Origin of the sequence: Xanthomonas campestris pv. campestris str. ATCC 33913 (genome assembly GCF_000007145.1) — a bacterium.
In the GTDB taxonomy this organism is placed as follows: domain Bacteria; phylum Pseudomonadota; class Gammaproteobacteria; order Xanthomonadales; family Xanthomonadaceae; genus Xanthomonas; species Xanthomonas campestris.
This window is the reverse complement of sequence record NC_003902.1, coordinates 1,557,133-1,672,475: the sequence shown is the minus strand read 5'-3', so window position 1 is coordinate 1,672,475 and position 115,343 is coordinate 1,557,133. Positions and strand designations below refer to the sequence as shown.

95 protein-coding genes, 1 tRNA gene, 2 other RNA genes and 1 pseudogene (1 of these 99 running past the window's edge) are annotated in these 115,343 nt (G+C 65.7%); 56 read left to right on the top strand and 43 right to left on the bottom strand.

Annotated features, from left to right (window positions below; genetic code table 11):
• Positions 1-274 precede the first annotated feature (274 nt).
• The 9 genes from XCC_RS07475 to XCC_RS07435 all read right to left on the bottom strand — a co-directional run bounded on the left by XCC_RS07475 (position 275) and on the right by XCC_RS07435 (position 12,665).
• Positions 275-1,000, bottom strand: a complete 726-nt coding sequence (locus XCC_RS07475; protein WP_011036626.1) for an OmpA family protein — start codon at positions 998-1,000, stop codon at positions 275-277.
• Between the two features lie 133 nt (positions 1,001-1,133).
• Positions 1,134-2,552 (bottom strand): cryptochrome/photolyase family protein, encoded by a 1,419-nt coding sequence (locus XCC_RS07470; RefSeq protein ID WP_019237804.1) that lies wholly within the window; start codon positions 2,550-2,552, stop codon positions 1,134-1,136.
• Positions 2,553-2,842: 290 nt separating this feature from the next.
• Complete coding sequence (locus tag XCC_RS07465) at positions 2,843-4,273, bottom strand: replicative DNA helicase (protein WP_011036624.1); 1,431 nt, start codon at positions 4,271-4,273, stop codon at positions 2,843-2,845.
• A 188-nt stretch (positions 4,274-4,461) separates the two neighbouring features.
• Positions 4,462-5,016, bottom strand: coding sequence for an NADPH-dependent FMN reductase (locus XCC_RS07460; RefSeq protein WP_011036623.1), 555 nt, complete (start codon positions 5,014-5,016; stop codon positions 4,462-4,464).
• Positions 5,017-5,090: 74 nt separating this feature from the next.
• Positions 5,091-7,034 (bottom strand): asparagine synthase (glutamine-hydrolyzing), encoded by a 1,944-nt coding sequence (asnB, locus tag XCC_RS07455; RefSeq protein WP_011036622.1) that lies wholly within the window; start codon positions 7,032-7,034, stop codon positions 5,091-5,093.
• A 22-nt stretch (positions 7,035-7,056) separates the two neighbouring features.
• Positions 7,057-7,653: a glutathione S-transferase family protein gene (locus XCC_RS07450; RefSeq protein WP_043877926.1), complete on the bottom strand. Its 597-nt coding sequence runs from the start codon at positions 7,651-7,653 to the stop codon at positions 7,057-7,059.
• Positions 7,654-7,909: 256 nt separating this feature from the next.
• A complete protein-coding gene (locus tag XCC_RS07445; RefSeq protein WP_029216863.1) occupies positions 7,910-10,456 on the bottom strand; it encodes a DUF3857 domain-containing protein in 2,547 nt (848 codons plus the stop codon).
• A 92-nt stretch (positions 10,457-10,548) separates the two neighbouring features.
• Positions 10,549-11,712, bottom strand: a complete 1,164-nt coding sequence (locus XCC_RS07440) for an acyl-CoA dehydrogenase family protein (RefSeq protein ID WP_011036619.1) — start codon at positions 11,710-11,712, stop codon at positions 10,549-10,551.
• A gap of 176 nt (positions 11,713-11,888) precedes the next feature.
• Complete coding sequence (locus tag XCC_RS07435; RefSeq protein ID WP_011036618.1) at positions 11,889-12,665, bottom strand: glycine zipper 2TM domain-containing protein; 777 nt, start codon at positions 12,663-12,665, stop codon at positions 11,889-11,891.
• Between the two features lie 144 nt (positions 12,666-12,809).
• Here XCC_RS07435 and XCC_RS07430 point away from each other — a divergent pair, with 144 nt between their 5' ends.
• The gene (locus XCC_RS07430) at positions 12,810-13,025 is read left to right on the top strand and encodes a DUF6116 family protein (RefSeq protein ID WP_011036617.1); all 216 of its coding nucleotides are present in this window, start codon (positions 12,810-12,812) and stop codon (positions 13,023-13,025) included.
• Positions 13,025-13,792, top strand: a complete 768-nt coding sequence (locus XCC_RS07425; protein WP_011036616.1) for a TatD family hydrolase — start codon at positions 13,025-13,027, stop codon at positions 13,790-13,792. Before XCC_RS07430 ends, XCC_RS07425 begins: the two co-directional genes overlap by 1 nt.
• 45 nt (positions 13,793-13,837) lie before the next feature.
• Here the strand turns inward: XCC_RS07425 and XCC_RS07420 are convergent, their stop codons facing one another.
• Entirely contained in the window at positions 13,838-14,668 is an 831-nt protein-coding gene (locus tag XCC_RS07420; protein WP_011036615.1) for a tRNA threonylcarbamoyladenosine dehydratase, read from the bottom strand.
• Positions 14,669-14,715: 47 nt separating this feature from the next.
• On the opposite strand from XCC_RS07420, the gene XCC_RS07415 reads away from it, so the two are divergent.
• Both XCC_RS07415 and XCC_RS07410 read left to right on the top strand, forming a co-directional pair.
• Positions 14,716-15,144 carry a hypothetical protein gene (locus XCC_RS07415; protein WP_011036614.1) on the top strand — a complete coding sequence of 143 codons (429 nt, stop codon included), beginning with the start codon at positions 14,716-14,718 and terminating at the stop codon, positions 15,142-15,144.
• Positions 15,145-15,263: 119 nt separating this feature from the next.
• Positions 15,264-15,746, top strand: coding sequence for a glycine zipper 2TM domain-containing protein (locus tag XCC_RS07410; RefSeq protein ID WP_011036613.1), 483 nt, complete (start codon positions 15,264-15,266; stop codon positions 15,744-15,746).
• A 76-nt stretch (positions 15,747-15,822) separates the two neighbouring features.
• Here XCC_RS07410 and XCC_RS07405 read toward each other — a convergent pair whose 3' ends face one another.
• Complete coding sequence (locus XCC_RS07405) at positions 15,823-16,038, bottom strand: cold-shock protein (RefSeq protein WP_003483561.1); 216 nt, start codon at positions 16,036-16,038, stop codon at positions 15,823-15,825.
• A 228-nt stretch (positions 16,039-16,266) separates the two neighbouring features.
• Between XCC_RS07405 and XCC_RS07400 the strand changes: the two genes are divergently transcribed.
• Together XCC_RS07400 and XCC_RS07395 are read left to right on the top strand one after the other, a co-directional pair.
• A complete protein-coding gene (locus tag XCC_RS07400; RefSeq protein WP_011036612.1) occupies positions 16,267-16,752 on the top strand; it encodes a DUF456 domain-containing protein in 486 nt (161 codons plus the stop codon).
• A gap of 166 nt (positions 16,753-16,918) precedes the next feature.
• Positions 16,919-18,049, top strand: coding sequence for a phospholipase A (locus XCC_RS07395; RefSeq protein ID WP_011036611.1), 1,131 nt, complete (start codon positions 16,919-16,921; stop codon positions 18,047-18,049).
• A 193-nt stretch (positions 18,050-18,242) separates the two neighbouring features.
• Here the strand turns inward: XCC_RS07395 and XCC_RS07390 are convergent, their stop codons facing one another.
• The 4 genes from XCC_RS07390 to XCC_RS07375 form a co-directional block, all read right to left on the bottom strand.
• A complete protein-coding gene (locus tag XCC_RS07390) occupies positions 18,243-18,881 on the bottom strand; it encodes a carbonic anhydrase (protein ID WP_029628998.1) in 639 nt (212 codons plus the stop codon).
• A gap of 184 nt (positions 18,882-19,065) precedes the next feature.
• Positions 19,066-19,701, bottom strand: a complete 636-nt coding sequence (locus XCC_RS07385) for a glutathione S-transferase family protein (protein ID WP_011036609.1) — start codon at positions 19,699-19,701, stop codon at positions 19,066-19,068.
• Between the two features lie 28 nt (positions 19,702-19,729).
• Positions 19,730-20,155 carry a hypothetical protein gene (locus XCC_RS07380; RefSeq protein WP_019237813.1) on the bottom strand — a complete coding sequence of 142 codons (426 nt, stop codon included), beginning with the start codon at positions 20,153-20,155 and terminating at the stop codon, positions 19,730-19,732.
• A 193-nt stretch (positions 20,156-20,348) separates the two neighbouring features.
• A complete protein-coding gene (locus XCC_RS07375) occupies positions 20,349-21,866 on the bottom strand; it encodes a fumarate hydratase (RefSeq protein ID WP_019237814.1) in 1,518 nt (505 codons plus the stop codon).
• 232 nt (positions 21,867-22,098) lie between these two features.
• Between XCC_RS07375 and XCC_RS07370 the strand changes: the two genes are divergently transcribed.
• Complete coding sequence (locus XCC_RS07370) at positions 22,099-23,976, top strand: ABC transporter ATP-binding protein (protein WP_019237815.1); 1,878 nt, start codon at positions 22,099-22,101, stop codon at positions 23,974-23,976.
• A gap of 223 nt (positions 23,977-24,199) precedes the next feature.
• Positions 24,200-24,979 carry a ferredoxin--NADP reductase gene (locus XCC_RS07365; RefSeq protein ID WP_011036605.1) on the top strand — a complete coding sequence of 260 codons (780 nt, stop codon included), beginning with the start codon at positions 24,200-24,202 and terminating at the stop codon, positions 24,977-24,979.
• A 158-nt stretch (positions 24,980-25,137) separates the two neighbouring features.
• Here the strand turns inward: XCC_RS07365 and XCC_RS07360 are convergent, their stop codons facing one another.
• Positions 25,138-25,623, bottom strand: coding sequence for a glutathione peroxidase (locus XCC_RS07360; RefSeq protein ID WP_011036604.1), 486 nt, complete (start codon positions 25,621-25,623; stop codon positions 25,138-25,140).
• A gap of 173 nt (positions 25,624-25,796) precedes the next feature.
• On the opposite strand from XCC_RS07360, the gene XCC_RS07355 reads away from it, so the two are divergent.
• Both XCC_RS07355 and XCC_RS07350 read left to right on the top strand, forming a co-directional pair.
• Complete coding sequence (locus tag XCC_RS07355) at positions 25,797-27,995, top strand: M3 family metallopeptidase (RefSeq protein ID WP_019237816.1); 2,199 nt, start codon at positions 25,797-25,799, stop codon at positions 27,993-27,995.
• Positions 27,996-28,081: 86 nt separating this feature from the next.
• A non-coding RNA gene (locus XCC_RS07350) (sX9 sRNA) lies at positions 28,082-28,157 on the top strand.
• A 65-nt stretch (positions 28,158-28,222) separates the two neighbouring features.
• On the opposite strand, the gene XCC_RS07345 is transcribed toward XCC_RS07350, so the two are convergent.
• The 3 genes from XCC_RS07345 to XCC_RS07335 all read right to left on the bottom strand — a co-directional run bounded on the left by XCC_RS07345 (position 28,223) and on the right by XCC_RS07335 (position 29,947).
• Positions 28,223-28,723: a MarR family winged helix-turn-helix transcriptional regulator gene (locus tag XCC_RS07345; protein ID WP_011036602.1), complete on the bottom strand. Its 501-nt coding sequence runs from the start codon at positions 28,721-28,723 to the stop codon at positions 28,223-28,225.
• A 64-nt stretch (positions 28,724-28,787) separates the two neighbouring features.
• Positions 28,788-29,624 carry a DUF3298 and DUF4163 domain-containing protein gene (locus XCC_RS07340; RefSeq protein ID WP_019237817.1) on the bottom strand — a complete coding sequence of 279 codons (837 nt, stop codon included), beginning with the start codon at positions 29,622-29,624 and terminating at the stop codon, positions 28,788-28,790.
• Between the two features lie 38 nt (positions 29,625-29,662).
• On the bottom strand, positions 29,663-29,947 hold the full coding sequence (locus XCC_RS07335; RefSeq protein WP_011036600.1) for a GNAT family N-acetyltransferase: 285 nt from the start codon (positions 29,945-29,947) through the stop codon (positions 29,663-29,665).
• A 215-nt stretch (positions 29,948-30,162) separates the two neighbouring features.
• On the opposite strand from XCC_RS07335, the gene XCC_RS07330 reads away from it, so the two are divergent.
• Entirely contained in the window at positions 30,163-30,363 is a 201-nt protein-coding gene (locus XCC_RS07330; protein ID WP_012438794.1) for a hypothetical protein, read from the top strand.
• Between the two features lie 207 nt (positions 30,364-30,570).
• Here XCC_RS07330 and XCC_RS07325 read toward each other — a convergent pair whose 3' ends face one another.
• Complete coding sequence (locus tag XCC_RS07325) at positions 30,571-31,179, bottom strand: rhomboid family intramembrane serine protease (RefSeq protein WP_011036598.1); 609 nt, start codon at positions 31,177-31,179, stop codon at positions 30,571-30,573.
• A 7-nt stretch (positions 31,180-31,186) separates the two neighbouring features.
• Positions 31,187-32,752 carry an oligopeptide:H+ symporter gene (locus XCC_RS07320; protein ID WP_011036597.1) on the bottom strand — a complete coding sequence of 522 codons (1,566 nt, stop codon included), beginning with the start codon at positions 32,750-32,752 and terminating at the stop codon, positions 31,187-31,189.
• A gap of 462 nt (positions 32,753-33,214) precedes the next feature.
• Between XCC_RS07320 and XCC_RS07315 the strand changes: the two genes are divergently transcribed.
• The 3 genes from XCC_RS07315 (at position 33,215) to XCC_RS07305 (ending at position 37,575) form a co-directional block, all read left to right on the top strand.
• Positions 33,215-34,984, top strand: coding sequence for a M14 family metallopeptidase (locus XCC_RS07315; protein ID WP_011036596.1), 1,770 nt, complete (start codon positions 33,215-33,217; stop codon positions 34,982-34,984).
• A 175-nt stretch (positions 34,985-35,159) separates the two neighbouring features.
• On the top strand, positions 35,160-37,346 hold the full coding sequence (locus XCC_RS07310) for a beta-glucosidase family protein (RefSeq protein WP_029216861.1): 2,187 nt from the start codon (positions 35,160-35,162) through the stop codon (positions 37,344-37,346).
• A 142-nt stretch (positions 37,347-37,488) separates the two neighbouring features.
• Positions 37,489-37,575: transfer RNA gene (locus XCC_RS07305), tRNA-Leu, on the top strand.
• A 453-nt stretch (positions 37,576-38,028) separates the two neighbouring features.
• Here the strand turns inward: XCC_RS07305 and XCC_RS07300 are convergent.
• Positions 38,029-38,445 carry a hypothetical protein gene (locus tag XCC_RS07300; protein ID WP_012438797.1) on the bottom strand — a complete coding sequence of 139 codons (417 nt, stop codon included), beginning with the start codon at positions 38,443-38,445 and terminating at the stop codon, positions 38,029-38,031.
• Positions 38,446-38,874: 429 nt separating this feature from the next.
• Between XCC_RS07300 and XCC_RS07295 the strand changes: the two genes are divergently transcribed.
• Positions 38,875-39,651, top strand: a complete 777-nt coding sequence (locus tag XCC_RS07295) for a DUF2884 family protein (protein WP_016944187.1) — start codon at positions 38,875-38,877, stop codon at positions 39,649-39,651.
• Between the two features lie 19 nt (positions 39,652-39,670).
• Here XCC_RS07295 and XCC_RS07290 read toward each other — a convergent pair whose 3' ends face one another.
• The 4 genes from XCC_RS07290 to XCC_RS07275 are packed head-to-tail and all read right to left on the bottom strand — an operon-like array spanning position 39,671 to position 44,416.
• On the bottom strand, positions 39,671-41,251 hold the full coding sequence (locus XCC_RS07290; protein ID WP_011036592.1) for a DHA2 family efflux MFS transporter permease subunit: 1,581 nt from the start codon (positions 41,249-41,251) through the stop codon (positions 39,671-39,673).
• Between the two features lie 6 nt (positions 41,252-41,257).
• Positions 41,258-42,451 carry an HlyD family efflux transporter periplasmic adaptor subunit gene (locus XCC_RS07285; protein ID WP_011036591.1) on the bottom strand — a complete coding sequence of 398 codons (1,194 nt, stop codon included), beginning with the start codon at positions 42,449-42,451 and terminating at the stop codon, positions 41,258-41,260.
• A gap of 10 nt (positions 42,452-42,461) precedes the next feature.
• Positions 42,462-43,976 (bottom strand): AdeC/AdeK/OprM family multidrug efflux complex outer membrane factor, encoded by a 1,515-nt coding sequence (locus tag XCC_RS07280; protein WP_011036590.1) that lies wholly within the window; start codon positions 43,974-43,976, stop codon positions 42,462-42,464.
• Positions 43,973-44,416 (bottom strand): MarR family winged helix-turn-helix transcriptional regulator, encoded by a 444-nt coding sequence (locus XCC_RS07275; protein ID WP_011036589.1) that lies wholly within the window; start codon positions 44,414-44,416, stop codon positions 43,973-43,975. The genes XCC_RS07280 and XCC_RS07275 overlap by 4 nt, the downstream gene beginning before the upstream one ends.
• A 121-nt stretch (positions 44,417-44,537) precedes the next feature.
• Between XCC_RS07275 and XCC_RS07270 the strand changes: the two genes are divergently transcribed.
• From XCC_RS07270 to XCC_RS07255, 3 genes are all read left to right on the top strand, one after another.
• The gene (locus tag XCC_RS07270) at positions 44,538-45,401 is read left to right on the top strand and encodes an AraC family transcriptional regulator (protein WP_011036588.1); all 864 of its coding nucleotides are present in this window, start codon (positions 44,538-44,540) and stop codon (positions 45,399-45,401) included.
• Positions 45,402-45,461: 60 nt separating this feature from the next.
• On the top strand, positions 45,462-47,705 hold the full coding sequence (gene parC, locus XCC_RS07265) for a DNA topoisomerase IV subunit A (protein ID WP_011036587.1): 2,244 nt from the start codon (positions 45,462-45,464) through the stop codon (positions 47,703-47,705).
• Positions 47,706-48,238: 533 nt separating this feature from the next.
• Complete coding sequence (locus XCC_RS07255) at positions 48,239-48,895, top strand: thiopurine S-methyltransferase (RefSeq protein ID WP_011036586.1); 657 nt, start codon at positions 48,239-48,241, stop codon at positions 48,893-48,895.
• A 280-nt stretch (positions 48,896-49,175) separates the two neighbouring features.
• Here XCC_RS07255 and bfr read toward each other — a convergent pair whose 3' ends face one another.
• On the bottom strand, positions 49,176-49,661 hold the full coding sequence (gene bfr / locus XCC_RS07250; protein ID WP_011036585.1) for a bacterioferritin: 486 nt from the start codon (positions 49,659-49,661) through the stop codon (positions 49,176-49,178).
• Positions 49,662-49,814: 153 nt separating this feature from the next.
• Between bfr and XCC_RS07245 the strand changes: the two genes are divergently transcribed.
• The 3 genes from XCC_RS07245 to hpaM all read left to right on the top strand — a co-directional run bounded on the left by XCC_RS07245 (position 49,815) and on the right by hpaM (position 56,178).
• Positions 49,815-52,223 carry a penicillin acylase family protein gene (locus tag XCC_RS07245; protein WP_029628999.1) on the top strand — a complete coding sequence of 803 codons (2,409 nt, stop codon included), beginning with the start codon at positions 49,815-49,817 and terminating at the stop codon, positions 52,221-52,223.
• A 426-nt stretch (positions 52,224-52,649) separates the two neighbouring features.
• The gene (locus tag XCC_RS07240) at positions 52,650-54,791 is read left to right on the top strand and encodes a TonB-dependent siderophore receptor (RefSeq protein WP_011036583.1); all 2,142 of its coding nucleotides are present in this window, start codon (positions 52,650-52,652) and stop codon (positions 54,789-54,791) included.
• Between the two features lie 337 nt (positions 54,792-55,128).
• Entirely contained in the window at positions 55,129-56,178 is a 1,050-nt protein-coding gene (gene hpaM, locus XCC_RS07235) for a type III secretion-associated outer membrane-bound protein HpaM (protein WP_012438805.1), read from the top strand.
• Positions 56,179-56,381: 203 nt separating this feature from the next.
• Here the strand turns inward: hpaM and asnB (XCC_RS07230) are convergent, their stop codons facing one another.
• Positions 56,382-58,076, bottom strand: a complete 1,695-nt coding sequence (gene asnB, locus XCC_RS07230; protein ID WP_011036581.1) for an asparagine synthase B — start codon at positions 58,074-58,076, stop codon at positions 56,382-56,384.
• Positions 58,077-58,445: 369 nt separating this feature from the next.
• On the opposite strand from asnB (XCC_RS07230), the gene XCC_RS07225 reads away from it, so the two are divergent.
• A complete protein-coding gene (locus XCC_RS07225) occupies positions 58,446-59,318 on the top strand; it encodes a tetratricopeptide repeat protein (RefSeq protein WP_016944180.1) in 873 nt (290 codons plus the stop codon).
• Positions 59,319-59,511: 193 nt separating this feature from the next.
• On the opposite strand, the gene dapE is transcribed toward XCC_RS07225, so the two are convergent.
• The 6 genes from dapE to map all read right to left on the bottom strand — a co-directional run bounded on the left by dapE (position 59,512) and on the right by map (position 66,149).
• On the bottom strand, positions 59,512-60,642 hold the full coding sequence (gene dapE, locus XCC_RS07220; protein WP_040941552.1) for a succinyl-diaminopimelate desuccinylase: 1,131 nt from the start codon (positions 60,640-60,642) through the stop codon (positions 59,512-59,514).
• 108 nt (positions 60,643-60,750) lie between these two features.
• On the bottom strand, positions 60,751-61,107 hold the full coding sequence (locus XCC_RS07215; RefSeq protein ID WP_011036578.1) for an arsenate reductase: 357 nt from the start codon (positions 61,105-61,107) through the stop codon (positions 60,751-60,753).
• On the bottom strand, positions 61,104-61,577 hold the full coding sequence (locus XCC_RS07210; protein ID WP_012438808.1) for a hypothetical protein: 474 nt from the start codon (positions 61,575-61,577) through the stop codon (positions 61,104-61,106). The genes XCC_RS07215 and XCC_RS07210 overlap by 4 nt, the downstream gene beginning before the upstream one ends.
• Positions 61,574-62,746, bottom strand: a complete 1,173-nt coding sequence (gene dapD / locus XCC_RS07205; RefSeq protein WP_012438809.1) for a 2,3,4,5-tetrahydropyridine-2,6-dicarboxylate N-succinyltransferase — start codon at positions 62,744-62,746, stop codon at positions 61,574-61,576. Before dapD ends, XCC_RS07210 begins: the two co-directional genes overlap by 4 nt.
• Positions 62,747-62,766: 20 nt before the next feature.
• Positions 62,767-65,376 (bottom strand): [protein-PII] uridylyltransferase, encoded by a 2,610-nt coding sequence (locus XCC_RS07200; protein WP_011036575.1) that lies wholly within the window; start codon positions 65,374-65,376, stop codon positions 62,767-62,769.
• Complete coding sequence (map, locus tag XCC_RS07195) at positions 65,373-66,149, bottom strand: type I methionyl aminopeptidase (protein ID WP_011036574.1); 777 nt, start codon at positions 66,147-66,149, stop codon at positions 65,373-65,375. The genes XCC_RS07200 and map overlap by 4 nt, the downstream gene beginning before the upstream one ends.
• 297 nt (positions 66,150-66,446) lie before the next feature.
• Here map and XCC_RS07190 point away from each other — a divergent pair, with 297 nt between their 5' ends.
• The 16 genes and pseudogenes from XCC_RS07190 to bamA all read left to right on the top strand — a co-directional run bounded on the left by XCC_RS07190 (position 66,447) and on the right by bamA (position 84,451).
• A complete protein-coding gene (locus tag XCC_RS07190; protein WP_040942357.1) occupies positions 66,447-66,971 on the top strand; it encodes a Csu type fimbrial protein in 525 nt (174 codons plus the stop codon).
• 8 nt (positions 66,972-66,979) lie between these two features.
• Positions 66,980-67,723 (top strand): fimbrial biogenesis chaperone, encoded by a 744-nt coding sequence (locus XCC_RS07185; RefSeq protein ID WP_014507246.1) that lies wholly within the window; start codon positions 66,980-66,982, stop codon positions 67,721-67,723.
• A gap of 16 nt (positions 67,724-67,739) precedes the next feature.
• A complete protein-coding gene (locus XCC_RS07180) occupies positions 67,740-70,088 on the top strand; it encodes a fimbria/pilus outer membrane usher protein (protein WP_011036571.1) in 2,349 nt (782 codons plus the stop codon).
• On the top strand, positions 70,085-71,119 hold the full coding sequence (locus XCC_RS07175) for a Csu type fimbrial protein (RefSeq protein ID WP_016944178.1): 1,035 nt from the start codon (positions 70,085-70,087) through the stop codon (positions 71,117-71,119). Before XCC_RS07180 ends, XCC_RS07175 begins: the two co-directional genes overlap by 4 nt.
• A 48-nt stretch (positions 71,120-71,167) precedes the next feature.
• Complete coding sequence (locus XCC_RS07170) at positions 71,168-71,506, top strand: hypothetical protein (RefSeq protein ID WP_016944177.1); 339 nt, start codon at positions 71,168-71,170, stop codon at positions 71,504-71,506.
• 1 nt (position 71,507) lies between these two features.
• A complete protein-coding gene (locus XCC_RS07165) occupies positions 71,508-72,224 on the top strand; it encodes a fimbrial biogenesis chaperone (protein ID WP_011036568.1) in 717 nt (238 codons plus the stop codon).
• Positions 72,225-72,521: 297 nt separating this feature from the next.
• Positions 72,522-73,349 carry a 30S ribosomal protein S2 gene (gene rpsB / locus XCC_RS07160; protein WP_011036567.1) on the top strand — a complete coding sequence of 276 codons (828 nt, stop codon included), beginning with the start codon at positions 72,522-72,524 and terminating at the stop codon, positions 73,347-73,349.
• A gap of 170 nt (positions 73,350-73,519) precedes the next feature.
• Positions 73,520-74,398, top strand: a complete 879-nt coding sequence (tsf, locus tag XCC_RS07155) for a translation elongation factor Ts (RefSeq protein WP_011036566.1) — start codon at positions 73,520-73,522, stop codon at positions 74,396-74,398.
• Between the two features lie 284 nt (positions 74,399-74,682).
• Positions 74,683-76,205 (top strand): annotated as a pseudogene (locus XCC_RS07150) (sensor domain-containing diguanylate cyclase).
• A gap of 107 nt (positions 76,206-76,312) precedes the next feature.
• On the top strand, positions 76,313-77,035 hold the full coding sequence (pyrH, locus tag XCC_RS07145) for a UMP kinase (protein ID WP_011036563.1): 723 nt from the start codon (positions 76,313-76,315) through the stop codon (positions 77,033-77,035).
• 236 nt (positions 77,036-77,271) lie between these two features.
• Complete coding sequence (frr, locus tag XCC_RS07140; protein WP_011036562.1) at positions 77,272-77,829, top strand: ribosome recycling factor; 558 nt, start codon at positions 77,272-77,274, stop codon at positions 77,827-77,829.
• 17 nt (positions 77,830-77,846) lie between these two features.
• A complete protein-coding gene (uppS, locus tag XCC_RS07135) occupies positions 77,847-78,608 on the top strand; it encodes a polyprenyl diphosphate synthase (protein WP_043877807.1) in 762 nt (253 codons plus the stop codon).
• Complete coding sequence (locus tag XCC_RS07130; RefSeq protein ID WP_011036560.1) at positions 78,605-79,432, top strand: phosphatidate cytidylyltransferase; 828 nt, start codon at positions 78,605-78,607, stop codon at positions 79,430-79,432. The genes uppS and XCC_RS07130 overlap by 4 nt, the downstream gene beginning before the upstream one ends.
• Before the next feature lie 2 nt (positions 79,433-79,434).
• A complete protein-coding gene (locus XCC_RS07125; RefSeq protein ID WP_011036559.1) occupies positions 79,435-80,625 on the top strand; it encodes a 1-deoxy-D-xylulose-5-phosphate reductoisomerase in 1,191 nt (396 codons plus the stop codon).
• A gap of 26 nt (positions 80,626-80,651) precedes the next feature.
• Complete coding sequence (gene rseP / locus XCC_RS07120) at positions 80,652-81,998, top strand: RIP metalloprotease RseP (RefSeq protein ID WP_011036558.1); 1,347 nt, start codon at positions 80,652-80,654, stop codon at positions 81,996-81,998.
• 83 nt (positions 81,999-82,081) lie between these two features.
• Positions 82,082-84,451, top strand: a complete 2,370-nt coding sequence (bamA, locus tag XCC_RS07115; RefSeq protein WP_019237827.1) for an outer membrane protein assembly factor BamA — start codon at positions 82,082-82,084, stop codon at positions 84,449-84,451.
• An 82-nt stretch (positions 84,452-84,533) separates the two neighbouring features.
• On the opposite strand, the gene XCC_RS07110 is transcribed toward bamA, so the two are convergent.
• A complete protein-coding gene (locus XCC_RS07110) occupies positions 84,534-84,734 on the bottom strand; it encodes a hypothetical protein (protein ID WP_011269917.1) in 201 nt (66 codons plus the stop codon).
• A gap of 127 nt (positions 84,735-84,861) precedes the next feature.
• Between XCC_RS07110 and lpxD the strand changes: the two genes are divergently transcribed.
• The 8 genes from lpxD (at position 84,862) to XCC_RS07070 (ending at position 94,932) form a co-directional block, all read left to right on the top strand.
• On the top strand, positions 84,862-85,875 hold the full coding sequence (gene lpxD, locus XCC_RS07105) for a UDP-3-O-(3-hydroxymyristoyl)glucosamine N-acyltransferase (protein ID WP_011036555.1): 1,014 nt from the start codon (positions 84,862-84,864) through the stop codon (positions 85,873-85,875).
• Positions 85,872-86,333: a 3-hydroxyacyl-ACP dehydratase FabZ gene (fabZ, locus tag XCC_RS07100; RefSeq protein ID WP_011036554.1), complete on the top strand. Its 462-nt coding sequence runs from the start codon at positions 85,872-85,874 to the stop codon at positions 86,331-86,333. Before lpxD ends, fabZ begins: the two co-directional genes overlap by 4 nt.
• 21 nt (positions 86,334-86,354) lie before the next feature.
• Positions 86,355-87,146, top strand: coding sequence for an acyl-ACP--UDP-N-acetylglucosamine O-acyltransferase (gene lpxA / locus XCC_RS07095; RefSeq protein WP_011036553.1), 792 nt, complete (start codon positions 86,355-86,357; stop codon positions 87,144-87,146).
• Positions 87,143-88,459: a lipid-A-disaccharide synthase gene (gene lpxB, locus XCC_RS07090; protein ID WP_029629001.1), complete on the top strand. Its 1,317-nt coding sequence runs from the start codon at positions 87,143-87,145 to the stop codon at positions 88,457-88,459. The genes lpxA and lpxB overlap by 4 nt, the downstream gene beginning before the upstream one ends.
• Positions 88,456-89,178, top strand: coding sequence for a ribonuclease HII (locus XCC_RS07085; protein WP_011036551.1), 723 nt, complete (start codon positions 88,456-88,458; stop codon positions 89,176-89,178). Before lpxB ends, XCC_RS07085 begins: the two co-directional genes overlap by 4 nt.
• 236 nt (positions 89,179-89,414) lie before the next feature.
• The gene (gene dnaE, locus XCC_RS07080) at positions 89,415-93,005 is read left to right on the top strand and encodes a DNA polymerase III subunit alpha (protein WP_011036550.1); all 3,591 of its coding nucleotides are present in this window, start codon (positions 89,415-89,417) and stop codon (positions 93,003-93,005) included.
• A gap of 154 nt (positions 93,006-93,159) precedes the next feature.
• Positions 93,160-94,119 carry an acetyl-CoA carboxylase carboxyltransferase subunit alpha gene (locus XCC_RS07075; RefSeq protein ID WP_011036549.1) on the top strand — a complete coding sequence of 320 codons (960 nt, stop codon included), beginning with the start codon at positions 93,160-93,162 and terminating at the stop codon, positions 94,117-94,119.
• A gap of 57 nt (positions 94,120-94,176) precedes the next feature.
• Positions 94,177-94,932, top strand: a complete 756-nt coding sequence (locus tag XCC_RS07070) for a tetratricopeptide repeat protein (protein ID WP_011036548.1) — start codon at positions 94,177-94,179, stop codon at positions 94,930-94,932.
• A 126-nt stretch (positions 94,933-95,058) separates the two neighbouring features.
• Here the strand turns inward: XCC_RS07070 and XCC_RS07065 are convergent, their stop codons facing one another.
• Positions 95,059-95,505, bottom strand: coding sequence for a CopD family protein (locus XCC_RS07065; protein ID WP_011036547.1), 447 nt, complete (start codon positions 95,503-95,505; stop codon positions 95,059-95,061).
• Positions 95,506-95,576: 71 nt separating this feature from the next.
• Here XCC_RS07065 and XCC_RS07060 point away from each other — a divergent pair, with 71 nt between their 5' ends.
• Both XCC_RS07060 and XCC_RS07055 read left to right on the top strand, forming a co-directional pair.
• Positions 95,577-96,179, top strand: coding sequence for a class I SAM-dependent methyltransferase (locus XCC_RS07060; protein ID WP_164923357.1), 603 nt, complete (start codon positions 95,577-95,579; stop codon positions 96,177-96,179).
• A 154-nt stretch (positions 96,180-96,333) separates the two neighbouring features.
• Positions 96,334-97,641, top strand: a complete 1,308-nt coding sequence (locus XCC_RS07055; protein WP_012438824.1) for a polyhydroxyalkanoate depolymerase — start codon at positions 96,334-96,336, stop codon at positions 97,639-97,641.
• Between the two features lie 210 nt (positions 97,642-97,851).
• On the opposite strand, the gene XCC_RS07050 is transcribed toward XCC_RS07055, so the two are convergent.
• The 3 genes from XCC_RS07050 to XCC_RS07040 all read right to left on the bottom strand — a co-directional run bounded on the left by XCC_RS07050 (position 97,852) and on the right by XCC_RS07040 (position 99,444).
• Positions 97,852-97,926, bottom strand: a non-coding RNA gene (locus XCC_RS07050) — sX9 sRNA.
• Positions 97,927-98,173: 247 nt separating this feature from the next.
• Entirely contained in the window at positions 98,174-99,085 is a 912-nt protein-coding gene (locus tag XCC_RS07045) for a sensor domain-containing protein (RefSeq protein WP_011036544.1), read from the bottom strand.
• Positions 99,082-99,444 (bottom strand): PadR family transcriptional regulator, encoded by a 363-nt coding sequence (locus tag XCC_RS07040; RefSeq protein ID WP_016944172.1) that lies wholly within the window; start codon positions 99,442-99,444, stop codon positions 99,082-99,084. The genes XCC_RS07045 and XCC_RS07040 overlap by 4 nt, the downstream gene beginning before the upstream one ends.
• Positions 99,445-99,871: 427 nt before the next feature.
• On the opposite strand from XCC_RS07040, the gene XCC_RS07035 reads away from it, so the two are divergent.
• On the top strand, positions 99,872-101,419 hold the full coding sequence (locus XCC_RS07035; protein WP_019237830.1) for an alginate export family protein: 1,548 nt from the start codon (positions 99,872-99,874) through the stop codon (positions 101,417-101,419).
• A 200-nt stretch (positions 101,420-101,619) separates the two neighbouring features.
• Here XCC_RS07035 and XCC_RS07030 read toward each other — a convergent pair whose 3' ends face one another.
• Together XCC_RS07030 and XCC_RS07025 are read right to left on the bottom strand one after the other, a co-directional pair.
• The gene (locus XCC_RS07030; protein ID WP_012438827.1) at positions 101,620-101,853 is read right to left on the bottom strand and encodes a hypothetical protein; all 234 of its coding nucleotides are present in this window, start codon (positions 101,851-101,853) and stop codon (positions 101,620-101,622) included.
• On the bottom strand, positions 101,844-103,088 hold the full coding sequence (locus tag XCC_RS07025) for a hypothetical protein (protein ID WP_238377997.1): 1,245 nt from the start codon (positions 103,086-103,088) through the stop codon (positions 101,844-101,846). The genes XCC_RS07030 and XCC_RS07025 overlap by 10 nt, the downstream gene beginning before the upstream one ends.
• 59 nt (positions 103,089-103,147) lie before the next feature.
• Here XCC_RS07025 and XCC_RS07020 point away from each other — a divergent pair, with 59 nt between their 5' ends.
• The 3 genes from XCC_RS07020 (at position 103,148) to XCC_RS07010 (ending at position 106,727) form a co-directional block, all read left to right on the top strand.
• Entirely contained in the window at positions 103,148-103,819 is a 672-nt protein-coding gene (locus XCC_RS07020) for a DUF502 domain-containing protein (protein WP_011036539.1), read from the top strand.
• A gap of 4 nt (positions 103,820-103,823) precedes the next feature.
• On the top strand, positions 103,824-104,600 hold the full coding sequence (locus tag XCC_RS07015) for a queuosine precursor transporter (RefSeq protein ID WP_016944168.1): 777 nt from the start codon (positions 103,824-103,826) through the stop codon (positions 104,598-104,600).
• 210 nt (positions 104,601-104,810) lie between these two features.
• The gene (locus tag XCC_RS07010) at positions 104,811-106,727 is read left to right on the top strand and encodes a DUF885 domain-containing protein (RefSeq protein WP_011036537.1); all 1,917 of its coding nucleotides are present in this window, start codon (positions 104,811-104,813) and stop codon (positions 106,725-106,727) included.
• A 6-nt stretch (positions 106,728-106,733) separates the two neighbouring features.
• Here the strand turns inward: XCC_RS07010 and mmuM are convergent, their stop codons facing one another.
• Together mmuM and mmuP are read right to left on the bottom strand one after the other, a co-directional pair.
• Positions 106,734-107,696 carry a homocysteine S-methyltransferase gene (gene mmuM / locus XCC_RS07005; protein WP_011036536.1) on the bottom strand — a complete coding sequence of 321 codons (963 nt, stop codon included), beginning with the start codon at positions 107,694-107,696 and terminating at the stop codon, positions 106,734-106,736.
• A complete protein-coding gene (mmuP, locus tag XCC_RS07000) occupies positions 107,693-109,090 on the bottom strand; it encodes an S-methylmethionine permease (RefSeq protein WP_011036535.1) in 1,398 nt (465 codons plus the stop codon). Before mmuP ends, mmuM begins: the two co-directional genes overlap by 4 nt.
• A 351-nt stretch (positions 109,091-109,441) precedes the next feature.
• Between mmuP and gloA2 the strand changes: the two genes are divergently transcribed.
• From gloA2 to metG, 4 genes are all read left to right on the top strand, one after another.
• Positions 109,442-109,831, top strand: a complete 390-nt coding sequence (gene gloA2 / locus XCC_RS06990) for an SMU1112c/YaeR family gloxylase I-like metalloprotein (protein WP_011036534.1) — start codon at positions 109,442-109,444, stop codon at positions 109,829-109,831.
• 193 nt (positions 109,832-110,024) lie between these two features.
• Positions 110,025-110,474 (top strand): DUF2147 domain-containing protein, encoded by a 450-nt coding sequence (locus XCC_RS06985; protein ID WP_019237831.1) that lies wholly within the window; start codon positions 110,025-110,027, stop codon positions 110,472-110,474.
• Positions 110,475-110,948: 474 nt separating this feature from the next.
• Positions 110,949-114,065, top strand: coding sequence for a TonB-dependent receptor domain-containing protein (locus XCC_RS06980; RefSeq protein ID WP_011036532.1), 3,117 nt, complete (start codon positions 110,949-110,951; stop codon positions 114,063-114,065).
• Between the two features lie 139 nt (positions 114,066-114,204).
• Positions 114,205-115,343: the 5' portion of a methionine--tRNA ligase gene (gene metG / locus XCC_RS06975; RefSeq protein ID WP_011036531.1), read on the top strand. The gene runs 952 nt beyond the window's last position; only the first 1,139 of its 2,091 coding nucleotides appear in the window; the start codon lies at positions 114,205-114,207; its stop codon lies beyond the right edge, outside the window.

Sequence of the window (115,343 nt, the reverse complement as noted above, 5' to 3'; positions counted from 1 at the left end):
CGCTGTGTTGATCGCAAACAGAGCAATACAGCGACAGCGACAGCGACAGCGACAGCGACAGCGACAGCGACAGCGAGTTCAATGATGAGGAATGCAGACGTTTTGTTGGACGTTTTTTTGCTCTTGTTTTTTGTTTGTGTTGGCGTTTTGCGTAACCAGTGATCTGGACCTTGCTCTTACTTCAGGCCGTCTGTAACTCAAAAAAAAGGCCGCTTTCGCGGCCTTTTTCATGCATCCGGTGACGCCAGTTACACGTCACATGACGCCATCAAACTCAGCGCATGCCGGTAGTGCTGGCGGCGCCTTCCTGGCGTAGCGGAATCAGGCGGATTTCGACGCGGCGGTTCTGTGCACGGCCGGCGTCGGTGCTGTTGTCGGCGATCGGGTAGCGCTTGCCGGCGCCCATGGTTTCCATGCGTTCGCGCTGCACGCCCTGTGCGGTCAGGTACTGGGCCACCGCGTTGGCACGCTCTTCGGACAGGCGCTGGTTCACCGCATCGCTACCGACGCTATCGGTATGCCCCACCACTTCCACCATGGTCTGGTTGTACTCACGCAGTGTCGAGGCCACGCCGTTGAGCGCGGTGTAGAACTGCGGCTTCAACGCAGACTTGCCGAAGTCGAAGGTGATGCCGTCGGGCAGGTTCAAGGTGATGTTGTCGCCCTGGCGCTGCACGTCGATGCCGGTGTTGGCGGTGCGCTCGCGCAACGCGCGTTCCTGACGATCCTGGTACTGGCCCACGGCCGCACCACTCAATGCGCCGATACCGGCACCGATCATCGCGTGCTGACGGCGTTCGGTGGCGCTGTCGCCGGTGAGCAGGCCGGCGGCCACACCGATCGCGGTACCGATCAGCGCATTGCGGCCGGTGCGGTTCTGTTGTTGGGTCTGGTCGCCGTACTGGTCGCGCTGCACGTACGAGCCGCCGGTGGCGCAGGCGGACAGCGCGATGGCGCTGGCCAAGGCCACGGCAAGGCTCTTGCTGGCTGCTGGGGACATGGTGTTCTCCTTTGGCCGGACCATCCGGCGCTGAATCGTGCCGCGAGGATAAACAGCGCAACGCGACTGGCACATGATGAAATCGCCCGCCGCCAGCGTTCGGCTAGCGGTTCATTCAGGAAAACGTTTTCGCTTAGCCGCGCGTGCCTGCGTAGGCCGCCAACGCGGCATCGCGCCCTTCGGCCAGGCCGATGATCGGCGCGCGCGGATAGGTCGGTGCCAGCCGCGCCAGCGATAACGGATGCAGCCACGGTGCAAAGCGCTCTTTCACCGGCAATGCCGCCAGCTCGGGAATCCAGCGCGTGATGTAGGTGGCTTGCGGGTCGAATTTCTCGGCCTGCGTCACCGGATTGAACACGCGGAAATACGGCGCCGCATCGGCGCCAGTGCCGGCCACCCACTGCCAGCCCATCGTGTTGTTGGCCAGGTCCGCATCCACCAAGGTGTCCCAGAACCAGCGCGCGCCCTCCAGCCAATGCACGCGCAGATGCTTGCACAACAGGCTCGCCACGATCATGCGCACGCGGTTGTGCATCCAGCCGGTATGCCACAGCTGCCGCAGCCCCGCATCGACGATCGGGATGCCGGTGCGCCCGCGCTGCCATGCGTCCAGCGTGACCGGATCCACCGTGGCCCAGTCGAAGCCGGCAAAGCGCGGGTTGAGGTTTTGCGTGGTGGTGTCCGGGAAGTGATGCAGCAGGTGGTACGCAAAATCGCGCCATCCCAACTGGCGAATATAGCCGTCGATGTCCGCGCCATTGCGCGCGCTGCGCTGCGCCTCCAAGGTGCTGGCAATGCGCCAGGGCGCGATCTCGCCAAAATGCAGATGCGGCGACAACTGCGAGGTGCCAACGCGGTCGGGACGGTCGCGGTTTTCGCGGTAACCCGACAGCGCGCCGTCGACAAAGATCTCCAGCATCTCGTGCGCACCGGCTTCGCCCGGCTGCCAGTGTTCCCAGAAGCCCTGATCCCATGCCGGCGTGGGCAGCAGGTTCAGCGCATCGACGTGCACACCGTCCAGCGACGCGGGCAACGGCGGCAGGCTGCGCGGCGCGGGCATGGCATCGGGCAAGCGCAGCTGAGTGAGTGCATTTCGCCAGAACGGCGTAAACACCTTGTACGGCCTGCCCTGCTGGGTGGCCAGGGTCCACGGTTCGAATAACAGCGCGGCGTTGCAGCTTTGCACCTCCAGCCCACGCTCACGCAGGCTGCGCTTGATCTGCGCATCGCGTGGCTGGGTGGCCGGCTCGTATTTGCGGTTCCAGTACACCGCCACCGCTTCGGTCTGCGCGATCACCGCGTCCAGCACCTGCGCGCTGTCGCCCTGACGAATCAGCAACGCGCTGCCGCGCGCGCGCAAGGAGGCATCCAGTGCGGCGAGACTGCGATGCCGCCACGCACGCGATGCCGCGCCCGGCGCCCATTGGCCTTCTTCGTGCGGTGCATCGATGTAAAGCGGAATCGGGTCGTGCCCGGCATCGAGCGCGGCGCGCAAGGCGGGGTTGTCCTCCAGACGCAGATCGCGACGGAACCAGACGATGGCGTAAGACATGCAGACTCGGCAGCGGCAGGTGAGGCCGCGCAGCATAAGCCAGCGGCCGCAACGATGGCGCGATGCCAGCCGCGGAGTCTGTGCGAAGCGTTCGCTGGCGCACCGTCGGTGCCGCGATGTGCGGCAGCAATCGCTACGCGTCACGTCCTACCCGCCTTACGCGCGCTGGTGCAGCTCCGCGCGCATGGCGCCCAGGCATCGCTGCTGACACATGCAGTGCCGGGCACCTGCGCCCGCATTCCTCGTCGACCGTCATCCCTGAGGTCAAGATGCCACACGTTGCCAGCGGCTTACTCGAAGCTACCCACCGAGTCGTGCGCCAGATTGTCAAAGCGCGTGTATTCGCCGAAGAACTTGAGTTTGCACGAGCCGGTCGGGCCGCCACGGTGCTTGCCGATGATGATCTCGGCCAGGCCCTTGTCGGGCGAGTTTTCCTTGTTGTAGTAGTCGTCGCGGTAGATGAACACAATCATGTCCGCGTCCTGCTCGATTGCGCCGGATTCGCGCAAATCGGCCATTACCGGGCGCTTGTCGGTCCGCGTTTCCAGCGAGCGATTGAGCTGCGACAACGCAATCACCGGCACGTTGAGTTCCTTGGCCAGGCCCTTGAGCCCACGCGAAATTTCCGAAATTTCGGTCGCGCGGTTTTCGCTGTTGCCCGGCACCGACATCAGCTGCAGGTAGTCGATGACGATCAGGCCCAGGTCGTGTTCGCGCTTGAGCCGGCGGCACTTGGAACGCAGCACTTCCGGCGACACGCCGGGCGTGTCGTCGATGAAGATCTTGGTTTCCTTCAACATCTTGATCGCGCCGGTGACGCGCGCCCAATCCTCGTCTTCCAGCGCACCGGTGCGCAGGCGTTGCGCATTGATGCGGCCGTTGGAAGAAATCAGGCGCATCGCCAGCTGCGACGCCGACATTTCCATCGAAAACACCGCCACGCCTTTCTTGGACTTGATCGCGGCGTATTCGGCAATGTTCAACGCCAGCGTGGTCTTGCCCATCGCCGGACGTGCGGCCAGGATGATCAGATCGGTCGGCTGCAGGCCGGCGGTCATCGCATCGAAATCGGTGTACCCGGTCGGCAGGCCAGTGATGTTGCCGCCGTTTTCGAAGCGGTTGCGCAGCTCTTCGAACGCGTCCTTCAAGGCGCCCGGCATCGCCACGAAGTCGGTCCGCCCACGCGCGCCTGCTTCGGCGATCTTAAACACCGCTTTTTCCGCCGATGCCAGCAGCTCGACGCTCTCGCGGCCTTCTGGCTGGAAGCCATCGTTGACGATGTTGGTGCCCACTTCGATCAGCTGCCGCAACACCGCCTTGTCGCGCACGATTTCCGCGTAGGCGGCGATGTTGGCCGCCGACGGCGTGGTGCTCGCCAGCTCGATCAGATAGGCGCCATCGCCCACCTGCTCCAGCTTGCCCTGCGACTCGAACCACTCGCCCAGCGTGACCGCATCGAACGGGCGATCCTTCTCGGAGAGCTCGCGGATGGCGCGGTAGATCAGACGATGGTCGCGCCGGTAGAAGTCGTTCTCGGTGAGCTGATCGTTGACCTTGTCGAACGCATCCGGCGCCAGCATCAGGCCGCCCAGCACCGCCTGCTCGGCTTCCACCGAATGGGGTGGAACCCGCAGCTGGTCCAGACGCGGCTCGGGACGATCGTAGTCATCACGATCGCGGTCGCGATTGCGGTTGGAACGGAAGCCGGGACGAGCGGACATGGACGGACAGCCTGACGCGAGGGAGACGGGGGCAGGAAGCATAGTCATCACCGGCGGCGAGGACCATGCACAACTCTGTGGATAACTGGTGCATAGCCAGTGCACCACAGCCTACGCCGGTGCGGTCTCACTGCCCGCGATGCCCTGCCCCCGTCTAGCCTGCGGGCATGCCGGCCCGGCCCGCGCGCTCAGCGTGTGTGGTGTGCGATCCAGGCCAGGAAGCTGTCGACAAATCCCTGCAGGAACTTGCGGCTGTCGGCATCGGCAATCTGGCCGTCGGCGCCGAACAAGCCATCCTTGTATTGCAGATAGATCTCCGGCTGGCCGAGCACGTGCATGTCCAGGTAGGCCAGCACGCCACGTAGATGCTGCTGCGCCAGCGCGGTGCCGATCGCGCCGACCGAGATCCCCGCGATGGCGGCCGGCTTGCCGGCGAAGGCGCTGTCGCCATATGGCCGCGAGGCGGTGTCGATGGCGTTCTTGAGCACGCCGGGGATCGAGCGGTTGTATTCCGGGGTCACGAACAGCACCGCATCGGCCGCGCGTAATTGCTGCTTGAGGCGGGTGCCTTCGGCCGGGTAATCGCTGTCGCGGTCCTGGTTGTACAGCGGCAGGTCGCCGATCTCCAGGAACTCGAACGTGGCCTTGTCGCCGGCCAGCTGCGCCAGCGCCTGGGCCAGCTGGCGGTTGTAGGACTGCGCGCGCAGGCTGCCGACCAATACCGCAATGGTGTACTTGCTCATGGGGAACGCTCCGTGGGAACCAGCGCCCCACTGTAGGCAGCGTGGCGCGCACACCCGGTGAAGCGCCGCCCGCGCTACGACCGGACGATGGCAGCCCGCTGCGCGCGCCAGTGGTCCTGCCAGGCCTGGAACATCAGCACCGTCCACAGGTGGGTGTGCCACTTGCGCTCGCCGCCATTGAAGTCGCGCCACAGCCCGGCCACGGTATCGGCGGCGAACACGCCTTCGCGCTGCAGCGTGCCGTGTGCCAGCAGATCGTCGGCCCAGCCATGCAGGTCGCCGCGCAGCCACGCACTCACCGGCGCACCGAAGCCACGCTTGCCGCGGTAGACCATCGGCTCGGGCAGATAGCGGCACAGCACGCGCTTGAGCAGGTACTTGCTGACCCCATCGCGGTACTTGAGTGAGAGCGGCAACGACCAGGCGAACTCGGCCACGCGCCAATCCAGCAGCGGCGCGCGCGCCTCCAGCCCCACCGCCATGGTGGTGCGGTCGACCTTGCACAGCAGATCGTCCGGCAGATACGCAGCGAAGTCGGCCAGCATCATCGCGTCGGCCGGCGTGCCCGAGCCATGCAGCGGATCGGCCAGGCTGTAAAAACTGTCTGGCTCGGTCGCGCCCAGCACCACCGCGGCCGGGTCGCGCCAGCGTGAGATGCGGTTGCGGTAGATGTCGCCGATGCCGCGTGCGCCCGCCTCGGCCACCAGTGCCGCCAGCCCGCCGGTGCGCGAGGCTTCGCCGCTCTTGCGCGCTGCCACCGCCATCAGGCGCCGCAGCGGCGCCGGCACCAGCCCGTGCATGCGCCAGTTACGCAGCGCGCGCTGGTAGCGCCCATACCCGAAGAACAGCTCGTCGCCGCCATCGCCGGATAGCGCCACGGTGACGCCACCGCGCGCCAGCCGCGCCACCAGCGCGGTGGGCACCTGCGAGGCGTCGGCGAACGGTTCGTCGAACATGTCCGGCAAGGTCGGCACCACCGCCAGCGCATCGGCGCCGCTGACATACAGCTCGGTGTGATCGGTGTGCAGGTGCGTGGCCACTTCGCGCGCCAGCGGCGCTTCGTCGTGGTGCGAGCCCTCAAAGCCGATGCTGAAGGTGTGCACCGGCTGGTCGCTCTGCGCCTGCATCATCGCGGTGACGATCGACGAATCGGTGCCGCCAGACAGGAACACGCCCACCGGCACGTCGGCCACCATGCGCAACGCCACTGCATCGCGCAGCAGACTATCCAGCTGCTCTTCGGCCTGGGCATCGGTGCCGGTGAATGGCGCGGCCAGCGCACGCTGCATGGCCTCGCGGGCATTCCAGAACGGTTGCTGGGCCTGGTCGGGCCGGTGTGCGGCGGCGCCGGCGGCCACCGCTTGGGCGTCCAGCCGCAGCACCCGCCCGGGCATCAGCTTGAAGGTACGCTCGTGGATGCAGGCCGGCGCCGGGATATAGCCCAGCCGCAACAGCAGGGTGAGCGCATCGCGGTCCACGCCGTTGTCGAAATCCGGGTGCTGCCACAGCGCCTTGAGCTCGGAGCCGAACACCAGCGTGTCACCGGCCCAGCCGTAGTACAGCGGCTTCTTGCCCACGCGGTCACGGGCCAACGACAGGCAATGGTCGCGTTCGTCCCACAGCGCCAGCGCGAACATGCCGTTGCAGCGCGCCAGGGTGTCGTCCAGGCCCCACTCCACCACTGCGGCCAGCAGCACTTCGGTATCCGAATGCCCGCGGAAGCGGTGCCCGAGCGCCGCCAGCGCCGCGCGCAACTGCGCGAAGTTGTAGATCTCGCCGTTGTAGGCCAGCACGTAGCGGCTGTCGGCCGAGCGCATCGGCTGATGGCCGAGCGGAGAGAGATCCAGGATGCTCAGGCGCTGGTGGGCCAGCGCAACGCCGGCCTGCGCATCGCACCAGGTACCGGCATCGTCTGGGCCACGGTGGCGCAAGGCGCCGCCCATCGGCCGCACCAATGCCTCCAGCTGCTCGCCGTGCATGCGCGGTGTTGCCAGCAACAGTCCTGCCAATCCACACATCGTCAGTGCTCCTGCCGGCCGCTCATGCGCTCACCGGCGCAGGCATCGCCACGAAGCCCGGCAGCGCCCGCACCCGCTGCAACCAGCCGTCAATCGCCGACCAACGCTCCAGATCGAAGCCGCCGTCTTCGGCGCAATGGGTATAGGCGAACAACGCGATGTCGGCGATGCCGTAGTCGGCGCCGGTGAACCAGGCATGCTGGCGCAGGTGCTGTTCCATCACCCCCAGCGCCTGCTCGCCACGCGCGCGCAGCTGCGGCAGCTCGGCTCGGCGTGCGGCATCGCGCGGCGTCCACAGGCTGATGAAGCGCGCTACAGCCACGTAGGGCTCGTGGCTGTACTGCTCGAAGAACATCCAGCTCAGCGCCTGCGCGCGTTGCCAGGTGTCGGTGGGCAGATACGGCGTGCCTTCGGCCAGCCAGAACAGGATGGCGTTGGATTCGGTCAGCACGCGGCCGTCGTCGCGTTCCACCATCGGCACCTTGCCGTTGGGATTCTTGGCCAGGTACTCGGGCGTGCGGGTCTCGCCGGAAACGCTATCGACCTCGACCCAGTGGTAGCGGCTGCCGAGCTGCTCCAGCAGCAGACGCACCTTGTAGCAGTTGCCCGAGCTGGACATGCCATGCACGGTCAGGGGGGGACGCACGGTCGAGGTCACGCTGACTCCGCGGCAGCAACGAGGGGCTGGCAGTGTCACAGCCCTTCGCGGCTTTGCAAAGCCCTGCCGCAGGCGTGCACGCGGCAGGGCACATCTGCCGGTCATCCACCTGCCTACTGCCGCCCGCAGCGAAGTAGATGGCCTGCAGCCGCCGCCCTGCCGTCATTGCGGCGCTGAATTAGCTGGATCCATCAACGCCTTGCGAACCGCACGCCGATCAGCGCATCACCCATAACGCGAGCGGCACACCGATCACCGCGATCAGCATGCCCAGCAGCGACGCGGTCAACGCCAGCGCCCCGAACGCACGGGCGCGCCCGCACTGCGCCGCGCCGGCCACGGCCTGCAGCGCGGCAATCGCCCACCACAGCGCACCCAGCAGCAGCACGAACACGTACATCGCCAGTTGCGCCAGTTCCGCCCCGTTGCGCGCGCCGGTCCGCAGCAACGTGACATCGCCAGCGAGCGCCACCAGCCCGGCCAGCAGGCACACCAGCCACGGCAAGGCGCTGCCCAAGGCGGCAGGCAGCACGCGGCCCAGCGAAGCGGTGCTGCCCATCCAGCGCAACACCGGCTTCAGCAACACGCCGCCGAGCACGGCCAGCGCATAGACGCCGACGCCGCCTGCCAGCCGCGCCCACAGTGGCCAGCTCTGCAACAGCATCCAGGCCATCAATGCCGCAGAGACCGCTGCGGTGATCCACGCGCTCCAGCGCAGGCCTGGCTGCTGCGGCATGCGTTGCGCAACGGCATACGGGTCGAACAGCATTCCGCCCAGTCCACCGAGGCGCCACCACACCACGCACCCCAACAGCAGCACGATCAACGCCCCCAGCGCTGCCATCGGCTGCAGCAGTGCGCGCCAGTTGGTCGGCGCGCGCGGCGCCGGCATTGCCAGATCGTGGTTGAAATACAGCAGGTCGCGCGCACGCTCCATGTCGGCCGCCGCACGCTTGATGCCGTTCGGCGGAATGCGGTCGGACAACCGCTGCCACTCGCCGACGATCTCCAAGGTGCCATCGCGCATGGCCACGGTGCGCGAGAAGCGGAACCACGGGTTGGCCACCTCGTCGCGCTGCGCCTTTACCGAGATTGCAGGCGTCACGTGCACGCGCACGGTCTGGCGCGCCAGCCGCGGGCCTTCCAGGGCCAGCGGGCTTTTTCGCGCGGCGCTTGGCAGCGTGTCCATCCAGTCGCTGAGCTGGAACAGCGGGAAGCCGACCTCGTCGCCTTCGTCCTTGGCCCATTCAAGCCGGTAGGACTCGTGGGTGCGCGCCTGCGAGCGATCGTCCGGCTGGGTGAGCGTGGGCTCTTCCTGCTGGGTCAGTGCGGTGTAGTACTGCTGCATGTACTCCAGATAGCGTTCGCCCACCGCCTCGGCACCGTCGGCGTCGAACCGCGCCGCGACCGGATCGCCGTAGCCCTGGCGATACACCGTGGCCACGCTGAAGGTCGCCACGCGCGGCGAATCCTCCATAGCGATATGGATGTCCTCTTCCACCTCGACCTGCGGCACCGTCGGCCGCGGCGCGGGCACCGCCACGAGCTCGGTCTGCCCGGCAAGCACCGGCAAGCCGCGCACGAACGGCAGTGGGCGGCGCTGCGCCAGTGGCCCTTGCTCGCGATCGCGGGTGGCATCCACCCACACCTCGCCCTGCGGCAGATGCGCGCGCACCACCACATGATCGAAGGCATACGGGCTTGGCAGGCGGTTTGCCAGACCATGGCCGCGCTCGCTGTGCACCAGCACCGGCTCGGCGCGGATGCCGGCCAGCTGCAGCAGCGCGATCAGCAGCGTGGCCTTGTCCTTGCAGTCGCCGTAGCGGTTACGCAGCGTCACCTCCGGCGCATGCGGGGCGTGCGAGTTCTCGCCCATGTCCAGGCCCACATAGCGGACCTCGCCCTGCACGAAGGCCACTGCGCGCAGCAGCGCGCCCTGAGGATCGGTGTTGCGCAGCTGCAGGCTCTGCACCATGCCGGCGGCCACCTGCGCATCCTTGAACGCGTGCGGGTACAGCTGCAGCGCCCATGCTGCCACCGCGCCCCAGCTGCCGGCGGTCGACACTTCGATCACGCCATAGGGGTCGACATCGTCGGGGGCATCTTTCTCCGGCTGCACCGCGGCAATGTTGCTCGCGGCGATCTCCAGCGTGGTCACCCCGTCGGCACTGCTGACATGCCGGCTAAAGCCCGGCGCGGCGATCTTCCATTGCAACGACAACGTGGAGGGATAGCGCACCCGCACCCGGCGCTCGCCCAAGGGCACGCCGTAGCGCGCATCGAAGACGTCGTAATAGCCCTGGCCAAACACCGGGTTACTGCCGGTGAGGGTCACGCCGTAGTCGACACGGTCACCCACGCGCAGGTCCGGCACGGTGATCGACAGCGTCACTGCGCCATCGATCAGCCCTTCCTCCAAGCCGCTCTCGCGGCGCAGCCGCGCGTAATGCGCCTGCGTGCGCATGTCGATCCGGCGACCGTCGCGCCAGACCTCCAGGCTGTTGAGCACCAGTTGCTGGTACTGCGGCTGGTAGTCGATGGATATCTGCCCGGCCTCCTCCAGGTCTTTTTCGCGCCGCACGCTGTAGCTCAGCCGCCGGTACGCCTGCGGCGCGCGGCCGGTCAGATCGATCTGGTCGGACACCAGTTCATAGCGCAAGCCGCTGGTGCCGGCCACCTTGTCCGGCACGGCGTCGGCCACCACCCACGCCGGCGCGGGCGCCATACGCGGCGCATCACTGGCCTGCGCGGCCGGCACCGCCAGCACCGCAACGACGGCCAGGCTTACCCACACTCCCCACCACACGCCACGCAGGCGCTGCATCACATCCTTGCCGATCAAGCACCCACTCCTCGTCAGAACGCATTGAGCCCGGTCAGGGCCCGTCCTACCACCAGTTGATGCACGGTTTCGGTGCCCTCGTAGGTAATCACCGATTCCAGATTCAGCGCATGCCGGATCGCCACGTGCTCGGTGGTGATCCCCGCCGCCCCAAGCAGGTCGCGGCACTCGCGCGCCACATCCAGTGCCATGCGGCAATTATTCCACTTCGCCAGCGAGATCTGTTCCGGGCGCAGCGTGCCGGCCTCCTTCAGCCGCCCTAGTTGCAGCGCCAGCAGCTGCGCGGTGGCGATCCGGCGCGCCATGTCGGCCAGCTTGATCTGCGCGCTTTGCGTGGCCGCCAGGGGCCGCCCGAACAGAATGCGTTCGCCGCTGTAAGCCAGCGCCTCGCGCAGGCAGGCGACCGCCGCCCCGATGGCGCCCCAGGCGATGCCGAAGCGCGCCTGGCTCAGGCAGCCCAGCGGCGCCTTCAATCCCAGTGCATCCGGCAAGCGTTGCTGCTCGGGCACGAAGACATCGTCCAGGAACACCGCCGAGGTGACCGAGGCGCGCAGGCTCATCTTGTGGCCGATGTCCTGCGCACGGAAGCCCTCGCTGCGCGTGTCCACCAGAAAGCCACGCACGCCGTCATCGGTATGTGCCCAGATGATTGCCAGGTCCGCGATGCTGCCGTTGGTGATCCACATCTTGGCGCCACGCAGCCGCCAACCGTCACCGTCGCGCACCGCGCGCGTGGTCATCGCCGCCGGGTCCGAGCCGCCCTGCGCCTCGCTCAAGCCGAAACAGCCGATCACCCGGCCGGCGGCCATCTCCGGCAGCCACTGGCGCCGTTGTGCGTCGCTGCCATAGGCATGGATGGGATACATGCACAGCGACGATTGCACGCTGACAAAGCTGCGCAAGCCGCTATCGCCGCGCTCCAGCTCCTGGCAGATCAGCCCGTACGCCACCGCGCCCAGGCCGGCGCCGCCCTCGCTCACCGGCAGGCTGGCACCCAGCAAGCCCAGCGACGCCAGCTCGGGCACCAGCTCACGCGGGAAGCGCGCGGCATCGAAGGCCTCGCCGATGCCGGGCAGCACCCGCGTATCGGTGAAACGTGCCACCGCATCCTGCACCGCGCGTTCGTCATCGCTGAGCTGCGCACGCACGTCGAACAAGTCATCAGGCCGTACCGGCATTGCGCGCCTCCAGGTGGGATGCGGCGATTATCTGCCAGTTGCGCCGTCCACAGGCGGCCATCCACAGGCGAGCGCTCTGCGCGCGGGCAGCGCCGCGGCGTCCCCATAAACGAGAAGAGCCGGCAATGCCGGCTCTTCTCTCTACTGCGCACCCAACTGCTGGTGCGCGTTGACGCTTACTGACGGGTGCTGCTGCTCGGGCGGTCCACGGCCGACGCGGTCTGCGTCACCAGCTGACCATCCACCACCGGCAGGCGCTCGCTGGCCGGCTTGTCGTTCATGCGCACGGTCTTCTCGAAACCGTCATAGCGGTAGGTCACGTCGTAGCCCACCACGTTGTCGGCATCGCCCAGCGAAATGCGCTCGCCCGGCTTGCTGTCCATGCGCATGGTGGCGGTGGTGCCATCCTGATTGCGGTAGGTCACGTCATAGCCGACCACGCGCGAGGACTGCGAGTTGGCATTTTCGGTATGGCACTGACGCTCGGTGCGGTCGACCACGCGGCCACCCACGTGATTGCGATCGACGCGGTTGCCGACCATGCCGCCGCCCACTGCACCGGCCACGGTGGCGAGCTTGCGGCCGTTGCCGCCGCCCACCTGGTTACCCAGCAGACCGCCGATCACGGCACCGGCCACCGTGCCGCCGACGTTGCCGTCGCGCTCGGGCAGGCGCTCCTGCACCACCACGTCGCGGCAGACTTCGCGCGGCGAGGAGCTGGTGGTGGTTTCGCGAATGGCGTTGCTGTTGATGACCTGCGCGTACTGCGGCTCGCGCTCGGTGATTGGTGCAACCTTCACCACATCGGCATATTCCAGGCCGCGCGGTGCGGGCTCGCCGTTGGCGACGAAATCACCCGAGGACGGGCGGTTATTCATGAAGGCAGCCGTGGCCACGCCTCCGACCAGCAACGCTCCAGCAGCGACCAGTATAGTTGTCGTATTGCTCTTCATGACCAGCTCCGTGCGGACACGCCGCGTTGTTGACGGCGTGATTCCAGCACGGGAACCCTGAACAAAAACGCCCTCGCTCATGAATGCCGCAGTTAAGTTCAGCTAGCGGTTACTTCATGCATCGCTAACAGCAGGAGCCTGCGCATGCGTAATCCACTGACTTCACGCGCCCTGGACTGGGCCAGCAAGCTGCGATATCCCACCTTGTTCAAGCTGGCGGCCGCCCTGTTCCTGGTCGACATGGTGGTGCCTGATCCCATTCCGTTCCTGGACGAACTGCTGTTCGGCCTGAGCACCTTGCTGCTGGCCAACTGGAAGACGCGCAAGGTGCCACTGCCTGCACCGGTGCGGCGCGACTGATGCGGTTGATCGACAGCCACTGCCATCTGGACGCAAGCGAGTTCGACGCCGACCGCGCCGCGGTGATTGCGCGGGCAAAGGCCGCCGGCGTCATGCAGCAGGTGGTGCCGGCGATCACCGCCGCCAGCTGGCCAGGCCTGCGTGAAGCCTGCGCGCTGGCACCGGGCCTGCACCCCGCGTACGGGCTGCACCCGATCTTTCTGGACCTGCATCGTCCTGAACATCTGGAATTGCTGGCCGAGTGGATTGCGCGCGAGCGCCCGTGCGCCATCGGCGAATGCGGCCTGGATTTCTTTCTCGACGGCCTGGATGCGCAGACCCAGCGGCACTACTTCGATGGCCAGCTACAGCTCGCCAAGCGCTTCGATCTGCCGCTGATCGTGCATGCGCGCCGCGCCGTCGAGGAGGTCATTGCGCGCATCAAGGCGGTAGGCGGCATCCGCGGCGTGGTGCACAGCTTTGCCGGCAGCCCGGAACAGGCACAGCAATTGTGGAAGCTGGATTTCATGATCGGCCTTGGCGGGCCAGTCACCTATCCGCGCGCCAATCGCCTGCGCGGCTTGGCCGCGCAGATGCCGCTAGAGCATCTGCTGCTGGAAACCGATGCGCCCGATCAGCCGGACGCGGAGATTCGCGGGCAACGCAACGAACCGGCGCGCCTGCGCACCGTGCTGGACTGCATTGCGCAGCTGCGCGGCGAGCCGGCCGAAGCGATCGCGGCGCAGACCAGCGCCAATGCGCGGCGGCTGTTTGGCTTGCCCGCTTGACGACGCGCAGTAGCACGCCATCACTGGCAGACCAGCGGCCAAACGCTACGCCGCCGCCGCATCCGCTGCGGCAGGTAACGCTGCCGCGCTCTTGGGCTTGAGCAACATCTCCAGCGCCTTGCCGACCGCGACGAAGGCGAACGTGCCGGTGATGTGGGTGGCCGCGCCCAGCCCGGCACCACAGTCCAGCTTGAGCGCGGCATCGGCGCCCAGTTGCGGACGAATGCCGCAAACGCTGCCATCGGCTTGCGGGTACTTCACGTTCTCCAGCGAATACACCGCCGGCACGCCGAAGTAGCGCTTGGCGCTTTTCGGAAAGTTGAAGTCGCTGCGCAACTTCTTGCGGATCAGTGCCAGCATCGCGTCGTGCTCGGTGCGCGAGACATCGCGTACACGCACCAGGGTCGGGTCGGTGCGCCCGCCTGCAGCACCCACCGTCAGCAGCGGCAGCTTGCGACGCCGGCACCAGGCGATGGTTTCGACTTTCACGCGAAAACTGTCGCAGGCATCGATCACCAGATCGAAGCCCTCGCCCAGCAGGCTCTCGATATTGCCGGCGGTGAGAAATGACTCCACCGCATCGGCCTCGATCTCCGGATTGATTGCCACGCAGCGCTCGGCCATTGCGCGCGCCTTGTTGCGCCCGTACTGGCCGGCCAGCGCCGGCAGCTGCCGATTGGTGTTGGACACGCATAGATCGTCGGCATCGATCAGCCGCAGATGGCCCACGCCGGTGCGGGCCAGCGCCTCCACCACCCACGAGCCCACCCCGCCCATGCCCACTACCGCGACCCGGCACTCGGCCAGCCGCTCCACCGTGCCAACTCCGTACAGCCGGTCGATACCGGCAAAGCGTTCACGCCATTGTGCTTTCATCGGCCTATTTTACGCGCCCCATCCACGGCGCGCTCACCGGAGCAGCCATGTCCGCACCGCCTCCTGCGCAATCCCATGCGGCACGCTATGGGTTCGTTCTCGTGCTGGGCGTGCTGCTCGGCCTGGTCTGCACGGTGATGGTGGCGCGCACGCTGCAGGCACGGCGCGACCCGGTGCCGGACAGCCTGATGCAGGTCATGGACCATCAACTGCGCGCCCTGCCCGGCCCATACCGCAGCAGCTGTGAACCAGCCAGACAACGCGCGCGGCTACAGACACTGCAGCTGCTGGCCACTGACCTGGAGCCGGTGTTCGGCGACCTGGGCGAAGACCGGCGCTTTGGCGAACACGCGCAGGCACTGCGTGCTGCGATCGCTGCGCCGCTGCACGCGCCAAACCTTGATTGCGCTGTGCTGGCACAGGCGCGGACGCAGATTTCCGAGGCCTGTGAGGCCTGCCACCGTGACTTTCGATGAAGGCCTCGCTCGGGTTTCGTTAAGCCTGGAGTGATCCAGTTGGCAGGCCGTTCACCTGGACCATCACAGGATGACGTCGCCGCGGCCCCGACCGCCTACTGAATCCCTGGAGAGACCTCATGAAGACCCGACTGCTCGTCATTGGCCTGGCCGCCACCGCAACCCTGGTCGGCTGCGCCACCTCCCAGCCGCAGTACGGCAGCTATCGCGGCGACCGCGGCTACGACCAGGGCGGCTACTCGCAGCAGAACCGCTGCGTGGATTGCGGCATCGTCACCCGCATCGATGAGGTTGGCCCCACCCGCAGCGCTCCGACCGGCACCGGCGCGGTGCTCGGCGGCATTGTCGGCGCGGTCGCTGGACGCCAGATCTCCAAGGAGACCGGCGGCAGCAAGGGCAACAAGAACGTGTCTGCCGTTGCCGGCGCCGCTGCAGGCGCCCTGGCCGGCAACGCGATCCAGAACAACGTCACCAGCGAGAGCTACGACGTGCAGGTGCGCATGGACGATGGCCGCGTGATCATGGTCAACCAGCGCGACCTGGCCGGCGTGCGCGAAAACGCCTATGTGCGCGTTGTCAACGGCAAGGTCGTGCTGCGCTAAGCGCACGCAGCTTGAGGCCGTAGTGATCAGAAAGGCCCGGCAACGGGCCTTTCTGCCGTCTGCGCGATGCGTGTGCTCAGACCACCTGCACCGCGTCGGCCTGCAGGCCCTTCTGGCCTTGCACGACGGTAAAGCTGACCTTCTGACCTTCCTTGAGGCTCTTGAAGCCCTGGATCTGGATCGCGCGGAAATGCACGAACACATCCTCGCCATTTTCGCGGCTGATGAAGCCGAAGCCCTTGGCATCGTTGAACCACTTCACGACACCATTTTCGCGTTCGATGTTGGACATCTCGACTGACTCCCTACGACACTGTGTATGGAATTGGCGGCGGTGGCTGGTTGCAAGGAGGAAGCGAGGTACAAGGATGTAGCGGATCGGTCGATCTACCGCATCAGGCCACGATTCACTGTGACCCCGGCAAACAGCTGCGGCTGCAACTTAACCCGCACAAAACGAAATTTCAAGCACCCCTTGCGCATTTTTGTCAACCCTGAAATAGGACATTTCTAGACCATCATGGACACCACCGTCGTCTACTACATTCTGGCCGGCGTGCTGGTCCTGGTCGGGCTTGCCGGCGTGATCCTGCCGGCCTTGCCCGGGTTGCCGCTGGTGTTTGCCGGCCTGTTGCTGGCGGCCTGGGCGGACGGCTTCGCGCATGTGGGATGGGTCGCGCTGGTGGTGCTGGGCGTCATGACGGCGCTGTCCTTCCTGATCGACTTTCTGGCCACGGTGTACGGCGCGCAGCGGGTCGGCGCCAGCAAGCTGGCGCTGTGGGGCTCGGTGATCGGCGCCATTGCCGGAATTTTCTTCATGCCGATCGGGCTGTTCGTGGGTCCCTTCGCTGGCGCCTGGATCGGCGAGTACTGGCAGACCCGCAAGACCGGCCAGGCCACCAAGGTGGGCATCGGCACCTGGCTGGGCATCGTATTCGGCACTGCCACCAAGCTGGCGCTGGGCATGTGCATGCTGGGCGTGTTCGCGATCGCCTGGTTTTTCTGAGGCGACAACAACCGCAGGCCGGCAACCGCGCGCGCACCATTGGCCCCGCGGCGGCGGCAGTCGCGTCCGACTTGTTATGCCGCCGTGTACACATGGCTTATGCAGACGCGACCGTTATCCTGCGTCCTTCTGCGCCTGTGTGGCGCCTCCACCTCGGCCAGCACCCATGTCCAAGCAACGTGCCCGTCCCCTAATGCTGATCGCCCTGGCCGCTGCGCCGCTGGCGCACGCGCAGGAAATCGCTCCACAGCCAGCATCGCCGCAGGCCTGTACCTCCGTGACTTCGGATGCCGCGCGTCTGGCGTGCTACGACCAGGCGCTGGGATATACCCCGCAGGCCGTGCAGGAGGCAGATGCCGCCGCGCAGTTGGCCAAGCAGGCCGCCAAATCGGAAGACACCCGCAAGATCAGCCGCGTGGGCGATTTCTTCCGCGCCGACGGCCAGGACCAGCCGAAGGAAGAAGCGGTCGCCAATGCCGGCCGCGGCTCGCTGCTGGATCGCCGCTGGGAGCTGGCCAAGGATTCCAAGCTGGGGACCTTCCAGCTGCGCGGCTACAAGCCGGTCTATCTGTTGCCGGCATTCTGGACCAGCGACACCAACCGCACGCCGCAGTCGCCGAACCCGGCCAACTCGGTCAGCACGCCGCAGCAACTGGACAGCGCCGAGCTGAAGTTCCAGCTGAGCTTCAAGACCAAGGTGGTTGAGGATCTGTTCGGCGACAACGGCGATATCTGGATGGGCTATACCCAGAGCTCGCGCTGGCAGGCCTATAACTCCGATGCCTCGCGCCCGTTCCGCGAGACCAATTACGAGCCGGAAGCGATGCTGGTGTTTCGCAACAACTACAGCATCTTCGGCTGGAAAGGCCGCATGAGCGGCATCAGCATCAATCACATGTCCAACGGCCGCGAAGACCCGCTGTCGCGTTCCTGGAACCGGGTGATCCTCAATATCGGCCTGGATCGCGAAAACTGGGCGCTGACGTTGCGCCCGTGGTTCCGTATCAAGGAAGACCGTGCCGACGACAATAATCCGGACATCGAGGATTACATGGGCCGCGGCGACGCCACCCTCGTCTATAACAAGGATGGCCACGAATTCGCCTTGATTGCCCGGCATTCGCTGCGTGGCGGCGACCGCTCGCACGGCTCGGTGCAACTGGATTACGGCTTCCCGATCACCAACCTGTTGCGCGGCCACGTGCAGGTGTTCGACGGCTATGGCGAGAGCCTGATCGACTACAACCACAAGGCCACCTATGTGGGCGTGGGCGTGTCGTTGCTGGAATGGTTCTGATGCGTCGGCCGCAGGGATGCACGCAGGCCCGTCAACGCCAGCGGTAAATCCTGGAGGCCGATGTTGCCTCTGCAGCGACGGCACAATCAGTTGCCATGAAAAAAGCCGGCATCGCTGCCGGCTTTTTCAATTCAGATGTTTCAGCGCAGCAGCAGGAACAGAAAACGCCGCACACCTACGTGTTGCCACCGCCTCAGACGTCGAAGAAATCGACCTTGCCGTCCTTGAGCGTGTAGTAGGCGCCAACCACACGGCAGCTACCGCCACGCAGCGGTTCAAGAAGTGCCGGCTCGGACGCACCACGCAGGCGGTCCACGGTGCGCTTGACGTTTGCCTTCACCGATGCCGCCAGCAGGTCTTCACCGCCCTTGCTCTTTGCCGTCAGCACGGCCGGGACGATGGGTTCGATCATCGCGCCGATCGCGCCGGGGAAGAACGCGTTCTGCTCGACCACCGACACCGCCGCCGCCACTGCGCCGCAGCTTTCATGCCCCATTACCACCACCAACGGCACGCCGAGCTGGCTCACTGCGTATTCGATCGAGCCCAGCGCGGTGGTGTCTACCGTATTGCCGGCATTGCGCACGATGAACATCTCGCCCAGGCCGCGGCCGAACAGCAGCTCCGGCGGCACGCGCGAATCCGAGCACGACACCAGGATCACGAACGGGGTCTGCCCAAGCGCAAGCTCCAGTCGGCGCTTGCCGTCGGAGATCACCTTCTTGGGGCGGTTCTCGACGAACGCCTTGTTGCCGTCACGCAGCACCTGCAGCGCCTGTTCGGCGGTGAGGTCGGTTTTCTTGCTGGGCGCGGCGCGCAGCGAGGACGGCAACGAGGCAGCGGCAGCCGCCACCGGTGCGCAACATGCGCATTGCAACAGTTTGCGACGCGATACGGACTGCAACATGGTAGAGCCCCTGTTCTCTGTGTGTCTCGCGATCGTACACCCTGGTAGGCATAACCAGACGGACTCAACTGCAACTATCGACACATGGCCTCGCTTGCGCGTCGAACGTTCAGGTCCAGTCGGTCAGGCCCTCGCGCCGGTAGGTCTCCCGGAAGGCGGGCCGCGCCTTCATCCGCTGGGCATGCGCGTGCAAGGCGGGCCAGGTATCCGTGGGTTTGGGCATATTGCGCGACCAGCGCATCAGCATGGTCAGCAGGAAATCGGCCGCCGATAGCGTGTCGCCCAGCAGATACGGGCCGTGCGCCTGCAGGTGCGCGTCCACTTGCGCCCAGGCCGCCTCCAGTTTCTGCCGGGCCTGCGCTTGCGCGGCGTCGACCTGCTCAGCGCCGGCCGGCTCGTCCGGGTAGAACCAGGCGCGAAACGCCGGCTGCAAGGTGTTGGCGCAGAAGAACATCCACTGGTAGTACGCCGCGCGTGCCGGCGTCCCCGGCGGCGGTGCCAAGCCCGCCTGCGGGTGCAGGTCGGCCAGGTGCAGCACGATGGCCGCCGCTTCGGTCATCACCTGTCCCTCCAGCACCAGGGTCGGCACCACGCCTGCCGGGTTGAGCGCGAGATAGGCGGGGGATTTCTGCTCGCGCCGGTCGAAGTCCAGTGGATGCAGCACGTGCGGCACCTGCAGTTCGATCAACATCCAGTGCACGACCAGGGCGGCGGTGCTGGGGGCGTGGTACAGCGTCGTGGTCATGCAGGCTCGCTCGTTAGGTGGGACAGGACTAGTTGGTACAGGAACGCAAACAGGCAAGCTTGTGCGGTTCACAGCGATTGGCATCGCTTTGCTGGGTGCAATCGAACACCTGCGCCATGCAATTGGCGCGCTGCGCCGGATTCTGGGTTGCGTCGCAGCTCTTTCCGCGTGGTGCAACCGCCATGCGGCAACTGCTCTCGCTTGGCCGGTCGGCGTTGCACTGCGCGGCGCTGCGGTTGCACTGCGCGATGCAGCGCTCCATCACCGAGGGGCCGTCGAAGCGCGTCGCGGTGTCGCTGGGCTTGAGCGGCTTTTTCTCGGCAAACGGCACCGGTGCGGTGGGCTGCGGCGCGTAGTTGCCGGAAGGAAACAGCACGGTGGGCTGGGTCTTTTGCTGCGCTGCCAGCGGCAGGCTGGCGCACACCAAGACGGCAACGCAGATGAGGCGGAGCATTCCTGTTCTCCTGAGGGTGCTGGCATGTGCACCCCGAGCATAGCCCGTTCCTGTTGGGCCGTCCTGCCACGTAAGACACGCATGCAGGCATCTTTTTTCCAGCGCACAAACACCGCGTGCGAATAACAGATATACGCGGTGCCCAAACTGAAAACGGCGACGCAGTGTGTGTGCGTCGCCGTTCCAGGTTTGCTTATTCCACCACTACCGGAATCTTGCCGATGCGCGACTGCCACAGCCGCGGGCCGGTCTTGTGCACCGACTCGCCGGTGGAATCCACCGCCACCGTCACCGGCATGTCCTTGACCTCGAACTCGTAGATCGCCTCCATGCCGAGGTCTTCGAAGGCCAGCACGCGTGCGGCCTTGATCGCCTTGGACACCAGGTACGCCGAGCCGCCGACCGCCATCAGGTACACGGCCTTGTTGTCGCGGATGGCGTCGATCGCCGCATCGCCACGCTCGGACTTGCCGACCATGCCCAGCAGCCCGGTTTGTTCGAGCATCTGGCGGGTGAACTTGTCCATGCGCGTGGCGGTGGTCGGGCCGGCCGGGCCCACGACTTCGTCGCGCACCGGGTCGACCGGGCCAACGTAATAGATGAAGCGGTTGGTGAAGTCGACCGGCAAGGTCTCGCCGCGGTTGAGCATGTCGATCATGCGCTTGTGTGCGGCATCGCGGCCGGTGAGCAGCTTGCCGTTGAGCAGCACCACTTCGCCCGGCTTGAAGCTGGCCACTTCTTCGCGGGTGATGGTGTCCAGGTTGACCCGGCGCGCGTTGGTCGGGTTGTAGGTGAGCTTGGGCCAGTCTTCCAGCGACGGCGGGTCCAGCATCACCGGGCCGCTGCCGTCCAGGGTGAAGTGCGCATGGCGGGTGGCCGCGCAGTTGGGAATCAGCGCCACCGGCAGGTTGGCGGCGTGGGTCGGGTAGTCCTTGACCTTGATGTCCAGCACCGTGGTCAGGCCGCCCAGACCCTGGGCACCGATGCCCAGCGCGTTGACCTTTTCGTACAGCTCCAGGCGCAATTCTTCGGCGCGATTGGAGGCGCCACGGGCCTGCAGGTCGACGATGTCGATCGGCTCCATCAGCGCTTCCTTGGCCAGCAACATGGCCTTCTCGGCGGTGCCGCCAATGCCGATGCCGAGCATGCCCGGCGGGCACCAGCCGGCGCCCATGGTCGGCACGGTCTTGAGCACCCAATCGACGATGGAATCGGAGGGATTGAGCATGGCGAACTTGCTCTTGGCCTCCGAGCCGCCGCCCTTGGCCGCCACGATCACCTCAAGATGGTCGCCCGGCACGATCTTGGTGCTGACCACCGCCGGGGTGTTGTCCTTCGTGTTGGCGCGCTTGCCGGCCGGGTCGGCCAGCACGCTGGCGCGCAGCTTGTTGTCCGGGTGGTTGTAGGCGCGGCGCACGCCCTCGTTGACCATGTCTTCCACGCCCATCGTGGCGTCGTCCCAGCGCACGTTCATGCCGATTTCCAGGAACACGGTCACGATGCCGGTGTCCTGGCAGATCGGGCGGTGGCCTTCGGCGCACATGCGCGAGTTGATCAGGATCTGCGCAATCGCGTCCTTGGCGGCCGGCGACTCTTCGCGCTCGTAGGCGGCGGACAGATTCTTGATGTAGTCGACCGGGTGGTAGTAGCTGATGTACTGCAGCGCATCGGCGACGGACTGGATGAGGTCTTCCTGCTTGATCGAGGTCACGGCTGGCTCTACGGCTGGCGGGGGCAATCCGGGCATTTTAGTCCAAACCGCCGGCCAGGCCGGCGCAGCCAGGAGAAGGCAGCGTTGCACGCGGCGATCGCGTGGCGCATGGACGTGTGGGCGCTCGCGGCGCCGCACCTGATCGCGGGCGCGGGCAGGCAATGCACCGCCGCCCTGCTCCGCTGTGGCGCCCAACACCCCCAGCGCACGCGGCCCCCGGCACACTATGCCCATGTCAGCATCCCGACCCGGCGCCAGCGCGCCCGCCCCCCGTACCGGCCCCACCCTGCGCGAGCGCTTCGATGCGCTGCGCAACCTGCCGCCCTTCCTGCGCCATATCTGGCAGACCAGCCGCTGGTTGAGCGCCAGCAGCATCGGCCTGCGCGTGCTGCGCGCGCTGATGCCGATCGCCACGTTGTACATCGGCAAGCTGATCATCGACGAGGCGATCCACCTGGTGGGCCAACCGCCGGCATTCGATTCGTTGACCCAGGCATTGGCCAGCGGCCGGCTCAACCGGCTGCTGGAGTTGCTGGCGCTGGAACTGGCGCTGGCGATCGGCTCGGACCTGCTCGGCCGCCTGGTCGGCTACGCCGATGCCTTGCTGTCGGAGTTGTTCAACAACGCGGCCAGCGTGCGGCTGATGGAACACGCCGCGCAGCTGGATCTGGAGGATTTCGAAGACCCCGACCGGCAGGACAAGCTGGATCGCGCACGCCGCCAGACCATGAACCGCATGAACCTGATGAGCCAGTTGTTCGGCCAGGTGCAGGATGCGATCACCGTGGCCAGCCTTGCGGTTGGCCTGCTGGTGTATGCGCCCTGGTTGATCGTGCTGCTGGCCATTGCGTTGATTCCGGCCTTCATCGGCGAGGCGCATTTCAATGCGCTGGGCTATTCGCTCAACTTCCAGTGGACCCCGGAGCGCCGCCAGCTCGACTACCTGCGCCAGGTTGGTGCCAGCGTCGAAACCGCCAAGGAAGTGAAGATCCTCAACCTGCACCGGTTTCTGATTACGCGCTACCGCCGGCTGGCCGACAAGTTCTTCCAGGCCAATCGCGCGCTGGCGCGCAAGCGCGCGCTGTGGGGCGCGCTGCTGGCGGCACTGGGCACGCTGGGCTATTACGCGGCCTATGGCTACATCGCCTGGCGCACGGTGCGCGGCGATTTCAGCATCGGCGATCTGACCTTCCTGGCCGGCAGCTTCCTGCGCCTGCGCCAGTTACTGGAGGGCCTGTTGATCGGGTTTTCGCAGGTCGCCGGGCAAGCCTTGTATCTGGACGATCTGTATTCGTTCTTCAACATCGTGCCGGAGATCCGCTCGCGCCCGAACGCGCTGCCGGTGCCGCGGCCGATCCGCCAGGGCTTCGTGTTCGAGGACGTGGGCTTCCGGTACCCGGAGGCCGAACACTGGACGATGCAGCATCTGAATTTCGAGCTGCGCGCCGGCGAAGTGCTGGCCCTGGTCGGCGAAAACGGCGCCGGCAAAACCACCTTGGTGAAACTGCTGGCGCGGCTGTACGACCCGGACGAAGGCCGCATCCTGCTCGACGGCCACGACCTGCGCGATTACGACCTGGACGATGTGCGCGCCAACCTGGGCGTGATCTTCCAGGACTTCGTGCGCTACCACCTGAGCATCGGCGAGAACATCGGCGTGGGCCAGGTGGATGCGATGGACGACACCGATCGCATCCGCACCGCCGCGCAACGCGCGATGGCCACCGAGCTGATCGACAGCCTGCCCGATGGCTACAACCAGCTCGTGGGACGGCGCTTCAAGAACAGCGTGGACCTGTCGGGCGGGCAGTGGCAGAAGATCGCCATCGCGCGCGCCTACATGCGCGATGCGCAGCTGATGATCCTGGACGAGCCCACCGCCGCACTGGATGCGCGCAGCGAGTTCGAGGTGTTCCAGCGCTTCAAGGAATTGTCCGACAACCGCACCGCGGTGCTGATCTCGCACCGTTTTTCCAGCGTGCGCATGGCCGACCGCATCCTGGTACTGGCCGATGGCCGCATCGAAGCAAGCGGGACCCACGCCGAACTGATGGCACAAGGCGGCCGCTATGCGGAGCTGTTTGAGCTGCAGGCGGCGGGGTATCGGTGATTGGGCGGGAATCGGGAATTGGGATTCGGGAATGGGTAGACGCAGCTTCCCGCGGCTGAGAGGGACTGAGCGTGCTGATCCAACGTGCCCGGCCCACTCGCTCACTGCACCGATTCCCGATTCCCGATTCCCGATTCCCAACTCCCGGCCAAATGAGAGTTCATCTCATTTGACCGGCTTGAGGTAGAATTGGCGGGCACTCTTCACTACGACACTAAACGGCATGTCTTCCGCTTTCGGCGCCGAAACGGTGCTTGAGGTCCGCCACTGGACCGACGCCTACTTCAGCTTCACCACCACCCGCGATGCCGGCTTCCGGTTCGAGAATGGTCAGTTCGTGATGATCGGCCTGGAGACCGAGACGCGGCCGCTGCTGCGCGCCTACTCCATTGCCAGCGCCAACTGGGAAGAACACCTGGAGTTCTTCAGCATCAAGGTGCAGGACGGCCCGCTCACCTCGCGCCTGCAGCACATCCAGCCGGGCGACAAGGTCCTGGTGGGCAAGAAGCCCACCGGCACGCTGCTGATCAGCGACCTGCATCCGGGCCGCAACCTGTACCTGTTGGGCACCGGCACCGGCCTGGCGCCGTGGCTGTCGATCATCAAGGACCCGGAAACCTACGAACGCTTCGACAAGGTGATCCTCACCCACGGCGTGCGCTTCGAAAAAGACCTGGCCTACCGCGATTTTTTCGAGCGCGAACTGCCGCAGCACGAATTCCTGGGCGAGCTCCTGCACGACAAGCTGGCGTATTACCCGGCAGTCACGCGTGAGGCGTTCGCCAACCAGGGCCGCCTGACCGAGCTGATGGCCGACGGCCGCATGCAGCAGACGCTGGGGCTGCCGCCGCTGGATCCGGCCAACGACCGCTTCATGATCTGCGGCAGCCCGCAGATGCTGGCCGACCTGCGCACCCTGCTCGATGCACGCGGCTTTGAAACCTCGCCGCGCATCGGCACCCCCGGCCATTACGTGTTCGAGCGCGCGTTCGTCGAGAAGTAAGGCAACCACGCGAAGACCTCGCGTGGTGCGGCGTTTTATCTGGCTGTTGCGCGAGCACGTCGCGTCGTCACAGGAGCGCACCCGGGCGCGATGGGGCGTTCCCGGTAACGCTTCATCGCGCCCGAGGGCGCTCCTACGGTAGGCCGCAACTTACCGACTCACGCACCGAGCGCGCGCTCGATATCCGCCGCCAGCGCCTCCGGCTTGGTGGTTGGCGCATAGCGCTCCAGCACACTGCCATCGCGGCCGATCAGGAATTTGGTGAAATTCCACTTGATCGCTTCCGAGCCCAGCACGCCGCGTTTTTCGTGCTTGAGCCATTGCCATAGCGGGTGGGCGCCGCTGCCATTGACCTCGACCTTGGCCGCGAGCGGAAAATCCACCGCGTAGTCCAGCGAGCAGAACTGGCGGATGTCCGCCGCATCTCCAGGCTCCTGATGACCGAACTGATCGCAGGGAAACCCGATCACCACCAGCCCGCGATCGCGGTAGCGCTGCCACAGCGCCTGCAGGCCGGCGTACTGCGGCGTAAAACCGCATTTGGAGGCCACGTTGACCACGAGCACCACCTTGCCGGCGTACTCGGCCAGCGACTGGGGTTGACCGTCCAGGTCGGTGAACTGGTAGGTGGAGAGCGTGGTCATCGGCAGGTCCGCAACGGAAACCGCAAGCCTAACGCAGCGTCGCCTACAGCCAGGAAATGTCCCACCTCGATGTCGCGCCACGCTCGCGTCTGCCTGGCGGCCATGCCTTTTGTCACACGCCTGTCCCGGCCGGCTGCGCTAGCCTCGGCGGTTCGCACTTTGGAGTAACGCTCTTGACCACCCGTCTTGCCTTTGCCCTGGCCGCTTCCCTGGGACTTGCCATGCCGTCCTACAGCATCGCCGCACCCGCCGCCGCCCAGGCGACCGCGACCGCCAACCCGTTCTTTGCCGACAGCACGCTGCCGCTGCACTACCCGCAGTTCGACAAGATCAAGGACAGCGACTTTGCGCCTGCCTTCGACGCCGGCATGGCCGCGCAGTTGAAGGAAGTGGACGCGATCGCCAACCAGAAGGCCAAGCCGACCTTCGACAACACCATCATTGCGCTGGAAAAGAGCGGCGCCACGCTGGATCGCGCCACCACGGTGTTCTTCAACCTGGTAGGCGCCGACACCAACGATGCGCGCAAGAAACTGCAGGCCGACTACTCGGCCAAGTTTGCCGCGCACCGCGATGCGATTTCGCTCAACGGCAAGCTATTCGCGCGCATCCAGACCCTGCACGACCAGCGCAGCAAGCTCGGCCTGGATGCGCAGGGCGTGCGCCTGGTCGAGAAGTACTACAGCGATTTCGTGCGCGATGGCGCCAAGCTGTCCGATGCCGACAAGACCACGCTCAAGGCCATGAACGCCGAGCTGGCCAACCTGGGCACCACCTTCAGCCAGAACGTGCTGGCCGAGGTCAACGCCGCGGCCGTGGTGGTGGATGACGTCAAGCAGCTCGATGGCCTGTCTGACGAGCAGATCGCCGCCGCCGCCGAAGCGGCGAAGGCGCGCAAGCTCGACGGCAAGTACGTGATCGCCCTGCTCAACACCACCGGCCAGCCGCCGCTGACCCAGCTCAAGAACCGCGAGCTGCGCAGGAAGATCTACGACGCCTCGGTGTCGCGCGGCAGCCATGGCGGCCAGTACGACAACACCGCCCTGGTCTCGCGCATCATGACCCTGCGTGCCAACAAGGCCAAGCTGCTGGGCTTCCCCACATACGCTGCGTATTCGCTGGAAAACCAGACCGCCAAGACGCCTGAAGCGGTCAACGCGATGCTCGGCAAGCTGGCACCGGCCGCGGTGGCCAACGCCAAGCGCGAGGCCGCCGACCTGCAGTCGATGATCGACAAGGAACAAAAGGCCGCACGCAAGCCGACCTTCAAGCTGGAAGCCTGGGATTGGGCCTACTACAGCGAGAAAGTGCGTCAGGCCAAGTACAACTTCGACGAGTCGCAGCTCAAGCCGTATTTCGAGCTGAAGAACGTGCTGGAAAACGGCGTGTTCTACGCAGCCAACCAGGAATATGGCCTGACCTTCAAGCAACGCACCGACCTGCCGACCTACCGCGACGACATCACCGTCTATGACGTGTTCGACGCCGACGGCAAGCAGCTGGCGATCTTCATTGCCGACATGTATGCGCGCGAATCCAAGCGCGGTGGCGCCTGGATGAATTCCTACGTCTCGCAGTCGGAGCTGACCGGTTTCAAGCCGGTGGTGGCCAACCACCTCAACATCCCCAAGCCGCCGGCCGGCCAGCCGACGCTGCTGACCTGGGATGAGGTGACCACCATGTTCCATGAGTTCGGCCATGCCTTGCACGGCATGTTCTCGGACGTGAAATACCCGTATTTCTCCGGCACCAGCGTGCCGCGTGACTTCGTCGAGTTTCCCTCGCAGGTCAACGAGATGTGGGCCGACGAGCCGTCGATCCTGAAGAACTACGCCAAGCATTATCAGAACGGCACGCCGATGCCGCAGGCATTGCTGGACAAGGTGATTGCCGCGTCCAAGTTCAACCAGGGCTTTGCCACTACCGAGTATCTGGGTGCGGCCATGCTCGACCAGAACTGGCACCAGATCAGCGCCAACCAGGTGCCGGACGCCGCAGGCGTAATGGCGTTCGAAGCCAAGGCGCTGGCCGATGACGGCATCGCCTACCCGCCGGTGCCGCCGCGCTACAAGACCCCGTATTTCAGCCACATCATGGGCGGCTATGCGGCCGGCTACTACGCCTATATCTGGTCGGAAGTGCTGGATGCCAACACGCAGCAGTGGTTCAAGCAGCACGGCGGATTGAGCCGCGCCAACGGCGACCGCTTCCGTCAGACCCTGCTTTCGCGCGGCGGTAGCGTGGATGCGATGGAGTTGTTCCAGAACTTCGCCGGGCATGCGCCGCAGATCGAGCCCTTGCTGGAGAAGCGCGGCCTCAGCGCACAGGGTGGCGACGGCGCCACGCCGGAAGCGCCGCAGTCCAAGCCGTAACGGCTTGAGATTCGGTTAAGAGCAACTATCAAAACGACTGCGCAGCCGCCAGGCGGGCGCGGGCGCGGCCGGTGCTCGGAATCGGCATGTACCCCCGTACACTCCGGTTCCTCCGCGCCGTCCGCACCCACCTGACGGCTGCTCGCTACGTTTTTGTTAGCCGCTCTAAAAACAATGCCGCCTGGTACTGCCAGGCGGCATTGTCGTTTGAAGCCCGCAAGCAGCGATTACTGTTCGACTGCGTCCACGCCGGCGAGCAATTTCTTCAGCAGTTTCTCAAGGCGCACCTGCTCGGCCTCGCTGATCTGCGCGGTCTCCGCATCCAGCAAGGTGCAGGCCTCCGGCAACAGCCGATCGATCAATGCCAGCCCAGCCGGCGAGAGCGTCAAGGTGATCTTGCGGCGGTCGTCCGGGCTGCTGGCGCGCGCAATCAGCCCTTTCTCGTGCAATTGATCGGTCAGCCGGGTGATGTTGGCCGGCTTCTCACTGGCCGCCTCTGCCACTTCGGTTGGCGTGATTGCCTGCCCCGGCGTCCCATACAACATCATCAGGATTTCGTACTCCGGCGGGCTGATGCCATGCGGCTTGAGCCGCACGCAGGCCTGGGTGTGCAGCCGCTTGTAGAGGTGCTTGATCAGCCGCACCAGGACGGCCGGCTCCCGGGGAAAAGGCGGGTAACGCTCGCAAGTGTGGTCGACGCGTTTAGCGGTTGGATCAAAGCTACTCATGGCACCGTTGATTACATTACTGAATGGCTAAACCATTCAAACACATCGTCGGCGCGTGCACGTATCAGCGTGCGAAGAGATGTGCATATTCCGGCGCTACCCATGTCAGCAATGTTGCGGCGGGAATCTCGGCCGTTTGCGTGCCGTCCGAATACGGGCCCACCTGATAAGGCGGAAACACGAAGCGCAGTGCGCTGATTTTGCCGGCCGGATTCAACACCGGCACGAACTGCGCAAAGTTATCCGCCTGCGCAGCAGTGCCCTCGGCAATCATGCGATCGGCCGAGGCCACCTGTTCGGCTTGCTCTTCCACTGGCACGCGGTCCGCTTCCACGCGTTGCTCGGCGGCCGCATGCAGGCGCTGCGCCACCGCCTGCCCGATCTGCTCCCAGCCGGCCGGATCCGGAATCAGCGCCTGCGCGGTGAGCTGCTTGCGCTCTTTGATCAGCCAGACGAAGCGCGCCACCAGCGGTTCGCCATGCGCGCCGCCGGTGTAGCGGCTGCCGTCGGCCGACACCACGATGAGATCGGCGCTCTGCAGCACCTTCTCAAATGCCAGCGACAGTTCGTACGGTGCGGCGGGCTTGTCGTTGCCCAGCCCCGACACTGCCTGCATGAGTTCGCTGCGTGCGTCCTGCGCATAGCCCCGAATCAGCGCCTGCAATTCTGGATGCGCCTCCAGCCCGGGCGGGTAGCTGATACCAACCATGTAGGCGGGCGCGTGTTCGATCACATCCTGCAGCGGCCCTTCTGCCACCGGTTGCACTGCCGGCTCGGCGGCCGCGGCCGGTGCCTGCTCAGCCGCAGGTTGCGCGGCCTCCGGCGTTTGTTGATTGCAACCTGCCAACAGCGCCAGCACCAGCAAGCCCTGCACCCCACCACCTACGTTCGACCACCGCATTCCCACCTACTCCCCTGACGACACCCAGCTGCTGACGATCAGGCCAACAGCGCTTGAAATTGCGGATGCCGGCGCATGTAGGCGTCGGCATAACTGCAGGCGGGGATGACCTTCAACCCCGCCTCACCTGCAAAACCCAATGCCGCCTCCACCAAGGCCGCAGCCACGCCGCGGCCACCGATGGCGTCCGGCACCCGCGTGTGCGTGATGGTCAGCACCGCGTCCTGCTGCTCGTAGGCCAACTCGGCGGTGTTGCCATCGAGCTCGACCGTGAACCGCTGATGGGCGGCGTCGTGCGTCACGTGCAGGTGTGCGGCATCCATCTGATCTTGATCCGGCGTTATTTCCTGTACCAATTCTGACCAGCAGCGCGCCGTGTCTGCGTGAAAGACAAGCCACACCGTGACCTGCTGCCCAGCCAGCTGCGGCGGGGCTAAAGTTCGCCGCGCCGACGCCGATAGCCAACGCGAAGGCGCTCGCAACAGCTGCTCGACAGCGACGCACCGGCGCCTTCGCCCTACCCGCCAGGAGCGACAGCATGAACAACGATTCGTCAGGACACGGCGCAGAGAGTGATAGCTCGTTGCTGGAAGGCCTGTTCCAGTTCGCCATCAACGGCAACACCCAGGGCCAGGAATTCGCCCAGCTCAACGACACCGTCTACGAGCGCCTGCAGCAGGCCTACGGCACCGTGTCCGGCAGCGGCAGCCTGATCGACCACGAGCGCAACGCGGCCTGAGGCCTTTGCGCTGATCGCAACACTGCAGGGCCGCGCCCTGCCCAACGCGACTACGCTGCGGCGACCCGTGCCGCAGCGAACGCCGCGCAGGCACATCATTCAATACGTGCACTTTTGGCGTGACGCAGGCCAGGCACATCGGCCAGCACGCTCATCACGCCAGCCCACGCCACGCTTCCGCAGCGTCTTGCGGCGAGACCCGCCTGCTCAACCGAAGCGCGGGTTCGACAATTGCTCCAGGAACACCTGCAGCACGCGCGGTTCCATGATCAGCATGAACATCACGCCGAACGCCGCGCCCGCCAGGTGCGCGCTGTGGTTGATGCGGTCGCCGCCGCGGCGGTCCATCCACAGGCTGTAACCCACGTAGAACACCGCATAGATGATCGCCGGCGCCGGAATGAACAGCACCAGGATGATCGTCCATGGCTTGAGCAGGATGAAGGCGAACAACACCGCCGACACCGCGCCCGATGCGCCCAGGCTGAGATAGTTCGGGTTCTTCTGGTTCTTCAGATAGCTGGGCAGGATCGAGACGATCAACGCGCCCAGATAGAACAGCGGATAAGTCAGCACGCTGCCGGTCAGCCGTGTCATCACGTCTTCGATGTACCGGCCGAAAAAGAACAGCGTGATCATGTTGAAGACCAGGTGCCCGAGATCGGCGTGGATGAAGCCGTAGGTGATCAGGCGGTCGTACTGCTTGTGCTTGTCCAGGGCGGGCGGCCACAACACCAGCCGGTCGGCCAGCTTGCGGTTGTTGAACGCCATCCACGAGACGATGCCGGTGATGGCGATCAGGATCAGGGTAATCATGCAGACCTCAGGCAGGACGGTAGTTGTCGACCATGCGATACCGGCGCGCGTACAGGCCGAAGGCCAGTGCTGCCAGGAACGCGAAGGCCGCGAAGAAGAACATCAAAAACGCCGCTTCGCTGAGCCCAGTATCGGCGATATGCGAGGTCACCGTGGCGTTGCGAACAGCCACATTCGAGAGCAGCACCCACAGGTTGCCGACCGTGGTGGTCAGGTACCAGAAACTCATCACCACGCCCTTCATCGACGGCGGCGCCTGGCTGTAGGCAAACTCGATCCCGGTGGCCGACACCAGCACTTCGCCGAAGGTGAGCAAGGCGTAGGGCAGGATCTGCCAGGCGATGTGCATCGGCTCACCGCCATCCATCGCCACCTGGATCGCACCGACCGCAATCCACGCCACGCCGCTGAAGGCGATGCCGCTGGTCATGCGCCGCAGCGAGGTGGGCTCCCAGCCCAGGCGACGCAGCAACGGATACAGCACCAGGTTGTTGAAGGGAATCAGCAGCATCACCAGCAGCGGATTCAGCGCCTGCATCTGCGAGGCGGTGAACCACGCCGGCATCCTCATCTCGCGGCCCTGCAGCACCCAGGTGGAGGCCTTCTGATCGAACAAGGAAAAGAACGGCGTCACCAGCGCGAAGATCACCAGCACCCGCAGCAACGCGCGCACGCCATCGACCGCCGCATCCGGATGCGTGCCGCGGGCACGTTCCAGCTGCCACCACGTGCCGCCGCCAATGCCGGCCAGCAGCAGCACCAGCGCCATGCACAGGCAGATCACCAGGCCTAGCTGCTCGGTCAATCCCAAACAGGCCAGCGCCAGCAAGACGCTGATCGCCGCCAGTGCCAGGCCCGGGCGCCCCTGGCCCGGCGCATGCGCCAGCAACGCACTGCGCACCACGGCGCCAAACCCATGCGGGTCCTTGGGCGGCAACGGCACCCGAACGTAGCGCTTGCGGCCCAGCCAGAACACCGCCGTGGCGATGAACATCAAGATGCCGGGAATGCCGAATGCCCACGACGGGCCCAGGTGCTTGAGCGCCAACGGGATCAACAACGAGGCAAACAGCGAACCGAAGTTGATGATCCAGTAGAACGCGTCGAACACCACCTTGGCCCGATGCTTGTTGGACTGGTCGAACTGGTCGCCCATGAACGAGGCCACCAAGGGTTTGATGCCGCCGGCACCGAACGCGATCAGGCCCAGGCCGACAAAAAACCCGCTGCGGCTGTCTTCGAACAACGCCAGGCAGGCGTGGCCGGCGCAGTAGATCAGGCTGAACCAGATGATGGTGGTGTACTTGCCGAAGAAGCGATCGGCCAGCCAGCCGCCCAGCAGCGGGAAGAAGAACACCCCGATCATGAAACTGTGCAGGATGTGCTTGGCTTCGGCATCGCGCTCCGGCGCGCCAACCTCCTGCAGCAGCAGCGAGGTGATCAGGAACTGCACCAGGATGTTGCGCATCCCGTAGAAACTGAAACGCTCGCACGCCTCGTTGCCGATGATGAAGGGGATCTGGCGCGGCAGCCGCGCATCGGCGGCGGGCGCCGGCAAGGTGGAGGTCGTCAAAGGCAGTCCGGTCGAGCAGAAAACGAGCCCTATCGTACCGGCGGCGGCCTGTTGCCCGCCATCGCGCGGCACTGGGTTGCTGGTCCGGAACGGGCCGCAGGCTGCAGCACTTGCGTGGGTGTGGCGGCGGGGCAACCGATGCAGCGGCAGGAGTGGCGTGCCGGGTGATGCAACCGCCGCAGTTGGCCGCGCAGCGTTGCGCGCTGATCGCACCGCACCAGTATGTGGTCGACGGCCTGCAAGCGTGGCGGCCTGCCACTGCGCGTTTGGCGATTGCACCCCGTGGCGATAGACCACATGCCAGATACCCGTTGCTGATTGAGCCGAATAACAGGCCGAAAAGCCCGAGCGAACGCGACCACGCCACTATGTCGCAGTTGCAGACTTTGACGCAGTGCAGATTGGCCTGCCACCCTGGCTCGGCTACATTGCAAACGTTTTCCTGGAACACCGGACCGCTGGATGCCCCGCTTCACCCGCCTCGCTCTGAGCCTGCTGCTGCTCACCTCTGCCCCCGCCGCCCTGACTGCCGAGCCGCTGACCACCCTGGCCGAGCGCAGCGGTTTTGTGCAGACCGGCCGCTTTGATGAGGTCATCGCCTTGTGCGATGCATTCGCGCAGCGCTACCCGCAGGCGGTGCGCTGCATCAGCTTCGGCACCACGCCTGAAGGGCGGCCGATGAAGGCGCTGGTGGTGTCCACCAGCGGCGCGCTGGATGCGGCAAGCGCGGCGCAGCGCGCATTGCCGGTGGTGCTGGTGCAAGGCGGCATCCATGCCGGCGAGATCGATGGCAAGGACGCGGGCTTCCTGGCCCTGCGCGAGTTGCTCGATGGCACCGCCGGGAAAGAGGTGCTCGACAAGGTGGTGTGGATCTTCGTGCCGGTGTTCAATGTCGACGGCCATGAGCGCTTCGGCGCCTGGAACCGCCCCAACCAGCGCGGCCCCGAACAGATGGGCTGGCGCACCACCGCGCAGAACCTCAATCTCAACCGCGATTACGTCAAGGCCGACGCGCCGGAGATGCAGGCGATGCTGCGGCTGGTGCAGCAGTGGGACCCATTGATGTACGTGGACCTGCACGCCACCGATGGCGCGCAGTTCGAACACGATGTGTCGGTGCAGGTGGAACCGGTGCACGCGGGCGACGCGGCGTTGCGCAAGGACGGCACCCGCTGGCGCGATGCGGTGATTGCCGACCTGGCCAGGCAGGGTTCGTTGCCACTGCCGTACTACCCGTCGCTGGTGCGCGAGGACGACCCCAGCTCGGGCTTCGCCGACGACGTTTCGCCACCGCGGTTCTCGCACGGCTATTTCCTGCTGCGTAACCGCTTCTGCATGCTGGTGGAAACCCACTCGTTGAAGCAGTACCCGGTGCGCGTGCGGGTGACCCGCAACGCCATCGTCTCGGTATTGCAGCAGGCCGCACGGCACGGCACGCACTGGCTGGCCGACGCGCATGCCGCCGACCGGCGCGCCAGCGCGTTGGCCGGTCATCTCGAGCCGTTGAGCTACGCGGCCGGCCCGGGCACGCGCACCGTCGCGTTCCGCGGCTATGCCTACACACGCACGCCCTCGCCGGTGTCCGGTGCGTTGATGACCCGCTACGACGAGCGCACACCGCAGATCCGGAAGGTGCCGCTGCGCGACCAGATCGCCCCGGATGTCACCGTGGAGGCGCCGCGCGGCGGTTACCTGGTGCCGGCGGCGCAGGCCGCCCTGGTCGCCGACACACTGCGCCTGCACGGCATCACCTTCCAGACCCTCACGCAGGCAGGCGACCGCGCGGTGCAGAGCTTCCGCGCCGACACCGCCACCTTTGCGGCGCGTTCCAACGAGGGCCACCAGGGGCTCGCCGTCAGCGGCCAATGGCGTGCTGAGACGCGCGCGGTGCCAGTAGGCGCGTTGTTCGTACCGATTGCCCAGCCCAAGGCGCGGTTGGTGATGGCGATCCTGGAGCCACAGGCACCGGATTCGCTGCTGCAGTGGGGTCTGTTCAATCTGGCCTTCGAGCGCAAGGAGTACATGGAAGACTACGTGGCCGAAGACGTGGCGCGCGAGATGCTCGCGCGCGACCCGGCCCTGAAGGCGCAGTTCGAACAACGCCTGGCCAGCGACCCGGCATTTGCCGCCGACCCGCAGGCGCGCCTGGAGTTTTTCTACCGGCTGCATCCGTCCTGGGACGAGCGCTACCGGCTCTACCCGGTGCTGCGTACCGACCAGAGCGCATTTTGAGCGCGCCGACGCAGACGCGCTGATTCAAGGCGCAGTCGGCGCCACCCATTCGGGCACCGCGGTGCCCTCTCCCGATCCGTTACCGCACCACAAGGACCACGACGTGCCACACCTCGATATGAAAACGTTTACACCCGCCGCTCCGCGACCGCGCCGACTGGCGCTGGCCCTCGCGCTGGGCCTGGGCATTGCCCTCAGCGCGCCGCTGGCCGCGCAGCAGGCCAGCGCCGCACAGCCGTGGATGGACACCGCACTCAGCCCGGACCAGCGCGCCGCGCTGCTGCTGACGCAGATGACCGACGACGAAAAATTCCAGATGCTGCGCAGCTACTTTGGCCTGGGCACCGAGAAGATTCCCAAGCCCGAAGGCGCACTCGGCTCGGCCGGGTATGTGCCGGGCATTGCGCGCCTGGGTATCCCGGCGCAGCAGCTGGCCGATGCCGGCGTGGGCGTGACCAATCCCGGCGGCATCCGCAAGGGCGACTTCGCTACTGCGATGCCGTCCGGCCCGTCCACGGCGTCGAGCTGGAATCCGCAACTGGCCTATGCCGGCGGCAAGACCATGGGCCGCGAATCCTGGCAGCAGGGCTTCAACGTGCTGCTGGCCGGCAGCGTCAACCTGCAGCGCGACCCACGCAACGGCCGTAACTTCGAATACGCCGGCGAAGACCCGCTGCTGGCCGGCGTGATGGTGGGCGAATCGATCCGCGGCGTGCAGAGCGAGCACGTGCTGTCGACGATGAAGCACTTCGCGCTCAACGACATGGAAACCCGGCGCAACTTCCATAGCGCGCAGATCGGCGAACAGGCGATGCACGAGTCGGACCTGCTGGCGTTCGAGATCGCACTGAAGATCGGCGACCCGGCCTCGGTGATGTGCTCGTACAACAAGATCAACGGCATCTACGGCTGCGAGCACGACTACCTGCTCAACCAGGTGCTCAAGCAGGAATGGAAGTACCCCGGCTATGTGATGTCCGATTGGGGCGGCGTGCACAGCGGCTCCAAGGCCGCGCTGGCCGGGCTGGATCAACAGTCGGCCGGTGAAGTCTTCGATGCGGCGGTGTTCTTCGATGCACCGCTGCGCATGGCGGTTGGTGCCGGCGTGGTGCCGCGCGCGCGCTTCGACGACATGGTCACGCGCATCCTGCGCAGCCTGTTCGCGCATGGGGCGTTCGACCACCCCACCCAGCGCCAGCCCATCGACGGCAAGGCCGGCCAACGCGCCGCGCAGCGCGTGGCCGAAGAAGGCAGCGTACTGCTGCGTAACGAACAGGCCACCTTGCCGCTGTCAAAGGACGTGCGCCGCATCGCGGTGATCGGCGGTTATGCCGACAAGGGCGTGATGTCCGGCGGTGGTTCTTCGCGGGTGGACTACACCATCAACGGCGGCAACGCGGTGCCCGGGCTCACCCCGACCACCTGGCCCGGCCCGGTGATCATCCATCCCTCCTCGCCGTTGCAGGCGCTGCGCGCGGCGTTGCCGGACGTGCAGATCGATTACGTGGACGGCAAGGACCGCGCGGCGGCCGCACGCGCGGCCAAGGCTGCCGACGTGGCGATCGTGTTCGCCACCCAGTGGGCCGCCGAGTCGGTGGATCTGCCGGACATGCAACTGCCCGATGGCCAGGACGCACTGATCGAAGCGGTGGCCAAGGCCAACCCCAAGACCACCGTGGTGCTGGAGACCAACGGCCCGGTGCGCATGCCGTGGGCCGAGCACGTGCCGGCGGTGTTGCAGGCGTGGTACCCGGGGATTGGCGGTGGCGAGGCCATCGCCAACCTGCTGACCGGTGCGGTAAATCCCTCCGGCCATCTGCCGGTGACCTGGCCCGTGGATGAGTCGCAATTGCCGCGTCCGTCGATTCCGGGCCTGGGCTTCAAGCCGGCCAAGCCGGGCGAAGACACCATCGATTACGCCATTGAAGGCGCCAACGTTGGCTACAAGTGGTTTGCCGCGCGCAACCTGACCCCGCGCTATCCATTCGGGCATGGCCTGTCGTACACGCAGTTCCGCATGGGCGGCCTGCGTGTGGAGGCTGCCAACGGCCAACTGACTGCCAATTTCGAGGTGGAAAATACCGGCCAGCGCGACGGTGCCGCCGTGCCGCAGCTCTACGTCACCTTGCCCAATGGCCACGCCACACCGTTGCGCCTGATCGGCTGGCAGAAGGTCGCGCTCAAGCCCGGCGAGAAGCACACGGTGCAGGTCGTGGCCGAGCCCAAGACGCTGGCCGACTTCGACGCCAAGGCACGTCACTGGACGATTGCCGCCGGCACCTATCGCGTGCAGTTGGCACGCTCGGCCACTGACCCGGTGGAGAGCGTGGAGGTCGCGCTGCCGGCGATGCAGTTGCCGTAATGCGGCATGGCGGACGCACGCACCTGCGGCGTCCGCCACTGCGTGTTTGGGCATGCGCATCTACCCGCGCGCGCGCCCAACTTTTTTTGTGCAACTGCGTTGACAGCCGCGCCGCCAGCTTGCACAATTCGCCCCCTGAGTCGCCCAGGTGGCGGAATTGGTAGACGCACTAGCTTCAGGTGCTAGCGGGGGCAACTTCGTGGAGGTTCGAGTCCTCTCCTGGGCACCACGACTCACGGTAGATCGTAAAAAACCTCGCTTCGGCGGGGTTTTTTGCGTTTGGGCGATCGCAGTGTGTGCGGTGCCGATGGTGCCCACTGTCTGTGGCTGACGCTGCTTGGCGTCGCGCGTTGTCGCTGTCCGTGGCTGACCACCCGGGGCGCTGTGCTTTTAGGCAATCACGGTCGTCGCGATGCGTCACAGGCGATGCGAATGGCACGCCGTGCAGCCGGAGTCGCTAGCGGTGTGTTCGGCTGTGCACCGCCAAGCGATGGCCTGGCGTCGACGCAGATGACTTGGTCCGCGACGTTGGAGCTTGCACGTGACCGCAGACCGCGCAGAAGTCTCCACGGTGGTTAGCGCCAGATGAGCCACATCGCGACAGGCACTGTCGTCATTGCCTGTCGCGACACCACGCGCCCTACTTGGCGGCAGCCTGTTCCTGATAATCGGTCAGGTAATGCTAGGCGGTGATCTGCTCGGAGGCAGCAGCGTCGTATCCCACCTGTGCAGCCTTCTGTGCGCCAGGCAGGTACAACTCGCCAGTTCCGGCATTGAGGATCAGCAGCACGTACGGCCGCCCGCGCAGTTGCACCGTGTAGCGGGTGTCCTTCTGGGTCGCGGCGGTGCTGGCCAACAGGATCTTGTCGTCGATCTCGCTATCGGCACCGGTCACCTGGACCAGCGCCTGGTTCTTCTCGCGCGGGCCATAGCGCAAGGTCGATACCTTGATGCCATCCCTGGAACTGTAGGCCTTGGCCTGTTTGGCAACCTCCGGGCGTGCGGCAGCGGCCTGCGTCTGCGCAACGGCGACCAGCGACAGCAAGGGAACGAGTACAGCGGCCGCAGACAGGCGGCGCAACTGAGATCCAAACATCATGAAGCTTCCTTGTTGAGTGAGAACACGGGCAGCATGCCCATGCCATGCGCCACGCACTGCATTGTTCGAACACCTCAGCACGCGTCGCTGCGCCGCACGCTACTGCACGCGATTGCACGATCGGCAATGCCCGGCGCACTGACCTCGCTGGTAATTCACTAAAAGGCGTCAACACGACGATCGAGAGGCAACCAAGCTTCATGGATGTCCTCACACATGACCGCGCATCTCGGAGCGAATGCAGATCCTGCGCAGTGACTTTCGACACGCGACCGTGCATGGCAACGAAGCGGACCATGTGACATGACACCACCGCGCATGGCCCCGTCGATGCGAAGCTCCTTTGCGCTCGTTCTCTTGCTTATAGCTTCCAGCGTCCACGCTCGCGGCCAGGACGACGACGCTAGCGCGGGTGGGCACGGCCATCGCGTGCAGCTCTCGTCTTCGCGCTGCAGCCTCAGTACGCCATTCAATGTGCTCGCCGACAGCGGCGGCATCTGGCTGTATCGCGCAGACGGACTGCCGCGCGAGATCTTCTTCCATGCAGGCGAACTGAGTGTCGACCACCAGTTGCAACAGATCAGCGCGGACGATGCGCAGCGGCTGCAGGCGATGGAAACGCAAGCACGCCAGTTGATGCCACAGGTCGCAGCGATTGCGCATGACGTGATCGACCTTAGCTACGACGCGCTCGGGGGTGTGGTCGAGGTCATGACCGGTAGTTGGCTCAACGCCCGCAAAATCGAACGCCTGCGCAAGCGCGCTAGCGTCTACGTCGATGACACGCTCGGCAAGGGGCGCTGGGACCAACAGGCCTTCGATGGCAACTTCGAGCGCTACGTCGAGCAGGAAGCCGAGGCATTCAAAGGCAGCATCGGGCGGCACCTGATGTGGCAGATCATGACGGGGCGTGCGGATGGGATCGACCAACGTGCCCAAGCGATGGATGGCCAGCGGGATGCCAAGCTCGACGCGCGAGCGGCCACGATCGACGTCAAGGCCAATGCACTCTGCACTCAGGTGCAATCACTGCGTCGTCTACAGGACGCGCTGCAGTACCGCTATCAAGGCAAGCCGCTGCAGATGCTGACGCTGTTGCATGAGGACACCTCAGCCAAGGCCGCCGAAGCGGCCACAACGGCACCTTACACCGCGGATGCACCTGCCGGCACCGCGATCGAAGTGCAGCAGGCACACCACAACTGATGCGCGCTATCAGCTGCGCTCAGTGCCCCCCGGCCGCCGCTGCGCCGCCGGCACCGGCGCCGAACGGTGGCTTGGCCAGCCACAGGAAGAAGATGATGCCCAAGAAGGTCCAGCCGAGCAGATAGAAGATGTCGTTGAAGCCCATCTGCGAGGCCTGGTGATTGATCATGTTGTTGAGCGAGGCCGCGCCGCGTTGCAGGTCGCCCTGCCCCATTGCGGTGACCTGCTCCTGCATGCCGGGCGTGTACACCGAGATGTGTTCGGTGATGTGCGCATGGTGCACCTGGGTGCGGCGCGCCCACAGATACGTGGTCAGCGATGCAGCAAAACTGCCGCCCAATGTGCGCAGGAACGTGGCCAGGCCGGAGCCGGCCGCGATCTCGCGCCCATCCAGATCCGAGAGCAGGATCTGCAGCACCGGCATGAAGAACAAGGCCACGCCCACGCCCATCACCAGCTGGATCGTCGCCACGTGCGCGAAGTCCACCTGCAGGTTGAAGTTGGAACGGAAGAAGCTGGTGAACGACATGAAGATGAAGGCAATGGTGGCGAGCATGCGCAGATCGAAACGCAACGCGTACTTGCCCACGAACGGCGTCATCAACACCGGCAGGATGCCGATCGGTGCGGTGGCCAGGCCCGCCCAGATCGCGGTGTAGCCCATGTCGCGCTGCAACCACTGCGGGATCAGCAGACTGACGCTGAAGAACGCCGCGTAAGCCACCACCATGGCGAGCGTGCCGGCGCGGAAGTTGCGGTGCCGGAACAGCTTGAGGTCGACGATGGGGTCCTTGTCGGTGAGCTCCCAGATCACGAACACCACCAGCGCCACGGCCGCGACACAGGCCAGCACCACGATCTTGTCGGAAGAAAACCAGTCTTCGTCGTTGCCCAGGTCCAGCACCAGCTGCAGCGCGCCCACGCCGACCACCAGCAGGATCAGGCCGATGTAATCCATGCGCGGCCGTTCCAGCTGTTCCGGGCGATGCCGCAACTGCGAACCGACGATGCTGCTGGCGATGATGCCCAGCGGCACGTTGATCAAGAAGATCCATTCCCAGCTGTAGTTGTCGGTGATCCAGCCGCCCAGGATCGGGCCGGCGATCGGCGCCACCACCGTGATCATGGCCAGCAAGGCCAGCGCCTGCCCGCGTTTTTCGCGCGGATAGATCGACACCAGCAGACTCTGCGTGATCGGGTACATCGGCCCGGCCACGAAGCCCTGCAGCGCGCGCGCCACCACCAGCATGCCCATGCTCTGGGCGAGGCCACACAGCAGCGAGGCGATGGTGAAGGCCAGCGTGGACCACACGAACAGCTTGGTTTCGCCGAAGCGACGGCTCAGCCAGCCGGTCAGCGGCAACGCGATCGCGGTGCTCACCGCGAACGAGGTGATGACCCAGGTGGCCTGCTGCGAACTGGCGCCGAGATTGCCGGCGATGGTCGGCAACGAGACGTTGGCGATGGTGGTGTCCAGCACCTGCATGAACGAGGCCATCGCCAGGCCTACGGTGCACAGCGCCACGCTCGCCGGGCGAAAGCCCGCGGCGGGCGCCGGTGCCGAAGGGCCACCGGGCGCGGTGGGAGCTTGCGAAGACATGGTGGCTTAGCCCGCCTTGGTGGCAGCCTGCGTCGGCAGGTTGTCCTGGATGATGCGATGGATGTCGGCGTCGGCGGCCTTGAGCTGCTGCGCGTAGACATCGGTGGAGAACACCGCGCCGCTGGCAAACTTGGTCGGCAGCACGCTGCCCTGCTGGTCGCGCAGGTTGACGTCGGCCTTCATCGACAACCCCAGACGCAGCGGGTTGGCCGCCAGTTGCTTGGGTTCGATGGCGATACGCACCGGCACGCGCTGCACGATCTTGATCCAGTTGCCGCTGGCGTTCTGCGCCGGCAACAACGAGAACGCGCTGCCGGTGCCCAGGCCCAGGCTTTCGATCCGGCCGGTGTAATCCACGCCACCGCCGTACAGATCCGAATGCAGTTCCACGGTCTGGCCCAGACGCATGTGCTTGAGCTGGGTTTCCTTGAAATTGGCTTCCACCCACATCTGCTCCGGCGGCACCACCGCCATCAGCACGGTGCCAGGCTGCACCCGCTGGCCTACCTGCGCCGAACGCCGCGCGACATATCCGGACACCGGTGCTACCACGCCGGTACGCGCATGGTTGAGGAAGGCCTGGCGCAACTGCGCCGCGGCGGCCTGCACGTCGGGCTGGGTGGCCACTTCGGTATCGTCGATCAACGCGCGATTGCGCTCGAAGCTTTCGCGCGAGCCGCTCACCGCCGCTTCGGCGGCAGCGAGTTCATCGCGCGCATGGGCCAGTTCTTCGTTGGAAATCGCGCCGCTTGCAGCAAGGTCCTTGCGGCGTGCGAAGTCGGCACGTGCGCTGCGCAATGTCACTTCGCGTGCGGAGAGCTCGGCCTGCGCACCTTCCACGCTGCGGTACAGACCACGCACCTGGCGCACGGTCTTGGCGAGGTTGGCTTCGGCCTGCTGCAAGGCGACCGCGGTGTCGGACGGGTCCAGCTGCACCAGCAGCTGGCCGCGCTCCACACGCATGCCGTCTTCGGCGCCGATGCTCACCACGGTGCCACCCACCATCGGGGTGATCTGCACCTGGTTGCCCTGCACGTAGGCGTCGTCGGTGTCTTCAGCCCAGCGCCCGATCAGGAAGTACCACACCACCAGGCCGATGACCGCAAGGATCACCAGGATGGCGACGATGCGCAGCAGTGTACGGCGCTTGCTCGGTGCGGCCGGCGCGGGATGCGAAGAGGTAGGAGTCGTCTGGCTCATCGTCGATGTCTCAGGAATGCGGTTGTGCGGAAGAGGTCGCGGTGTGTGCGGTGTCGCGCGCGGGTTCCGGCGTAAAGCCGCCGCCCAGCGCACGGCGCAACTTCACCGAGGCCATGAGTTGTTGGGAGTGCAGCCCGGCCATGCGCTGGCGCGCGGTGAGCAATTGCTCCTGCACGCTCAGCACTTCCAGATAGCTGCCGATGCCGGCGCGGTAGCGCTGCTGGGCCAGGCCAAAGGCGGCGCTGGCGGTCTGCACGGCGTCGTTCTGTGCGCGTGCACGCTGCTCCAGCGAGCGCACCGCGTTGACCTGGTCGGCCACTTCACGCAGGGCGTCGAGCACCTTCTGGTTGTAATCGGCCACCGCCAGGTCGTACTGCGCATCGCTGCCGGCCAAGCCGGCCTTGAGCCGGCCGCCATCGAAGATGGGCAGGCTCAAGGCCGGGGCCACCACACCGAGGACCGAGCCGCTTTCCAGCAGCTTGCCGACATCGGAGTTGATCACCCCGCCCAGCGCGGTGAGGTTGAGGCTGGGATAGAAGCGCGCCTTGGCGACGGCAATGTCCTTGTCAGCCGCTTCCACGCGCCAGCGCGCCGCCACCACATCGGGGCGACGGCCGAGCAGATCCGCTGGCAAGGCGCTGGGCAGTTGCGGTGGCAGGCTCTGGCTCAGCACCGGGCGCGCGATGTCCAGCCCGCGGTCCGGGCCCTGCCCGACCAGCGCGGCCAGGGCATTGCGTGCTTCGTCGATCTGCTGCTGCGCCGATTGCACCTGCTGCTGCGCGGCGGGCACGCGGGCCTGCGCCTGACGCACCTGCAATTCGCTGTCGATGCCGGCGCCGCGGCGGCGCTGGGTCAACTCCAGGGTTTTCTGCGCACGTGCCAGCTCATCGTTGGCCACGTCCTGCAGATCCCAGGCGTAGGCGAGCTGTGCGTAGCCTTCGGCGATGGCCGCCGACAGGTTGAGGCGTGCCGCCTGCGCGTCCACCTCGGCGGCATGCGCCTGGTCCACGGCTGCTTCCCACGCGGCGCGCTTGCCGCCCCACAGGTCCACGCCATAGCGGAAGTCCAGCACCACCTGCGCGCTGCCGGCATAGCTGCCGCCGCGCTCCTCGCCCACCATCGATTCGGGCAATTGCCAGCCGGCGTAGCCGCCGGAAACCGACAGGCTGGGGCCGCGATCGGCCTGGGCAGTGCCGGTGCGCGCCTGCGCCTGGCGCAGCCGTGCATCGGCAGCGGCCAGGCTGGGGCTGTGCTGCAGGCCTTCGGCGATCAGCGCGTCCAGCTGCGGGTCGCCCAAAGCGCGCCACCAGTCACTGGCCGGCCAGGCGGCCGGGCTCAGCTGCGCCTGCCCGAAGGTGCGCTCGGCATGCACGGCGCCGGGCTCCAGCACGGTGCCTTGCGGCGCCAGGCCGCGGCTGCTGGCACAGGCGGCCAGCGCCAGTGCCAGCGTGGTCACAAGGATCGGCCGCAGCCTGCGCACTGCGCGCGGGTGCCGCCTCTGAAGGAAGGAACTAGCAGCGTTCATGAGTTGAGTGCATCGCGGACACGGATGAGAAGAGAGGTGAGTTGCTCGCGCTCAGGCGCCGACAGGTCGCGCAGGCCATGCTCCATGGCGCGTTCGCCGCGCAGCCGCAGGCGCTCCCACAGCGCTACGCCCTGTTCGGTCATGACGATCTGCAGCGCGCGGCGATCCTGCGCATGTGGCTCGCGCCGCACTGCGCCCAGCGCCTCGAGCTTGTCGAGCAGGCGCGTGACCGCGCTCGGGGTCTGGTCCAGCGCCTGGGCGAGCTCGTTGGCGGTACACGGCGAGCGCACTGCCAGCACCTTCAGGCCCACGTAATGGCTGAAGCCGAAGTCGGGCAGCTCGCCCTTCATTTCGGCATCAAGCTGGCGCATCAGCGCGTCGCGCACCTGGCGCAACAGCAAGCCGAAGGTCGGCGGCGTTGTGGCTGTGGAGTCGATCATGGGTTATTTTGTTCCGAAAAATATATTTGTCAACGCAAATATGTCATCCGGGATAAAGCCAATTGCAAGGATCGAGGACGATACGCGCCCCGCCAGCTGGCCCGGTAATACAATCTGGCCAATGAATAACGAAAACCGGCCAACCGAGATCGATGCGCTGCCGCCTGGCGCGCGGGCCAGCTTCGAATGGGCGGATGGCCCGGTGGTGGTCGCCTTCCGCGCCGACCTGCGCGCGGTGTGGGCGCCGGAGACCGCCTGGCATGCGCATGTGCGCGGCCAGCTGATGTATGTCGAACAGGGCGTCTTGACCGTGCACACCGAACACGGCACCTCCTCGCTGCCGCCCGGCTGTGCCGGCTGGATGCCGCCCGGCCAGCAGCACACCGTGGAGCTGGCCGGGCCGCTGCGTGGCTGGGGCGTGGTGGTGCGGCCGGATGCCTGCAGCGGCCTGCCGGCGCGCAGCGGGGTGATCCGCCTGAGCGGGCTGGCCCGCGAGGTGATCATGCGGGCGGCCAGCTGGCCGCTGAGCGCGATGCTGGCCGAACCCGTGGATCCGGCCCGGCAGCGCCTGGCGGCGGTCCTGCTGGACGAGCTGTGCCAGGCGCCGATCGAGCACCTGCACCTACCGATGCCGGCCGACCGGCGGCTGCTACGCATCGCCCGGCAGCTGCTCGACACCCCCGCCGACCCGCGCCCACTCGAGGCCTGGGCCACCTGGGGCGGGCTGTCGCCGCGCAGCCTGAGCCGGCACTTCCGCGACGAGACCGGGCTCAGTTTTGCGCAATGGCGGCAGCAAGCGCGCCTGGCCGAGGGCCTGCGCCGGCTCAGCCAGGGCACCGCAGTGGCGCAGGTGGCCGACCAGCTCGGCTACAGCAGCCCCAGCGCCTTCGTCAGCGTCTTCCACCGGCATTTTGGTGCCCCGCCGGCCCGTTATCTGGCCGGCGGCCACGCGCGCGGCTTGGCATCCCCCGCCGCATCCGGATAATCGGCGCTCTTCGAGCCCGCGCGCTGGCGCGGGTTCTTCTTTCGTAGGACCTGGCTTCGCATGACCGATCTGACCCGCCCCACCTTCCATGGCTTCGAGCAGTTGCCGCTGCGCGAGTACGCCGAACGCGCCTATCTCGATTATTCGATGTACGTGGTGCTCGACCGCGCCCTGCCGTTCCTGGGCGACGGCCTGAAGCCGGTGCAGCGGCGCATCATCTTCGCGATGAGCGAGCTGGGGTTGAACGCGGCCGCCAAGCCCAAGAAGTCCGCGCGTACCGTGGGCGATGTGATCGGTAAGTACCACCCGCACGGCGACAGCGCCTGCTACGAAGCGTTGGTGTTGATGGCGCAGCCGTTCTCCTACCGCTATCCGTTGATCGAAGGCCAGGGCAACTTCGGCTCCACCGACGACCCCAAGTCGTTCGCGGCGATGCGCTACACCGAATCCAAGCTCACCCCGATCGCCGAAGTGCTGCTGGGCGAAATCAGCCAGGGCACCACCGACTGGGCGGCCAACTTCGACGGCACCCTGGAAGAACCCACCTGGCTGCCGGCACGCCTGCCGCACCTGTTGCTCAACGGCACCACCGGCATCGCAGTGGGCATGGCCACCGACGTGCCGCCGCACAACCTCAACGAGATCGTCAGCGCGCTGCTGCACCTGCTCGACGACCCGGACGCCACGGTGGCGCAGCTGTGCGAACACGTGCTGGGCCCGGACTACCCGACCAACGCGGAAATCATCACCCCCGTTGCCGATCTACGTGCCATCTACGAGACCGGCCACGGCAGCGTGCGCGCCCGCGCCACGTACAAGAAAGAACACGCCAACATCGTCATCGACGCGTTGCCCTACCAGGTCTCGCCGTCCAAGGTGATCGAGCAGATCGCCCAGCAGATGCGCGCCAAGAAGCTGCCGTGGCTGGAAGACATCCGCGACGAATCCGACCACACCAGCCCGGTGCGGGTGGTGCTGGTGCCGCGCTCCAACCGCGTGGATGCCGAGCAGTTGATGGGCCATCTGTTCGTCACCACCGATCTGGAACGCAGCTACCGCGTCAATCTCAATGTGATCGGTCTGGATGGTCGCCCGCAGGTCAAGAACCTCAAGCATCTGCTGAGCGAATGGCTGACCTTCCGCAGCGACACCGTCACCCGCCGGCTCAACCATCGCCTGCAGAAGGTCGAGCGCCGCCTGCACCTGTTGGAAGGTTTGTTGATCGCCTTCCTCAACCTGGATGAAGTCATCCGCATCGTCCGCAGCGAGGACGAACCCAAGCCGGTGCTGATCGCCCGCTTTGCGCTGAGCGAAGAACAGGCCGAATACATCCTGGAAACCAAGCTGCGCCAGCTGGCGCGCCTGGAAGAAATGAAGATCCGCGGCGAGCAGGAAGCCCTCGCCAAGGAACGCGAGCAGATCCTGTCCATCCTCGGCAGCAAGACCAAGCTGAAGAAGCTGATCAAGGACGAGCTCACTGCCGACGCCAAGAAGTTCGGCGATGCGCGCCGCTCGCCGCTGGTGCAGCGCGGTGCCGCCCAGGCGATCGACGAGACCGAGATGGTTGCCAGCGAACCGATGACGGTGGTGCTGTCGGAGAAGGGCTGGGTGCGTGCAGCCAAGGGCCACGAGGTGGATCCGGCCGGCATGTCGTACCGCGACGGCGACGGCCTGCTGGCCGCCGTGCGCAGCCGCAGCACCTACCACGTGGCGTTCCTGGATTCGGACGGCCGCGCGTACTCCACGCTGGTGCACACCCTGCCCTCGGCGCGCGGCAACGGCGAACCATTGACCGGGCGTTTTTCACCGGCGTCCGGTGCCTCGTTCCAGGTGCTGGCCAGCGGCGAGAACAATGCCCGCTTCGTGCTGGCGTCCTCGCACGGCTATGGCTTTGTCACCCGCTTCGAAAACCTCACCGGCCGCAACAAGGCCGGCAAGGCAATGCTCAACCTGACCACCGGCGCGCATGTGCTGACGCCAGCGCAGGTGCTCAACCCGCAGACCGACCGCATCGTGGCGGTGACCAGCGCCGGCAACCTGCTGGCGATCACGGCCTCGGACCTGCCCGAACTGGACAAGGGCAAGGGCAACAAGCTCATCGAGATCCCCAAGGCCAAGCTCGGCACCGAGCGCGTGGTCGCCGTGGCCGCGGTCGCCCCGGGCAACACCTTGCTGGTGCGCAGCGGCGCACGCGTGATGAGCCTGTCGTTCAAGGATCTGGACACCTATGTGGGCGCGCGTGCAAGCCGTGGCGCGTTGTTGCCGCGCGGGTGGCAGAAAGTGGACGGGTTAGAAGTGCAGTAAGGATGATTCACGCATTCGGCGCGCGGCGGCGCGTTCGACACTGTCAGCGCCTTGGTTTGACTGAGGCGCGGCAGAAAGTGGATGGACTGGAAGTGCAGTAAGGATGATTCACGCATCCGGCGTGCGGCGGCGCGTTTGATGCTGTCGTCGCGCCCTCGGTTAGTTCGGCCTGAAATATGCAAACGAGGCTGAAGCTCAAGCTCTGTGTCTCATTGAGCGGTCATCGAACGGTGTGGATGCGTCGGTTGTAGAGCAGATGATCTGCGGCTTGGCTGCAGGGCCCTTGCCGGCCACCATCGCGGGACACGCTGCAAGTACGTCCTTGTAAGCTCTTACGCAGCATCCATGCCGCGTAAGGTCCCGCGACGGTAGGCCGGCAAGGACCAGTCGAGAGGGTCGGTGTGCATGGTGCAAGCAGTGCACGTCGCGGCTGTCCGATGCGTTGCTGTTTGATCGGCTCCTTCTCGATCTGCAATGTCACTGCCATCCCCGACATCACCTCACTCGTCAATGCAAGGCAACAAGACAACATCATGGATACAGATTTCTGGTTGCAACGTTGGCAGGACGGTCAGACCGGCTTCCATCAGGACGAGGTGATGCCGCTGCTGCAAAAGCATTGGCCGGCACTGCAATTGCCAGCGCATGCCCGTGTACTGGTGCCGTTGTGCGGCAAGACGCTGGATCTGCATTGGCTGGCCGCGCAAGGCCACCGCGTGCTCGGTGTGGAGATATCGCCATTGGCCGTCACGCAATTCTTCGATGACGCAGGCCTGCAACCGCAGCGACACACCAGCCGCGCAGGCGAGCACTGTATCGCCGGCCCGATCGAAATCATCTGCGGCGACGCCTTTACGCTGGATGCGAGCGTGCTGGGCGACTGCACCGCCGTCTACGACCGCGCCGCACTGGTCGCCTTGCCTGCGGCGTTGCGCCAGCGCTATCTGGAAACCGTTTATGCACGTCTGCCTGCAGGGTGTCGCGGTCTGCTGATCACGCTGGACTATCCGCAAGCCGAAAAAGCCGGGCCGCCCTTCTCGGTGGATGCTGCCGAGGTACACGCATTGTTCGGCACGCAGTGGAAAGTGCAGGAACTGGAGCATCGCGACATTCTCGATCAGGAGCCGCGCTTCCGTGCCGATGGCGTCACTGCATTGTCGACCGGCGTGTATCGCTTGCAACGCGATTGACTACCGCGAGTGAACATTGCACGCCGCTCCAGCAGGCGGCGACCTGTTTCGCGCGAGTGGTGCGCCGCTAGTCGATCAAACCACGCGGCATTTCGCCGTGCGGTGGTTTTACAAAACTGCGTAACGCGTCAGGCAACCAGCCGCAACGAACAGCCGGCGGGCGATGCAGACCACGCGCAAAAACCGCAGTACAAAAAACCGCAGTACATCCGTGCAACCTGTCGATTCCAGGCACACGCTGCGCCAGCATGGCGGCGGCGCAGCGTTGAGTCGCCCGGCTTCAGCCGGCCACGTGGCCCTTGTCGATCTTCGAGGTCTGGTACAGCTCCAGACCAATGCGCTTGATCAGGCCAAGCTGCTGCTCCAGCCACCATGCATGATCTTCTTCAGTGTCCTGCAACTGCTTGAGCAGCATGTCGCGGCTGACGTAATCGCCGTGGTCTTCGCACAGCTTCATGCCAGCGGCGAGCGCAGCACGTACTTCGTATTCGACAACGAGGTCGCGCTCGAGCATCTCCACCACGGTCTTGCCGGGCGAAAATTCGGCCGGGCGCATGTCCGGGTCGCCTTCCAGGAACAGGATGCGCCGCAGCAGGGCGTCGGCATGCTCGGTTTCCTCTTGCATCTCGTGGTTGATGCGCTCGTACAGCGCCATCAGGCCCTGATCCTCGTAGCGACGCGAATGCAGGAAATACTGGTCGCGTGCCGCCAGCTCGCCGCGCAGCAGCTGCTTGAGGTAATCGACGACTTCGGGATGGCCTTTCATGGTGTGCTCCAGCAACGCAATGCGCGCATGGTGCCCGAAGCGGGCGGGCAATGATCTAATCGGAATCACTTTCAGTTGCGCTTGCAGGCGGACCGGCAACGGTCACGCACCGGCGCGACACTGGTCACAGATGAATCGCTCAAGGAATCGATGATGCGCAAATGGCTGCGCCGGCTGTTGCTGGCCCTGGTGGTGCTCACCCTGCTGGTCACGCTGGGGCTCTACCTGGCGGTGCGTGGCAGCCTGCCACGGCTGGACGGCGAGACTGCGCTACGTGGCCTGGGCGCGCCGGTCAGCGTGCTCCGCGATGCCGGCGGCGTGGTCACCATCGACGCCACCAGCCAACGCGATGCGCTGCGTGCGCTGGGGTACGTGCATGCGCAGGAGCGCTATTTCGAAATGGACCTGATGCGCCGCGCGCCAGCTGGCGAACTGTCCGAACTGTTCGGCCCTGCTGCGCTGGATCTGGACAAACGCAACCGCGTGCACCGCCTGCGCGCCCGTGTGCACGCCAGCCTGGATGTGGCCGCCGGCAGCGAACGTGCGGCACTGCAGGCCTATACCGAGGGCGTAAACGCTGGGCTGGCGGCCTTGCGCGTGCGGCCATGGCCGTATCTGTTGCTGCGGCAGACCCCGCGCGCCTGGACCCTGGACGATTGCATCCTGACCGGCATGGCGATGTACGCCGACCTGCAGGACAACGACAACCAGACCGAACTGGCCGCTGCGCGCATCCGCGCGGTGGTACCGCCGGCACTGGCCGCCCTGCTCGATCATCAGGGCTCCAGCTGGGATGCACCGCTGTTCGGCCCGGCGCTCGGCGATGCGGTGTTGCCGGATGCTGACGCCGTCGACCTGCGCCGCCTCCCGCACCCGTCCACCGCGCCCGGCGCCGAGGCCCCCACGCCCGGCAGCAACAACTTTGCCGTGGATGGCAGCCTCACCGCCGATGGCCGCGCCATCGTCGCCGACGACATGCACCTGGGCCTGCGCGCACCCAATATCTGGTTCCGCGCGCGCTTGCGCTATCCGGATGCACGCGCGCCCGACGGCAAGGTGGACGCCACCGGCTTCACCCTGCCCGGCCTGCCGGCAATAGTCGTCGGCAGCAACGGGCATGTGGCCTGGGCGTTCACCAACAGCTATATCGACACGGCCGACTTTGCGCAGATTCCGCCCGCCACACCGGGACATCCGCAAGCGCTCACCACGCATGTCGAAACCATTCGCGTGGCCGGCGCCGCGCCGGTCAGTTTTCCTGTCCGCGAGACGGCCTGGGGGCCGATACTGCACGAGAATGCCGACGGCAGCTTGCTCGCACTGCGCTGGGCCGCGCAGCTGCCCGGCGCGATCCGGCTGGATTTCGCGCAGATGAGCAGCGCGGCCGATCTGCAGGCGGCATTTGCGGTGGCGGATCGCTCGGGCATTCCTGCGCAGAATCTGCTGCTGGCCGATCGCAGCGGGCGCATCGCCTGGCGGTTGATCGGCGCGCGCCCGCTGCGCAATGCCGGGTGCAGCCCCAGTGGCATTGCCGAACTTGCAACGTCGCCGCAGGCGTCGAACCAGGCGTTGCCTGCGGCTGCCGGAGCGGCGGCATCAGAACCGGCGCCGACCGGCTGTCTGCCATGGCCCGTGCGCAGCGACGAGGCGCCGGCCCTGATCGATCCCCCATCGCATCGACTCTGGACCGCCAATAGCCGCATCGTCGATGCACAGCAGCTGGCAACGCTGGGCAATGCCGGCTACGACCTGGGCGCACGCGCGCAGCAGATCCGCGACGATCTGTTCGCCAGACAGCGCTTCAACGAACGCGATCTGCTCGCCATCCAGCTCGACGATCGCGCCGTGCTGCTCACGCGGTGGTGGCAGTTGTTGCGTAGCGTGGTCGAACACAGCAATGACCCTGCGCTGCAGCAGATCGAGATCGCCACGCGGCAGTGGGACGGGCACGCCTCCACCGGCTCGGCGAGCTATCGCATCGTGCGCGGTTTTCGCAGCATGACCATCGATGCCGTGCAAGCCGGACTGCTGGCGCCGGCCAAAGCTGCGCTGGGCGAGGACTTCCTGCCGCCGCGTCGCGCACAGTTGGAAGGCATTGTATGGCCGATGCTGCAGCAACGCCCCGCCAATCTGTTGCCACCGAACGTGACAAGCTGGGAGCAACTGCTAGCCGATGCCGCACGCGATGCGCAGATGGATCTGGCCGCGCAAGGCGAGCAGCCTGCCGAACGCACCTGGGGCGCACGCAATACCGCCGCCATCTGTCATCCGATTGCGCGCGCCTTGCCCGCCCTCGCCAAGCACTGGCTGTGCATGCCGCCCGACCAACTCCCGGGCGATCGCGACATGCCACGCGTGCAAGGCCCCGCCTTCGGCGCCTCCGAACGCATGGTGGTCTCGCCCGGCCACGAGCGCGACGGCATCGTGCACATGCCGGGCGGCCAGAGCGGGCATCCGCTGTCGCCGTTCTGGGGCGCCGGGCATGACGATTGGGTGCATGGCCGGCCCACCCCGTTTTTGCCGACTGCTACGCGCTATACGCTGGAATTGCGCCCGGAGTAGGCACGCCGGCGTTGTCTGCTCTGTCGGGTACAGGCATTGAAGAATTCGCCCTTCGGGCGCCTTCTCCCGATGGAAGAAGGACAGCGAGCGCGGGATGCCTGAGAAGCCCCTCTCCCGCCGGGAGAGGGGTTGGGGTGAGGGTACGGGTATCGAGCAATGCTGGATTGCGCGCGGCACGGCTCCGGCTCCATCCATTCGAGTCCAACAGCGCTAGGCGCGGACGAACACGAGGCTTCGCCCGTACCCTCATCCGCCCTCCGGGCACCTTCTCCCGGTGGGAGAAGGGATGCTCTGCATTTCTGCATTTCTGCATTTCTGCACATTTGCACGCGCATGCATCCATGCATCCGCAAGGCTGGCCATCCGTTCAACGACGCACGTATCGCATGCTAAGATGCATTTGATAACCATTCCCATTAGTAACCAATGCGCCCCACGCTTCTTGTCACCGCGCTCGCCGTTGCGCTCGCCCTCCCCGCGCCATCCGCTTTCGCTCAGCAGACCAGCACCTCGCCTGCCGTCACCGAACTCGATGGCGTCAATGTTGTGGGCCGTGCGCAGACGCTCTACAAGTCCGAAGACGCAGCAGTCGCCACGCGCACCGATACGCCGCTGGCGCTGGTGCCGCAGTCGGTGCAGGTGCTGCCGCGCGAATTGATCGACGACCAGGCGGCACGGCAGATCACCGATCTGTATCGCAGCATCAGCGGCATCAGTTTCTTCAGCTATGCCGGCGTCACCTTGCGTGGCTTCCGCCAGGAAAACGTGCTGTATGACGGGCTGCGTGGCGACCCGTACGCCGGGTTTTCGGTGCCGCAGCTGTTCAATATCGAACGCGTGGAAGTGCTCAAGGGCCCTGCCGGCGCGCTATATGGCGGCGGTGAGCCGGGCGGTGTCATCAACTACGTGACGCGTAAACCCAGCCATCAGGCGTTGCGGCGGGTGGAGCTGCAACTGGGCAACCAATCGTTTGGCGCGGCATCGTTCGAAGCCACCGGCCCGGCGCGCGAGGATGGCCGCATCCGTTACCGCATCGGCGCCTATGCCGACGGCGAGGACGGGTTCCGCTGGAACACCGACAGCGAAAGCCAGATCGGCGATGCGTCGGTGGCATTCGATATCGGCGAGACCGGCGAGCTCACGTTGCAATACACCGACATCACCCAGAACCTGGGCGGCAACCGCCTGCGCGGCGTGCCGGTGGACGATGACGGCAACTTCCTGACCAACCGGCGCTGGAATCACAACGAGTCCACCGACTTCCTGGACATGCGCGCCAAGGTCGCCTTCGCGCAGTACAAATTCGCCCCCTCCAGTGCGTGGGACGTGGACATGGCGCTGCGTTGGTTCAAGAACGACGAGCACCAGATCTACCACGAGCCCATGGGCCTGATCGACCGCGATGGCAACGGCATCGCCGAGTGGATGACCCGCCAGTTGCGTAACCAGTACCGCGACAACGACGCGCTTTCCAGCAACGTCAACGCGGTGTTCCGCACCAGCACCGGTGCGATCGGCCATAAGCTGCTGATGGGCGCGGACTACTACCGCCTGGATGCGGATTTCCGCGCACAAACCGCCAACACCGCCGACACCGGGCGCACGCGCGGGCCGGTGCCCGGCATCGATCTGTTCAATCCGGTCTACGGCCGCAGCGGCTTTTACGACTACGGCCTGGACACGCTGCCCTGGCGCGCCACCAGCACCCGCAGCCAACGCTATGGCGCCTACCTGCAGGACGAACTCACGCTCACCGAGCGCTGGTTCGCGATGGCCGGGCTGCGCTGGGATGGCTTCAACGACGACAACCGCCTGGATGGCTCGCGCATCACCGGCAACGACCTCAGCTGGCGCGTCGGCAGCACCGTGGTGTTGCGCGAGGGCATCAACGCCTATGCCAGTTACGCCAGCGGCTTCCTGCCGCAGGATGCGGCCAACCAGGACAGCAGCGTCGGTGGCCCGTTCGATCCCGAGCGCAGCACGCAGTGGGAAGTGGGCCTGAAGACCGCGCTCAACGACGGCGGGCTCACGCTCAACACCGCGCTGTATCGCATCGAGCGCAGCAACATCGTGCAGGCCAACGGCAGCATCGTCGATGGCGTCAACCAGCTCTCGGCGCTGGGCCTGGTCCGCAGCGAAGGCCTGGAAGTGGATCTGCTGGCCGACCTCACCGAGCGTTGGGTGCTCAACCTGACCTACGCCTACAACGACGCGCGCGTGCTGGATGCCGGCACCAACGGCATCACCAATGCCTCCGGCGATCGCTTTGCCAATGCACCGCGCAATACCTTCGGGCTGTGGACGCGCTATGAGCTACCGGCGTGGAACTCGGCCGTTGCGTTCGGCGCCGATTACGTCGGCGAGCGTCTGAGCCTGGAAGGTCAACGCGTCAAACCGTACGCCATCTTCGACATCAGCTGGCAGACCCAGTGGGATGCGTGGAAACTGCAGGTCAACGTCAAGAACCTGTTCGACAAGGTGTATGCGGCCAGCGGTTTCACCGAACGCACCGGCCACTTCCCCGGCGAGCCACGTCGCATCTACGCGCAGCTGGCCTACAGCTTCTGAGCCTGCTGCACAGCGCTGCTGCGCGGCCACGGAGCCGCGCAGCAGCGCGCTACGATCAACATCGCAGATGCGCTGCATCGCACGGCGCTGTACGCGCATCGCTGCGCTACCTGATCATCAATCGCGCCCCTGCCGCATCACAGCGCCAACGGTGCAGCACCAGAGTGCGCAACCGCGCACAGTTGGCTCACCGCCACGTTGACCGCCATGAACCTGCGCCGACCATGTGGGCCGATGTCGGCTGGAACTTAACGCCTGGTGCGACACACTAGAGGCCGTCGCGATTGGACGCTGCATCGCACCCATCGCCCCCCTCCCCTCACTGACCGGAATCCGCATGCCTCTGCTTGCCCGCTCCGTTTCCGCCCTGTTGCCCCTGGTCTTTGCGACCGCTTGCTCGGCTGCACCGCCAGCGCCTGCCGGCCCACCTGCGGCGCCTGTCGCCAGCTGCACCGCCAAGGTGCGTCCGGGCCAGGACCTGCAAAAAGCCATCGACAAGCTGCCGCAAAGCGATACGCCTGCCGTGCTGTGCGTGGAAAAAGGCGAGTTCCCGCTCAACGGGCTGGTATCGATCCACCGCGGCAACCTCACCGTGCGCGGTAAAGGCCCGGCCACCGTGCTGCGCATGGCCGATGGCGTGCAACAGCCGGTGCTGGTGGTTGGCGATTACGAGAACCAGCAGCCCACCGGCGTGATCCGCAACGTCAGCATTGAAGACATGCAGATCGTGGCCAGCACCGGCGACAAGGAATTCATGCCGGAGCGCCCGTACCTGAGCAACAGCGCGGTGGTGGTGCGTTCGGGCCAAGGCATTCGCCTGGCCGGCCTGCAGGTCAACAAGTGCCGCAGTGCGTGCCTGCTCAGCGAATACGACACGCGCGAGATCACCATCGAACGCAATGATGTCTCCGGTGCCATCTGGGACGGCGTGTCGTTCAATCGCACCGCCAAGGTGACGATGATGAATAACTACATCCACGACAACGTGGCTGCCGGCCTCACCACCGAGCATCTGGAAGACAGCGAGATTCGCGACAACCGCTTCGAGCGCAATGGCAGCCAGGGCATCTATCTGTCGGATGCGCGGCGCAACCGCTTCACCAACAATCAGTTCGATGGCAACAAGGTGGCGGGCATCTTCCTGGCATGCGCCATCCGCTATCGCACACCGGAAATCATGTGCTGGGACAACAGCATGAGCCAGGACAACCTGTTCGAGAACAACCGTTTCGCCAGCAACCCGTTTACCTACACCATCGGCGTGGACCGTGCGGCCAACTGCAGCGCGGCCGACTTCAAGCCCAACGTGTGGCGTAACAACCAGGCCGATGTGGCCGGCGTGGATATCGAGCCGCAGCGCTACGGCTACTGCGTGCGCCACGAGTAAGCGCAGCGATCAAAACCGCTACGCAGCCACCAGGCGGGCGCGGCCGGTGCTCGGAATCTGCAGGTATACGTACGCTTTGGTTCCCCGCACCGTCCGCACCTACCTGGTGGTTGCTGACTATGTTTTCTACGCCGCTCGAAGCAACGCACTGGCATGACCAGCAACCCTCAGCTGCTGGCCATGCTGTAGCACACACGATTTGATCAGGACGCCAACGCCTGCGCGTGCACGCCGGCAATCGCACGGCCCGACGGATCGGCCATCGCCGCAAAGCTCGCGTCCCAGGCAATGGCCGTCGGCGACGAACACGCGATGGATTTGCCACCCGGCACCGTCTCCGCAGCGGCCTGGCTGGGGAAGAATTGCTCGAACAGACTGCGGTAGAAATACGCTTCCTTGGTCTGCGGCGGGTTCACCGGGAAGCGCCGATCGGCCGCCGCCAGTTCGCGATCGCTCACGTGCGCGGCGGCATGTGCCTTGAGGCCGTCGATCCAGCCATAACCAACGCCATCGCTGAATTGCTCCTTCTGCCGCCACAGGATCGATTCCGGCAGATAGCCGGCAAATGCCTCGCGCAAGATGCCCTTCTCGATGCGGGTGGCACCGGTGCTGGTCTTGTCGATCATCTTGAAGCGCGCGTCCATGCGCATCGCCACGTCCAGGAATTCGCGATCCAGGAACGGCACGCGCGGTTCCACGCCCCAGGCCATCATCGACTTGTTGGCGCGCAGGCAATCGTAGTTGTTGAGCGCATCGAGCTTGCGCACCAGTTCTTCGTGGAATTCGCGTGCGTTCGGTGCCTTGTGGAAGTACAGGTAGCCACCGAAGATCTCGTCGCTGCCTTCGCCGGACAGCACCATCTTGACGCCCATCGCCTTGATGCGCCGCGCCAGCAGGAACATCGGCGTGGACGCACGAATCGTGGTCACGTCATAGGTTTCGATATGGCGGATCACTTCCGGCAACGCATCCAGGCCTTCTTCAAAGCTGTATTCGAAGCCATGGTGCACGGTACCGAGCGCGGCGGCGGCCACTTCGGCAGCGGCCAGATCCGGCGAGCCGGTCAGGCCGATTGCGAACGAATGCAGACGCGGCCACCAGGCTTCGGTGGTGTCGTTCTCTTCGATGCGGTGCCGCGCGTAGCGTGCGGCCACCGCCGCCACCAACGACGAATCCAGGCCACCGGACAGCAGCACACCGTAGGGCACATCGGTCATCAGCTGGCGATGCACCGCGCGCTCGAACGCCTCACGCAGCTCTTGCAGCGGCACCTGCACATTTTCCACTTCGCTGTATTCGCGCCACGAGCGCTCGTAGTAGCGGCTCAATGCGCCGGTGGCGCTGTCGTACCAATGGCCAGGCGGAAACTGCGCGGCATCGGCGCAATCGTCCACCAGCGACTTGAGTTCGGACGCCACGCGCAGGCGGCCTTCGCGGTCGTGTCCCCAGTACAACGGCACCACGCCAATCGGGTCGCGCGCGATGATCACCCGCCCCGCGGCCTTGTCCCACAACGCAAAGGCGAAGATGCCATTGAGGCGGTTGAGATAGGAGGCCGGTGCATCTTCGCGGTACAGCGCATTGATCACTTCGCAGTCCGAGCCGGTCTGAAAAGCGTACGGCTGCAATAGCTCGGCCTTGAGTTCGCGATGGTTATAGATCTCGCCGTTGACTGCCAACGCCAGGCTGCCGTCCTCCGACAACAGCGGCTGCGAACCGCCCGCCGGGTCGACGATGGCCAGACGCTCGTGCACCAGGATGGCACCGGCATCGACGTACACGCCGCTCCAGTCCGGCCCGCGATGGCGTTGCCGCTGCGAACATTCCAGGGCCTGCCGGCGCAGGGCCTGCAGGTCGTCGCCGGGTTGCAGGCCGAAGATACCGAAGATGGAACACATGGAAACACTCCTGGAAAAGTCGTGATGGGCGGCCGAAGGATCAACACGGTGCAAGACATCACCCATAAAAAAAACCCGCATCGGCCGATGCGGGTTTTCTGGAAACTGGGCGTGTGTGTTGGTACTTCGCCTAGTCGCAGACCCGCATCGGCCGCGCACGATTATTCGCGCGCAGATTGCTGCGGTGATTGGCGTTGGCGACGTTGGACAGAAACGATGTCATGGGCCGACCGTATCCCGCTTTCAGCGGCGACGCAACTGTTGCGATGGCAACCAAGCAGGGCCGGCAAGCCCGGCATTCCAAGGCCGCCGCGCGATCGCGGACGCGTTGCGCGGATAATGTCGCCCCCGTCGTCGGAAGCCTCTGCAATGACCCCACGCATCGGACGCCTGGCGTTTGCGGCCCTTATCCCACTCGTGCTGCTGCAAGGGTGCAGCACGACGGCGCCGCGCACCGAACCTGCCAAACTGCGACAGCTGGAGCAGACGGCTGCCGATGGTAGTTTTGACAGCATCTGGGAGGTCGCCAGCCAACTGGAGAGCCGCAACGATCCGCGCGCCATCGGCTGGTATGAGCGTGCCGCCGCAACCACGCCGTGGACCTTCCGCAATGCCCTTGCCGAGCTGGCACTGGGCCGGATCTGGGCAAGCGGCACGCTTACGCATGCAGACAGCCCCTACATCGACCAGCGCGCGGCGTTGCGGGCATCGCCACGCAAGGGCGAGCGCTGGTATCTGGCGGCGGCCATGCACGGCAACCCGTATGCCATTCGCGAGCTCGCCAAATTCCACCGTGAGCGCGGCGAAGCGGCCGCCGCGTTGCGCTGGGATCTGCGCGTCGCGATCTACGAGCGCGCCGCCTCCGGACCGTCAGGGCTTCCCGCCGCCATCGCGCCACGCGACGGCGACATCCATCCGCTGGTGCGCGACATCCAACGCCGTGCGCGTGGCGGTGACGCCGAGGCGCAGGTCGATCTTGGCGCGCTCTACGAAAAGGGGATGGGCGGTATGAACAGGGATGGTGCCGAAGCGCTGCGCTGGTATCGACGCGCGGCCGACCAGGGCAATGTGTATGGGCAATATTTCTACGCCCTACTGCTGGGACGCGGCAGCAGTGGGGTAACGCGCGACGAGGAAACCGCGGCGATCTGGTTTGCCAAGGCGTCCGCACAGCGGTTTTACATCGCCGACGCATCGCATTGGCGCGAGGCGATCAAACCGCCGTTCTGGACCTTCGACTAGGCACTCTCGCTGGTGCATTCGTACGGCGCGACAGCATGGCGCGGTGTAACCGAGATGCCGCTGCAGCACCAAGTCCGCAGCGCACACTGCTTGACGCGCACACCGGGATCTAACTGCCACGCATCGCTGCCGGCAGTGACGAGCGTCGCGCACCGCGCGCGTCACAATGTCGGCCTGAAGCGTCTGCAACACCTCAGACCAGCAGACGCTCGACGAGCGTGCGGTACAGCGCCGGCAGCGCTTCCAGATCGGCCACGCGCACGTGCTCGTCCACCTGATGGATCGATGCATTGACCGGGCCGACCTCGATGCATTGCGCACCCAGCGGTGCGATGAAGCGCGCATCGGAGGTGCCGCCGCCGGTGCTCTCCTCCGGCGGTGCACCGACAAATGCGCCGAGCACTTCGCGGGCCACGCGCCGCAGCGTGCCTTCGGGCGTGTAGAACGGCTCGCCGCTGCGATGCCAGGCCAGCGTGTAAGTCAGCGCATGCCGCTCCAGCAGCGCGACGATCTCGCGCTCGAGCGTTTCGGCATTCCAGTGCGGCGTGTAGCGCAGATTGAAGGCCACCTGCAGCTCGCCGGGAATCACGTTATTGGCGCCAGTGCCGGCGTGGATATTTGAAATCTGCAGGCTGGTAGGCGGGAAGCTTTCGAAGCCATCGTCCCATTGCCGCGCGATCAATTCGGCCAGCGCAGGCGCCGCCAGGTGGATCGGATTGCGCGCCTTGTGCGGGTACGCCACGTGGCCTTGCACGCCCTTGACGATCAGGTTGCCGGACAGGCTGCCACGGCGGCCCACCCGCAGCAGATCGCCCAGCCGCTCGGTGGACGATGGCTCACCGGTGATGCACCAGTCGATCTGCTGGCCGCGCTCGGCAAACAGCCGGGCCACATGGCGCACGCCGTCGATGGCGTCCCCTTCCTCGTCGCTGGTCAGCAGCACCGCCAGCGTGCCCGGATGCTCCGGATGGGCAGCCACAAACTGCTCGGCAGCCACCACGAACGCAGCCACGCTGCCTTTCATATCGGCCGCACCGCGTCCGTACAACACGCCATCGCGCACCTGCGGCGCGAATGGGTCGCTGGCCCAATCGCTCGCCGGCCCGGGGGGCACCACGTCGGTGTGCCCCAGCAACACCAGCACGGGCGCGCCACTGCCGTGCGTGGCCCACAGGTTATCGACGGCGCCCAGCCGCAGGTGTTCGCACGCGAAGCCGGCAGCGCTCAGGCGATCGGCGATGAGCGCCTGGCAGCCCGCATCGGCAGGCGTCACCGAGGCGCGTGCGATGAGGTCGCAGGTCAGTTGCAGGACGTCGCTGGTCATCAGGGTCTCTTGGCAAGGGACTGCATGCAGCGCATGCGTGGGAGTGCAGCATGCGGCAACGCGCACCACCGCGCGGGCCGCCAGGCGAAGCGATGTTGCCGCGCAGGTTCAACCCACGGCGAAGCGCGCCTTGAAGCCGTTGTCGGAGAACCCCTGGCTCAGCGTGCCATCGTCGGTCAGCACCACCGGCCGACGGATCAATTGCGGGTACTCGCGGAGCAGCAGCTTCCACTCTGCCTCCGAGCCGGGCGTTTTCTTGTTGTCGGGCAACTGCCGCCACGTGGTCGAGGACTTGTTGATCAAGGCATCGAATCCACCGGCTTTACCGGCCCATTCCAGCAAGGTGTCCGGTGCGGGCGTGTGCTCGCGGTAATCCACGAACGTGTAGGCAACGCCAAAGCGATCCAGCCACTTGGTGGCCTTTTTGCAGGTATCGCAGTTCTTCAATCCATATACCGTGGTCATGTCGTCATCTCTTCAACTGCCTGGCGCGCGTCTGCACGCGCCAGCAGGGTAGTAGCCAACGCGGCGGAGCCTCGCCCGTGCGCAGGCAGGAACACCACCGGTATGCGCTCACCGTGGAATTTCAATGCCAGCCGCGCCGGCGGCATCACCCAGGCGGGATCGACCGCACGCAACTGCGCAAGGTCCACACGCTGCGATCGTCCCTGCTGCACGATCTCCAGCGCATCGCCGGCATCGCGCACCTGCGCCCATCGCCTGCACAACACGAGGTACCGCACAGTCAGCCCCACCATCGCGACAGGCGCCAGCCAGCGCAACGCATCCAATTGCTGCGGGACGCCGTCGCGCACCAGCGAGCCCGCCACGTAGACCGCAACCCAACACAGCCACAGGGCCGGGATGCCCCATCGGATCCAGCCACTGGCCGGACGCGACAGCAGGGTGCCGGCGTGTGCGTGTGCTGTACTCAATCGGCAAGACCGCGCAGCAATTCATTCACGCTGGTCTTGCTGCGCGTGCGCGCATCCACCTGCTTGACGATCACTGCGCAATACAGCGAATGCGAGCCATCCTTGGATGGCAGCTGGCCGGACACCACCACGCTGTACGGCGGCACGTAGCCGTAGGAAATCTCGCCGGTCGCGCGGTTGTAGATGCGCGTGCTCTGGCTGATGAACACGCCCATGCCGATCACGCTGTGATGGCCGATCACCACGCCTTCCACCACTTCCGAACGCGCACCGATGAAACAATGGTCTTCGATGATGGTCGGGCTGGCCTGCAGCGGTTCGAGCACGCCACCGATGCCGGCACCGCCGGACAGGTGGCAGTGCTTGCCGATCTGCGCGCACGAGCCCACCGTGGCCCAGGTATCGACCATGGTGCCTTCGCCGACATACGCGCCGATATTGGTGAAGCTGGGCATCAGCACCACGTCCTTGCCGAAATAGCTGCCGCGCCGTGCGACCGCCCCGGGCACCACACGCACGCCGGCCTGGCGGAACTCGGCCTCATGGAAGCCGGCAAAGCGCGACTCCACCTTGTCCCAGAACGGCGCCGGCTGCGCATCGATCACGGCCATCTCGTTGACGCGGAAGTACAGCAGCACTGCCTTCTTCAACCACTCGTTGACGGTCCAGCCGCCCTGCCCGTCCGGCTCGGCAACACGGAACTCGCCGCTTTCCAGTCCATCGATGACACGATTGACGATTGCCCGCGTGGAGCCTTCGATCTCGTCGATGGTTAATGCCGCACGGCGTTCAAACGCGCTTTCGATACCGAACTTGAGTTCGTCACTGCTGACCTGCGCGGTGGGCTGCACGGCCTTCTTGGCGATCGGCAGCTTCTTGGCCGCTGCGGCCTTCTTGGCGGCCGGTGCAGCCACCACGGTGGTCGCCTTCTTGGCAACGCGCGGCGCCTTGGTGGCCGCTTGCTTCGGCTGCGCTGGCGCGGCGGTGGCGTTACGGCGCGCGCTCTGCTTGGCGACGGCAGCGGTGCTGGCGGCCGGCTTGGTTGCCGGCTTCTTGGGGGCTGCAGCCTTGGACGCGGCCGCGCGCTTGGGCGTTGCGGAAGATGCGCGCTTGGCGGCTGCGCTGGCGGGAGTCGCGCGCGGCGTGCGCGCAGGCTTCTTGGTGCTCATGGGGGCTCTCCGGGAGGAACTCAGGTGGGGTCGAGACAGGCGCACAGCGCATCGCGTAGCGCCTGCCGGGCAGCATCGGGCAACGGGCGATCGTGCTCGTCGGTGATCTGGAACTGGTCTTCGGCGCGCTCGCCGAAGGTGGCAATGCGGGCGTCGTGCACGCGCAGGTGCTGCATGCGTAACACGTGCGCCACGTCGGCCAGCAGGCCCGGGCGGTCAGGCGCCACCAGGCTGATGCGGGTGCGCCTGCCACCGGCACTTTCGCTGAATTCCACCCGCGGGGCGAAGCGGAAATGCCGCAACTGACGCGGCACCGCGCGCCGTGACGGGCGCACTTTGAGCAGATCGCCCGCCAGTACCTGGCGCAGGGCGGCGGCCAGGCGCTGCGGGTCGCCATCGGCGGAACTGTCCTGCGGCAGCACTTCGAACACGTCGAAGATCGCATCGTGTGGCGCGTCCAGCACGCGGGCGCGGTGGATGCCGTAGCCCTTGCGGTCCAGCGTGGCCACGATCGCCGAAAATAATCCATCGCGGTCGGGCGAATACACGAACACTTCCAGCGCGTCGTTGTCGGGCACCGCGCGGCGCGCCTTGACCAGCGTCTGGCCGATCTGCACCTCGATCAACGAGGCCGCTTGCCAGGCCAATTGCTCGGGCCGGAAACGCAGGAAATTCTCGTCCGGCATGCCCGCAAACTGGCGATCGATGGTGGCATCGTCATGGCCTTGCGCCTGCATCAGCGTGCGTGCGGATTCGCGCGCTTCGCGCAGGCGTTCCTCACGCGGCGGCGGGTGTTCCAGACCTTCGCGCAAGGCGCGGCGTGCGGCGAAATACAGATCCGCCAGCAACCGGTCCTTCCAGGCATTCCACAGTTTGGGGCTGGTGCCGGCGATGTCGGCACAGGTCAGCAGATACAGGTAATCCAGGCGCTCGCGCGTGCCCACCAACGTGGCAAAGCGGTGAATCACCTCCGGGTCGGAGATGTCCTGCTTCTGCGCGGTGACCGACATGCGCAGGTGCTGCTCCACCAGCCACGTGACGAGCTCGGTATCGCCTTCGCTCAACCGATGCGCCAGGCAGAACGCGCGCGCATCCACCGCGCCGAGTTCGGAATGGTCGCCGCCGCGGCCTTTGGCAATGTCATGGAACAACCCCGCCAGCAACAACAGCTCCGGCTTGCGCAGGCGCGGCCAGACTTCATGGGTGATCGAAAAACGCTCGTCGGCGCGGCCGGCGGCAAACAGCGCGATGTTCCGCAGCACCATCAAGGTGTGCTGATCTACCGTGTAGACATGGAACAGGTCGAACTGCATGCGCCCGGACACACTGGCGAACGCGGGAATCCACTGGCCAAGCACGCCCAGCCGCGCCATGCGATTGAGTGTTTCCACCGCACGCGGGCCGCGCAGCAGCGCCATGAACCGGTCGCGCGCGATGGCGTCGGCAACGTCGTACGCAGGTAGATCGCGCAACACTTCGGCCAGCGCGCGCGCAGTCAACGAATGCAGCCCGCGCACCTCGCGGTGGGCCGCCCATTGCGCGAACAACGCAAACACCTGCACCACATCGCCATCCGGCCAGGTGTCGGCATCGGCGGTGAGATAGCCGCGGCGCAGGCTGAAACCGGCGTCCAGTTGCACCGGCACCGCTTCGCCATCGAACTGCTCTTCGAAGCGCTGCAGCAGGCGGTCGCTGATCCGGCGAATCAACGCAGCGCTGCGATAAAAGCGCTGCATCATCTTTTCCACGCCCAGGCTTTCCGGGTCGTCGGCAAAGCCCAGCCGCTCGGCCAGGGTCTTCTGGTAATCGAAGCGCAGGCGTTCTTCCGGCCGGTTGGCGACCAGGTGCAAGCCGTAGCGCAGGCGCGCGAGCTCTTCGCGTTCGCGCCGCAATGCGGCCGCTTCGTCCATGCCGACATGGCCCAGCCCGACCAGCGCTTCCAGGTCCTTGACCCCGAACGCGCGCAAGGCCATCCAGCCCAGCGTCTGCAGGTCGCGCAGGCCGCCGGGGCCGTCCTTGATGTCCGGTTCCAGGTTGTCGGCGGTGTCGCCGAAGCGCTGATGCCGCGCGTGTAGTTCCTCGCGCTTGGCCTGGAAGAACGCGCGCGGCGGCCACACCTGCTGCGGCGCGATCGCTGCGGCCAGCGCCGCACGCGCCTGCGCATCGGCCACCAGCGGGCGCGATTCGATCAGTGCGGTGAGCACGGTCTGGTCAGCGGCCGCACTCGTGCATTGCGCGGGGGAACGCACCGCATGGCTGATTGGCAGGCCCACGTCCCACAACAACGCAAACAAGCGCGCCAGCGCCTGCTCGTGGCGTTGTTGCGCAGCGGTCTCGCCCAGTACCAGCAGGTCCACATCCGAACGCGGAAACAGTTCACCGCGCCCGTAGCCACCCACCGCATGCAAGGACAGCCCGGCGTCGGCGGGGATACAGCGCGTCCACGCATTGCGCATCAATTGATCGACGGCGCGCGCGCGCAAGGCGAGCAGGCGCTCGGTCGGCTCGCCCTGGTCGAAGCGCTTGCACAGTCGCATGTCCGCATGCACCAGCAGCGGCCGGGCCTCGGCGGCCCAGTCGGCGTCGCCGGCGACGCCCGGATCGGGTCGGTCCGCCGGCGTTGCGGTCATGCCGGCGCGGAGGCGTTGGGCGACAGCGTCAGCACATCCACGCCGTCTTCGGTCACCGCCACCATGTGTTCCCACTGCGCGGACAACTTGCGGTCCTTGGTCACCACGGTCCAGCCGTCCGGCAGGGTCTTATGGTGATAGGTGCCTTCGTTGATCATCGGCTCGATGGTGAAGGTCATGCCCGGCTTGAGCACCAGGCCCTCGCCCGGCCGGCCGTAATGCATCACCTGCGGTTCGTCGTGATAGACCTTGCCGATCCCGTGGCCGCAGTAATCGCGCACCACGCTGAAGCGCTCGGCCTCGGCGAATTTCTGGATGGCATGGCCGACATCGCCCAGCGTCGCGCCCGGCTTGACCGCACGGATGCCGCGCCACATTGCCTCGTAAGTGGTTTCCACCAGGCGCTTGGCCATCACCGACGGCGTGCCCACGTAATACATGCGGCTGGTATCGCCATGCCAGCCGTCCTTGATGACGGTGACATCGATATTGACGATGTCGCCTTCCTTCAGGACCTTGGCCGCGCTCGGGATGCCGTGGCAGATCACGTTGTTGACCGAGGTGCACACGCTCTTGGGAAAGCCGCGGTAGCCGACATTGGCCGGGATGGTGCCCTGCACATTGACGATGTGGTCGTGGCAGATGCGGTCCAGCTCGGCAGTGGTCACGCCTGGTTTCACATGCGGGGCCACCACGTCGAGCACCTCGGCGGCCAGACGGCCGGCGACGCGCATCAGTTCGATTTCTTCTTTGGTTTTCAGATTGACGCTCATGTGGCGGATTATCGCCGATTCCGAGCGAATCTGAATGACTCCACGCTTTGCGCGGCACGCTCGCGCTCGCCGGCGGAAATCCGGCGCAAGGGGACCGGAATTGTGACGAAGGTCTTCACGCGTCAAAACTGCGTGAAACGGAGTCATCCGTAGGACATCGCATTTTTTGCTAAAGACCCAAAAAAAACAGCGGGATAGCTAACCGATTCATGGTTATCTTTGGCACGGCGGATGCATTACGAGGAGGGCGACGACTTGGTCGCGTCATCAATGACCTATTCGGTCAAGGAAATGTCCATGCGTAATGTCCGCCCTGTCTTACTCTCTCTCGGCCTGCTCTCGACCGTCGGCATCGCGACAGCAGCAGACACCACCACCTTCAACGTCAAGATTGCCGTGACCAAGGCCTGCACCATCACCGCGGCATCGGCCACGGACGTCGACTTCGGCTCGGTGCTATCCACCTCTACCGCCAATGCCGATGCAAACGGCAGCGTCACCGCTCAGTGCACCGCATTGACGCCTTACAACATCGCCCTGAGCGCGGGTAGCAATGCCGGGACGGCCAACGATGTGACCACCCGCCGCATGAAGAACACCGATGCACTGGTCACCACCAACAACTTCGTCGCTTATCAGCTCTACCAGGACCTGGGCCGCAGCACAGTGTGGGGCAGCACCAGCGGCACCAATACGCTGAGCCGCACCGCCACCGGCATCAATCAGATCTACCCGGTGTACGGCCGCGTGACCAACCCGTCCGCCGGCAACCCAGCCACTGGTACCTACCAAGACACCATCACCGCCACGATCATCTATTGAGCCCACGCATGCCGCTATCGCTGCTTTCGCCACTGCGTCCGTTGTTGTTGCTGGCTTTGTCCGGCCTTTGCCTGGCTACCCAGTCGACCACAGTGCGCGCCGCCAGCCTGCAATTGGCGCCCACCTCGCTCACGCTGACCGCCCAGCAGAGCGCCGATGGATTGTGGCTGAGCAACAGCGGCAGCGCGCCGGTGCAGGTGCAGACCCGCGCCTACCGCTGGACCCAGCGCGAAGGCCAGGATCAGCTCGATCCCACCCAGGAACTGCTGATCAGCCCACCCATGCGCACGCTGGCCGCTGGCGAGCGGCAGTTGATCCGCGTGATCCGCGCCGGGCCGCCGCCACGTGGTGAAGAGGTGTGCTACCGCATCATTGTCGACGAACTGCCCAGCGTCGACGCAGACCGCAACGGCATGCAGTTCGTGCTGCGTTACTCGGTGCCGATCTTCGTGCTACCGCCCGGCATCGCCGCGCCCACGCCGCGGCTGGACACGCAACTGGTGGCCGGCAGCGACGGCAACGCGCAGATCCAGATCCGCAACACCGGCAACGGCCATGCACAGGTGGCCGATCTGCGGCACCTGATCGATGGCAAGGCCAAGACGGAGTTGAACGGACTGGTGGGCTACGTCCTGCCCGGCCAGACCATGCGCTGGTCGCTCGGCGCGCCGCTGGCACAGTTTGGCCGCGGCGCCATCACCGCAAGGATCAATGGTGAGGCTGACGAACGCACCCTGCTGGCCGCGCCGTGATGTGGCGCGGCTGACGATGACGCTGCTTGCCGCCGCCATCGGTCTGCAGAACACGGCAGCCGCCGATCTGGCAGATGTGGCGTCCTTGCCGGATCCTGCACCGCAGACCGGTGTCTTGGCCGCGCAGACCTTGTATCTGGATGTCAGCGTCAACCAAGCCGATCGCGGCCTGGCACCGTTCGAGCTGGTGGATGGAAATTTGCGTGCGTCGGTGCAGACCTTGCGCAAACTCGGCTTCATCCTGGACGGTCAAGCGCCCGAGGCGCTGGTCGACCTGGACCGCATGCCCGACGTCGAAGTGCGTTATGACGCCGCCCTGCAGCGGCTGGCCCTGCAGGTCCCGCTGGCGCAGCTCTCGCTGTCCACCACGGTGTTGAAGAGTGAGGAAGTCGCTCCGCCCAGTGCCACCGCCTCGCCGGGCGCGCTGCTCAACTACGACCTGTATGCCAACCGCAACGCGGGGGCCAGCAGCGTCTCGCTGGCCACCGAACTGCGCGGCTTCGGTCTGGGCCGGGGCATGGTCGAAAGCACGGCCGTGTTCCAGACCTACAACCGCGCGCAAGACCGCGGCTGGCGCGGCGAAGCCGTACGCCTGGACAGCGCCTGGCAGATGGATTTCCCCGACACCGCCACCAGCCTGCGGGTGGGCGATTTTTATAGCGGCTTCGTCGACTGGAGCCGGTCGATCCGCCTGGGCGGTATCCAGATCGGCCGCAACTACGCCCTGCAGCCGTATCGCGTGCTGACCCCGACGCCCAGCTTTCTCGGCGAAGCCGCGGTGCCGTCGACGGTGGAGCTGTACGTCGATGGCCTGCGCCAATACAGCGGCCAGGTCCCGGCCGGCCCGTTCCAGCTCGCCGCACAGCCCGGCATCAGCGGCACCGGCCAGGCGCAGATCGTGGTGACCGATGCGTTCGGCCGCGTGCGCCGGCTGGATTTCGCGTTCTACGGCACTCCGCAGCTGCTGGCGCGCGGCATCTCCGAGTGGTCGGCTGGCATCGGCCAAGTGCGTCGCGATTACGGCGTGCGCTCGTTTTCTTACGACAGCCGGCCGGTGGCCAGTGCCAGCCTGCGCAAGGGCGTGCGCGAGGATTTCACCATCGAGGCGCATGCCGAAGCCGGCGGCGGCCTGGTCAATGCCGGCGCCGGTGGCATCTGGTTGCTTGGTGTCGGCGGCGTGTTCAACGTGGCCTACGCGCACAGCCAGATGGGCGGCTTGCACGGTGGCCAATACGTGCTGGGCTACGCCTGGAACAACCGCCGCTTCAATCTCAACTTCGCCACCCAGCGCACCCATGGCGACTATCGTGACCTGGGCGCCCTGCAGGGCAGCCTGCCGGCGAGCGTCAGCGACCGCGCGGTGTTCGGTGTCAACGTCAACCCGCTCGGCTCGCTCGGCACCAGCTACGTCCGGCTGAGCTATCCGCAGGGCGACACCTCGCGCTACGCCAGCGTGTTCTGGTCGCGCAGCTTCGGCCGCAACTGGGCCGCCAACCTGTCCGGCAACCAGAACCTGGATCTGCGCCGCGACCGCAGCCTGTATCTGTCGCTCTCCACCACCTTCGGCGGAATCCGCCAGGCCAGCGCTTCGATGCAGCGCAACGGCAACCGCACCGGCTTTGTGGCCGATGTCAGCCAACCGCTGCCGGGTGACGGCGACCTGGGCGGTGTGGGCTGGCGCCTGCAGGCACGCGCCGGCGACGACGCCAGCGGCGGGCTGGCGGAACTGGGCTGGTTGAACCGCGTCGGTCGCTACAGCCTGGGCGCTGCCACGCAGGACGGCGACACCTTCGGCTATGCCAGCGCCAGCGGCAGCCTGGTCTGGATGAACGGGCGCGGTTTCGCCGCGCGTGACGTGCAGGATGCGTTCGCGGTGGTTTCCACCGATGGCCAGCCGGGCATCCCGGTGCGCCTGGAAAACCGCCTGATCGGCGTGACCGACGCCAAGGGCATGTTGCTGGTGACCCCGCTGCAGTCGTGGCAACGCAATCAGCTGTCGATCGATACGCTGGCACTGCCGGCCAACCTGCGCGTGGACCGGGTAGACACCACGGTGACCCCGCGCCAGCAATCCGGCGTGGCGGTGCGCTTCGGCATTACGCCCGTGCGTGCAGCCATGATCGTGCTGCACGACGCGCAAGGTGTGCCGTTGCCGGTCGGCAGCGTGGTATGGCGCGAGGGCGATGCCGAACGCGTGGTGGTCGGGTACGACGGCGAAACCTATCTGGAGAATCTGCAGCAGGAGAACCGCATCCTGGTCGACCTGCCCGACGGCCGCTGCAGCGCGCAGTTCACCTACCCGGTCAATCCCACCGACATCCCGCGCGTCGGCCCGCTGCCGTGCATCGCAGAGCCGGCGCCATGAGCCTGACAGGCCTTGGCCGTTTGTTGTTCGCGCTGGCGATTGCCACGCTGTGGCTGGCCCCAAGCCAGCGCGCGCACGCGGACACAAACTGCACCGTCACGCTCGGCACGCCGCTGGCGTTTGGCAACGTGGCCGCCAACGGCACCACCGACGCGGTGGCAACGCTCAACGTGTCTTGTGCAACTGCCGCGCTCAGCGTCCTGGGCTATGCGCACGTGAGCCTGTGCCTGGATCTGGGCCCCGGCAGCGCCAGTGCCGGACTGTATGCGCCGCGCCGCATGCTCAACCCCACCAGCGACAGCCTGGATTTCCAGATCTACTCCGAGGCGACCCGTACCCAGGTCTGGGGGGCCACTGGCTCGACGACGCCCTCGCCGCGCGTACTGACACTTTCGTACGGGGTACCGCTGATCACCGGCGGCTCGCAGACCACGTCGGTCACGCTGTACGGCCGCATTCCAGCCAATCAGACCCTGTCGGTGGGCAACCACACCAGCACTTTCAGTGGCGCCGACACCGTGCTGCGGTATGCCTATACCGAAAGCCTCATCGGCATTCCGCCGGCCCCCAGCAGTTGCACGGCCGGCGGCAGCGGCGCCAAGACCGCCAGCAACGCCTTCCCGTTCACCGCCTCGGCCAACGTGCCCGCCCGCTGCAATACCTACGTCACCACCGACCTGGACTTCGGCACCATCGCCGGCAGCATTACCAGCAACATCGACCGCACCTCCACCGTCAGCCTGTCGTGCACCAACCGGACCGCGTGGAACATCGGCCTGGGCAACGGCGTGAATGCCAGCGGCAGCACCCGCCGAATGCGCCAGGCCAGCAGCAGCAACTACATCACCTACGAGCTCTACCGCGATGCGGCGCGCAGCAACCGCTGGGGCACCACCATCGGCACCGACACCCTGAATGGCACCGGCAACGGCGTCGCCCAGACGGTCACCGTCTATGGGCGTGCGCCGTCGCCACAGCTACCGGCCGCTGGCGCCTATACCGATACGGTGACCGTCTCGATCACTTACTGATGGTTAATTAAGTTCGCATCGGGCACGTCGTTATTGGCTACGTCTCCAATGCAAACGATTGCCTTCATGACGCCGTTCAACCTTCTGAAGTGCTCTGCATTACTTGCGCTGGCCTGCGCCGCCTCCACTGCCGAGGCGGCCGGCACCAGCCAAGGCCTGGAAAATTCCACACTGCATATCGGCTTGCGCGTGCTCAGCGGCTGCGAACTGCGCACCTCGCCGGCACGCGCCAACTGCTCCAAGGGCACCCCGGCGGCGATCGAACCGGCTGCCAGTGCTGCCCCCGGCACCGCTGGCACTGCCGCCAGCGCAACCGGCCAGGTCGCCAGCGCCTTGGCCGGCCCGGCGCCGACCGGTGCTGCCCGTATCACCACGGTGGCTTTCTGAGATGGCCGGCGCCTGGCCACTGACGCGTTGGCTTGCCACGGTTCTGGCCGCTGGCATGCTCCTGGTCACGTCCACCCAGGCCGTTGCCGCCGAGATCACAATCGCACCGACCACGGCGCGCATCCCCGCCGATGCCGACCAGGCCACCGTGTGGCTGTACAACCAGGCCGGCAAACCGTGGCGTGCAGAGGCAAAGCTGTATCGCTGGCGTCAGGACGGCGAGCGCGAGGTGCTTGAACCGGCCATCACTGCCACCGTCAGCCCCAGCCAGTTCGAAATTCCCAGCCAGGGCCGCCAGCTGCTGCGGGTGATCCGGCTCGGCCCCAGCCCGGCCACCACCGAAGACAGCTACCGCCTGGTGGTGACCCAGCACGCCAATGGCGATGAGCCAGAACTGCTGCGCTACTCCACGCCGGTATTCGCCCTGCCCAGCCAGTCGGGCGAGGTGCACCCGCAGTTGCACGCCAGCCTGGCCCCGTCCGGCGCCGGCCGGGCCTTGAGCGTGCACAATGCCGGCATCGGCCATGCCCGCCTGGCCGACCTGGCTTATATCGATGCCAGCGGTACCCGGTTGAGCATTCGCAACGACCTGGCCGGCTACGTCCTGCCCGGGCAGACCCGACGCTGGACGCTGCCGGCCAGCCTGCCCGCCGGCAAGGGCCGCTTCGTGGCCCGTATCAATGGCGACACCGAGAGCACCCTGGTGCTGGAGCCATGATCCGGCGCTGCACGCACCGCGGCCCCTGAGTCACATTGCATCGCCCTGCCCCGGCGGCTATACTCCGCCGGCTGTTTTGCGTTTCATGCGCAGCGCGCCGTCCACGTCGGACGTCATCGACGAATTCACACCTGCCGCCGCCATCCGTGCCGGGGTGCCCCGCAAGGGGTTCGTCACGGAGGCGACAGGGAAGCCCAACCCCGGAATTACGTGCGTCCCCGCCAGGGCTCGCACAGTCATGCGCAGGTTTTCAAACCACAGCCGCGCACGGCAATTCCGCTATCAGGAGTTTTTTCAATGCCTCAGGTCACCATGCGTCAGATGCTGGAAGCCGGCGTCCATTTCGGCCACCAGACCCGCTACTGGAACCCCAAGTTGGCGCCGTACATCTTCGGCGCGCGCGGCAAGATCCACATCATCAACCTCGAGAAGACCGTTCCGCTCTTCAATGACGCGATGAACTTCCTCTCCTCGATCGCGCAGAAGCGCGGCACCGTGCTGTTCCTGGGCACCAAGCGCAGCGCGCGCGAGTCCATCAAGGAAGAAGCCGAGCGCTGCAACATGCCGTTCATGACCCAGCGCTGGCTGGGCGGCACGCTGACCAACTTCCGCACCGTGAAGCAGTCGGTTGCCCGCCTGAAGGAACTGGAAGCCGCTGAAACCGACGGCACCTTCGAAAAGCTGGTCAAGCACGAAGTGCTGGGCCTGCGTCGCGAGCGCGAGAAGCTGGACGCGTCGCTGGGCGGCATCAAGGAAATGAACCGTCTGCCCGACGCGATCTTCGTGATCGATATCGGCCATGAAGACATCGCCATCAAGGAAGCCAAGAAGCTCGGCATCCCGGTGATCGCCGTGGTCGATACCAACTACGATCCGGCCCTGGTCGATTACGCCATCCCGGGCAACGACGACGCCATCCGCGCCGTGCAGCTGTACGCACGCGCCGCTGCCGACGCCGTGCTGGAAGGCAAGGCTGCTGCGCCGAATTCGGCGTCGGTTCGCGAAGAAGAGTTCTCGGCTGAAGCCGGCGACGAAGGCAAGGGCCGTCGCGCTCCGGCCAAGAAGGCCACCGAGAAGAAGGCCGACGCACCGGCCGCTGCACCTGAGGCACCGGCTGCCGAGTAATCGGCATGCAATGCGGCCGCACCATGCTGTGCGGCCGCAGCCCCGACGGGACCCTCGCGTCGCGTCGCTCGGGCCATTGAAGACACCCACGGGGGCGGCCAGCACGCTGCACCGTCTCCTCATTGGCGGAACACTTCCGCCGCACGTATTCGTCCATACGAGGTAATTCCATGGAAATCACTGCTTCCCTGGTTAAAGAACTGCGCGAGCGCACCGGCGCCGGCATGATGGAGTGCAAGAAGGCACTCGTCGAAAACGCAGGCGACATCGACGCCGCGGCCGAATGGCTGCGCAAGTCGGGTCTGGCCAAGGCTGACAAGAAGGCCGACCGCGTTGCCGCCGAAGGCCGCATCGCCACCGCACAGGCTGGCGGCAAGGCAGTGCTGGTCGAAGTCAACTCCGAGACCGACTTCGTCGCCAAGGACGAGAACTTCCTGGCCTTCACCGACGTCGTCGCCAACGCTGCGCTGAACTCTGACGCGACCGATGCCGACGCCCTGAAGAGCGTCAAGCTGGACAGCGGCGAGACCATCGAAGAGCGTCGCGCTGCGGTCATCGCCAAGGTTGGCGAGAACCTGCAGGTACGTCGCCTGGTCCGCATCGACAGCGCCAACAACGTCGCGGCCTACGTGCACGGCGGCCGCATCGGCGTGCTGGTCGAGCTCAAGGGCGGCGACGCCGAGCTGGCCCGTGGCATCGCGATGCACATCGCTGCGATGAACCCGCCGCACGTCAAGGCCTCCGACGTCCCGGCCGAGTTCGTTGCCAAGGAAAAGGAAATCGAGCTGGCCAAGATGTCCGAGAAGGACAAGGCCAAGCCGGCCGAAATCCTGGAAAAGATCATCAGCGGCAAGATCAGCAAGATCGTCAACGAAGTCACCCTGTACGGCCAGCCGTACGTGCTGAACACCGACCAGACCGTCGAGCAGGCGGTCAAGGCCGCCGGCGCCGAAGTGATCGGCTTCCAGCGTCTGGCCGTTGGCGAAGGCATCGAGAAGGTGGTGGAAGACTACGCTGCCGAAGTGATGAAGCAGGCCGGACTGGCCTGATTCACCGCGTTCGATGACGAAAAAAGCCGCGGCATGCCGCGGCTTTTTTTTTGCCCGCACTACGCGCTGGCGCAGCGCTGTTTGCCGCCAGGCCGCCTGCATGCGCGGCGTATGCAACCGGCCGCAACGCTACAGATGCGCGTGCCGCTGCCGCTAAAAACGAGATGCCGACCAGGCTTTCCAGCGCCCATTGCGCCTGCGTTGCAGCGCGGCGACTGCACTGCGTGGCGTGCCCAACTCAACGACCGCGGCTGTATGCTTGCGATCACTGTCGGCGATGAACCATGCAACCAGACCTCCAGGCCGCCCTGCACTACTGCCGCAACCTGCCCTCGCCGCCGGGCGTGGCGCTGCGCATCATCGAGCTGGCGCAAGACCCCGACGTCGACATGACCACCACGGCCAACGTCATCGGCATGGACATGGCGTTGAGCGCACGCATGTTGCGCGTGGCCAATTCCCCGCTGTACGCCAGCCGGCGCCGCATCGACAACCTGGGCCAGGCACTGACCATGCTCGGCCTCAATGCGACCTTGAGCCTGGCGCTGGGCTTTTCGATGGTCCACGGCGTGCGCAGCACGTTCAAAACGCATCCGCTGCACGAGCGCATCTGGCGCCGCGCCGGCCTGTGTGCGCTGGCCAGCCGCATCCTTGGCCAGGCCTATGGCATCCGCAAGCCGGAAGAGCTGATGCTGGCCGGCCTGCTGCAGGACATCGGCAAGCTGGCGCTGCTGCAGGGCACGCCGGAGGTGTACGCCCCACTGCTGGAACAGGCCCCCGATAACGCCGCACTGCTGGACGCCGAACGCGAGCATCTTGGCGCCACGCATGCCGAGGTCGGCGCCTGGCTGGCGCATCAATGGCAGCTGCCGCCGTACCTGCAGAACGCCATCGCCCAGAGCGAAGAAGAGCCGGCAAGCCTGGAACCCTTCATGGCCTGCGTGGCGCTGTCCGGGCGGCTGGCCGATATCTGGCTGTCGGCCAGTGCGGCCACCGCTACCGAGCGCGCGCAACAGCAGGCGCAGGATGTGCTGGAGCTCGATGCCGAGCGCTTTGAAAAGGTGATCGAGCGCATTGCCGAATCGCTGCCCGAACTCGAAGCCCTGTTCGATATCCGTGTGCCGCAGCCCGAGCACATCCAGTGATCTTCGAACAGGCACGCGAGCTGGCCATGCTGCGCAGCCTGCGCGAGCTGCAGGACGTGGCCGAGGCACGCCGGCATGCCGACGAATCGGAAAACCGCATGCGCCACCTGGCCGAACAGGCCAGCCGCGATGCACTGACCGGCGTGTTCAACCGCCACCAGCTCGGCACCGCGCTCGCGCATGAGTTCGAACTGGCCACCCGGCAGGCGTGGCCGCTGTCGATCGCCTTCATCGACCTGGACGACTTCAAGCGCGTCAACGATGCGCATGGCCACCTGGTCGGCGACGAGGTGCTGCGCAACTTCGCGCAGACCCTGCAGCGCATGGTGCGTACCAGCGACCTGGTGGCGCGCTACGGCGGCGAAGAATTCCTGGTGATCCTGCCCAACACCACCGCCGAGGCCGCGCTGATGGTGATCGAGCGCATCCTGGCCGAAACCGCACGCACACCGATGGCGCAATTGCCCGGCGGGCCGCTGCACATCACGTTTTCTGCGGGATTGGCCACGCACGGTGGCGGCGACCGCCAATTCGAAAGCATCGAGCATCTGTTGCAGGCCGCCGACACCACGCTGTATCGCTCCAAGCATCGCGGCCGCAACCGCGTCACCGCCTACGATGCGACCGAGGTGCCGGCGCAACCGACACCACGCGCGCACTGAGCAACACGGCACGCATCGCGCAACAAAGGAATTTTTACCACGCCCGGTGACAGGCTTCCGCTAGAATTGCCGGCGTTTGTCGATCCCCCACCCCCGAGGCCTGCCCCATGTCTGAACTTTCCTATCGCCGCATCCTTCTCAAACTTTCCGGGGAGGCGCTGATGGGGGATGGGGATTACGGCATCGACCCCAAGGTCATCAATCGCCTCGCGCATGAAGTGATCGAAGCCCAGCAGGCCGGCGCGCAGGTTGCGCTGGTGATCGGCGGCGGCAACATCTTCCGCGGCGCCGGCCTGGCTGCCAGCGGCATGGACCGCGTCACCGGCGACCACATGGGCATGCTGGCCACCGTGATCAACGCGCTGGCCATGCAGGACGCGCTGGAAAAGCTCGGCGCCAAGGTGCGCGTGATGAGCGCGATCAAGATCAACGACGTCTGCGAAGACTTCATCCGCCGCCGTGCGATCCGTCACCTGGAAAAGGGCCGCATCGCGATCTTCGCCGCCGGCACCGGCAACCCGTTCTTCACCACTGACTCGGGCGCCGCGCTGCGTGCGATCGAGATCGGCGCTGATCTGCTGCTGAAGGCGACCAAGGTCGATGGCGTGTACGACAAGGATCCGAAGAAGCACAGCGATGCGGTGCGTTACGACAGCCTGACCTACGACGAAGTGATCATGCAGGGCCTGGAAGTGATGGACACCGCCGCCTTCGCACTGGCCCGCGACAGCGACCTGCCGCTGCGCATCTTCGGCATGAGCGAGCCCGGCGTACTGCTGCGCATCCTGCACGGCGCGCAGATCGGCACGTTGGTACAGGGCCGCAGCTGAGCGACACGGTCGGGCCCGGCTGAGACACCGCGGCTCGCCAGACAGTGACCACACAGCCGCCTCCGGGCGGCTGTGCTGCATTTTCACGATGCACAGTGGGCAGGACCCGCCCGCCCGGGCCGTGCGCGCCCATGAATCCCGGCGGGCGCCTGCCGGGCTTTTTGCTGCGCTGCGCCGGCTGTCGGCGCCGCTGGCGGCTATAATCGATCAATTACGATTCACCAGGACGTTCGGCGATGCTCAACCAGATCAAACAAGACGCGCAGACGCGCATGACCAAGAGCATCGATGCTCTGCGCCATTCCCTGACCACCGTGCGCACCGGCCGCGCCTCGCCGGCGCTGCTCGACAACATCAAGGTCAAGGCCTACGGCACCGACACCCCCCTCAACCAGGTCGCCAGCATCAGCGTCTCCGAAGGCCGCTCGCTGGTCATCAGCCTGTTCGACAAGGGCATGATCAAGGACGTCGAGAAGGCAATTTACGCCTCCGACCTGGGCCTGACCCCGACCGTGGTCGGCACCGTGATCCGCCTGAACCTGCCGCCGCTCACCGAAGAGCGCCGCAAGGAGCTGAGCAAGTCGGTGCATGGCGAAGGCGAAGACGCCAAGGTCGCCATCCGCAACATCCGGCGCGATGCCAACCAGCAGGTCAAGGATCTGCTCAAGGACAAGCAGGTCACCGAGGACGAAGCGCGCGGCGCCGAAGACGATATCCAGAAGCTCACCGACAAGGCCATCAAGGACGTGGATGAGGTCGTCAAGGGCAAGGAACAGGAATTGATGACGGTCTGACCGTGGCGTCCACTGCCATGCATTCGGAGCCCTCCGCTGCCGCGGTGCCGCGCCACCTTGCCATCATCATGGATGGCAACGGGCGCTGGGCGCAGCGTCGGCGGCGTCCGCGCGTGATCGGCCACCGTGCCGGCGCGCGGGCGGTCAACCGCACCATCGATTTCTGTCTCGACAAGGGCGTGTCGGCACTGACCTTGTTCGCGTTTTCCAGCGAGAACTGGGGCCGCCCGCAGGACGAAGTCGACGCACTGATGAAGCTGTTCCTGCATGCACTCGATCGTGGGGTCGAAGAGTTGCAGCGGCGTGGCGTGCAGGTGCGTTTCATCGGCGACCGCAGCCGCTTTACCGCGCCACTGCGCGACCGCATGGCCGGTGCCGAGCGCATCACCGCGGCTAACACGCGGCTGGTGCTGAGCATCGCCGCCAGTTATGGCGGCCGCCAGGACATCGCCATGGCCGCGCGTGCGCTGGCCGTCGAGGTCGCGGCAGGCCGGTTGCAGCCGGAGCAGATCGACGAAGCCTTGCTAGCCAGCCGGGTCGCCCTGGCCGACCTGCCTGCGCCGGACCTGTTCATCCGCACCGGCGGCGACACCCGGATCAGCAATTTCCTGTTGTGGCAGCTCGCCTACACCGAGCTGTGGTTCACCGAAACCCTGTGGCCGGAGTTCGACGCCGGCGTGCTGCAACAGGCTCTGGACGACTATGCCGGGCGCGAACGCCGCTTCGGCCTGACCAGCGCCCAGATCGCCGAGAAGGCGACGGAGGCGTCTTCCGCATGACCCAGACCCGTGTGATTGCCGCGCTGATCATGGCGCCGCTCGCCATCTGCGCGATCGTGCTGCTGCCCACCCAGTGGCTGGCGGCGCTGGCGGCGATCCTGTTCCTGACCGGGCTATGGGAGTGGCTCAAGCTGTCCGGCATCGACGACAGCCTGCCGCGCACCGTGCTGCTGATGCTCAACCTGCTGCTGATGGTGCTGATGGTCTGGGCATCGGTCGGCTCGATGGTGCTGTTCCAGATCGCTGCCCTGGTGGGCGTGGGCTGGTGGCTGGTGGCGCTGCTGTGGCTGCGGTTCTTCAACTTCGGCGCCGACCACGGCAATGGCCAGGCACGCGCGCTCAAGCTGGCGGCCGGCACGCTGGCGGTCCTGCCGGCCTGGGCCGCGCTGGTGCTGCTGCACGCCAATCCCGACAAGGGCAACCTGTGGCTGCTGACCGCGCTGACCATGGTCTGGGCGGCCGACTCGGGCGCGTATTTCGCCGGGCGGCGGTTCGGCAAGCACAAGCTGGCACCGCGGATCAGCCCCAACAAGACCATCGAAGGCCTGCTGGGCGGGCTGGTCGCCGGTATTGCAGTGGCCTGCGCCTTCGGCTGGCTGGCCGGGCTGACCCTGGCGCATGTGCCGCAGCTGGTGCTGGTGGCCGCGGTCGCGGTGCTGGCCTCGGTGCTGGGCGATCTGTTCGAAAGCCTGCTCAAGCGGCATGCCGGCGCCAAGGATTCGGGCACGGTGATTCCCGGCCACGGCGGCGTACTGGATCGGATCGACGGCGTGCTCGCCGCGCTGCCGGTGTTCGCGCTCGGCAAGGAAATTCTCGGATTCTAGGCATGTCAGGTTCTTCTCTTCGTCGGGTCGCCGTGTTCGGCGCGACCGGCTCCATCGGTGCCTCGGCACTGGACGTGATTGCCCGGCATCCGGAGCGGCTGCGTGCCAGCGTGCTGTCGGCCGGCAGCAAGGTCGATGCGCTGCTGGCGTTGTGCGTGCTGCACCGCCCCGCCCACGCGGTGATCGCCGACGCCGCGTTGTATCCGGCATTGCGCGATGGTTTGCGCGCCGCCGGCCTGACCACCCAGGCGCATGCCGGTGATCAGGCGCTGGACGCGCTGGCGGCCAGCGATGCCTGCGACACCGTGGTGGCGGCGATCGTCGGCGCCGCCGGCCTGTCGTCCACCCTGGCGGCCGCGGCCGCCGGCAAGCGCCTGTTGCTGGCCAACAAGGAATCCCTGGTGCTGGCCGGCGAGCTGCTGACCCGCACCGCGGCTGCGGCCGGCGCGGAGATCATTCCGATCGACAGCGAGCACAGTGCGATCTTTCAGTGCCTGCGCTCCTGCGACGCCAGCCGCGGGGTGCGGCGGGTGATCCTGACCGCCTCCGGCGGGCCGTTCCGCGGCCGCCAGCGTGCGCAATTGGCCGAAGTGACGCCCGCCCAAGCGGTGGCGCACCCGAAATGGTCGATGGGGCCGAAGATCTCGGTCGACTCGGCCACGCTGATGAACAAGGGCCTGGAAGTGATCGAGGCGCACCATCTATTCGGCCTGCCCGGCGAGCAGATCGACGTGCTGGTGCACCCGCAGAGCCTGGTGCATTCGTTGGTGGAATTCGTCGACGGCTCCACCTTGGCCCAGCTCGGGCTACCGGACATGCGCACCACCCTGGCGGTCGGCCTGGCCTGGCCGGAGCGCGTCGAGTCCGGCGTCGGCGGCCTGGATCTGCTGCAGCAAGGCCGGCTGGACTTCGAAGCTCCGGACACCGAGGCGTTCCCGTGCCTGCGCCTGGCCTGGGACGCCTTGCGCGCCGGCGGCACCGCGCCGGCGATCCTGAACGCAGCCAACGAAGTGGCTGTTTCAGCGTTTCTTCAGGGCAAGGTGGGTTTCCTAGCCATCCCTGCGTTGGTCGAACACACGCTGACAACGCTTCAGCGGCAGAATGCCGATACCCTGAATGCTCTCCTTTTCGCCGATGCCGAAGCACGGCGAACCACTGAACGCGCCCTCGCCCATCATTCCCTTCATGCCTGATCGAACCACGCTGCCGAGTTGCATCCATGGGTGATTTCATCGGTTCGGTCTGGTGGATGATCGTCAGCCTGGGCGTGTTGGTGACCTTCCACGAATTCGGGCACTTCTGGGTCGCGCGCCGCTGCGGCGTCAAGGTGCTGCGTTTTTCGGTCGGTTTCGGCAAGCCGCTGTGGATGCGCCGCGACCGCCACGGCACCGAGTTCGCGATCGCCGCGATCCCGCTGGGCGGCTACGTGAAGATGCTCGACGAGCGCGAAGGCGAGGTGCACCCGGCCGAGCGTGAGCAGGCCTTCAACCGCAAGACGGTGTGGCAGCGCATCGCGATCGTGGCCGCCGGGCCGATCGCCAACCTGCTGCTGTGCATGGTCATGCTGTGGGCGATGTTTGTGATCGGCAAGCAGGATTACTCGGCCACCGTCGGCCGCGCCGATGGGCTGGCCGCCGCCGCCGGGCTGGTGCCGGGCGAGCGCATCGTGCGCATCGATGGCCGCAGCGTCAGCAGCTGGAGCGATGCCAGCATGCAGCTGACCACCGCGGCCATGGACCGCCGCGACGTGCAGGTGCTGACCGCAGCGGAGGAAGGCGGCAACAGCGAGCACACGCTGCGCCTGTCGCAGCTGCCGGCGGGGTTCGACGAGCGCCGCGTGGCCACGCTGGCCGGCATCGGCTGGCAGTTCATGCTGCAGCCGCCGGTGGTGGACAAGGTGGTCGCCGGCTCGGCGGCCGACGGCGTTCTCAAGCCGGGCGACCGGATCGTGGCCATCGACGGCCAGCCGATCCGCTCGGCCGGCGAAGTGCCCGCCCAGCTCCAGGCGCTGGGCACGCAGGGCGGCACCGGCATGATCGAGGTCGCGCGCGAGGACGACCGGCTGGCGCTGGAAATTGCCCCGCGCAAGTCGCCCGAAGGCCAGTGGATGCTGGGCGTGGGGTTTGCGGCCACCGCGGCGCCGGCCTACGACAGCCGCCAGCAATACGGGGCGTTTGCCGCGGTACCCGCCGCGATCCGCGAAACCGGCAAGATGACCGCCGATTCGCTGGGCATGATGAAGCGCATGCTGACCGGCCAGGCCTCGGTGAAGAACATTTCCGGCCCGGTCACCATCGCCCGCGCCGCCAACGCCTCGGCCGAACGCGGCGTGGACTGGTTCCTGTATTTCCTGGGCCTGCTCTCGCTCAGCCTGGCCATCATCAACCTGATGCCCATCCCAATCTTGGACGGTGGGCACCTGCTGTATTACCTTATTGAGTTGGTCAAGGGCAGCCCGATCAGCGAACGGGCCATGATCGCCGGGCAATATGTCGGCCTCGCGGTCCTGGCAGGCTTGATGGGTCTGGCGTTCTACAACGACATCCTCGGCCTGGTTCCACGATGAAGCTGCTCCACTCTTTCCGCCTGTTGTCGTCGTCATACGCCGGCACCCAGCAACACCCGCAATCGACTCCAACCGGATGTGACATGACGCGTCTTCCCACTCGCCGCCTGCTTGCCCTCGCTCTTGCCGCCGGCCTCAGCCTGCCAGCCGCCGCAGCCCTGGCCGCCGAGCCGTTCGTCGCCAGCGACATTCGCGTGGACGGCCTGCAGCGCATTGCATCCGGCACCGTGTTCACCTACCTGCCGGTGAACCGTGGCGATACCGTGGACGATGGCAAGGTCGCCGACTCGATCCGCGCGCTGTACCGCACCGGCTTCTTCGAAGACGTGCAGCTGGATCGCCAGGGCAACATCCTGGTCATCACGGTCAAGGAACGCCCGGCGATCAACAAGCTCACCGTGACCGGCAACAAGGACATCAAGTCCGAAGAGCTGCTCAAGGGCCTGGGCGACATCGGCCTGACCGAAGGCGGCACCTTCGACCGTCTGAGCCTGGACCGCGTGACCCAGGAGCTGACCCGTCAGTACAACAACCGCGGCAAGTACAACGTCGAGATCACCCCGACGGTCAGCCCGCTGGACCGCAACCGCGTCGATGTAGCCATCGCGATCAAGGAAGGCAAGGCGGCCAAGATCCGCCACGTCAACCTGATTGGTACGGAAAAGTTCGCCAACGAAGACATCCTGGAAAACTGGGAATCCAAGGAGCACAACTGGGCCTCGTGGTACCGCCGCGACGACCAGTACTCCAAGGAAAAGATGTCCGGCGACCTGGAGAAGCTCAACTCCTGGTACCTGGACCGTGGCTATGTCGACTTCAGCGTCGACTCCACCCAGGTGTCGATCAGCCCGGACAAGCGCGACATGTTCGTCAGCGCCGGCGTGACCGAGGGTGAGCAGTACAAGATTTCCGAGATCAAGGTCACCGGCGACACTGTATTGCCGCAGGCCGACATCGAGCGCCTGGTGATCCCCAAGGCCGGCGACATCTTCTCGCGTGCCTTGCTGGAATACACCTCCGATGCCATCACCAACACGCTGAGCAACGTCGGCTACGCCTTTGCCAAGGTCAACCCGATCCCCACGCCGAACCGCGAAGACCGCACCGTTGCAGTGAACCTGCAGGTCGTGCCGGGGCCGCGCGTGTCGGTGCGCCGCATCCTCTACAAGGGCAACAGCCGCACCTCCGACGAGGTCTTGCGCCGCGAAATGCGCCAGTTCGAGAACACCTGGTACTCGCAGGCCGCGATCGACCGTTCCAAGATCCGTCTGCAACGCCTGGGCTACTTCGAGAGCGTGGACGTGGAAACCCCCGCGGTGCCGGGCAGCAACGACCAGGTGGACGTGGTCTACAACGTCAAGGAAACCACCTCAGGCAGCTTCGTCTTCGGCCTGGGCTTCTCGCAAGCGTTCGGCGTGACCACCTCGGTGCAGCTGTCGCAGAACAACTTCCTGGGCGGCGGTAACCGGGTGGCAGTGGAAGCCTCGCGCAGCACCTTCCAGCAGCGCTATGCATTCTCCTACACCAATCCGTTCTTTACCGACGACGGCGTGTCGCTGGGCTACAACCTGTCGTGGCGAGAGCTGGACTATTCTGACTTCAATACCGCCCAGTTCAACAGCACGAATGGGTCGGCACAGGTGGTGTTCGGCGTGCCGATCACCGAGAACGATACTGTCTCGGCGATGATCGGCGTCGATAGCAATCAGATCACTACCTTCCCGGGTACGACGCCGCAGGCAATTGTCGACTACATTCAAGCGATCGGCACCGATACTTTCAAGGCCGTGCGGACTGAGTTCGGTTGGGCGCGTGATACTCGCAACGACTTCTTTATGCCGACGCGCGGCATGTATCAGCGTGTTGGCCTGGAAACCACGCTTCCTGGTTCCACGGTGGAGTACTACAAGCTTAATTATCAGATTTCGAACTACTGGCCGATCATTCCTGCGATTGTTCTCAATACGCGGTTTGAGTTGGGCTATGGCGACAGCTACGGCAAGGACAGTTCTGGCGTAATCACCAACGCCGACGGCACCACGCGTCCGGTCACCGCCACCGGCCTGCCCTTCTACGAGAACTTCTACGCTGGCGGTACCAATTCGGTGCGCGGCTTCGAAGACAACACGCTGGGACCGCGCTCGGAGGCGATCAACGGATTCAACCGTGGTCAGCCACTCGGCGGCTCGTTGAAAACGGTGGGCTCGGTGGAAATGTATTTCCCGAAGTTGTTCGACAGCCCGTCGGCGCGCATCTCGGCGTTCTTCGACTTCGGCAACGTTTACAGCGACGTGGATGCTTTCAAGGCCAATGAGCTGCGTGCCTCAACCGGTGTCGCACTCCTGTGGCGCGCCCCGGTCGGCCCGATTTCGATCAGCTATGCGTTCCCGCTGAAGAAGGAAGACAACGACGAAATCGAGCGTCTGCAGTTCACCTTCGGCGGCCAGTTTTAAATCGTACGCAGCAAAACAATGGGCGGCCCGACTACTCGGGCCGCCATTGTTTGTTTACACCAGGTCTGTTTTCGGCACGGACTCAGTAGGTGCTGAGGTAGTTGCTCCACACGGTGCCCAGGCAGTCGGCGGTGCCGCTCCAATCGGAGCTGTTGACGCACTGGACCTGCTGGTCCCACAGGCTCTGCGCATTGGCTTGCTGTTCCGAGAAGTCATACGCGGAGGCGGTGCTGACCGCACCCAGCAGGACCAGGCTTCCGAAGACGGAGAGGACAGTTTTCATATGCTTCTTCCTAGGTGTGCCGCACGATTGCGACCACGCAAGGGATACGCCCGGAGTTTTAGTCACTTGTTGGTTGCGTTTTCTTTTCGTAAAACCAGCGCCTTCATGTTTAGAAGAGGTTCACCTGATGCGTTTGACCGCCAGTGAGATTGCCGCGCAATTTGGTCTGACCGTTGTCGGCGATGGCGCCACCGAAGTCAGCGGTGTCGCCACCCTGGCGCACGCGGGAACAGGGCAGCTGAGCTTCCTGGCCAATCCGCGCTATCGCCCGCAGTTAGCCGAAACGCAGGCGTCAGTGGTGATCCTGCGCGCTGACGATGCCGAGTCTGCGCAGGGCACAGCCCTGGTTGCCAAGGACCCGTACACCGCATTCGCCAAGATCGCCGCGCTATTCGATGTCGCGCCGGTGCGTGCGCCCGGCATCCATGCCTCCGCGGTGATCGACCCGACCGCCACCGTGTCGCCAACTGCGCATGTCGGCCCGTTTGTGAGCATTGGCGCGGGCAGCCGCGTGGGCGATGGTTGCGTGATCGGCGCCGGCAGCATCATCGGCGAAGACTGCGTGGTCGATGACGGATGCGAACTGATTGCCCGCGTTACCCTGGTGACCCGTGTTCGCCTGGGCAAGCGCGTGCGCGTGCATCCCGGCGCGGTGCTCGGCGCCGACGGCTTTGGCCTGGCGATGGACGCTGGCCACTGGATCAAGGTGCCGCAGCTGGGCGGCGTGGTGATCGGCGACGATTGCGAAATTGGCGCCAACACCTGCATCGACCGCGGCGCGCTGGAAGACACCGTGCTGGAAGAAGACGTGCGCGTGGACAACCTGGTGCAGATTGCGCACAACTGCCGCATCGGCGCGCACAGTGCGATCGCCGGCTGCACCGGTATCGCCGGCAGCGCAAAGATCGGCCGCTATTGCCTGCTGGGCGGCCACGTTGGCGTGGTTGGCCATCTGGAGATCTGCGACAAGGTGGTCATCACCGGCAAGTCGGTGGTGCGCAATTCCATCCATGAGCCCGGCGAGTACTCGTCCGGCACCCCTCTCACCGACAATCGCACGTGGCGCAAGAATGCCGCGCGCTTCAAACAACTCGATGCGCTGGCAAGGCGCATTCTGGCTGTGGGCAAGGAGAACCAATGAGTCACCCCATTTACGAGCTGCCGATCGACGTCAATCAGATCCAGACGCTGATCCCGCACCGCTACCCGTTCCTGCTGATCGACCGCGTCATCGAGCTGGACCTGGAAGCCAAGCGCATCGTCGGGCAGAAGAACGTCACCATCAACGAGCCGTTCTTTCAGGGGCACTTCCCGACCCGTCCGGTGATGCCGGGTGTGCTGATCATCGAAGCGCTGGCGCAGGCCGGCGGCGTGATGACCCAGCTCGGCCTGGGCCGCGATGCGCTGTCCAAGCTGTTCTACATGGTCAAGGTCGACAACGCCCGCTTCAACAAGCAGGTGGTGCCGGGGGATGTGCTGATCCTGGAGGTGCAGATGAAGCGCCTGATCCGCAACATGGGATGCTATTACGGCGAAGCCAAGGTCAACGGCGAAATCGTGGCCAGTGCCGAAGTCATGTGCGCCGGCGCCAGGGAATAACCCGTTTTTGGAGGTGAGACGATGCGTGATCAGGCACCCTTGATTCATCCCACCGCTGTCATCGACCCTGCGGCGCGGCTGGCCAGCGATGTGCGCGTCGGCGCGTTTTCGCTGATCGGCGCAGACGTGGAGATCGGCGCCGGCACCGAGGTGGGGCCGCATTGTTCGATCCACGGGCCTACCCGGATCGGCAGCAACAACCGCTTCATCGGCCACGCCGCGATCGGCGGCGAACCGCAGGACAAGAAGTACGCCGGCGAGCGCACCGAACTGGTGATCGGCAACGGCAACGTGATCCGCGAGTTCGTCACCATCAACCGCGGCACCGGCGGCGGCGGCGGCATCACCGTGGTCGGCGACGACAACTGGATGCTGGCCTACACGCACGTGGCGCACGACTGCCACGTCGGCAATCACTGCGTGTTCTCCAACAACACCACGCTGGCCGGCCACGTCACCGTGGGCGACTACGTGATCATCAGCGGGTTTGCCGGCGCGCATCAGTTCTGCCGGATCGGCGCGCACGCCTTCCTGGGCATGGGCGCGCTGACCAATGGCGACGTGCCGCCCTTCACCATGGTGGGCAGCGACTCGCTGGGCCGCCCGCGCGGCATCAACAGCGAAGGGCTCAAGCGCCGCGGCTTCGATGCCGAGCGGATCTCCGCGATCAAGCGCGCCTACCGCACGCTGTATGTGGCCGGCCTGCCGCTGGCCGAAGCAAAGCTGCAGCTGGCCGAACAGGCCCGCGACAGCGACGACGTGCGAGGGCTGCTCGAGTTCATCGAGGCGGCGGAACGGCCGCTGCTGCGATGACCGGAATCGGGAATCGGGAACCGGAACACGGTGCAGGTGCGCACGTTGGCGCGGCCGTCTCCGTCCCGGATGCCGCATCGATTCCCCATTCCCCACTCCCGATTCCCGGCGCGCGCATGCGCGCTCCACGTATCGCCCTGATCGCCGGCGAAGCATCCGGCGACATCCTCGGTGCCGGCTTGATTGACGCACTGCGCCGCCGCTATCCCGATGCCGAATTCGTCGGTATCGGCGGCGATGCGATGCGCAGTGCCGGATGCCAGACCTGGTTCGACGCCAGCGAGCTGGCGGTGATGGGCCTGACCGAAGTGCTGCGGCATCTGCCGCGCCTGCTGAAATTGCGCAGCGCCTTTCGCGAGCGCGTGCTGGCGTGGAAGCCGGATGTCTTCATCGGCATCGACGCGCCCGACTTCAATCTGCCGGTGGAACGCTGGCTCAAGCAGCGCGGCGTGCGCACCGTGCATTACGTGAGCCCCTCGGTGTGGGCCTGGCGCGAGAAGCGTGCCGAGAAGATCGGCGTCAGCGCTGACCTGGTGTTGTGCCTGTTCCCGATGGAGCCGCCGATCTACGCCAAGCACGGCGTGGATGCGCGCTTCGTCGGACACCCGATGGCCGACGCCATTGCCTACCAGGCCGACCGCGAGGCCGCACGCGCCAAGCTGGGGCTGTCGACGTCCAGCACCGTGCTGGCGGTGCTGCCAGGCAGCCGGCATGGCGAAATCAGCCGGCTGGGCGACACCTTCTTCCAGGCGGCCTGGCTGGTCTCCGAGCATTTGCCCAACCTGCACGTGCTGGTGCCGGCCGCCAATCCGGGCTGCAAGCAGTTGCTGGCCGAGCAGTTGTCGCGCAGTTCGCTGCCAGTGATGCGCTCGCACCTGCTCGATGGCCAGGCGCGCACCGCGATGCTGGCCGCCGACGTGGTGCTGCTGGCCTCCGGCACCGCCACCCTGGAAGCGATGCTGGTCAAGCGGCCAATGGTGGTGGGCTACAAGGTCGCGCCGCTCACCTACCGCATCGTCAAGACGCTGGGCCTGCTCAAGGTCAACCGCTATGCCCTGCCCAACATCCTGGCCAACGAAGACCTGGCGCCGGAGCTGATGCAGGACGACTGCACCCCGGAGCGCCTGTGCGAGGCCCTGCTGGACTGGTTCAAGCACCCGGAAAAAGTCGCCGGCCTGCAGTCGCGCTATCTGGCCCTGCATGCGCAGCTGCGCCAGGACGCCTCGGCGCGCGCGGCCGAGGCGGTGGCTGAGCTGCTGACGCAGCGGGAATTGGGAATCGGGAATCGGGAATCGGGAGGAGCGGGGTCATGACGCGCTCAAGCTCCGACCGCGCGATCGTCGTTCCGGCGGCGCAGAACGCGCTGTTTACCGATTCCCCATTCCCGACTCCCGAGTCCCGTCTGATCGCCGGCGTCGACGAAGCCGGCCGTGGTCCGCTGGCCGGGCCGGTGGCCGTGGCTGCGGTAGTGTTCGACCCGGCCAAGCCGCGCATCAACGGGCTGGACGATTCCAAGCAGCTCAGCGCCGAGCGCCGTGAGCAGCTGTATGCACGCATCGTCGATCGCGCGCTGGCCTGGTCGGTGGTGCTGATCGACAGCGAAGAGATCGACCGCATCAACATCTACCAGGCCACCATGCTGGGCATGCGCCGTGCGGTGGAAGGCGTGGCGCATGTGGCCGGGTTTGCGCGCATCGACGGCAACCGGGTGCCCAAAGGGCTGCCCTGCCCGGCCGAGGCATTGATCGGCGGCGATGCACTGGACCGCGCCATCATGGCGGCCTCGATCGTGGCCAAGGTCACCCGTGACCGGCTGATGCGCGAGCTGCATGCGCAGCACCCCCAATACCGCTTCGACCTGCACAAGGGCTACAGCACTCCGGCCCATCTGGCGGCCCTGCAGACCCACGGGCCGTGCCCGCAGCACCGGCGCAGCTTTGCCCCGGTGCGCCGTGCGCTGGGGCTGGAGACCGCCCAAACCGCCTGGGACGTGCCCTGCGCGCCTGCCGATGGACTGCTGCTGGCCGAGTAAGCCGATCCATTGCCGTCTGCAGGTCGCCGGTCGCCGGGTCGCCGCTACAAGGCTCTCGCGCTCGCCACGCAGCTTGCGCATCCACCCGCCTGCTCACCGGCGCAACCCGCCGCCGCCTGAACCACCCGCGCCGCCCAGCCCCTGCCCCGCCTGGGCGCAACGCGTGAACCCCGCTGTCAAGCCTTGTTCCACCCGCCTGCCGTCGCTACCCTGACCGCGCATTATTCCGGTCTCGCATGTCCACTTCCCGCTTCGTCCATCTGCACGTCCACACCGAGTTCTCGTTGGCGGATTCCACCATCCGCGTGCCCGAGAAACCGGATCAGGCTGACCCGAAAAAAGCCAAGCAGGCCAACCTGCTGAGCCGCGCGGTCGAACTCGACTTGCCCGCGCTGGCGGTCACCGACCTGAACAACCTGTTCGCCCTGGTCAAGTTCTACAAGGCCGCCGAAGGCGTGGGCATCAAGCCCATCGCCGGCGCCGATGTCATGATCGCCACGCCGGACGTGACGCCCTGGCGCATGACCCTGCTGTGCCGCGACCGCGAGGGCTACCTGAGCCTGTCGCGCCTGCTCACCCGCGCCTGGATGGAGGGCCACCGCCCCGAAGGCGGCGTGGCGATCCACCCCGAATGGCTGCAGGCCGGGCATGCCAACCTGTTTGCCCTGGCCGGCCGCGACAGCTTGGCCGGGCGGCTGTTCGCCGAAGGCCGCGCCGACCTGGCCGAGCAGCAGCTCGCCGACTGGCAGCGCGTGTTCGGCGACGGCCTGCACCTGGAGCTGACCCGCACCGGCCGCGAGGGCGAGGAGCGTTTCAACCAGTTCGCGCTGCATGCGGCTGGCGTGCGCGGCCTGCCGGTGGTCGCCAGCAACGATGTGCGCTTTCTGTATGCCAGCGACTTTGCAGCGCACGAAGCGCGCGTGTGCATTTCCTCCGGCCGCGTGCTGGACGACCCCAAGCGCCCGCGCGACTACAGCGACCAGCAATACCTCAAGTCCAGCGAGGAAATGGCCGCGCTGTTCGCCGATGTGCCCGACGCCATCGACAACACGCTGGCGCTGGCGCAGCGCTGCAACATCGAAATGCGCCTGGGCACTTACTTCCTGCCCGCCTACCCGGTGCCGGAAGACGAAACCCTGGACAGCTGGATTCGCAGCCAGTCGCGCGACGGTCTGGCCGCGCGCCTGGAAAAGAATCCGATCGCGCCCGGCAAGACCCGCCAGGACTACGTTGACCGGCTCGAATTCGAGCTGGACACCATCATCAAGATGGGCTTCCCCGGCTACTTCCTGATCGTGGCCGACTTCATCCAGTGGGGAAAGAACCAGGGCATCCCGATCGGCCCGGGCCGCGGCTCCGGCGCTGGCTCGCTGGTGGCGTGGGCGCTGCAGATCACCGATCTGGACCCGCTGCCGTACAACCTGCTGTTCGAGCGCTTCTTGAATCCAGAGCGCGTGTCGATGCCCGACTTCGACATCGACTTCTGCATGGACCGCCGCGACGAGGTGATCGACTACGTCGCGCGCAAATACGGCCGCGAGCGGGTCAGCCAGATCATCACCTACGGCACCATGGCCGCCAAGGCGGTGGTGCGCGACGCCGGGCGCGTGCTTGGCTTCACTTACGGTCTGGTCGACAGCGTGGCCAAGCTGATTCCCAACATCCTGGGCATCACGCTCAAGGACGCGATGGGCGAAGGCAAGGACACGGAGATGGCTTCGCCGGAGCTGATCCAGCGCTATCAGGTCGAGGACGATGTCCGCGACCTGATGGACCTGGCGCGCCAGCTCGAAGACCTCACCCGCAACGCCGGCAAGCACGCCGGCGGCGTGGTGATCGCGCCCGAACCGCTGAGTGAATTCTGCCCGCTGTTCGCCGAACACGACGAAGGCGGCCGCGGCAAGAATCCGGTCACCCAGTTCGACAAGAACGACGTGGAAGAAGTCGGCCTGGTGAAGTTCGACTTCCTGGGCCTGCGCACGCTGACCATCATCGATTGGGCGGTGAAGGCGATCAACGTGCGCCACGCACGTGCCGGCATCGACCCGGTCGACATCACCGCCATTCCGCTGGACGATGCGCCCACCTACAAGGGCGTGTTTGCCTCGGGTAACACCGGTGCGGTGTTCCAGTTCGAATCCTCGGGCATGCGCCGCCTGCTCAAGGACGCGCGCCCGGACCGCTTCGAAGACCTGATCGCGCTGGTGTCGCTGTACCGGCCCGGCCCGATGGACCTGATCCCGGACTTCAACGCGCGTAAGCACGGCCAGCAGGACATCATCTATCCCGATCCGCGCACCGAAGCGATCCTGAAAGACACCTACGGCATCATGGTGTATCAGGAGCAGGTGATGCAGATGGCGCAGATCGTCGGCGATTATTCGCTGGGCGGCGCCGACCTGTTGCGTCGTGCGATGGGCAAGAAGGTGCCGGCTGAAATGGCCAAGCACCGCGAAATTTTCCGCGAAGGCGCGGCCAAGGGCGGCGTAAGCGCGCAGAAGGCCGATGAAATCTTCGACCTGATGGAGAAGTTCGCCGGCTACGGCTTCAACAAGTCGCACGCCGCCGCCTATGCGCTGGTCAGTTACCAGACCGCCTGGCTCAAGCGTCACTATCCGGCCGAATTCATGGCGGCCACGTTGTCCTCGGATATGGACAACACCGACAAGGTGGTGGGCTTTCTCGATGAGGTGCGCAACCTCGGCCTCACCGTGCTGCCGCCGCGCGTCAATGAGTCGGCCTACATGTTCGAGGCCGCCAGCCCCGACACCATCCAGTACGGCCTGGGCGCGATCAAGGGCGTTGGCCAGGGCGCGTGCGAGGCCATCGTCGAAGAGCGCCTGCGCAACGGCCCCTACACCACGCTGCTGGATTTCTGCACACGCGTGGGCACCGCAAAGCTCAATCGCCGCACGCTGGAAGCGATGATCAACGCCGGTGCGATGGACGGGCTGGGCAAGAACCGCGCGTCGTTGATGCTGCAATTGCCGGAGGTGATGAAGGCCACCGAGCAGATGGCACGCGAACGTGCCTCCGGCCAGAACTCGCTGTTCGGCGGGCCCGACCCGAGCGCGCCGGCGATGCGCCTGGACCTGCCCGAAAGCAAGGAATGGCCGCTGGGCCAACTGCTCACCGGCGAGCGCGAAACACTGGGCTTCTACCTCAGCGGGCATCCGTTCGATCCGCATCGCGACGAAGTGCGCGAACTGGTCGGCTGCGACCTGAGCGCGCTCGACAAGATCCTGGCCTCGCAGCAGCGCGGCGGCGGCGGCGGTGGCGACGGTGAAAAGCGCGCCTGGCGTCCTGAAGTCAGCGCCATCCTGGCCGGCCAGGTGGTGGGCGTGCGCCGCAAGGGCGACAGCCAGGTGTTCGTGCAACTCGAAGATGGCCGCGGCCGGGTGGAATGCAGCGCGTTCTCCGACGCGATGGCAGAGTTCGGCCACCTGCTCACCCGTGACCGCATCCTGATCATCAAGGGCGGCCTGCGCGAGGATGAGTTCAACGGCGGCTACAGCCTGCGCATCCGCCAATGCTGGGACTACGAGCAGATCTGCGCCGACCACACGCAGCGGCTGTCGTTGCGCCTGGATCTGCGCGAGAAACAGGCCTGGTCCCGTATCGACACGCTGCTGGCCAAGCACCGCCCCGGCAAGACGCCGCTGCGCCTGGACCTGCTGCTGCGCTCGCCGGCCGGCGGCGTGGCCGGCATGCTCGACCTCAACGGCAGCCACTCGGTGCGCATCGACCAGCAACTGATGGACAGCCTGCGCGCCGACCCGGCCGTGCGCACGTTGAAGGTCAAGTACAGCCCGCCGTGGGCGCAGTGAATCGGGAATCGAGAATGGGGAATCGCAACAGCAGAGCAGCCAGCCGCCCTGCTTTGATTCCCCATTTCCCATTCCCGATTCTCCCAACGCCCCCGTACGGGCCGCAGACACCGCTTCAGCTACACTCCCCGCCTTACGTTGACGACGCCATTGCATGAATCCTAACTACCTCGACTTCGAGCAACCCATCGCCGATCTGGAAGCCAAGATCCAGGAGCTGCGCAAGGCCAGCACCGGCCCTGCAGTGAATGTCGATGCGGAAGTGCGTGCCTTGCGCGACAAGCTGCGCGTGCGTACTGCGCAGATTTTTCGCGACCTGTCGGCCTGGCAGGTATCGCAGCTGGCGCGCCATCCGCAGCGCCCGTACACGCTGGACTACATCAACACCATGTGCGACGAATTCCAGGAACTGGCCGGCGACCGCGCCTATGCCGACGACAAGGCGATTGTCGGTGGCCTGGGCCGCATCGATGGCCGCCCGGTGGTCATCATCGGGCACCAGAAAGGCCGCGATACCAAGAGCAAGGTGGCGCGTAATTTCGGCATGCCGCGCCCGGAAGGCTATCGCAAGGCGCTGCGCCTGATGAAGCTGGCCGAACGCTTCCGTCTGCCGCTGCTGACCTTCATCGACACCCCCGGCGCCTACCCCGGCATCGGTGCGGAAGAGCGCGGCCAGTCCGAGGCGATCGCACGCAACCTGATGGAAATGGCCGAGCTGAAAGTGCCGGTGATCTGCACGGTGATCGGCGAAGGCGGCTCCGGCGGCGCGCTGGCGATCGGCGTGGGCGACCGCACCCTGATGCTGGAATACGGCACCTATTCGGTAATTTCGCCCGAAGGCTGCGCGTCCATCCTGTGGAAGGATGCCGCCAAGGCCAAGGACGCCGCCGAACAGCTCGGCCTCACCGCCAAGCGCTTGAAGGGCCTGGGCCTGGTCGACAAGGTGATCCGTGAACCCACCGGCGGCGCGCACCGCAATCCGGAACAGATGGGCAAGCGGCTCAAGGCCGTGTTGCTCAACGAACTGGACGCGCTGGAAAAAGTGCCGGTGGACGCGCTGATGCAGCAGCGCTACGAGCGCCTGCGCAGCTACGGCGCCTACGAAGGGCATTGAGTCACAGGTCATGATCGCCGCGCGAATGCGCGGCCACGGAATGGAATCCTTGCACCGATGAGCCCTCTCCTGCTGCTGTCGCTGGTTCTGCAAGCCGCCTGCTGCGTACATGTCGTGCGCAGCGGCCGTCCGCTGTACTGGATCTTCCTGCTGCTGGCGTTTTCGTTGCTGGCGGTGCTGGTCTACGTGTTCGTGGCGGTGATTCCAGACCTGCGCAACGACCCGAACGCGCGTCGCAGCCTCGAACGCGTGCGTAGCAAACTGGACCCGCAACGCGAACAGCGCGACGCCTCGCGCCGCCTGGACGTGGCCGACACCCCGGAAAACCGCCGCCAGCTCGCCGAAACGCTGCTGGCCCAAGGCGATTACGCCCAGGCCGCCGAGCACTTCCAGGGCGCGCTGCGCGGCTTGTACCGCGACGATCTGCACCTGATGCTCGGGCTGGCCAAGGCGCAGTTCGGGCTCGGCCAGCCGGCCCAGACACGCCAGACCCTGGACGCGTTGATTGCAGCCAATCCCACCTTCCGCTCGCACGATGGGCACCTGCTGTATGCCCGTGCGGTGGAAGACAGCGGCGACATCGACGCCGCCCTGCACGAATACGAAACGCTGGCGCAGGGCTACCCGGGCGAAGAAGCGCGCGTGCGGTATGCACAGCTGCTGCAGCGCACCGCGCGTACCGACCAGGCCAAGGCAATGTACGAGCAGGTGCTACGCCACGCCGGGGCCTCGCCGAAGCATTACCAGCGCGAACAACGCGGCTGGGTCGAGCTGGCGCGCAAGGGCTTGAGCGAGTTGGGCACTACGGCGTAAGCGCTGCGTTGCACTGTCCGCGTCAGTGCGGCAAGGCGATGCGTTGTGATCGCCCCACAGATCTGTCTTCTCGCAAGATCGATCACCAAGTCTGATGGCCAGGCGACGTCGCCGCCAGAGCCGCCCTCAGAACGGCTTGGCCAGCACCAGCCAGATCACGCCCACCAGCAACACCACCGGCACTTCGTTGAACAGGCGCAGCGCGCGCCCGCTGGGCAGTGCCCGGCCCTGGTCCACACCCTTCAACCAACGCCCGGCCACGATGTAGTGCGCCAGGATCAGCGCGACGGCAAACAGCTTGGCGTGCAACCAGCCGCCAGCCACCATCGTGGGGAAGTCCGGGATCACCCGGTACCCCAGCCACAGCACCGCGCCCAGCAGCAGCGCCAGCCCGAGCATGCTGTGACCGAATTTGTAGAGCCGCCGCCCCATCAGCACCAGGCGCGCACGCACGGCGGTGTCGGTGCCGGCTTCGGCGATGTTGACCAGGATGCGGGGCAGATAGAACACCGCGGCCATCCAGGCGATGACGAACAACAGGTGGAAGGTCTTGATCCACAAATACAGGGTCATGCGCTGGCTCCGCTGGCTCGCGTAGGATGGCCCGCATTTTCACCTATCCGCTGGCGCGAAAGCGCATCCGCATGCACAAGCCCGACGACAAACAGTACGACGCCACCTATTTCACCCGCTGGTACCGCGATGCGGGGCTGGCAGACCCTGCGCGCCTGCGGCGAAAGGTCGCACTGGCCGTTGCCCAGGCCGAGTACTACCTGGAGCGCCCGATCCGCACCGTGCTCGATGTGGGCTGCGGCGAAGCCGCCTGGCGTGCACCACTGCTGGCGCTGCGCCCGAAGCTGCAGTACCTGGGGTTCGATAGCAGCGAGTACGCGGTGCAGCGCTACGGGCGCAGCCGCCAGATCCACCCGGCCCGCTTCGGCGACTTTGCCTGGTTGCGTCCGTGCGCGCCGGTGGATTTGCTGATCTGCTCGGACGTGCTGCATTACGTGCCCACGCGCGAGTTCAACCAGGGCCTTCCCGGCCTGGCCGAGATGTGTGCCGGGGTGGCCTTTCTGGAAACCTTTGCCGAAGAGGACGCCTTCGAAGGCGACCATGAGGGCTTCCAGGCGCGGCCGGCACGCTGGTACCGGCGCCGCTTCGCCAGCGTCGGCTTCACTGCGCTCGGCTCGCATTGCTGGCTGTCGCCGCAGCTGCGGGGCGAGACAGCGGCGCTGGAACACAGCTGAGCAGGGCCGCCGCGCGCTCCACCCGACCGCACGCTGTCCGCGTCGCGTTAGCGCAGTTGACTTGACGGCCTCTACCGTCCGCAGCCCCATTAAGGTGCAAATGCGCCAAACCGGGTATGCTGCGCGGCAGCAAAGAGCCGCACGGATGGGTGGAATGCTTTATCAACTGCATGAGCTGACCCGCAATCTGCTAGCCCCCTGGGTGCATCAGGCCCAGGCGAACGCCAAGATGTTTTCCGACCCCGACAGCCTGTGGGCCTCGCTCCCGGGCGCCGAGCGCATGGCGGCCAGCAACGAACTGTTCCATCGCCTGGGCAAGGAATACGAAAAGCCCGCCTGGGCGCTCGACGATGTCGAGGTGGATGGCCACTCGCTGCCCATCATCGAACGCGAGGTGCTGAGCAAGCCGTTCTGCCGCCTGCTGCGCTTCAAGCGCTTCAGCGACCATGTCGAGCTGATCGGCACGATGAAGCAGCAGCCGGCCGTGCTGGTGGTGGCGCCGTTGTCTGGCCACCACGCCACACTGCTGCGCGACACCGTGCGGACCCTGCTGCGCAACCACAAGGTCTACGTGACTGATTGGGTAGACGCGCGCATGGTGCCTCTGGAAGCCGGCGCGTTCCGGCTTGAGGACTACATCGCTTACATCCAGGAATTCATTCGCCACATCGGTGCCGAGCGCCTGCATGTAGTGAGCGTGTGCCAGCCCACCGTGCCGGTGCTGGCGGCGGTGTCGCTGATGGCGTCCAACGATGAGCCCACCCCGCGCTCGCTGGTGATGATGGGCGGGCCGATCGATGCGCGCCGTAGCCCGACCCAGGTCAACAACCTGGCGACCGAAAACGGCATCGAGTGGTTCCAGAACAACCTGATCCACACCGTGCCGTTCCCGTATCCGGGCCATGGCCGTCAGGTGTATCCGGGCTTCCTGCAGCACGCAGGCTTCCTGTCGATGAACCCCAACCGGCACGTGATGTCGCACTGGGATTTCTACACCGACCTGGTCAAGGGCGACCTGCAGGATGCACAGGCGCATCGCCAGTTCTATGACGAATACAACGCCGTGCTGGACATGCCGTCCGAGTACTACCTCGACACAATCCGCGTGGTGTTCCAGGAATTCCTGCTGCCGCAAGGCAAGTGGAAGGTGGATGGCCAGCTGGTGATGCCGTCGGCAATTCGCAACACCGCCTTGCTGAGTATCGAAGGCGAGCTGGACGACATCGCCGGCCTGGGCCAGACCGAAGCCGTGCACGATCTGTGCACCGGCATCGACGCGGCGCACCGTCGCCACCTGGTGGTGGAAGGCGCCGGCCATTACGGCATCTTCAGCGGCCGTCGCTGGCGTGAGGTGGTGTACCCGCAAGTGCGCGAATTTATTGCCCGCTACGACGCCGACCCGGTTGGCAGCCGCGACCCGGCCACCGTGACGCCGATCCGCAAGCGCGGCAAGCGCGCCTGATCGCCGCGATAGGCGCTCCCGGTCTTTCGATCGGGAGCGCTTTTTTATGCCTGTTTTTTAGCAACACTTCCGTGCGAGTACGTTGTCTGCGGCGTGCGTTTGGCTGCTGTTGATCGGGCTTCACAGTGCATGGTTGTTCGCGCATGGCCTGCAGACTGATCGCCTGGTTCTAGCGTCCATCAAACCATCGTAGCGGCGCTGGCTAAGAGCGGCTAACAAAACGTAGCGAGCAGTCGTCAGGTGGGTGCGCACGGCGCGGAGGAACCGGAATGTACTCGGGTACATGCCGATTCCGAGCACTGGCCGCGCCCGCCTGGCGGCTGCGCAGTCGTTTTGATAGCTGCTCTAAGTCGTCATTCGCGGCGCGTGCACTGTAGATCACTGCCCTGCACTGCAGGTCGCCCGTGGCCGTCGCTGCAAAAAACGTCAACAGCGACGCCAATCACCGCGGTGACCCAGGCATCGGCACTTCCGTCGCAAGCGCCATCGCACCTCTTCGCCGAATGCGAAACGACCTCACGCGCGAATGCACTCAGCCCTCGCCGCTCTTGACCAACAGATGCTTGGCCAGCATGCCGTGCAAGCTGCCAAGTCCACGCGCCAGGTGCAGCGTTGCGAACAACAGCAGGACGCCGAGCACGCACACCGGCACCGACAGCCATCCACTCGCATACGCCGTGTCGCCGAAGGAAAACAGCACGCCGGTATCCAGCAACGCCAGCAGCGGTGCTGCGGCAAAGCCCAGCGACAGTGACAACAAGGTCACGATCACGGTGAAGTAGAGGCTGCCCAGCGGCAGCATCAGCAGGAAGTACAGCATCGTGCTCCAGGTGCGCGCGTCGGTGAACATTGCGCCGATGCGCTGCAACCAGCTACCCGGGATGCCCGGATGTGGCGGCCGACGCGGCATGCGCACGCCCAACAGGGTTTCCACCACCCGCCCTTCCACCAGCGACAGCAGCCGCACCGAGCCGAAGAACAGCACCAGCAGCGGCACGCCAATGATCAAGATCAGCAACCCTGCCGACAGACTGGCACCGGTGACCACCCAGCTGAAATAGAACACGCCGGTGACCAGCGACAACAGCAGATAGAACAGCGCGCCATAGGTACGCGGATCGGCGGCCACGCCGAAGAAACTGCCGATCCACGAACTCCGCTTGGGCGGCAGTGGCGGGCGCAATGCACGTGTCACTGTGACTTCGGTTTCGCGGTAGATCTCGGCCACTTCGTCGGGCGCGCCGTAGCTGCCAGCCACACCGGCAATCACCTCGGCCTCGCTCTTGCCGGCTTGCTCGGCCAGTTCGGCGCGCAGGTATTCCTCGGCGTCGTAAAGCGCGTCCTGGATCATCGCCGGGTCAGCGCCGGCCAACGCGTGACGCAACTGCGTGAGGTAATCGGGAATGGTGGTCGGCAGCGGACGCGGTGGCGTAATCGTGTTCATGAGTGGGTCCCTTCCAGCACAGAGTCGACGGAATCGCGGGTGGCACGCCAGGCGGCCGTCCACGCGCGCAGGCAATCACGCCCGGTTTCGGTAATGCGGTAATAACGACGTGGCGGGCCGGACGCCGATGGCTCGACATGGCTCTGCAACAGCCCGGCCCCTTCCAGGTTGCGCAGCACCGGATACAGCGCGCTCTGCTTGCCGCTGAGCACACCGTCCAGCCGCTCCAGCCGCTTGGCGATGAGGTAGCCGTACAGCGGCGCATCGGCCTGGGCCAGCACCGCCAGCAACGCCAACGACACCGTGCCGGCGCTGAGCTCCTTCTGAAATTTCTTCAGATAGGCATCCGGATCGTTCATTGCCACCTCCGCACTAGGTCGAAGGCAATGCTATGTAGAAGTTGGGTATAGCGAATGTGCCGGTAGTCATGTAGCCGGGAATTGGGAGTGGGGAATCGGGAATCGCAACGGCGGTGCACGTGATCTGCCAGTCGCGAGTCAAATCCACGCTTGTGATGTTCTGCCGCACACGCGCTTTATGTGCGTGAGCCCGCGTTCTTTTTAATCAGTCGACCTAGGCGACGACTGCACGCCTTTGCAATTCCCCATTCCCGATTCCCCATTCCCCATTCCCATCCCTGTCGCGCTCGCATTGCCAAACCCAAGTACGTTCATGAGCTTAGAACCTTTGGGTTACTGCCTTTCCTGTACGGCTCCACTACAGTCGGTGACCCCTGTGCCGATAAACCTCGCTCAGGTGGTTTTCACTTTTTGATGGGGTAACAAGATGCGATTTGCGCGTTCGGCACGGCCGTCCATGGCTGACACTTCCTTTGGCGCCACCAAGTGCCTGTGCCTTGCGATCGGGTTGTCGCTTTCGGGCGTGAGCATTGCGCAGCAGGCGCAGACAGCCGCACCCGCGATCGAACAGCCGCAGGCCGAACCGGCCAAGACGCCGGCACCGCCCGCCCCCACCGGTTATCCGCTGGAAGCGCAGGGCTGGGGTGCCAAGCAGGGCGGCAACATGTGGCAGGTGCGCTGGGCCGAAGACTGGTCGTATCTGAAAGACACCTCCAAGCGGAAGAGCCCGTTTGATCCGCTCAAGTTCATTCCGTTGAGCGAGTCCGGCGATGTGTATCTGACGCTCAACAACGAACTGCGCGTGCGCAGCAATACCGTGACCAACCCCGGCCTGATTCCGGGCAGCCATTCGCAGCAGCAGTATCTGTTCCGTGCGTTCTTTGGCGCCGACCTGCACGTGGGCGAGCACTTCCGTCTTTACACGGAACTGGCCCATGGCAGCCTGGACGGGCGCAATGAAGGCGCCAAGACCGGCACGCAGGAAAACAACGCGATCCTGCAGCAGGTGTTCTTCGACGTGAAGGGCCAGGTTGCCGAAACCGACCTCGGCCTGCGCGTTGGCCGCCAGGTGTTTGTGGACGGGCCGACCACCTTGATGGCACTGCGCGACAACACCGACATCTTCGTGACCTTCAATGGCGTGCGCGCCTGGGCGATCGGCGAGAAGACACGTGTGGACGTGTTCGATTTCAACTTCAACCTGGATGGCACCGAGGGTTTGGGCGATGACCGCATCGACCGCTCGCGGCATTTCCGCGGCGTGGTGGGGGGCTATCGCCTGCCGACAGCCAAGCCGATGTATCTGGAGCCGTTCTTCTATCAATTTCGCAACGACAACCAGGTGTGGGGCCGCCAGACCGCCGAAGAAAACCGCAATTACTACGGCCTGCGGTTGTGGGGCAATGTGGGCAAGCTGCGCACCGATTCGTTCGTGACCGTGCAGCGCGGCAGCTTCGGCGGACGCGACCTGCGCGCCTACATGGCCAGCACCTCCAATGCCTGGACGTTGAGCGACAGCGGCTGGAAACCGCGCCTGGGCTTCCATAGCGAAATCGCCTCCGGCGGCGGTGGCACCTCCGGCACCGGCACCTTGCGCAACAACAATTTCCTCTACGGCAACACCATCTATTTCAGCTGGGCCACGTTCTTCGGCCCGGTCAATCTGGTGACCGCCGCGCCCACATTCACCTTCTCGCCCACCCCCAAGATCACCGTGAATCTGGAGTGGGAAACCCTGTGGCGGCAGACCACCAGCGATGCCATCTACAACAACCAGGCACGCGCCTACGCACGCACGCAGAACACCGGCGAGCGCCGTATCGGCACCATGCCGCGCATCAACGCCACCTGGAACATCGACCCGAACTGGTCGGTGACCTTCCGCGCCGAGCATCTGATGGCCGGCCCGGCACTGGAAAAAGCCGGCTACGGCGACTCCACTTTCGTGATGGGCTGGTTGAACTTCCGCTTCTAGGCAAGCGCGGCGCACCGCCGCACGATGCTGATCACACCGCGCAGCCGCCCGGAGCATTCCTGGCGGTTGTTGCGTGATCGGCAGCAGCGTTGTCTGGCGATGAGCAACACGGGCGCTGCGGTGATCGCCACGCAGTGCGCGTCAGCAGCGCGCTTGCACGCATCGATACCGAAGCCACGCAGTGCACGCACTGCCGCGATTCACTGCAGCGATACGGCCGGTGGATTCGCCAAGGCACTGCCGGCCATCGGGAACTGCAGGATCGCTTGCGTATGGCGCGCATAACGCGGCACCTGCACGGTCTGCCCTTGCGCTGCAATCGTGATGGCACGTGCTGGCCGCACCGGTTCGTCCGGGAGCTCCTGCAGGCGCTGCACGAGCGGGCGCGCATCAGGGTGCTCGCGTAGCCACAGCACCACGCCAATCAACCGCATCGCCGCGGCAGTGTCCTGCAACTGACGCTGATAATGCCACCATCGCTGTACTGGGCGTCCGCCAACACACACCCGACGGCGTTGGCCACGCAGGCAACATCCTTCGCAGGCGGCGGCGCCAGGGCACTGCCGTCAACCCGTGCATCCTGCACCAGCTGCTTGCGTACGGCATCGCTGCAGGCCCAGGTGTAGTTGGGCGCTGTCAGTGCACGCATGCGCTCGGCATCGAAAAACAGCACAGCGCGGTCGTACCAACGCTGCGCGCGTTGGTCCATTTCGCCGTGCATTTGCGCATATACCGCATCGACGATCCTGGCCTCGCCATGCAGCGCGCCACACAGGCTGCTGTCCTCGACGCGCAACGGTGCAAACGCGCTGGCGCACTGCGTCGGCAGGGCCACGTTGACAGGCAGTTCGCTGAGCATGCTCGCAAACAGGTCGGCATTGCCGCGTAACATTGCCCCACCAATCATTGTGACGATCAAACTCTCGTCGCTGCGCAACAACACGCGCGCCACCTGTGCATCGCTGCAGACAGCGGCCACCGCCTGAACCTGGCGCCCCTGCACGAAGTCCAGCGCGTGCTGGGTCATCGACAACGTCAATCCCTGCAGTTCCGGCAGCGGCGAGTCGATGCGGCGCGGAAACGGATCGCGATAGTAGGCATGCTGCGAGAAACTCGCCATACGCGCCAGCAACGGCGCCTGTGGCGCCAGCGCAGCCGCATAGCTGCGCGATTGCGCTCGCACCTGGGCGAGGCATCCGGAAGCGGCCCAACCGCATTGGGGCGGCGCAGTCGCCGGCCATGCCGGCGCGCAGGGATAGCGGCTCAGTTCACTGCGAAATCCGCTTGCGACCGGGGTGCGCTGGAAGCGCTGCAGGTCGCGCGCCAGCACCGCTGCCTGTTCCTCATTCGGAATCGTGTACGGCGATGCCCACAGCGCGACAAACAGATTCGACCCCGCCGGCGGCGCGGGCCGTGGCTGACGCAGTTGCGCCAGCGCCTGCTGCTGGGCCTGCTGCTGGGCCTGCGGGATCGGCCAGCGCGCGGAGAGCGCATGGGCTCCCACCAGCAACGCAACCACCAAACCCACCGACAGCAGGGCCCATTTCAAGAACGTTGCGAGCATGGCAGACACCTTCCCTGGAGAAGGCTGGCATCTTAGCGGGGGCCACCTACCGGATGCGATTGCCCGAATGGCGGCTGTACCGCACCACGCTGCCGACGCGAACACGCCACGCGCTGGCCGAACCACAGGCCCACCGGCCGCAAGCGAATGCCTACAATGCGCGCATGTCTGAATCCTCTGCTCCGCATCGTCCCTCCGTGCAACGGGTCTTCCTGACCGGCCTGCTCACCTTGCTGCCGGTCTGGCTGACCTGGGTGGTGGTGAAGTTCGTGTTCTCGCTGCTGTCGGGCATCAGCAGCCCGTGGGTGGTGCCCTTGTCCGGACGCATCGCGGCCTCGTTCCCGCATTACCTGGGCTGGATCACGGCGCTGTGGGTGCAGAACACCATCGCGCTGATCGCAACGGTAGCGGTGATCCTGTTCGTGGGTGTCCTGAGCCGACGCGTGATCGGCCAGCGGCTGCTGCGCTGGTTCGAAGCGATCATGCGGCGCATTCCGTTGGCCAGCGTGGTCTACGACAGCGCGCGCAAGTTGCTGGACATCCTGCAGACGCAGCCTGGTAGCACGCAACGCGTGGTACTGATCGACTTCCCGCATCGCGATATGAAATCGGTTGGTCTGGTCACCCGCGTGATCAAGGAACAGGGCACCGGCCGCGAGCTGGCAGCGGTGTATGTGCCGACCACGCCGAACCCCACCTCCGGCTATCTGGAGATCGTGCCGGTGGAGCTGCTCACGCCCACCGACTGGACCGTGGACCAGGCGATGAGCTTCATCATTTCCGGCGGTGCCGTGTCGCCGGAGACCGTTCCATTTACCCGGACTGCGGACCGCTGACGCCATGACACACGTGCGTACCCTCGACGATCGTGCGGTACGGCTGTTCATCGCGCTGGCGGCGTTCTTTTGCGTCAACGCCGCGCTGGCGGAGTTCATCGGCGTCAAGATCTTTGCGCTGGAAGACACCCTCGGCATCGCGCCGTTGAACTGGAACCTGTTCGGGCAAACCGGCTCGCTCAGCTTCACCGCCGGCACCTTGCTGTGGCCGGTGGTGTTCATCATGACCGACACCATCAACGAGTTCTTCGGCAGCCGCGGGGTGCGTTTCATCTCTTGGGTGGCGGTGGGCCTGATCGGCTACGGCTTCGTGTTCGCGTTTGCGGCTATCGCGCTGGCACCGGCCGGCTGGTGGGTCACCGCCGCGCAGAGCCAGGGCGTGCCGGACTACCAGGCCGCCTTTGCGGCGGTGTTCGGGCAAGGCCTGTGGACCATCGGCGGCTCGCTGGTGGCGTTTCTGTTCGGGCAGTTGATCGATGTGTCGGTGTTCCACCGCATCCGCCGCGCCACCGGCGAAAAACACGTGTGGTTGCGCGCCACCGGCTCCACGGCGGTGTCGCAGCTGGTGGACAGCTTCGTGGTGATCTATATCGCCTTCGTGCTGGGCCCACAGCATTGGTCCATCGACCAGTTCCTGGCCGTGAGCACGCTCAACTACCTCTACAAGATGGGCTTTGCGATCGCGCTGATTCCGTTGCTGTATCTGGCGCGCCGCGCCATCGGCGCGTATCTCGGCGCCGAACGCGCCGAACAATTGCGCGAAGAAGCTGCCGCCGATTGAGCCAGGCGGCCGCGACGAGCGACCGAACCTGGTGCCGTCAACGCTTGCAGCACAAGCCGTGCGGCACGTTATCGCACCGCAGCATTTATTCCTCACGCGGCGCCCTGCCCGTGCCGTGCATGAATTGCACGCGCGGGCCATGACCCTGGTGGCTGGCCGTAACGGTGCGGATCGGGCAAGCTCCCCGCTCGCTTGTTTCCGGAGCCGGTAATGCCGCTTAGCTTTTCCCGCCTGCTGTCCCTGGCCATGGCCGCCGTGTTGAACCTGTCGCTGGCCGCACCGGCCGATGCAGCCAAGAAGAAGACCGGCAAGGCACAGACCTCGCAAACGCGCGCGAAGGCGGGCAAGGCCAAGAAGTCCACCAAGCCGGCCAGGAGCACCAAGGCCAAGGCCAAGCCACGCGCGGTGGTGGCACCGGTGGTGCAGAGCAAGGCACAGCAACTCACGCTGCTGTACGACCAGTACTGGGATGCCTCGCTGAAGCTCAACCCGTTGCAGGCCACCTTCCAGGGCGAGAGCCGCTACAACGACCAGCTGCCCAACTTCCTGTCGCCTGCGTTCCGCCAGCAGTCGCACGACTTCACCACGCTGTGGCTGGCCAAGGTGGAGGCGATCGGCCCGGATGGGCTCAGCGGGCAGGACCTGCTCAGCTACCAGATCTTCGTGCGCGATGCGCGCAGCGCCCTGGCGGCCGAGCAATTCCCGAGCTGGATGTTGCCGATCAACCAGTTCTACAACATCGCCAGCATTGCGGTGGTCATGGGCTCGGGCACCGGCGCGCAGCCGTTCAACACCGTCAAGGACTACGACAACTGGTCGCGCCGCGCGCTCGGCATCCCGGACCTGTTCGACCAGGCCATCACTAACATGCGTGCGGGCATGCAGGCCGGGGTGGTGCAGCCCAAGGCCTTGATGGAAAAAGTGCTGCCGCAGCTGGACGCCATCATTGCGCGCAGTGCTGAAGAAAGCCTGTTCTGGGGGCCGATCCGCAACCTGCCCGCCGACATGCCCGAGGCCGACAAACAACGCATCACCGCCGAGTACAAGCGGATGATCGAGTTCCGCATCATGCCGGCCTACCGCGCACTGCGCGGCTTCATCGCCACCGAATACCTGCCGGCCTGCCGCGACACCGCGGGGCTGGCCGCGCTGCCCAACGGCGCCGCCTGGTACGCCTACGACGTGCGCCAGAGCACCACCTCCGACCTGACCCCGGCACAGATCCACCAGACCGGCCTGGACGAGGTGGCGCGCCTGCAGGGCGAGATCCAGAACGTGGCCAAGCAGGTCAAGTTCCGCGGCAACCTGCCCAAGTTCTACAAGTTCATGCAGACCGACAAGCGCTTCGTGTTCCGCAGCGAGTCCGAACTGCTGGACGCTTACCGCGGCCTGCAGAGCCGCGTGCAGGCCGCGGTCCCCCGCCTGTTCGCCACCCAGGGCATCCCGGCCCTGGACGTGCGCCCGGTGGAGCCACAGCGCGCGCAAGCGGCGGCCAGCGGCTCGTACATGCGCCCCAACCCGCACGACAACACGCCGGGCATCTTCTACGTCAATACCTCCAACCTGCCCGCGCGCCCGCGCTGGGAGGGCGAAAGCCTGTTCCTGCACGAAGGCGTGCCGGGCCATCACTACCAACTCGGCCTTCAGCAGCAATTGACCGACCTGCCCAAGTTCCGCCGCTTCGGTGGCGAGACCGCCTTCATCGAAGGCTGGGGCCTGTATGCCGAATCGCTGGGCCGCGAACTGGGGCTGTACCAGGACCCGTACAACTACTACGGCTACCTGCAGAACGCGCTGCTGCGCTCGATCCGGCTGGTGGTGGACACCGGCCTGCATAGCCAGGGCTGGACCCGCGCGCAGGCCATCGACTACATGTTGCAGAACTCGGCCGTCACCCGCGAAGACGCCGAGGCTGAGGTGGACCGCTACCTGGCCATTCCCGGCCAGGCGCTGGCCTACAAGGTCGGCGAGATGAAGATCAGCCAGTTGCGCGAACAGGCGCAACGCGAGCTGGGGCCGCGCTTCGATGTGCGTGCCTTCCACACCGAAGTGCTCAAGGACGGTTCGGTGCCGCTGGAGATCCTGCAGGACAAAGTGCAACGCTGGATCGCCACGCAGAAAGGCTGAGCACGCTCAGCCAGCCGTACGCGCCGCCACCAGTGCGGCGATGTCGGCCGGCGTGGTGCGGCAGCAGCCACCAATCAAACGCGCACCGGCCGCATGCCATTGCGCGCGTTGCGTCGCCAGTGAACACGCCACTGTGGTTCCCGCATGCCAGCGCTTGTCGCTGGCGTCGTAGTGCTCACCGGAATTGGGATACACCACCAGCGGCAAGCTGGTGAGCGCGGCCAGCGACTGCAGCGCGGCGGTGACCTGCTCGATCGCAATGCAATTGATGCCCACCGCGACCACCTGCGGGCACGCGTCCAGAGCCGGAATCACTTGCGCCAGTGGCGTGCCATCGCTCAGATGCGCGGCATCGCGCAGGGTGAACGAAAACCACGCATGCACCTGCGGGAACTCCTCCAGCAACAGGCGCAGCGCGGTGATCTCACTGGCCGAGGGCAAGGTTTCGCAGGCCAATAGGTCCACGCCGGCATCCACCAGCGCCGCGATGCGCGGGCGATGGAAGTCGAGCATCTGCGCCACCGGCAGCGCGTAGTCGCCGCGGTATTCGGAACCATCCGCCAGATAGGCGCCATACGGCCCCACCGAGCCGGCCACCCACAGCGGCGCCGCCTGCGGATGCGCGGCCAGGTGGTCCGCGCGCGCCTGCGCCGCCAGCGCCACGCTGCGTGCGATCAACGCCTGCGACTGCGCCAGGCCCAGCCCGCGCGCGGCAAAGCCCTGCGGCGTGGCCTGGTAGCTGGCGGTGATCGCGCATTGCGCACCGGCGGCGAAGTAGTCGCGGTGCACCTGGTAGATCAGTTCCGGCTGCTCCATCAACACCCGTGCCGACCACAAGGCGTCGTTGAGATCACAGCCACGCTGTTCCAGCTCGGTGGCCAGCGCGCCGTCCAGCACCACCTCAGCGTCGCGCTGCAAGACATCACTGAAGGGCGCACCGACGCGCGGTTGGCGGGGAACAATAGTCATGGACGCACTCTCCGGGCTGCAAGCCTTTGGGTCACTGCATGGGCGCCGTAGCACAGCGCCACGAACGGAATCCCGCACCACAGCGCGATGCGCTGCTGCGGGTCAAACGCCAGCCCAGCGCAGGCCAGCACGCACAGCGCGCCACCAATCAGCGGCGTCCACGGATACCACGGCGCGCGGTAGGCCAGGCTGTCCAGTGCGATGCCGTCACGCAGCAGCTGGCGGCGGAAACAATAGTGCGAGGCACAGATGCTCAGCCACACCACCACCACCGCAAACCCGGAGACTGCAGAAATCGCCACGAACACGGTGTCGGCCGCGTACACACCGGTCAGCAGCGCCAGCAGCCCGCCAAGCATGCTCAGCACCAGCGCAGGCAGCGGGATGCCACGCCGGGTCAGCCGCGCAAAGCGGGCAGGCAAGGTGCCCTCGTTGGCCAACGACCACAGCATGCGGGCCGCCGCATACAACCCGGAGTTGGCCGCCGACAGGATCGCGGTAAGGATCACCGCGTTGAGCAGACCTGCGGCATACGGAATGCCCAGCAGCTCGAAGGCGCGCACGAACGGGCTGGTCTCCACCGCCGCCGCGTGCGCCGGCAGCAACGCGGCCAGCACCAGCACGGTGCCGACGAACAGCACCACCAGACGGATCAACGTGGTGCGGATCGCCAGCGGGATTGCGCGTGCAGGCTGTGCAGTTTCGCCGGCTGCGATGCCGATCAGCTCGGTCCCGGAGAAAGCGAAATTCACCGCCACCATTGTCATCAGGATCGGCACGGTGCCGTGCGCAAACCAGCCATCGGCGCGCAGATGGCGCACTCCCGGCGCCGGGCTGCCGTCGGCCAGCGGCAGCCAGCCGACCACCGCCGCGCCGCCCAGCACGATGAACACCACAATGGTCACTACATTGATCAGCGAAAACCAGAATTCGCCTTCGGCAAACCAGCGTGCCGACACCATGTTCAAACTGAAAATCAGCACGCAGAACAGCAGGCACCACGGCCACGCCGGGCTGTGCGGAAACCAGTACTGCATGCAGAACGCGGCAGCGGTGAGGCTCGACCCCAACGCCACCGTCCAGGTGAGCCAGTACAACCAGGCCACCACGTAGCCGGTGGCAGGCCCCAGATAGCGCGCCGCATACACATGAAACGCGCCGGTCTGCGGCATCGCCACCGCCAGCTCGCCCAGGCATTGCATCACCAGATACACCACCAGCGCGCCGATCAGGTACGCCAGCACCGTACCCAGCGCACCGGTGCTGGCGATGATGTAGCCGGTGTTGAAGAACAATCCCGTGCCGATCACGCCGCCCAGGGACAGCATCACCAGATGGCGCACCTGCATGCTGCGCTGGAACTGCGGTGCGTCGGTGGACGAGGGCTCGGACATGCGTGGTCCTGATCGGTGGCGCCCCATCCTGCCACGCACGTGCAGGCGAGCACAGCCATGCGATGGTGAGCTGTGACGTGGCCCTGCCGCTCAGCGGCATGCGGGTATCCTGACGACTCGTTTTTGCCAGCTTGCCGCCATGCCATCCTGTGATCGCACTTACCACGCGGGCTCCCGCATCATCGATGCCCTGCAGCTGCCGCGCGCAGTTGAATCTCTCAAGATCGGCGCGCTCCGTGCTGCCGCTGCCGCGCGCTCCATCGAGCGCAAACGCCTGCGCACTGAACGCTGCGGCCTGTCGATTCTGTCGCCACTGGTTATCGCGCCGCAGGCCACCGCCAGGAGCGCCGCATGATGCTCGCCGGGATCCACCACGTCGCGATCATTGCCGGCGATTACGCACGTTCCAAGCAGTTCTATTGCGAGATCCTGGGCCTGCGGGTGCTCGATGAGCATTACCGGCAGGCGCGCGACTCCTGGAAGCTGGACCTGGCGCTGCCGGATGGCGGCCAGATCGAGCTGTTCTCCTTTCCGGGCGCCCCCCTGCGCCCCAGCCGCCCGGAGGCGCGTGGCCTGCGCCACCTGGCCTTCCGCGTGCAGGATCTGGATGCGGCCGTCGCCCATCTCACCGTCCACGGCGTGGACACCGAGGCGGTCCGCGTGGACGAATACACCGGCCGTCGCTTCACCTTCTTTGCCGACCCGGACGACTTGCCGCTGGAGTTGTATGAAATGGCGTGAGGCGAGTGCCGATCGCTGCTGAAGCAGAACACGGAAGGTTGTGAGCCCCGCCGGCCGAGTACGGTCGCGCCCGCCAGGCGCACCGACTTGGATGAATGCATGCCGCAGCGCGGCTTTCCGCCTCCATACTCCACGGTATACATTCGCGATCAGGCCGCCGACGGTGGCCACTGCACTCCCTGGGAGGGGACACATGCGCAAGACCTTCAAGACCCTGATCATGGCCCTGCCGCTGGCCGCCGCCTCGCTGCTGGCCCAAGCCGCCGACTCGCCGGTGGGCCACTGGAAGACCATCGACGACGAAACCGGCAAGCCCAAGTCGGTGGTGCAGATCGAACAGCTCGCCAACGGCACGTTGAGCGGCAAGGTGGTCGAGATCCTGCAATCCAACCATGGGCCCAACCCCACCTGCGACAAGTGCGACGGTGCGCTCAAAGGCAAGCCGATCAAGGGCATGACCATCCTGTGGGGCCTCAAGCCCGACGGCACCGCCGTGTGGGGCGGCGGCTCGGTGCTCGACCCGGCCAAGGGCAAGACCTACAAGGCCAAGATCACCCTGACCGAAGGCGGCAAGAAGCTGCAGATGCGCGGCTATGTCGGCATCGAAGCCCTGGGCCGCACGCAGACCTGGGTGCGCGAGTAAGCCAGCGGACCTATGAATCCCGGTGGCGCGCAAGGCGCCACCGTTTGAATCGCAATGCGATCCAACAGCCGGAAGCGGTGCTGAGCCTGAAGACCGGCAGCCCTCCAGTAGACTCCCGCGAGCGCGAAGTACGCCTATCTTCTGCCACCCGCATATCTGGCGATCCGCCATCGGCGTGTCACTGCAGATGACTCCAACTGCTTGGCACCCAATCGCTTGGGACTGAACCGCTCGGACGCAAGACCTCCGCAGTTGTTCGCCTGCCAATCCTTCGCGCGCCACGCTTAGCCCCTGCTTTATGTCGCGCAGAAGGAACGAAGCAGCAGCCCGATATCCGAAGCAACCGCGTGATGCGCGCTTGCCAAGCGAGCGCAACAGTGAGATGAATTAACCGTGGGTTAACCAACCACTGAGGATTCATCGCGGTGGCGCAAAGCGCTCCCGCATCACTTTGTCACTTCGGAGAGAGAGAGCATGACCCATCACACCCGGCGGCTGACGCCGGCGCCGCTGAGCCTGGCCCTGGCTGCCGTGCTGTCCGCGTTTGCAGCCACGGCAACTGCGTCTTCGCCCGATCCACAGACCACCGCCGACCAAACCGCCCCAGATCAGGCTGGCGACGCGCCGGACGCCAAGCGGCTCGACAGCGTCATGGTGACTGGCTCGCGCATCGGCCGGGTTGGGTTTGATTCGCTGGAACCGGCCACCGTGGTGGGCGCCGAATATATCCAGGGGTACGGCTTTACCAATATTGCCGACGCACTGTTCATCCAGCCCAGCTTCGGGGCTGGCGCAACCTCCCGCGGCGACCAGTCAGGCTACGGCGCAGGTGTCAATTTCATCGGGCGCTTCGGGCTGGGCTCCAACCGCCAGCTAACGTTGGTCAACGGCAGGCGCTTTGTGACCTCCAACCCGCCAACCGTGTTCGGTCCATCTGGCGGCGGCACGCAGGTGGACCTGAATGTCATCCCGACCATCCTCATCGACCAGGTCGAGACGATCGGTGTTGGCGGTGCACCCACCTACGGCTCGGATGCAATTTCCGGCGTCAGTAATCTGATCTTGCGCAAAAATTTTGACGGCGCCGAAGTCCGTATGGGCTATGGGCTGACCGACCGTGGCGACAACGAGCGCTTCAATTATTCCGCCCTGCTTGGCAGCAATTTTGGCGGGGGCCGCGGCAACATCACCATTGCGCTGGATGCCGACAACAGCCAGGGCGTGCTCGGTACCGCACGCCGTTTCTACCGTGATGCCTACTCGACCCGCGCAAACCCGTCCGCCAGCGCGATCGCCAATTTCCAGCCCGGCCGCACGCCGGCTAACGACGGCCGCGTGAATCCTGGCATTGGCTTCAACACCGGCCCCAACGATGGCATCCCCGGACGCGTGTTGATCCGCAATCGCCGGATCAGCGACATGACGTGGGGTGGACTGTTGTTCCCGTCCGATGCGGGCACCGTGCGCGACGCCAGTGGTCAGCTACGCGGGTTTGGCGCCAATGAAGATCAATTCGTGCAGTTCGATCGCAACGGAGACCTGGTCAACTACAACCCTGGCACCAACTTCGGCATCAGTGATGCGTCAGGCGGCGACGGCGTGAACCTGCAGGAAACTACGCAGATCATTTCCGATCTGGATCGCAAGACGGTATTTGCACTCGGCAACTATGATTTCACTGACCAGGTCTCCGGTTTCTTCGAGGCCTCGTTCTATACCTCCACCGCACGCGAACTGGTGGACCAGAACGTTTACAACGCCACTGGATTCGGCGTTGGCTCCGTGGATGGCAGCGGCGATCAAAGCGGCTCGCTCAACTTCAACATCAACAACCCGTTCCTCACCGAACAGAATCGCCAGACGCTGCAAAACCTGGGCGTGGAGGACTTCGTTTTGTCGCGCTCCTCGCGCGACCTGGTGCAAAACCAGTCCAGCACCGACACCAACCTCTGGCGCGCTGTGGTTGGCTTGCAGGGCAGCTTCGATGCAGCAGGCCGCGGGTTCAACTGGGAAGCCAGTGTCAACCACGGCGAAGGCAACTTCGACTACTACAACGACAACCTGATCCAGCAGAACTTCATCAACGCGATCAATGTCACCCGCAATAGCGCCGGGCAGATTGTCTGCGACAGCAGCGCCGCAGGCACAACCGTCGATCCGAATTGCGCCCCCTTGAATTTGTTCGGCGAAGGCGTGGCCTCACGTGCCGCACGCAACTATGTGATTGCCCCGACCCACGCCGAAGCACAGATGAAGCAAACGGTCTTCAATGCCAACATCACTGGTGCAATCATCGACCTGCCCGGCGGCGAGTTGCGCTTCAATGCAGGGTACGAGCGCCGCAAGGAAGAAGGCAGCTTTACGCCCAGCACCTTCGAACGACTGGGCCAGGGCCGCTCGGTTCCCATCGCGGCCGCATCGGGTGAGTTCACCACCAATGAATACTTCGGCGAGATCCTCGCGCCGCTGGTGAATCCGGACGCCGGCATTCCCGGCCTGCACCGGCTGGACCTGACCGGCAAGATTCGCCGGGTCGAAAACACGGTCAACGGCTGGTTCAGCGCCTACACCTATGGGCTGCAGTACGAGCCTTTCCAGGGCGTCCAGTTGCGCGGCAACAAGACACGTTCGTTCCGGGCGCCATCCATCGCCGAGCTCTATACCAGCCAGCAGCCTGCGTATTACTTCATCCCCGAGCCCTGCAGTGCTGCACAGATTGGCAGTGGCCCTCGCCCAGGCGTACGCGCGCGCAACTGCCAAGCGTTCTTCGATTTCTACACCAATGCCGATCCTGCCTCGTTCGAAGAGGCGCCGAGCAGCCAGCTTGGTTCGGTCAGCGGCAATACACGCTTGCAGAACGAGCAAGCAGAATCGTGGACCGCCGGTATCGTGCTGCAGCCGGAATGGGTCAAGGGCCTGCGGATCGCGGCGGACTGGTACGACATCCAGATCACCAACTCGGTCACCACCCTGTCGGAGGAGGACATCACCTCAGGCTGCTTCGATAGCGACACCTTCAATGCCAATGACGTGCCCAACGCGAACAATTTCTGCAGCCTGATCACGCGCAATCCACAGACCGGGGTCGCCAACAGTATCCGGACCGAGTACACCAATGGCCCATACACCAATTTCCGCGGCTGGACCGCCGAAGTGAACTATCGCTTCGATCTGGCCGATGTGGACTGGGGCAAGGGCATCGTTGACCTGAGCTTCTACGGCTACTTCCCCAAGACCCTGGAAAGTGCCGCTGCGCCCGGGATCCCGCCGGACGAAGCGGTTGGCGAGATCGATAATCCCAAGCGTCAGTTCCAATGGAACGCGCGTTACATGACGAGCCACTGGAATCTCGGCCTCAGTGCCAATTACTCCAGCAGCGTGGTGTATGACCTCACCGATACCGTTGAGACACGCGCCCCACTGGGCGTCCCGAGCTATACGTCCTACGACGCAAACGTGGGCTACGCCTTCGATACGAACACCAGCGTCAATCTCGCAGCGCTGAACGTGACCGACAAGCTGGTCGCCTTCCCCAACGTCTACGACGGCCTGGGCCGGCGCTACATGTTCACGCTGAATCATCGTTTCTAGCAGTAGGGAGGCCCCAGCCACCCGGGGAATAACGCCCGGGTGGCTGGCGGTCGGGGCTGCTGCTCCCGGCAGTGGGCAACTGCGCCTGGACCCGTGCGCAGCCGTGCGATAATCACGTGTCCCCCGCATTACGCCCGCCATGACCCGCACCGCACTCGTCACTACCGCCCTGCCCTATGCCAATGGGCCGCTGCATCTTGGCCATCTGGTCGGTTATATCCAGGCCGACATCTGGGTGCGCGCGCGCCGGTTGCGCGGCGACAAGACCTGGTTCGTCTGCGCCGATGACACCCATGGCACGCCGATCATGCTTGCGGCCGAAAAGGCGGGCGTCACGCCAGAGGCCTTCATCGCCAACATCCAGGCCAGCCATGAGCGCGATTTCGCCGCGTTCGGGGTGACCTTCGATCACTACGATTCGACCAATTCGCCGGTCAATCGCGAACTCACCGAAGCCTTCTACACCAAGCTCGAGGCCGCCGGCCATATCAGCCGCCGCTCGGTGGCGCAGTTCTACGATCCGGCCAAGGGCATGTTCCTGCCGGACCGCTACATCAAGGGCATCTGTCCCAACTGCGGCAGCGCCGACCAGTACGGCGACAACTGCGAAGTCTGTGGCGCGACCTATGCGCCGACCGAGCTGAAAGAGCCCAAGTCGGTGATCTCCGGCGCCACGCCCGAGCTGCGCGATTCGGAGCACTTTTTCTTCGAAGTCGGCCATTTCGACGGCTTCCTGCGGGAGTGGCTGGATGGCGACGTGGCATTGCCGGGCGTCAAGGCCAAGCTCAAGGAATGGCTGGATGCCGAAGGCGGCCTGCGCGCGTGGGACATCTCGCGCGACGCGCCGTATTTCGGTTTCCAGATTCCCGGCCAGCCCGGCAAGTATTTCTACGTCTGGCTGGACGCGCCGATCGGCTACCTGTGCAGCTTCAAGACCCTGTGCGCGCAGATGGGCGAAGACTTCCAGGCGCATCTGGCGGCCGGCACGCAGACCGAACTGCACCACTTCATCGGCAAGGACATCGTCAATTTCCACGGCCTGTTCTGGCCGGCGGTGCTGCATGGCACCGGCCACCGCGCGCCAACCCGGCTGCACGTCAACGGCTACCTGATGGTGGACGGCGCCAAGATGTCCAAGTCGCGCGGCACCTTCGTGATGGCGCGGACGTTCCTGGATGTCGGCCTGGAGCCGGAGGCGCTGCGCTATTACTTCGCGGCTAAATCCTCCGGTGGCGTCGACGACCTGGACCTCAACCTGGGCGATTTCGTTGCGCGGGT

Coding starts and splice junctions, on each gene's coding strand:
- XCC_RS07475 (WP_011036626.1), bottom strand. CDS start 1,000: ATGTCCCCAGCAGCCAGCAAGAGCCTTGCCGTGGCCTTGGCCAGCGCC.
- XCC_RS07470 (WP_019237804.1), bottom strand. CDS start 2,552: ATGTCTTACGCCATCGTCTGGTTCCGTCGCGATCTGCGTCTGGAGGAC.
- XCC_RS07465 (WP_011036624.1), bottom strand. CDS start 4,273: ATGTCCGCTCGTCCCGGCTTCCGTTCCAACCGCAATCGCGACCGCGAT.
- XCC_RS07460 (WP_011036623.1), bottom strand. CDS start 5,016: ATGAGCAAGTACACCATTGCGGTATTGGTCGGCAGCCTGCGCGCGCAG.
- asnB (WP_011036622.1), bottom strand. CDS start 7,034: ATGTGTGGATTGGCAGGACTGTTGCTGGCAACACCGCGCATGCACGGC.
- XCC_RS07450 (WP_043877926.1), bottom strand. CDS start 7,653: ATGTCCAGCTCGGGCAACTGCTACAAGGTGCGTCTGCTGCTGGAGCAG.
- XCC_RS07440 (WP_011036619.1), bottom strand. CDS start 11,712: ATGCCGGTACGGCCTGATGACTTGTTCGACGTGCGTGCGCAGCTCAGC.
- XCC_RS07435 (WP_011036618.1), bottom strand. CDS start 12,665: ATGAAGAGCAATACGACAACTATACTGGTCGCTGCTGGAGCGTTGCTG.
- XCC_RS07430 (WP_011036617.1), top strand. CDS start 12,810: ATGCGTAATCCACTGACTTCACGCGCCCTGGACTGGGCCAGCAAGCTG.
- XCC_RS07425 (WP_011036616.1), top strand. CDS start 13,025: ATGCGGTTGATCGACAGCCACTGCCATCTGGACGCAAGCGAGTTCGAC.
- XCC_RS07420 (WP_011036615.1), bottom strand. CDS start 14,668: ATGAAAGCACAATGGCGTGAACGCTTTGCCGGTATCGACCGGCTGTAC.
- XCC_RS07415 (WP_011036614.1), top strand. CDS start 14,716: ATGTCCGCACCGCCTCCTGCGCAATCCCATGCGGCACGCTATGGGTTC.
- XCC_RS07410 (WP_011036613.1), top strand. CDS start 15,264: ATGAAGACCCGACTGCTCGTCATTGGCCTGGCCGCCACCGCAACCCTG.
- XCC_RS07405 (WP_003483561.1), bottom strand. CDS start 16,038: ATGTCCAACATCGAACGCGAAAATGGTGTCGTGAAGTGGTTCAACGAT.
- XCC_RS07400 (WP_011036612.1), top strand. CDS start 16,267: ATGGACACCACCGTCGTCTACTACATTCTGGCCGGCGTGCTGGTCCTG.
- XCC_RS07395 (WP_011036611.1), top strand. CDS start 16,919: ATGTCCAAGCAACGTGCCCGTCCCCTAATGCTGATCGCCCTGGCCGCT.
- XCC_RS07385 (WP_011036609.1), bottom strand. CDS start 19,701: ATGACCACGACGCTGTACCACGCCCCCAGCACCGCCGCCCTGGTCGTG.
- XCC_RS07380 (WP_019237813.1), bottom strand. CDS start 20,155: ATGCTCCGCCTCATCTGCGTTGCCGTCTTGGTGTGCGCCAGCCTGCCG.
- XCC_RS07370 (WP_019237815.1), top strand. CDS start 22,099: ATGTCAGCATCCCGACCCGGCGCCAGCGCGCCCGCCCCCCGTACCGGC.
- XCC_RS07365 (WP_011036605.1), top strand. CDS start 24,200: ATGTCTTCCGCTTTCGGCGCCGAAACGGTGCTTGAGGTCCGCCACTGG.
- XCC_RS07360 (WP_011036604.1), bottom strand. CDS start 25,623: ATGACCACGCTCTCCACCTACCAGTTCACCGACCTGGACGGTCAACCC.
- XCC_RS07345 (WP_011036602.1), bottom strand. CDS start 28,723: ATGAGTAGCTTTGATCCAACCGCTAAACGCGTCGACCACACTTGCGAG.
- XCC_RS07340 (WP_019237817.1), bottom strand. CDS start 29,624: ATGCGGTGGTCGAACGTAGGTGGTGGGGTGCAGGGCTTGCTGGTGCTG.
- XCC_RS07335 (WP_011036600.1), bottom strand. CDS start 29,947: ATGGATGCCGCACACCTGCACGTGACGCACGACGCCGCCCATCAGCGG.
- XCC_RS07330 (WP_012438794.1), top strand. CDS start 30,163: ATGAACAACGATTCGTCAGGACACGGCGCAGAGAGTGATAGCTCGTTG.
- XCC_RS07325 (WP_011036598.1), bottom strand. CDS start 31,179: ATGATTACCCTGATCCTGATCGCCATCACCGGCATCGTCTCGTGGATG.
- XCC_RS07315 (WP_011036596.1), top strand. CDS start 33,215: ATGCCCCGCTTCACCCGCCTCGCTCTGAGCCTGCTGCTGCTCACCTCT.
- XCC_RS07300 (WP_012438797.1), bottom strand. CDS start 38,445: ATGATGTTTGGATCTCAGTTGCGCCGCCTGTCTGCGGCCGCTGTACTC.
- XCC_RS07290 (WP_011036592.1), bottom strand. CDS start 41,251: ATGTCTTCGCAAGCTCCCACCGCGCCCGGTGGCCCTTCGGCACCGGCG.
- XCC_RS07285 (WP_011036591.1), bottom strand. CDS start 42,451: ATGAGCCAGACGACTCCTACCTCTTCGCATCCCGCGCCGGCCGCACCG.
- XCC_RS07280 (WP_011036590.1), bottom strand. CDS start 43,976: ATGAACGCTGCTAGTTCCTTCCTTCAGAGGCGGCACCCGCGCGCAGTG.
- XCC_RS07275 (WP_011036589.1), bottom strand. CDS start 44,416: ATGATCGACTCCACAGCCACAACGCCGCCGACCTTCGGCTTGCTGTTG.
- XCC_RS07270 (WP_011036588.1), top strand. CDS start 44,538: ATGAATAACGAAAACCGGCCAACCGAGATCGATGCGCTGCCGCCTGGC.
- parC (WP_011036587.1), top strand. CDS start 45,462: ATGACCGATCTGACCCGCCCCACCTTCCATGGCTTCGAGCAGTTGCCG.
- XCC_RS07255 (WP_011036586.1), top strand. CDS start 48,239: ATGGATACAGATTTCTGGTTGCAACGTTGGCAGGACGGTCAGACCGGC.
- bfr (WP_011036585.1), bottom strand. CDS start 49,661: ATGAAAGGCCATCCCGAAGTCGTCGATTACCTCAAGCAGCTGCTGCGC.
- XCC_RS07245 (WP_029628999.1), top strand. CDS start 49,815: ATGCGCAAATGGCTGCGCCGGCTGTTGCTGGCCCTGGTGGTGCTCACC.
- XCC_RS07240 (WP_011036583.1), top strand. CDS start 52,650: ATGCGCCCCACGCTTCTTGTCACCGCGCTCGCCGTTGCGCTCGCCCTC.
- hpaM (WP_012438805.1), top strand. CDS start 55,129: ATGCCTCTGCTTGCCCGCTCCGTTTCCGCCCTGTTGCCCCTGGTCTTT.
- asnB (WP_011036581.1), bottom strand. CDS start 58,076: ATGTGTTCCATCTTCGGTATCTTCGGCCTGCAACCCGGCGACGACCTG.
- XCC_RS07225 (WP_016944180.1), top strand. CDS start 58,446: ATGACCCCACGCATCGGACGCCTGGCGTTTGCGGCCCTTATCCCACTC.
- dapE (WP_040941552.1), bottom strand. CDS start 60,642: ATGACCAGCGACGTCCTGCAACTGACCTGCGACCTCATCGCACGCGCC.
- XCC_RS07215 (WP_011036578.1), bottom strand. CDS start 61,107: ATGACCACGGTATATGGATTGAAGAACTGCGATACCTGCAAAAAGGCC.
- dapD (WP_012438809.1), bottom strand. CDS start 62,746: ATGAGCACCAAGAAGCCTGCGCGCACGCCGCGCGCGACTCCCGCCAGC.
- XCC_RS07200 (WP_011036575.1), bottom strand. CDS start 65,376: ATGACCGCAACGCCGGCGGACCGACCCGATCCGGGCGTCGCCGGCGAC.
- map (WP_011036574.1), bottom strand. CDS start 66,149: ATGAGCGTCAATCTGAAAACCAAAGAAGAAATCGAACTGATGCGCGTC.
- XCC_RS07190 (WP_040942357.1), top strand. CDS start 66,447: ATGCGTAATGTCCGCCCTGTCTTACTCTCTCTCGGCCTGCTCTCGACC.
- XCC_RS07185 (WP_014507246.1), top strand. CDS start 66,980: ATGCCGCTATCGCTGCTTTCGCCACTGCGTCCGTTGTTGTTGCTGGCT.
- XCC_RS07180 (WP_011036571.1), top strand. CDS start 67,740: ATGACGCTGCTTGCCGCCGCCATCGGTCTGCAGAACACGGCAGCCGCC.
- XCC_RS07175 (WP_016944178.1), top strand. CDS start 70,085: ATGAGCCTGACAGGCCTTGGCCGTTTGTTGTTCGCGCTGGCGATTGCC.
- XCC_RS07170 (WP_016944177.1), top strand. CDS start 71,168: ATGCAAACGATTGCCTTCATGACGCCGTTCAACCTTCTGAAGTGCTCT.
- XCC_RS07165 (WP_011036568.1), top strand. CDS start 71,508: ATGGCCGGCGCCTGGCCACTGACGCGTTGGCTTGCCACGGTTCTGGCC.
- rpsB (WP_011036567.1), top strand. CDS start 72,522: ATGCCTCAGGTCACCATGCGTCAGATGCTGGAAGCCGGCGTCCATTTC.
- tsf (WP_011036566.1), top strand. CDS start 73,520: ATGGAAATCACTGCTTCCCTGGTTAAAGAACTGCGCGAGCGCACCGGC.
- pyrH (WP_011036563.1), top strand. CDS start 76,313: ATGTCTGAACTTTCCTATCGCCGCATCCTTCTCAAACTTTCCGGGGAG.
- frr (WP_011036562.1), top strand. CDS start 77,272: ATGCTCAACCAGATCAAACAAGACGCGCAGACGCGCATGACCAAGAGC.
- uppS (WP_043877807.1), top strand. CDS start 77,847: ATGCATTCGGAGCCCTCCGCTGCCGCGGTGCCGCGCCACCTTGCCATC.
- XCC_RS07130 (WP_011036560.1), top strand. CDS start 78,605: ATGACCCAGACCCGTGTGATTGCCGCGCTGATCATGGCGCCGCTCGCC.
- XCC_RS07125 (WP_011036559.1), top strand. CDS start 79,435: ATGTCAGGTTCTTCTCTTCGTCGGGTCGCCGTGTTCGGCGCGACCGGC.
- rseP (WP_011036558.1), top strand. CDS start 80,652: ATGGGTGATTTCATCGGTTCGGTCTGGTGGATGATCGTCAGCCTGGGC.
- bamA (WP_019237827.1), top strand. CDS start 82,082: ATGACGCGTCTTCCCACTCGCCGCCTGCTTGCCCTCGCTCTTGCCGCC.
- XCC_RS07110 (WP_011269917.1), bottom strand. CDS start 84,734: ATGAAAACTGTCCTCTCCGTCTTCGGAAGCCTGGTCCTGCTGGGTGCG.
- lpxD (WP_011036555.1), top strand. CDS start 84,862: ATGCGTTTGACCGCCAGTGAGATTGCCGCGCAATTTGGTCTGACCGTT.
- fabZ (WP_011036554.1), top strand. CDS start 85,872: ATGAGTCACCCCATTTACGAGCTGCCGATCGACGTCAATCAGATCCAG.
- lpxA (WP_011036553.1), top strand. CDS start 86,355: ATGCGTGATCAGGCACCCTTGATTCATCCCACCGCTGTCATCGACCCT.
- lpxB (WP_029629001.1), top strand. CDS start 87,143: ATGACCGGAATCGGGAATCGGGAACCGGAACACGGTGCAGGTGCGCAC.
- XCC_RS07085 (WP_011036551.1), top strand. CDS start 88,456: ATGACGCGCTCAAGCTCCGACCGCGCGATCGTCGTTCCGGCGGCGCAG.
- dnaE (WP_011036550.1), top strand. CDS start 89,415: ATGTCCACTTCCCGCTTCGTCCATCTGCACGTCCACACCGAGTTCTCG.
- XCC_RS07075 (WP_011036549.1), top strand. CDS start 93,160: ATGAATCCTAACTACCTCGACTTCGAGCAACCCATCGCCGATCTGGAA.
- XCC_RS07070 (WP_011036548.1), top strand. CDS start 94,177: ATGAGCCCTCTCCTGCTGCTGTCGCTGGTTCTGCAAGCCGCCTGCTGC.
- XCC_RS07065 (WP_011036547.1), bottom strand. CDS start 95,505: ATGACCCTGTATTTGTGGATCAAGACCTTCCACCTGTTGTTCGTCATC.
- XCC_RS07060 (WP_164923357.1), top strand. CDS start 95,577: ATGCACAAGCCCGACGACAAACAGTACGACGCCACCTATTTCACCCGC.
- XCC_RS07055 (WP_012438824.1), top strand. CDS start 96,334: ATGCTTTATCAACTGCATGAGCTGACCCGCAATCTGCTAGCCCCCTGG.
- XCC_RS07045 (WP_011036544.1), bottom strand. CDS start 99,085: ATGAACACGATTACGCCACCGCGTCCGCTGCCGACCACCATTCCCGAT.
- XCC_RS07040 (WP_016944172.1), bottom strand. CDS start 99,444: ATGAACGATCCGGATGCCTATCTGAAGAAATTTCAGAAGGAGCTCAGC.
- XCC_RS07035 (WP_019237830.1), top strand. CDS start 99,872: ATGCGATTTGCGCGTTCGGCACGGCCGTCCATGGCTGACACTTCCTTT.
- XCC_RS07030 (WP_012438827.1), bottom strand. CDS start 101,853: ATGCGGTTGATTGGCGTGGTGCTGTGGCTACGCGAGCACCCTGATGCG.
- XCC_RS07020 (WP_011036539.1), top strand. CDS start 103,148: ATGTCTGAATCCTCTGCTCCGCATCGTCCCTCCGTGCAACGGGTCTTC.
- XCC_RS07015 (WP_016944168.1), top strand. CDS start 103,824: ATGACACACGTGCGTACCCTCGACGATCGTGCGGTACGGCTGTTCATC.
- XCC_RS07010 (WP_011036537.1), top strand. CDS start 104,811: ATGCCGCTTAGCTTTTCCCGCCTGCTGTCCCTGGCCATGGCCGCCGTG.
- mmuM (WP_011036536.1), bottom strand. CDS start 107,696: ATGACTATTGTTCCCCGCCAACCGCGCGTCGGTGCGCCCTTCAGTGAT.
- mmuP (WP_011036535.1), bottom strand. CDS start 109,090: ATGTCCGAGCCCTCGTCCACCGACGCACCGCAGTTCCAGCGCAGCATG.
- gloA2 (WP_011036534.1), top strand. CDS start 109,442: ATGATGCTCGCCGGGATCCACCACGTCGCGATCATTGCCGGCGATTAC.
- XCC_RS06985 (WP_019237831.1), top strand. CDS start 110,025: ATGCGCAAGACCTTCAAGACCCTGATCATGGCCCTGCCGCTGGCCGCC.
- XCC_RS06980 (WP_011036532.1), top strand. CDS start 110,949: ATGACCCATCACACCCGGCGGCTGACGCCGGCGCCGCTGAGCCTGGCC.